101 protein-coding genes and 2 riboswitches (2 of these 103 only partly in view) are annotated in these 115,343 nt (G+C 39.3%); of the genes, 33 read left to right on the top strand and 68 right to left on the bottom strand.

Annotated elements, in window-relative coordinates:
* From FA047_RS04340 to FA047_RS04295, 10 genes are all read right to left on the bottom strand, one after another.
* Positions 1 to 810: the start of a non-ribosomal peptide synthetase gene (locus FA047_RS04340; RefSeq protein WP_136834740.1), read on the bottom strand. It extends 1,770 nt beyond the left edge of the window; 810 of the gene's 2,580 nt are visible here — the first part of the coding sequence; its start codon is at positions 808 to 810; the stop codon falls past the left edge of the window.
* A 20-nt stretch (positions 811 to 830) separates the two neighbouring features.
* Positions 831 to 1,820 carry a hypothetical protein gene (locus FA047_RS04335; RefSeq protein WP_136834739.1) on the bottom strand — a complete coding sequence of 330 codons (990 nt, stop codon included), beginning with the start codon at positions 1,818 to 1,820 and terminating at the stop codon, positions 831 to 833.
* On the bottom strand, positions 1,817 to 2,668 hold the full coding sequence (locus FA047_RS04330; RefSeq protein WP_136834738.1) for a beta-1,6-N-acetylglucosaminyltransferase: 852 nt from the start codon (positions 2,666 to 2,668) through the stop codon (positions 1,817 to 1,819). The genes FA047_RS04335 and FA047_RS04330 overlap by 4 nt, the downstream gene beginning before the upstream one ends.
* The gene (locus FA047_RS04325; RefSeq protein WP_136834737.1) at positions 2,665 to 3,993 is read right to left on the bottom strand and encodes a lipopolysaccharide biosynthesis protein; all 1,329 of its coding nucleotides are present in this window, start codon (positions 3,991 to 3,993) and stop codon (positions 2,665 to 2,667) included. The genes FA047_RS04330 and FA047_RS04325 overlap by 4 nt, the downstream gene beginning before the upstream one ends.
* A gap of 67 nt (positions 3,994 to 4,060) precedes the next feature.
* The gene (locus tag FA047_RS04320; protein ID WP_136834736.1) at positions 4,061 to 5,143 is read right to left on the bottom strand and encodes an acyltransferase family protein; all 1,083 of its coding nucleotides are present in this window, start codon (positions 5,141 to 5,143) and stop codon (positions 4,061 to 4,063) included.
* 1 nt (position 5,144) lies between these two features.
* On the bottom strand, positions 5,145 to 6,344 hold the full coding sequence (locus FA047_RS04315; RefSeq protein WP_136834735.1) for a glycosyltransferase: 1,200 nt from the start codon (positions 6,342 to 6,344) through the stop codon (positions 5,145 to 5,147).
* Positions 6,331 to 7,797 carry an O-antigen ligase family protein gene (locus tag FA047_RS04310; RefSeq protein WP_136834734.1) on the bottom strand — a complete coding sequence of 489 codons (1,467 nt, stop codon included), beginning with the start codon at positions 7,795 to 7,797 and terminating at the stop codon, positions 6,331 to 6,333. Before FA047_RS04310 ends, FA047_RS04315 begins: the two co-directional genes overlap by 14 nt.
* Positions 7,798 to 7,961: 164 nt before the next feature.
* Positions 7,962 to 9,143 carry a glycosyltransferase gene (locus FA047_RS04305; protein WP_136834733.1) on the bottom strand — a complete coding sequence of 394 codons (1,182 nt, stop codon included), beginning with the start codon at positions 9,141 to 9,143 and terminating at the stop codon, positions 7,962 to 7,964.
* Positions 9,140 to 11,281, bottom strand: a complete 2,142-nt coding sequence (locus FA047_RS04300; RefSeq protein ID WP_136834732.1) for a GumC family protein — start codon at positions 11,279 to 11,281, stop codon at positions 9,140 to 9,142. The genes FA047_RS04305 and FA047_RS04300 overlap by 4 nt, the downstream gene beginning before the upstream one ends.
* Positions 11,281 to 11,985 (bottom strand): TolC family protein, encoded by a 705-nt coding sequence (locus FA047_RS04295; protein WP_136834731.1) that lies wholly within the window; start codon positions 11,983 to 11,985, stop codon positions 11,281 to 11,283. The genes FA047_RS04300 and FA047_RS04295 overlap by 1 nt, the downstream gene beginning before the upstream one ends.
* A gap of 85 nt (positions 11,986 to 12,070) precedes the next feature.
* On the opposite strand from FA047_RS04295, the gene FA047_RS04290 reads away from it, so the two are divergent.
* The 4 genes from FA047_RS04290 to FA047_RS04275 all read left to right on the top strand — a co-directional run bounded on the left by FA047_RS04290 (position 12,071) and on the right by FA047_RS04275 (position 19,533).
* Positions 12,071 to 12,688 carry an acyltransferase gene (locus FA047_RS04290; RefSeq protein WP_136834730.1) on the top strand — a complete coding sequence of 206 codons (618 nt, stop codon included), beginning with the start codon at positions 12,071 to 12,073 and terminating at the stop codon, positions 12,686 to 12,688.
* A gap of 198 nt (positions 12,689 to 12,886) precedes the next feature.
* Positions 12,887 to 16,453, top strand: a complete 3,567-nt coding sequence (locus FA047_RS04285) for an Ig-like domain-containing protein (protein WP_136834729.1) — start codon at positions 12,887 to 12,889, stop codon at positions 16,451 to 16,453.
* 1 nt (position 16,454) lies between these two features.
* Entirely contained in the window at positions 16,455 to 17,387 is a 933-nt protein-coding gene (locus FA047_RS04280) for a PorP/SprF family type IX secretion system membrane protein (protein WP_136834728.1), read from the top strand.
* Positions 17,388 to 17,397: 10 nt separating this feature from the next.
* On the top strand, positions 17,398 to 19,533 hold the full coding sequence (locus FA047_RS04275) for an OmpA family protein (protein ID WP_136834727.1): 2,136 nt from the start codon (positions 17,398 to 17,400) through the stop codon (positions 19,531 to 19,533).
* A 122-nt stretch (positions 19,534 to 19,655) separates the two neighbouring features.
* Here FA047_RS04275 and FA047_RS04270 read toward each other — a convergent pair whose 3' ends face one another.
* From FA047_RS04270 to FA047_RS04255, 4 genes are all read right to left on the bottom strand, one after another.
* Positions 19,656 to 20,747: a sugar transferase gene (locus tag FA047_RS04270; RefSeq protein WP_225872626.1), complete on the bottom strand. Its 1,092-nt coding sequence runs from the start codon at positions 20,745 to 20,747 to the stop codon at positions 19,656 to 19,658.
* Positions 20,713 to 21,102: a response regulator gene (locus FA047_RS04265; protein ID WP_136834726.1), complete on the bottom strand. Its 390-nt coding sequence runs from the start codon at positions 21,100 to 21,102 to the stop codon at positions 20,713 to 20,715. The genes FA047_RS04270 and FA047_RS04265 overlap by 35 nt, the downstream gene beginning before the upstream one ends.
* A gap of 192 nt (positions 21,103 to 21,294) precedes the next feature.
* On the bottom strand, positions 21,295 to 21,771 hold the full coding sequence (locus FA047_RS04260; protein WP_136834725.1) for a YMGG-like glycine zipper-containing protein: 477 nt from the start codon (positions 21,769 to 21,771) through the stop codon (positions 21,295 to 21,297).
* A gap of 54 nt (positions 21,772 to 21,825) precedes the next feature.
* Positions 21,826 to 22,038, bottom strand: a complete 213-nt coding sequence (locus tag FA047_RS04255; RefSeq protein WP_136834724.1) for a hypothetical protein — start codon at positions 22,036 to 22,038, stop codon at positions 21,826 to 21,828.
* Positions 22,039 to 22,242: 204 nt separating this feature from the next.
* Here FA047_RS04255 and FA047_RS04250 point away from each other — a divergent pair, with 204 nt between their 5' ends.
* From FA047_RS04250 to FA047_RS04235, 4 genes are all read left to right on the top strand, one after another.
* Positions 22,243 to 22,449: a cold-shock protein gene (locus tag FA047_RS04250; protein WP_136834723.1), complete on the top strand. Its 207-nt coding sequence runs from the start codon at positions 22,243 to 22,245 to the stop codon at positions 22,447 to 22,449.
* 66 nt (positions 22,450 to 22,515) lie between these two features.
* Positions 22,516 to 23,334, top strand: a complete 819-nt coding sequence (locus FA047_RS04245; protein ID WP_225872625.1) for an NAD-dependent epimerase/dehydratase family protein — start codon at positions 22,516 to 22,518, stop codon at positions 23,332 to 23,334.
* 52 nt (positions 23,335 to 23,386) lie between these two features.
* On the top strand, positions 23,387 to 24,772 hold the full coding sequence (locus FA047_RS04240; protein WP_136834721.1) for an MBL fold metallo-hydrolase: 1,386 nt from the start codon (positions 23,387 to 23,389) through the stop codon (positions 24,770 to 24,772).
* Positions 24,773 to 25,002: 230 nt separating this feature from the next.
* Positions 25,003 to 26,319, top strand: coding sequence for an OmpA family protein (locus tag FA047_RS04235; protein WP_136834720.1), 1,317 nt, complete (start codon positions 25,003 to 25,005; stop codon positions 26,317 to 26,319).
* Between the two features lie 84 nt (positions 26,320 to 26,403).
* On the opposite strand, the gene FA047_RS04230 is transcribed toward FA047_RS04235, so the two are convergent.
* The 11 genes from FA047_RS04230 to FA047_RS04180 all read right to left on the bottom strand — a co-directional run bounded on the left by FA047_RS04230 (position 26,404) and on the right by FA047_RS04180 (position 37,094).
* A complete protein-coding gene (locus tag FA047_RS04230; RefSeq protein WP_136834719.1) occupies positions 26,404 to 27,396 on the bottom strand; it encodes a TerC/Alx family metal homeostasis membrane protein in 993 nt (330 codons plus the stop codon).
* A 48-nt stretch (positions 27,397 to 27,444) separates the two neighbouring features.
* Complete coding sequence (locus FA047_RS04225) at positions 27,445 to 28,407, bottom strand: hypothetical protein (RefSeq protein ID WP_136834718.1); 963 nt, start codon at positions 28,405 to 28,407, stop codon at positions 27,445 to 27,447.
* A 9-nt stretch (positions 28,408 to 28,416) separates the two neighbouring features.
* Complete coding sequence (locus FA047_RS04220; RefSeq protein ID WP_136834717.1) at positions 28,417 to 29,514, bottom strand: toxic anion resistance protein; 1,098 nt, start codon at positions 29,512 to 29,514, stop codon at positions 28,417 to 28,419.
* 20 nt (positions 29,515 to 29,534) lie between these two features.
* A complete protein-coding gene (locus FA047_RS04215) occupies positions 29,535 to 30,149 on the bottom strand; it encodes a TerD family protein (RefSeq protein ID WP_136834716.1) in 615 nt (204 codons plus the stop codon).
* A 6-nt stretch (positions 30,150 to 30,155) separates the two neighbouring features.
* The gene (locus FA047_RS04210) at positions 30,156 to 30,710 is read right to left on the bottom strand and encodes a TerD family protein (protein ID WP_136834715.1); all 555 of its coding nucleotides are present in this window, start codon (positions 30,708 to 30,710) and stop codon (positions 30,156 to 30,158) included.
* 4 nt (positions 30,711 to 30,714) lie between these two features.
* Positions 30,715 to 31,551, bottom strand: a complete 837-nt coding sequence (locus FA047_RS04205) for a phosphoribosyltransferase family protein (RefSeq protein ID WP_136834714.1) — start codon at positions 31,549 to 31,551, stop codon at positions 30,715 to 30,717.
* Entirely contained in the window at positions 31,548 to 32,243 is a 696-nt protein-coding gene (locus FA047_RS04200; protein ID WP_136834713.1) for an HAD family hydrolase, read from the bottom strand. Before FA047_RS04200 ends, FA047_RS04205 begins: the two co-directional genes overlap by 4 nt.
* Before the next feature lie 60 nt (positions 32,244 to 32,303).
* A complete protein-coding gene (locus tag FA047_RS04195; RefSeq protein ID WP_136834712.1) occupies positions 32,304 to 33,842 on the bottom strand; it encodes a SulP family inorganic anion transporter in 1,539 nt (512 codons plus the stop codon).
* A gap of 229 nt (positions 33,843 to 34,071) precedes the next feature.
* Complete coding sequence (locus tag FA047_RS04190; protein ID WP_136834711.1) at positions 34,072 to 34,635, bottom strand: helix-turn-helix domain-containing protein; 564 nt, start codon at positions 34,633 to 34,635, stop codon at positions 34,072 to 34,074.
* On the bottom strand, positions 34,632 to 34,841 hold the full coding sequence (locus FA047_RS04185) for a heavy-metal-associated domain-containing protein (RefSeq protein ID WP_136834710.1): 210 nt from the start codon (positions 34,839 to 34,841) through the stop codon (positions 34,632 to 34,634). Before FA047_RS04185 ends, FA047_RS04190 begins: the two co-directional genes overlap by 4 nt.
* A gap of 18 nt (positions 34,842 to 34,859) precedes the next feature.
* Complete coding sequence (locus FA047_RS04180) at positions 34,860 to 37,094, bottom strand: heavy metal translocating P-type ATPase (RefSeq protein WP_136834709.1); 2,235 nt, start codon at positions 37,092 to 37,094, stop codon at positions 34,860 to 34,862.
* A gap of 158 nt (positions 37,095 to 37,252) precedes the next feature.
* Between FA047_RS04180 and FA047_RS04175 the strand changes: the two genes are divergently transcribed.
* Genes FA047_RS04175 through FA047_RS04155 form a run of 5 tightly spaced genes read left to right on the top strand, consistent with a single transcriptional unit; the run spans position 37,253 to position 42,371 of the window.
* Positions 37,253 to 38,326 carry a hypothetical protein gene (locus FA047_RS04175; RefSeq protein WP_136834708.1) on the top strand — a complete coding sequence of 358 codons (1,074 nt, stop codon included), beginning with the start codon at positions 37,253 to 37,255 and terminating at the stop codon, positions 38,324 to 38,326.
* A gap of 40 nt (positions 38,327 to 38,366) precedes the next feature.
* The gene (locus FA047_RS04170) at positions 38,367 to 38,954 is read left to right on the top strand and encodes a GIN domain-containing protein (RefSeq protein ID WP_136834707.1); all 588 of its coding nucleotides are present in this window, start codon (positions 38,367 to 38,369) and stop codon (positions 38,952 to 38,954) included.
* Between the two features lie 53 nt (positions 38,955 to 39,007).
* Positions 39,008 to 39,592: an RNA polymerase sigma-70 factor gene (locus tag FA047_RS04165; RefSeq protein WP_225872624.1), complete on the top strand. Its 585-nt coding sequence runs from the start codon at positions 39,008 to 39,010 to the stop codon at positions 39,590 to 39,592.
* An 8-nt stretch (positions 39,593 to 39,600) separates the two neighbouring features.
* On the top strand, positions 39,601 to 40,590 hold the full coding sequence (locus tag FA047_RS04160; protein WP_136834705.1) for a FecR family protein: 990 nt from the start codon (positions 39,601 to 39,603) through the stop codon (positions 40,588 to 40,590).
* Positions 40,587 to 42,371, top strand: a complete 1,785-nt coding sequence (locus tag FA047_RS04155; protein ID WP_136834704.1) for an LA_2272 family surface repeat-containing protein — start codon at positions 40,587 to 40,589, stop codon at positions 42,369 to 42,371. The genes FA047_RS04160 and FA047_RS04155 overlap by 4 nt, the downstream gene beginning before the upstream one ends.
* Before the next feature lie 19 nt (positions 42,372 to 42,390).
* On the opposite strand, the gene FA047_RS04150 is transcribed toward FA047_RS04155, so the two are convergent.
* From FA047_RS04150 to FA047_RS04120, 7 genes are all read right to left on the bottom strand, one after another.
* The gene (locus FA047_RS04150) at positions 42,391 to 42,972 is read right to left on the bottom strand and encodes a DUF6580 family putative transport protein (RefSeq protein WP_136834703.1); all 582 of its coding nucleotides are present in this window, start codon (positions 42,970 to 42,972) and stop codon (positions 42,391 to 42,393) included.
* Positions 42,973 to 43,055: 83 nt separating this feature from the next.
* Positions 43,056 to 44,150, bottom strand: a complete 1,095-nt coding sequence (locus FA047_RS04145) for a cell surface protein (RefSeq protein WP_136834702.1) — start codon at positions 44,148 to 44,150, stop codon at positions 43,056 to 43,058.
* A gap of 15 nt (positions 44,151 to 44,165) precedes the next feature.
* Positions 44,166 to 45,272 carry a YncE family protein gene (locus tag FA047_RS04140; RefSeq protein WP_136834701.1) on the bottom strand — a complete coding sequence of 369 codons (1,107 nt, stop codon included), beginning with the start codon at positions 45,270 to 45,272 and terminating at the stop codon, positions 44,166 to 44,168.
* 56 nt (positions 45,273 to 45,328) lie between these two features.
* Positions 45,329 to 46,312, bottom strand: coding sequence for a PKD domain-containing protein (locus FA047_RS04135; RefSeq protein ID WP_136834700.1), 984 nt, complete (start codon positions 46,310 to 46,312; stop codon positions 45,329 to 45,331).
* 15 nt (positions 46,313 to 46,327) lie between these two features.
* A complete protein-coding gene (locus FA047_RS04130) occupies positions 46,328 to 47,452 on the bottom strand; it encodes a YncE family protein (RefSeq protein ID WP_136834699.1) in 1,125 nt (374 codons plus the stop codon).
* A gap of 5 nt (positions 47,453 to 47,457) precedes the next feature.
* Positions 47,458 to 49,518 (bottom strand): TonB-dependent receptor, encoded by a 2,061-nt coding sequence (locus tag FA047_RS04125; protein ID WP_136834698.1) that lies wholly within the window; start codon positions 49,516 to 49,518, stop codon positions 47,458 to 47,460.
* Positions 49,519 to 49,615: 97 nt separating this feature from the next.
* Positions 49,616 to 49,816, bottom strand: a riboswitch (cobalamin riboswitch).
* Between the two features lie 277 nt (positions 49,817 to 50,093).
* Positions 50,094 to 50,972, bottom strand: coding sequence for a polyphosphate kinase 2 family protein (locus tag FA047_RS04120; protein ID WP_136834697.1), 879 nt, complete (start codon positions 50,970 to 50,972; stop codon positions 50,094 to 50,096).
* 168 nt (positions 50,973 to 51,140) lie between these two features.
* Here FA047_RS04120 and FA047_RS04115 point away from each other — a divergent pair, with 168 nt between their 5' ends.
* Together FA047_RS04115 and FA047_RS04110 are read left to right on the top strand one after the other, a co-directional pair.
* Complete coding sequence (locus tag FA047_RS04115) at positions 51,141 to 53,594, top strand: transglycosylase domain-containing protein (RefSeq protein WP_136834696.1); 2,454 nt, start codon at positions 51,141 to 51,143, stop codon at positions 53,592 to 53,594.
* Between the two features lie 105 nt (positions 53,595 to 53,699).
* A complete protein-coding gene (locus FA047_RS04110; protein WP_317130907.1) occupies positions 53,700 to 56,828 on the top strand; it encodes a peptidase MA family metallohydrolase in 3,129 nt (1,042 codons plus the stop codon).
* Positions 56,829 to 56,884: 56 nt separating this feature from the next.
* Here the strand turns inward: FA047_RS04110 and FA047_RS04105 are convergent, their stop codons facing one another.
* Positions 56,885 to 57,235 (bottom strand): GIY-YIG nuclease family protein, encoded by a 351-nt coding sequence (locus FA047_RS04105; protein ID WP_136834694.1) that lies wholly within the window; start codon positions 57,233 to 57,235, stop codon positions 56,885 to 56,887.
* 135 nt (positions 57,236 to 57,370) lie between these two features.
* Between FA047_RS04105 and FA047_RS04100 the strand changes: the two genes are divergently transcribed.
* The 3 genes from FA047_RS04100 (at position 57,371) to bioD (ending at position 59,984) form a co-directional block, all read left to right on the top strand.
* Entirely contained in the window at positions 57,371 to 58,147 is a 777-nt protein-coding gene (locus FA047_RS04100; RefSeq protein ID WP_136834693.1) for an XRE family transcriptional regulator, read from the top strand.
* A gap of 99 nt (positions 58,148 to 58,246) precedes the next feature.
* On the top strand, positions 58,247 to 59,380 hold the full coding sequence (locus FA047_RS04095) for an aminotransferase class I/II-fold pyridoxal phosphate-dependent enzyme (protein WP_136834692.1): 1,134 nt from the start codon (positions 58,247 to 58,249) through the stop codon (positions 59,378 to 59,380).
* On the top strand, positions 59,373 to 59,984 hold the full coding sequence (gene bioD, locus FA047_RS04090) for a dethiobiotin synthase (protein ID WP_136834691.1): 612 nt from the start codon (positions 59,373 to 59,375) through the stop codon (positions 59,982 to 59,984). Before FA047_RS04095 ends, bioD begins: the two co-directional genes overlap by 8 nt.
* Positions 59,985 to 60,079: 95 nt before the next feature.
* Here the strand turns inward: bioD and rplT are convergent, their stop codons facing one another.
* The 8 genes from rplT to FA047_RS04050 form a co-directional block, all read right to left on the bottom strand.
* Positions 60,080 to 60,424: a 50S ribosomal protein L20 gene (gene rplT, locus FA047_RS04085; protein ID WP_136834690.1), complete on the bottom strand. Its 345-nt coding sequence runs from the start codon at positions 60,422 to 60,424 to the stop codon at positions 60,080 to 60,082.
* A gap of 75 nt (positions 60,425 to 60,499) precedes the next feature.
* Positions 60,500 to 60,700 carry a 50S ribosomal protein L35 gene (gene rpmI / locus FA047_RS04080; protein ID WP_048905002.1) on the bottom strand — a complete coding sequence of 67 codons (201 nt, stop codon included), beginning with the start codon at positions 60,698 to 60,700 and terminating at the stop codon, positions 60,500 to 60,502.
* 26 nt (positions 60,701 to 60,726) lie between these two features.
* Positions 60,727 to 61,296, bottom strand: a complete 570-nt coding sequence (gene infC / locus FA047_RS04075; protein WP_136834689.1) for a translation initiation factor IF-3 — start codon at positions 61,294 to 61,296, stop codon at positions 60,727 to 60,729.
* A 13-nt stretch (positions 61,297 to 61,309) separates the two neighbouring features.
* Entirely contained in the window at positions 61,310 to 63,235 is a 1,926-nt protein-coding gene (thrS, locus tag FA047_RS04070; protein ID WP_136834688.1) for a threonine--tRNA ligase, read from the bottom strand.
* A gap of 110 nt (positions 63,236 to 63,345) precedes the next feature.
* Complete coding sequence (locus tag FA047_RS04065) at positions 63,346 to 64,083, bottom strand: (Fe-S)-binding protein (protein ID WP_136834687.1); 738 nt, start codon at positions 64,081 to 64,083, stop codon at positions 63,346 to 63,348.
* A gap of 9 nt (positions 64,084 to 64,092) precedes the next feature.
* Entirely contained in the window at positions 64,093 to 65,418 is a 1,326-nt protein-coding gene (locus FA047_RS04060) for an MFS transporter (protein ID WP_136834686.1), read from the bottom strand.
* A 45-nt stretch (positions 65,419 to 65,463) separates the two neighbouring features.
* Complete coding sequence (locus FA047_RS04055; protein WP_136834685.1) at positions 65,464 to 66,174, bottom strand: head GIN domain-containing protein; 711 nt, start codon at positions 66,172 to 66,174, stop codon at positions 65,464 to 65,466.
* Between the two features lie 23 nt (positions 66,175 to 66,197).
* Positions 66,198 to 68,090 (bottom strand): RecQ family ATP-dependent DNA helicase, encoded by a 1,893-nt coding sequence (locus FA047_RS04050; protein ID WP_136834684.1) that lies wholly within the window; start codon positions 68,088 to 68,090, stop codon positions 66,198 to 66,200.
* A 113-nt stretch (positions 68,091 to 68,203) separates the two neighbouring features.
* Here FA047_RS04050 and FA047_RS04045 point away from each other — a divergent pair, with 113 nt between their 5' ends.
* A complete protein-coding gene (locus tag FA047_RS04045) occupies positions 68,204 to 71,446 on the top strand; it encodes an amidohydrolase family protein (RefSeq protein ID WP_136834683.1) in 3,243 nt (1,080 codons plus the stop codon).
* Between the two features lie 282 nt (positions 71,447 to 71,728).
* Here the strand turns inward: FA047_RS04045 and FA047_RS04040 are convergent, their stop codons facing one another.
* Positions 71,729 to 72,958: a BaiN/RdsA family NAD(P)/FAD-dependent oxidoreductase gene (locus FA047_RS04040; protein ID WP_225872623.1), complete on the bottom strand. Its 1,230-nt coding sequence runs from the start codon at positions 72,956 to 72,958 to the stop codon at positions 71,729 to 71,731.
* A 17-nt stretch (positions 72,959 to 72,975) separates the two neighbouring features.
* Here FA047_RS04040 and FA047_RS04035 point away from each other — a divergent pair, with 17 nt between their 5' ends.
* Positions 72,976 to 74,115 (top strand): 5-(carboxyamino)imidazole ribonucleotide synthase, encoded by a 1,140-nt coding sequence (locus FA047_RS04035; protein WP_136834682.1) that lies wholly within the window; start codon positions 72,976 to 72,978, stop codon positions 74,113 to 74,115.
* Between the two features lies 1 nt (position 74,116).
* Positions 74,117 to 74,605 (top strand): 5-(carboxyamino)imidazole ribonucleotide mutase, encoded by a 489-nt coding sequence (gene purE / locus FA047_RS04030; RefSeq protein ID WP_136834681.1) that lies wholly within the window; start codon positions 74,117 to 74,119, stop codon positions 74,603 to 74,605.
* Here purE and FA047_RS04025 read toward each other — a convergent pair.
* On the bottom strand, positions 74,602 to 75,165 hold the full coding sequence (locus tag FA047_RS04025) for a YqgE/AlgH family protein (protein ID WP_136834680.1): 564 nt from the start codon (positions 75,163 to 75,165) through the stop codon (positions 74,602 to 74,604). The two genes, purE and FA047_RS04025, sit on opposite strands and share 4 nt — an antisense overlap.
* 44 nt (positions 75,166 to 75,209) lie before the next feature.
* On the opposite strand from FA047_RS04025, the gene pdxH reads away from it, so the two are divergent.
* The 4 genes from pdxH to FA047_RS04005 all read left to right on the top strand — a co-directional run bounded on the left by pdxH (position 75,210) and on the right by FA047_RS04005 (position 79,462).
* On the top strand, positions 75,210 to 75,860 hold the full coding sequence (pdxH, locus tag FA047_RS04020; RefSeq protein ID WP_136834679.1) for a pyridoxamine 5'-phosphate oxidase: 651 nt from the start codon (positions 75,210 to 75,212) through the stop codon (positions 75,858 to 75,860).
* Positions 75,861 to 75,887: 27 nt separating this feature from the next.
* Positions 75,888 to 76,778 (top strand): 3-hydroxybutyryl-CoA dehydrogenase, encoded by an 891-nt coding sequence (locus FA047_RS04015; RefSeq protein WP_136834678.1) that lies wholly within the window; start codon positions 75,888 to 75,890, stop codon positions 76,776 to 76,778.
* Between the two features lie 36 nt (positions 76,779 to 76,814).
* Positions 76,815 to 77,837 (top strand): Holliday junction branch migration DNA helicase RuvB, encoded by a 1,023-nt coding sequence (gene ruvB / locus FA047_RS04010; RefSeq protein ID WP_136834677.1) that lies wholly within the window; start codon positions 76,815 to 76,817, stop codon positions 77,835 to 77,837.
* 116 nt (positions 77,838 to 77,953) lie between these two features.
* On the top strand, positions 77,954 to 79,462 hold the full coding sequence (locus tag FA047_RS04005; RefSeq protein WP_136834676.1) for a carbon-nitrogen hydrolase family protein: 1,509 nt from the start codon (positions 77,954 to 77,956) through the stop codon (positions 79,460 to 79,462).
* A 41-nt stretch (positions 79,463 to 79,503) separates the two neighbouring features.
* Here FA047_RS04005 and FA047_RS04000 read toward each other — a convergent pair whose 3' ends face one another.
* Positions 79,504 to 79,755: a hypothetical protein gene (locus FA047_RS04000; RefSeq protein WP_136834675.1), complete on the bottom strand. Its 252-nt coding sequence runs from the start codon at positions 79,753 to 79,755 to the stop codon at positions 79,504 to 79,506.
* Between the two features lie 80 nt (positions 79,756 to 79,835).
* On the opposite strand from FA047_RS04000, the gene queG reads away from it, so the two are divergent.
* Positions 79,836 to 80,774 carry a tRNA epoxyqueuosine(34) reductase QueG gene (gene queG / locus FA047_RS03995; protein ID WP_136834674.1) on the top strand — a complete coding sequence of 313 codons (939 nt, stop codon included), beginning with the start codon at positions 79,836 to 79,838 and terminating at the stop codon, positions 80,772 to 80,774.
* On the opposite strand, the gene FA047_RS03990 is transcribed toward queG, so the two are convergent.
* Positions 80,775 to 81,758, bottom strand: a complete 984-nt coding sequence (locus FA047_RS03990) for a 3'-5' exonuclease (RefSeq protein ID WP_136834673.1) — start codon at positions 81,756 to 81,758, stop codon at positions 80,775 to 80,777.
* A 151-nt stretch (positions 81,759 to 81,909) separates the two neighbouring features.
* On the opposite strand from FA047_RS03990, the gene FA047_RS03985 reads away from it, so the two are divergent.
* Both FA047_RS03985 and FA047_RS03980 read left to right on the top strand, forming a co-directional pair.
* Positions 81,910 to 83,886: a DUF3857 domain-containing protein gene (locus FA047_RS03985; protein WP_136834672.1), complete on the top strand. Its 1,977-nt coding sequence runs from the start codon at positions 81,910 to 81,912 to the stop codon at positions 83,884 to 83,886.
* A 4-nt stretch (positions 83,887 to 83,890) separates the two neighbouring features.
* Positions 83,891 to 85,801: a DUF3857 domain-containing protein gene (locus FA047_RS03980; RefSeq protein ID WP_136834671.1), complete on the top strand. Its 1,911-nt coding sequence runs from the start codon at positions 83,891 to 83,893 to the stop codon at positions 85,799 to 85,801.
* Here the strand turns inward: FA047_RS03980 and FA047_RS20975 are convergent.
* From FA047_RS20975 to FA047_RS03895, 19 genes are all read right to left on the bottom strand, one after another.
* Complete coding sequence (locus FA047_RS20975) at positions 85,798 to 85,920, bottom strand: hypothetical protein (protein ID WP_262709966.1); 123 nt, start codon at positions 85,918 to 85,920, stop codon at positions 85,798 to 85,800. The genes FA047_RS03980 and FA047_RS20975 overlap by 4 nt on opposite strands.
* Positions 85,921 to 85,923: 3 nt before the next feature.
* Positions 85,924 to 86,409: a C40 family peptidase gene (locus tag FA047_RS03975; protein ID WP_225872622.1), complete on the bottom strand. Its 486-nt coding sequence runs from the start codon at positions 86,407 to 86,409 to the stop codon at positions 85,924 to 85,926.
* A gap of 32 nt (positions 86,410 to 86,441) precedes the next feature.
* Entirely contained in the window at positions 86,442 to 89,051 is a 2,610-nt protein-coding gene (gene mutS, locus FA047_RS03970) for a DNA mismatch repair protein MutS (protein ID WP_136834669.1), read from the bottom strand.
* Positions 89,052 to 89,137: 86 nt separating this feature from the next.
* On the bottom strand, positions 89,138 to 89,863 hold the full coding sequence (locus tag FA047_RS03965; RefSeq protein ID WP_136834668.1) for a menaquinone biosynthetic enzyme MqnA/MqnD family protein: 726 nt from the start codon (positions 89,861 to 89,863) through the stop codon (positions 89,138 to 89,140).
* A gap of 7 nt (positions 89,864 to 89,870) precedes the next feature.
* Entirely contained in the window at positions 89,871 to 90,482 is a 612-nt protein-coding gene (locus FA047_RS03960) for a histidine phosphatase family protein (RefSeq protein WP_136834667.1), read from the bottom strand.
* Entirely contained in the window at positions 90,482 to 91,675 is a 1,194-nt protein-coding gene (gene mqnE, locus FA047_RS03955; RefSeq protein ID WP_136834666.1) for an aminofutalosine synthase MqnE, read from the bottom strand. The genes FA047_RS03960 and mqnE overlap by 1 nt, the downstream gene beginning before the upstream one ends.
* A gap of 104 nt (positions 91,676 to 91,779) precedes the next feature.
* Complete coding sequence (locus tag FA047_RS03950) at positions 91,780 to 92,292, bottom strand: DUF2911 domain-containing protein (protein ID WP_136834665.1); 513 nt, start codon at positions 92,290 to 92,292, stop codon at positions 91,780 to 91,782.
* A gap of 134 nt (positions 92,293 to 92,426) precedes the next feature.
* Positions 92,427 to 93,068 carry a DUF6266 family protein gene (locus FA047_RS03945; protein WP_136834664.1) on the bottom strand — a complete coding sequence of 214 codons (642 nt, stop codon included), beginning with the start codon at positions 93,066 to 93,068 and terminating at the stop codon, positions 92,427 to 92,429.
* Between the two features lie 129 nt (positions 93,069 to 93,197).
* Positions 93,198 to 93,398, bottom strand: coding sequence for a hypothetical protein (locus tag FA047_RS03940; RefSeq protein WP_136834663.1), 201 nt, complete (start codon positions 93,396 to 93,398; stop codon positions 93,198 to 93,200).
* Between the two features lie 201 nt (positions 93,399 to 93,599).
* Complete coding sequence (locus tag FA047_RS03935; protein WP_136834662.1) at positions 93,600 to 94,052, bottom strand: DUF6036 family nucleotidyltransferase; 453 nt, start codon at positions 94,050 to 94,052, stop codon at positions 93,600 to 93,602.
* Positions 94,045 to 94,323, bottom strand: coding sequence for a hypothetical protein (locus FA047_RS03930; RefSeq protein WP_205943234.1), 279 nt, complete (start codon positions 94,321 to 94,323; stop codon positions 94,045 to 94,047). Before FA047_RS03930 ends, FA047_RS03935 begins: the two co-directional genes overlap by 8 nt.
* 6 nt (positions 94,324 to 94,329) lie before the next feature.
* Positions 94,330 to 94,935, bottom strand: coding sequence for a cyclic nucleotide-binding domain-containing protein (locus tag FA047_RS03925; RefSeq protein WP_136834661.1), 606 nt, complete (start codon positions 94,933 to 94,935; stop codon positions 94,330 to 94,332).
* A gap of 310 nt (positions 94,936 to 95,245) precedes the next feature.
* Positions 95,246 to 96,523: a DUF3738 domain-containing protein gene (locus FA047_RS03920; RefSeq protein WP_136834660.1), complete on the bottom strand. Its 1,278-nt coding sequence runs from the start codon at positions 96,521 to 96,523 to the stop codon at positions 95,246 to 95,248.
* Between the two features lie 29 nt (positions 96,524 to 96,552).
* Entirely contained in the window at positions 96,553 to 97,920 is a 1,368-nt protein-coding gene (locus FA047_RS03915; RefSeq protein WP_136834659.1) for a RagB/SusD family nutrient uptake outer membrane protein, read from the bottom strand.
* An 11-nt stretch (positions 97,921 to 97,931) separates the two neighbouring features.
* Positions 97,932 to 101,462 (bottom strand): SusC/RagA family TonB-linked outer membrane protein, encoded by a 3,531-nt coding sequence (locus FA047_RS03910; RefSeq protein ID WP_136834658.1) that lies wholly within the window; start codon positions 101,460 to 101,462, stop codon positions 97,932 to 97,934.
* A 211-nt stretch (positions 101,463 to 101,673) separates the two neighbouring features.
* Complete coding sequence (locus tag FA047_RS03905; RefSeq protein WP_136834657.1) at positions 101,674 to 102,819, bottom strand: FecR family protein; 1,146 nt, start codon at positions 102,817 to 102,819, stop codon at positions 101,674 to 101,676.
* A 77-nt stretch (positions 102,820 to 102,896) separates the two neighbouring features.
* The gene (locus tag FA047_RS20405; RefSeq protein ID WP_169304311.1) at positions 102,897 to 103,169 is read right to left on the bottom strand and encodes a hypothetical protein; all 273 of its coding nucleotides are present in this window, start codon (positions 103,167 to 103,169) and stop codon (positions 102,897 to 102,899) included.
* Positions 103,170 to 103,201: 32 nt separating this feature from the next.
* On the bottom strand, positions 103,202 to 104,191 hold the full coding sequence (locus FA047_RS03900) for an Rpn family recombination-promoting nuclease/putative transposase (protein ID WP_136834656.1): 990 nt from the start codon (positions 104,189 to 104,191) through the stop codon (positions 103,202 to 103,204).
* A gap of 164 nt (positions 104,192 to 104,355) precedes the next feature.
* Positions 104,356 to 104,964 carry an RNA polymerase sigma factor gene (locus FA047_RS03895; protein ID WP_136834655.1) on the bottom strand — a complete coding sequence of 203 codons (609 nt, stop codon included), beginning with the start codon at positions 104,962 to 104,964 and terminating at the stop codon, positions 104,356 to 104,358.
* 280 nt (positions 104,965 to 105,244) lie between these two features.
* Here FA047_RS03895 and FA047_RS03890 point away from each other — a divergent pair, with 280 nt between their 5' ends.
* Positions 105,245 to 105,889 (top strand): DUF6266 family protein, encoded by a 645-nt coding sequence (locus FA047_RS03890; protein WP_136834654.1) that lies wholly within the window; start codon positions 105,245 to 105,247, stop codon positions 105,887 to 105,889.
* A gap of 176 nt (positions 105,890 to 106,065) precedes the next feature.
* On the opposite strand, the gene FA047_RS03885 is transcribed toward FA047_RS03890, so the two are convergent.
* A complete protein-coding gene (locus FA047_RS03885) occupies positions 106,066 to 106,554 on the bottom strand; it encodes a lipocalin family protein (RefSeq protein WP_136834653.1) in 489 nt (162 codons plus the stop codon).
* A 120-nt stretch (positions 106,555 to 106,674) separates the two neighbouring features.
* On the opposite strand from FA047_RS03885, the gene FA047_RS03880 reads away from it, so the two are divergent.
* The 4 genes from FA047_RS03880 to FA047_RS03865 all read left to right on the top strand — a co-directional run bounded on the left by FA047_RS03880 (position 106,675) and on the right by FA047_RS03865 (position 111,935).
* A complete protein-coding gene (locus FA047_RS03880; RefSeq protein ID WP_136834652.1) occupies positions 106,675 to 107,793 on the top strand; it encodes a trans-sulfuration enzyme family protein in 1,119 nt (372 codons plus the stop codon).
* Positions 107,794 to 107,955: 162 nt separating this feature from the next.
* Positions 107,956 to 108,068, top strand: a riboswitch (SAM riboswitch).
* Between the two features lie 225 nt (positions 108,069 to 108,293).
* Positions 108,294 to 109,598 (top strand): O-acetylhomoserine aminocarboxypropyltransferase/cysteine synthase family protein, encoded by a 1,305-nt coding sequence (locus tag FA047_RS03875; protein WP_136834651.1) that lies wholly within the window; start codon positions 108,294 to 108,296, stop codon positions 109,596 to 109,598.
* Between the two features lie 29 nt (positions 109,599 to 109,627).
* Positions 109,628 to 110,686, top strand: a complete 1,059-nt coding sequence (locus FA047_RS03870) for a homoserine O-acetyltransferase family protein (RefSeq protein ID WP_136834650.1) — start codon at positions 109,628 to 109,630, stop codon at positions 110,684 to 110,686.
* A 7-nt stretch (positions 110,687 to 110,693) separates the two neighbouring features.
* A complete protein-coding gene (locus FA047_RS03865) occupies positions 110,694 to 111,935 on the top strand; it encodes a homoserine dehydrogenase (protein ID WP_136834649.1) in 1,242 nt (413 codons plus the stop codon).
* A gap of 61 nt (positions 111,936 to 111,996) precedes the next feature.
* Here the strand turns inward: FA047_RS03865 and FA047_RS03860 are convergent, their stop codons facing one another.
* The 3 genes in view from FA047_RS03860 to FA047_RS03850 are tightly spaced (at most 50 nt apart) and all read right to left on the bottom strand, a layout consistent with a single transcriptional unit that may run on beyond the window.
* The gene (locus FA047_RS03860) at positions 111,997 to 113,337 is read right to left on the bottom strand and encodes a dihydrolipoamide acetyltransferase family protein (protein ID WP_136834648.1); all 1,341 of its coding nucleotides are present in this window, start codon (positions 113,335 to 113,337) and stop codon (positions 111,997 to 111,999) included.
* 50 nt (positions 113,338 to 113,387) lie between these two features.
* Positions 113,388 to 114,635, bottom strand: a complete 1,248-nt coding sequence (locus FA047_RS03855; protein ID WP_136834647.1) for a competence/damage-inducible protein A — start codon at positions 114,633 to 114,635, stop codon at positions 113,388 to 113,390.
* A gap of 18 nt (positions 114,636 to 114,653) precedes the next feature.
* Positions 114,654 to 115,343, bottom strand: the final stretch of a protein-coding gene (locus tag FA047_RS03850) for a putative LPS assembly protein LptD (protein ID WP_225872652.1). It continues 1,923 nt past the right edge of the window; the window shows 690 of its 2,613 coding nt (coding positions 1,924-2,613); the start codon falls outside the window, past its right edge — the gene reads right to left on this strand; it ends in the stop codon at positions 114,654 to 114,656.

Below are 115,343 nucleotides of genomic sequence, written 5' to 3'. Positions count from 1 at the left end.
TAGTTGTTCACCACAGCACAACACTTTAAGATCGAATTTCTCATTCCATTCTGCAGCCAGCATCATTTTATAAGTAGAGGGGGTTGCCTGAATAATTGAAATGTGATTGCGTTTTATTTCCTCGAGTATAGCTGCACCATCTTTGGTAACCTCTGTATCTGTGATGACCAGGTGTGCACCAACTGTAAATGGAAGGAATAACTCCAGGACAGATATATCAAAGGAAATGGTAGTAAGTGCCAGTAAAGTATCGTCTGAATCAATTCCCGGAAATTTCTGCATGCTGGTCAGGAGATTAAACAAATTCCTGTGTTCTATCATGACACCCTTTGGCATTCCGGTAGAACCGGAGGTATAAAGTATGTATGCGAGATCGGTCTCCGAAATTGCCACGCCGGGGTCGTCTGTAGGATATTGTTCAGACTGCTGCCAAAGGTCTTCCAGAATCAGCTCTGTCGCCTGAGATTGAATTCTTCCCTCGTATTTTTTATTAGTAATTGAAAATCTTGCCGCTGAATCATTCAGCATATACTCCAATCTCTTTTCAGGATAATCCGGATCAAGAGGCACGTACGCTGCTCCGGATTTTAAAATTGCAATCAGCAGGATTACCATTTCAGCAGAGCGATCCACTGCAACAGCGATTACACCTTCCTTAACAGCTCCATTGTCAATCAGAAAGGCAGCCAGCTGGTTGGCTCTTCCATTCAATTCACTATAAGTTAAGCGATTCCCCTTGTAACTGAGTGCCCTCTTATGCGGACTAAGTTTAGCTTGTTTTTCAATTAAATAAATCGTTTGGAAACTCATGTTTTTAGAATGTTGGGCATTTAATTGTGTTCAGGGACACTGGATTTTTTCATTTCAGACCATTCCCTAAACAAACTGATATTTGCAGGATTTTTTAACAAAGCTGCAAATATTCTTTTCACAGCATATCCCCAATTTTTAGTAAACAAGGCAAGTACGGCCCGCTCTTTTATCACATCATCAGCTATTTTAGATTCCAATCTGATAGTGAGTTTGACAATATTAGTTTTAGTTTCAGCAGGCAAATCATTAATTACTTTCTCCAGAACACCATCCATCAGCCTCTTTTGCCGTTTGCCCCAATAGTGGTAAACATATTCGTCGGATGGTAAAACTTTTGTTTTATCCTGCAGCAGTAATGAAAATGCCAGCTGTTCGCTTATAAACCATGAAGAATTTTTGAAGAAATCGTCAGTCATCACAAAAACATCGTCGATATAAACTGACAGATCTGAAGTAAGGCCCAGTACTCCTGAATTCCAGCAAAAATCATTTCTGTTGAAGGAACGGTCTTCTCCCCCAATCTTAACTGGCTGGCTTTCCAGGAAATCTATAAACGCCTTTGGTTCCTTACTTTGATTAAACGATGAAAATAAGGCTAAACCTTCCTGAAAAGTATATTCCTTTAGATGCATATAACTCATATCAGGTTTTAATGCCGCTATCCATGGTTGTGGATTTTTAGTAAAAAAGGTATCCGAATCAACGAATATCAGATCTTCTCCGGGATGTTGTTTTAATGTCAGGTCGATAACCGCAACTTTGCGCCGGTGTATATAAGTACTTCCTGCAAGCATATCCTGGAGGATCTCTGGTGTTAATGTCACATAAGATACCTCTATTTTGTTAAAGAAAGGCTCAAAGTAATCCTTATTGTCTGTATAGATAATGATCCTTATTTTTTCTGTATTTCCGGTGTAATGGGCCCAAAAACTCAGCACGCAGAATATAGTTCTATTATATTCTGTCTTGTTTCCGTAAGATAGCAGAATCAGATTTTTTGAATTCATATTACTTTTAGCGCTTGTGTATCGAGATAATCTACAATATCCTGATCAATTTCCATATCAAATTTTCTTCCAAAGAAGCAATTGGTATCCCTTAAGTTTTTAGCGTCAGCCATAGTTAAAATCCTGGGACTAGCTTTCCCTTCTGACCAATCTATGTATCTCAGGTTATCATTGACAATTTTTGACCGTAAATGAGAATTAAATAAAACACTCTGGATCAGTAGTTCGTCTGCACCCCAAGTGTAGTTAAACCTCCTAATGAAAGATGGATTTTCATCAAAGAATTTCACAACATACAGCGCTGATTCCCAATCTATAGTAAACCACGTAGAGTGCCCTATGATGGTGAAATCTTTTGGGATTTTACGGGCAGGTATTAATGTATTGATAATGCGTTCCAGCAAATACCTTCCTTTGAATTTAAAATCTGTGAAGTGATATTTTGAAATCCTTTGTATTGCCTCTTTTACCCATGCATGTCCGGGTAAATGAAATTCCATAAAAATCTTTCCGGCATTCTTTTCCAAAAAAGCCTTAAAGGCAGACACTGGTTTTAATGGATAATCCTGTCCGCTGATTAAATTAATATAATCGTAAACCTCACCGGAGTTTAAAACACATCTTATTGAAGATACAATGGCCATTACCTGACTAAAACCTCCCCAACTTACGTCAAACCTAGGTGTTATCATTTCCAATCCCTGTTCATTTGGCAAATCATATTCATCAGCATTACATTTGGCATCAAGATGGACGAATGATTTAACTGACTCGTCTTGCAAACTGTCGATTAACCGCCTTAACTGAAGTGGCTTGCTATGTGCAAGTATGATATGCGCAAGTTTCATCCCTTTACGACCTTTAGATATAAGTATTTCAATTCGTAAAAACCAGTCTTCAATATACCTGAAACATTGAATGACAGAAACTCCCTTAATGAAAAATAACTGTAGCAGACTCCGACAGAGAACGACAACACGCTACTGAACACTACGCCATATAAATTACCAAATAGTTTGATACCGATGTAGTTTGCAACAACGTTGATAACCAGCATGATAATGACTTTTATAAAGTTTCTTTTTGGCTGATGTATGATATCTAATGTAACGCCGGTAAATCTATCTATAGGATAAACAATGGAAAGCAGCATAAATATCCTGAATACATTTGCTGCATCAGTCCCCACATACTTCCCTCCCCCCAGAATTGCTACTGCAACATCAGCAAGTGAGATCCCTATTATAGCTACAGGTATTAGAGCTAAAGTAAGCATGCCTGAGTATTTTTTCATAATTGAAACCACGTCATCATTCCTTTTCTGGTTAAAGGCAGTAGACAGTTCAGGCATCCCGGTCACGAGAAAACTCCTTAGCGGAATCTCAACAGCCTCCATTAATCTCTGAGCGACATTATAAACCGGTAATAATGCAGGCCCCAGCAAAAAGTTGATCATAAAAATATCTGAACTCCGCAAGAGATTGGTACTTATAGAAGTGCCCACGCTGAATTTACCAAAGTGATAAACCTCCCTTATGGTCTCTTTGGTACGTCGTGCAAAAAACCTGATTCCCGACCAGCCGAAGATTAAACATACAGAACTGGAAATGATGTAAGCCAGCGCATCAGCATAGAGCAGATTTGTGATGTTCATGTTGCTGGTTAGGATAAGTATAATGATCAATATCAAAAAAGAACCTTGGGTAAGCAACCCCAGGTACAACAGCTTATCAAATTTCTGATCAGATTGTAGCCTCCATGTAGAAATTGTTGATGGAAGGGTAAGGATAAAGATAAATGCAAACCATTCTATCAGGATTTTTATACTGGTATCTTCAATGAATGGGAGTAAAAATAGTGCAGGAATTGTGAGAATCAACCAAAATGCGGTAATTATGAAAGCCAAAAACCATACAGAGCCCATTACTTCTGCTGCTCTTTGCTTTTCCGCACCAGAATAAAATTTAATAAGCGCTGTTTGAAGAAAACCTGTCCTGAGTGTATCTAACAGCATAAAAGCCGTTTGAAAAAAGATCCAGTATCCCATTTGCTCTGCATGCATGGACCGCAACAAAAGCATGAATGTGAGCATGCCACACGCAGACATCACTACGCTCGTAGTAAGCGATAGAAAATGTTTGTTTTTAAGTTTTTGTCCTAGATTCTTTAGCATTTGGTAAAATGGATATTTCTTATCAGCAAGAAATATAGTTATAGATCTGATTATTTACTTAAGAATATTAAACTTTATAGCCAATTCTTTTAACAAACCTCTTTCCGATTTCGATAAAGGTCTGTTCAACAAAAACATAGCTTAAGTATGCAAAAAATAATGAAAACACAACAGTACAAGAAATTACAACGGATATAGACTCTATTCCGGCCATTCCCAATGATGTTTTAACTACAAAGTATACAATTGGGTGCAATAAGTATAGCGAGTAACTGATATTACCCAGAAATTGCATGCAAGTTTTCAGAACAGGTGCAAATCCGCTAAAATCAGTTTTATAGAAGAACAGGCACAACAATACTACATATGCAGAAAGGACCATCCTGGCTACTCCCGTAACGAGCATAACCGGCTCTCCCTGAACATGGTAATAAGCAAATAAAAAGAAAAAAAGACCAAAGAAAAGCAGATAGACAAGCTTACGCTGAGGTATGTATTTTCCGAGTATTCCAAGTGCTATTCCAGTGATAAAATAGAAAAACTGCCCGAGGGGATTTACATAGGCAGACCACTGGAAGCCCAATGGAACTGCGGGGTCTAAAACGTAAAATGTAAAATAAATTAAAAAGCCCAGGGCTGCCGCCAAAAACAGGAAAATAAAAGGCCTTTTAAACCGAATCAGGAATATCATAAAGGGGAAAAAGAGATAAAAAAAGATTTCATTGCCTATCGACCATGCACCACTTGCAATAAAGCCTTCCGGTTTTATTGCACCAGGCAGTACGGTAATATTTAGAATGATCTTTTTCAAAGACATAATCTCCGGATTGTATTGAAGCAATACTGTAAGCAGTGTGACCAGCCATAGTAAGGGAACCAACCTAAAAAACCTTTTGATGTAAAACTCCAGGAGATCTTTCTTTTTGAGGTGTAGCCTGTCTTTATACACTACATACAACGTGATTCCACTAAGAATATAGAAAATCGATACTCCATAGATTTTAAACTTACCAAGGATACTGGATGAATCTACTTCACCAAAATTAAAAAGATACATATGATAAGCTAGGATGCTCAATGCAGCAAGACCACGCAGATAATCAATAGAATCTATTCGGGATACAACATTTTTAGAAAGAGTTTCAGTCATTTTATTTTAAGCTATCATCAATTGCACTATAAATTAACTCTACACTAGCTTCCCAGGTGTGTCCTGAAGCAAAAGCTTTCCTTTCGCTGACAAGTGATTCATTGTTGGAATTAATTGCCTTGTCGATCAATTCCAGGTACTGGTGTTTATTCTCTGCAAGGTAAACATAGTCTGCAAAGACCTGCATACTTTCAGTTTTGGTAGCCACAGTTGGTTTTCCAACAGCAAGATATTCGTCGATTTTCCTTGGATAATTTCCTATTGTTACCTCGTTAACCAGCTGAGGATTAATGCAGACATCAAAAGCATTTATATAGCCTGGAAGTTCATCAGGCTTTTTTGATCCCAGGAAATGAACATTAGTCAATTGATGCAGATCACTGCTTTTAAACTCATCATCTTCGGGACCGACAAGAACAATTTGATAGCCTGGCCTTTCCTTTGCCATAAATCTGATCACTTCCAAATCAAGTCTCAGTGACTGGAGCGCACCGACATATCCAATCCTTGGCCCTTGAATCGCCTCAACATCATGTGGGATAGGTAAATCATTTGCATGGAGAAACAATTCCACCTCACATCCCTGTCCTACATAGTACGAGTTCGGGTTAAACTTCCTGCACAAACCAACTAGGTAATTGGAGTTGGCTACACAAATATCACTTTTAGCCATAAGCTCAGGCTCCAGACGCTTGCCATGATGCTTCCAATAATCCACACCGAGCAAATAGTCTCTGGAGTAGTAAACGCTCACTGAAGGTTTCAGATAATCTTTTAAATAAAAACTTCTGAAGATGTCATTGTCATTGAATAGGATCACATCCTTGAATTCAAGCTTGCGCATGGCCCTTTCAATAGCTGCTGAAATCTTTCTGTTGTTCCTTTTATTCAGGATGTCAAATAGCAGGTCGATTTTAATCCAGTTGATGGACTCTATGATTACATCAGGATAATATACCCAAAGATTCTCCTGTATCTCTTCCAGATTGCTTTGGTTTCCTTTTAAAATTTCTAATCTCTTCCGGACGTTTTTATCTTCTTTATTGCGCAAAGTTGTAATCCTGTCTAACGGAGAATTTACGTACAATACCCTATTGTGCTTACTGAATTCTACAGCAATATTCTTACAGTTGCTGCCTATTTCAGTATCCCAGGGCTGCAATCCTACAATAACAATATCCCTTCCGCTAATGAATTCCATTTGAGTTCTCTGCTAATAATTTTGACTTTTCCTTTTGCTTATCCAGAATCAGTGTGATGTTTATGAGCGCAACAATGAGGTAAAAATAAACACTTACCGGAAACTGGACCAGGGCCTCCTGAGGGTAGTTTCCTATACCCAGAGCAAACACTATTAATACCATAGCCAAACAATAGTTCTTGAGCTCAGGATCCTTTATCGTAAAGTAATTTCTAATACCTGTTCTCAATATGATAAAGATGAGTGTACAAAAAATAAATAATCCGACATAGCCCAATTCTACTGCAACCCTCACATAACCACTATCAGGTGGGAAATGAGCCAGGTATGAATTTGGAGCAAACCTTACACCCCATGTACCGGTTGCACCGAGTCCGCCGCCAAACGGATGCTGCTGAATAAATGGCTGAATTCTTTTCTGGTTAATTTTCCTCACGTTAAATGACGCATCATCTGACGGTCGGAATGCAGACTGAAACCTTAAAATATTCTGATTAGAACTAGGCATAAATATCAGAAAAACAAGAAAAACAAGTCCGAGCAACGAAAACCCAAGCACTTTGTAATTGAACTTTAATATAGCCAGCATAAATACAGCTGCCGGAAACAGCGGGTTGGCACCACGTGTACCTGAATAGAGCATATTCAATAAAAAGAACCCTACCAGAAAAATCAAAATGGCTTTTTTATAGGTTTTTTTGACACTAAGCACCAGAACGAGACAAAGAATGGCACTTACAACCATATTGTAAGAAAAAGCTACAGGATCGGAAAATATCGAGAACTTGCGCCAGTGACCGCCTATGAATAAAAGTTCACGCATCAGCGGGCTATCAAGACTTCGTTCTTCAAAAGCAAAAAAACCAAAATACTCCTGTTTGAATGCATATAAGGCTGCAAAGAGTGACAGTCCTATCCATACCTTGAATATCAGCCTGATGAATGCTACAGACTTGATCTGAACCATAAATATGAAATAGGTAAGCATTACTATGGCTACAGATCTGATGGTATATAACCAGGCCAGCTTAGATTCTGCTACCGGATTAAATGCCTGCAAAATATTATATCCTATCCAGATCAGGATCATAAAAGTGATAGGATTTTTTAGAATTGCCCAGTCGCGATGGATTTTCTGGTGGATAAAGAATCCAATAATTAACAGCAATTCCAAGCCATCCATGAGCGTACCGAGGGGAAAGTCGAAATTAAACCTCATGACCCACATGATCAGGTATGCGGAGACCAGGAGCACAAGCACGCCAAATTTTGGATACACGACGATTGCTATTGAGAAAGGGATGCCTATGACAACGATAATGGCCATAAGGATAAAATTCATCCCGAGGTACCAGGTTCCTAATAAACAGAATACTGATACTAAAGATAATGCTATCAGGAGCCTTACCGGTGTAATTTTATCTATCAAAGACAGTTTTGAACTTGCTTCCATCAAACCACTCCTGTTATAAAAAAACTAATTTTATAAAAAAATAGTAAACGGAGATCCCAGCCACTATAATAGCCGCAGTATAGCTTAGTCTATCAAATAGTCTTTTGCTCCGTGCAATATCTTCTTCATTTTGTCTGTAAGGATCTGTTCTCATAATAAAATCACTAATTATCATTTACAGGACCGTGATAGTGAGTAGTCGCTATTGAAGTTTTATTTGCGTTTCTGCTTTTAAGCAGGGAAATCAATTGAAAATAAATGAACTTCGGAATATTTATTAAAGACTTATATATTCTGGAATCAGCATTTGAATGCAACAGAGCGATATAAAAGCCGAGTGCAAAAAGGAAAAATGCGCCAGCCCATATCAAAACTCCGGTTAAGGAAATAAAAATATTGATCAATAAGAAAAGTCCGGAGGCTAAAATAAACATAAACAAGGGTGGCCTCAGTAAAACTATCCCAAATAAAATCTGATTGATGCTCATACGCTGAAGTCCTGTGCCCAGGATCGTAAAACCGTATTTAAAATACTTAAACCAGGTATTGATCCACCTCGCCCTTTGTTTTACCAGCTGATCAGATCTTGATGTCTTCTCGTCATAAACTACAGCATCTTCAGTAAAGGCAATACGATAATTACGTTTAAGTATTTCGGCCTGAAGCACTTTGTCAAACCCTGCACCGGTTATATCCAGATGTTCAAGGCATTCTTTATATAAAGCTGTAGTAAATGCCATCCCGGAACCCGACAGCGTAGCCGACGACTGCAGTTCAAAAAGAACCTTACCATCATAAAAATGATAATAAATATCCCTGGCAGCGTCGAGACAAGAAAATGTAGAATCAAGATTTTTAGCTTTTCTGACGCCCTGTACAGCCTTAAAGCCCTTGTTAAACAAATGATTCAATTCATTTAAGTATTCTGGTTCAACAAGGTTATCACTATCGATTATAGTCAGTCTTTCATGAGGGCGATGAAAATGATTGATGGCATAGAAATGAGATCTTGTATTACTTGCCAATGTTTCAGGAGGTCTCAGTAAAACTACCCTTTCATCATTAAAATCAAGGCCGCTAACATCACAATTATCGGCCACCACATAAATCAGATAATTTGAATAATTAAGTTTCAGTATAGAAGAGACAACATAAGGAAGCATATCTGTCTGCTGATACGCAGTGACAATAATGGCATAATCTGCCTGTTCTGTAAGCGGTACTTCAGGTTGTCTTTTTTGAAAAATCAACCTTATTTTCCAAAGAACATACAAAAAAAAAGGAAAGACAAGATTAAAGCCTATCAAAAGCTGCAACGCAATCCATAAATAATTGTATAATATCATATTGTTTTTTTGGAAACGACCTTGTTCATAATCCACCCCATAAATATTCCCGTTTGTTTCAGGTAGTTGATCTGTTCTTTTTCTGTTTCGCCTATTTGATAGCCTGATTCAAATACCGAAACAATACCATCTGCAAAAAGCATCCATTCTTTAGCCTGGTTGATAGACCCTAAAGCTGGTGTTTCAATAATAACAACATCAAAAAGCTGCTTAAGCTCATTTAGCTTAGCAATAACAGTCGCTTTATCTGCCAACTCAAGAATGGAGGAATTACCACCTTTGTTCTTTAAAACTTTTAAAGAAGCCTCATCGGGTGACAACTGCAAAGAACCAGAACCACTTATAATGTCTTCTAAAAAGGCAGATCCATTGGTATTTGTATTAGAATGATTAAAATTTCCATCAATCACCAGTACTTTTTTATTCATCATCACCCAGGCAAAAGCCACGCTCATGGTGATAAAAGACTTTCCTTCTCCGGCACGCAGACTGTTTACCAGCAATACCTTACCTTTTAATTCCTTCTCTATCTCATATCTCAATGATCGCAGTTCATTTTTCAGTTCCTGTAAAGGAGTCGGGAGATTATTTTTTTGCCAGATTTCCTTAATATCCAGCGAAGGCATATTTAAGTAATTGACATTTCCAAACACAGGAATTCCTGTTTGGTCGGCAAGTTCTTTGGCAGAAACCACACTTGTATCGAAGAAATAAATGATAAATATGACCAGCAGACAAAATACAAAACTGATGATCCCGCTAAGTATAACCAGCAGCATCTTTTTTGAGGGTTGCGCCATACCGGGGGTTCCGGGCTGCACAACATCCATTTTTGCTGAGAATGAAGATTCCAGGCTGCTTTGGTTATATCTGTTCAATATATCCATGTATTCTTTACTGGCAATATCGACGTTTAACTCCAAAGTCTGCACATCAGCTTCACTAGGCACCAGCTTATCAAACTGACCATTCAATGAATTGATTTTATTCTCCAGGGAATTGATGCTGTATCTGGAAAGATCCATCTGGATCTCCAGGTTTAGTTTTTGAGTGATCAATTCCTGTTTGGTATTCAGTGGATTTGTAATGTACTGATCAGAAGATCTGTCTATTTCGCTATTCAATTTATTCCTTAATGAATCATATGCGTGTTTATATTTTTCATCAAGATCATTACTGATATACAGGTTATATACAGAATTCAGTTCATCTCTTGTATTTACGATTGACTGGTTCACTTTAGAGAGTGTCGACTCAATGTATTTTCTCTCCTTCGGATCAAACTTCCTGTCAATTTCACTTAAAGCTCCTGCATACGAGGCTGTCTTTTCTATTGCTTCCTGTTTCTTGGCATCATATTCCAAAATCCTTTCGTACAATTGCTTGGACTGTTCTGTAAGATTCAGAACCCTGTTTTTAATCTTATAGTTCCTCAACGCAGCCATTTTATCAGCAAGGGTATCACTTTTCTCTTTCAGCAAATCGCGCAAAAAGTTATGTGCTTTAACCTGATTGTTTCTTAAAACAGAAGTATAATTTTTTATAAACTCGGATGACAAACTATTTACGACAAAGGCAGACAGCTCAGGACTTTCCGATTCGAACTGTACCATGATAAAATCACTATCCCCGGAACGGTATATCAGTAGTTTTTCCTTAATAGATTCAGCGTCATACCTCATAGATTTTAATACAAGGAATAAACCGTTCTGGTCAGGATTTGAAAGATTCAGACTCTCAGCGTTTGCATACTTTTCCATGTATACTTTTAAAGCATGTTCTTTAGCAGCTTTATTGAGGCTAGCAAATAGTTTACTTCTTGGTTTAAAAGGATCCGTTGTTGTAAGGTCATGAATGATGAGCTGGTAAGATACCTGATCCACTACCCTCTTTAATTTCATCATCTCGATCAGGTTACTAAACTGCTGTCTCACCTGATCTCCCTGCACAGCCTCAATAAGCGCAGATTGTTGTTGGGTTTCATCTACAATTCCGGAGGTAATCTGTGCCTGTGAGACATAAGAAGTAGGCAGATTACGGACGAGAAAAAAAGTAATGATGATTACAATAACTGGTACAACAATTACCGTAAATCTGTACTTTCTTAAAAAGCTTAAATATTTATTGACTTCATTCATTATTTTATATTCTCTAACCTTATCACTGTTAATTCTTCTAAAGAAGCTTTAGCACTCAAATAACTTGCCTCAACTTGTAACTTAGTCTGGATTGCCTGATTCAATGCTGTTGATGCACTATTAAATTCAAGAAAAGTCGCCTCCCCTTTTTGATATTTCGTCTTAATAGACTTAAAACTACTTTCAGCATCATTATACGCATTAGTTACAGGGAGCAACGATTTCTGGTATTGAACATAGAGGAAGTATCTTGACTTAACAAGCGATTCCAGCTGAAGAAAATACTCTGCCTGATTGGATTCTGCTAATTTAACCTGCTCCTTCGCTTTTCTAACCGCACTGGGCTTAGCAAGGAACTGGCCAGGATTAAAAGTAATACCAACCTGATAACCTGTTAAAAAATCGGACGTTCTTACATTTGGTAATACTGTGTTTGCAGAATTGTCAGATCTGGTGACGTATTGAAAAGAGAATGGGTCAAGCCATGATATTTTAGCTGCAGTCACATCACTTTTTGCAATATTAATCTGACTGTCAAAATTTCTTACTCGGGGATAATTAGCCTTCGCAGCCGCAATGAGCTTTTCTAAATAAAGATTTGAAACTTCACTCAAGACACTCTCCTGGGCAGTTGCAGATGTTAATTGAGTAATACTCAGTAAAAATATCAAGAAACTTAATAGAGAAGACTTGTTATTATTCATAAATAAATATAGTAAAATTCAAATATATAGTTCTTGTACAAAATATGCTAATATTGTACCACATTATCAATATACGTCGGAAGTCATGAAATCAGTTCTTCAATTTGCCAAAAACAACCCTAAAATAAAGAAAATAATTCATTGGCTGCTGATTCCAACTAATGAAGCGAGGCCGAGATTATGGGTTTCCTGGTTTGTTAATCCGTTTTTTCATAAGCGAAAAAAAGGAAGTAAAATCAGGTGGAGTACCAGAATGGATGTGCTGCCATTCAATGAATTTATGCTGGGCAGAAACGCTGTGATAGAAGACTTTACCACGATCAACAACGGAGTAGGCGCTGTGACCATCGGCGACAATACATTGATAGGAATGGGAAATGTTGTCATCGGTCCTGTTTCAATAGGAGATGATGTTATTATCGCGCAAAACGTGGTAATGAGCGGATTAAACCATGAGTATCAAAACATTAACCTTCCAATACTGAAGCAACCGGTATCTACTGCCTTAATTACTATTGAAAATGAATGCTGGATAGGTGCAAATGCCGTAATTACAGCCGGAATCACCATTGGAAAACACTCGGTTGTAGCCGCAGGGTCGATTGTCACTAAAAGTATTCCTCCATATTCCGTCGTAGCTGGCAATCCTGCCAGAATAATTAAACTTTACAATCCTGAATCCGGGAATTGGGAAAAGCCGTAATTAATTGTGGAGTATTTTTCCAAAAATGGGATTTTTCTCTACGATAAAGTTCTTACGATAAAGAATATATAATAACTTAATCCATAAAATACTGGTTTATAGTATTTAAATTTGTCATTAATTAAACTTTAGCTTAATAGCTCTTTATGGCTTTATATTTGACCTATTTAACCAGGAAGAATTATAATTTATAGATACATGACAAAACCATTACAAATACTATTGTATTTCTTAACACTATTACTTTTTACGGTCGAAAGCTACGCCCAGTTTCCCTATAATGAAAGTTTCCGTAACTCAACAGCAAGTGGTATTAGTTTTGGTGGTACGCCTTCTGCATTTCTGACCGCTTCAGGAAGTTCATCTGCCGGAGGTACACCAATAGACCCAAATGGATCTGGTTTCCTGCGCCTCACCAATGCTTCCCAGGATCAAAAAGGCTATGCATACAGTGCATCAAACTTTCCATCAAGCAATGGTTTAAAGGTTGAATTTGAGTATTATATATATGGAGGAACAGGAGCTGACGGTATCAGTTTTTTCCTTTTTGATGCTACTGCCAGCCCGTTCAACATTGGCGGATTTGGTGGCTCGCTAGGTTATGCCCAGATCACCACCACTACTCCAATATCTCCGGGAGTAAGTAAAGGATATCTTGCTATCGGATTAGATGAGTTTGGAAATTTTTCTAACCCAAACGAAGGTAGACAAGGTGGTACTACTCAAGTTCCGGGATCTATTACCCTAAGAGGCAGAGGTGATGGCAATAGCCTGACACCGGATAATTATAGGTTTTTAATTTCTCAACAAACCGATCTTAAAGGAGTTTCCCTGGTTGGGGATGGGACTAAGCGGGAAACTGACCCTACACAGTCAGGGTATCGTAAAGTAGCTATGGAGCTGATCCCAAATCCTGCAGGCGGATATAATATTAACGTAAGAATAACCAAAGGAGGAACTCCGCAGGTATCTTATGTAATCATAGACAATTACTACTATCCCGATGTAGCTCCAGCAAACTTAAGGTATGGTTTTGCTTCTTCTACGGGCGACCAAACCAACTTCCATGAGATTCGAAATGTTGCTATCGATCTTTATAATCCCCTGCCACTTGCAAACCCCGACATTCAGAACATCTGTCTGGGTAATACTGCAAGTATTGATGTTACAGCCAACGATAATACTTCGGGTCTAAACACAACCATCAATAAAGCTTCTGTAGACCTGGACCCGTCAACTGCGGGAATCCAGAATACTTTGACGCTTGCAGGAAAAGGCACTTTTTCAGTAAATACATCGGGAATCGTACAATTTGTTCCAGAACCAGGGTTTATAGGAACAGCAACAACCCCTTATACCTTCAGAGATACTGACGGCGCTATTTCTTCTACAGGCTCTATTACGTTAAACTATTCCGCACCTCCCACGGGGACAAGTGCTGGAAGTGATCAACTGGTTACGATTACCACGCCAACAGGAAATTATATGCTTCAGGGAAGCAATCCGGGAGCTAATTCAGGTTTGTGGACGCAAATATCAGGACCTAATACCGCTCAATTTGCCAGCACTTTGTTTTACAATTCCATTGTAAGCAATTTAACCGGAGGAATATATACCTTCAGGTGGACAGTAACTTCTCCAGGTGGCTGCCCGGTTTTTGACGATGTACAAATTACAGTTAATCATCCCCCGGTAGCTAATAACGACATTATCAATACTCCTTTAAACACTCCGGTTTCAATTGCCATTATCGACAATGACACCGATGCGGAAACAAACGCGACGATAAACAAAGGGAGTATCTCTGTCAAGTCGGGCCCTACTAATGGTTCTTTATCGATTAACAATTCCACCGGGGCTGTGACCTATACGCCAAACAATGGCTTTTCCGGAAATGATACTTTTACTTACACCATCAAGGATATTTATGGCGCTGAATCAAATATTGCGACAGTAACCTTAGCTGTAAATGTTAAACCAGCAGGGGTAAATGACGTTGCCTCTACCCTAACTAATGTTGCTGTTACCATTCCGGTAATTGACAATGATCCGGGTAAATCAGGTTCTTCTGTAATCAGAAACACAGAACCTGCCAATGGAACTTATGTGATTAACCCAGCCGGAACTGTTACTTACACGCCGAATCCGGGATTTAGTGGTAAAGACACTTTCACTTATAAACTGAGAAATAACGGTGTTGATTCTGACCCTATTCAGGTTACTGTGAACGTAAAACCTGTAGGTACACCAGACAATGGATCAACGTTGACTAATATCCCGGTGACCACTCCTGTCAAGGACAATGACCTCAGCAAAAATGGAACAGTTATACTCATTAATAATAGCCCTTCCAATGGGAGTGTCGCCATAAATGGGGAAAGCATTGTATATACGCCCAATGCTGGATATTCCGGTAAAGACGCTTATAGTTATATTTTAAGAACTGCAGACGGATTAGATTCTGATCCCATCCTGGTGTCTCTAAATGTAAGACCAGTAGGCTCAGCAGACAATGTGGTTACACCGTTTAACCGTCCTGTTACCATCGTTGTAAAAAACAATGACCTGAGCAAGACAGGAACCACTGTTGTTCCGGTAGCCAATCCTTTGCACGGCACCTATACGGTAGATGCAGGCAACAATGTAGTTTATACCCCAGTTACGGGTTACTCAGGTTCGGATACTTTCACTTATCTATTAAGAACTGCGGATGGACTGAGTTCAGATCCGATTACCGTAAACGTAACTATTTCGCCACAGCCTGTCGCGCCAGATGTAACAGTGGGAACACCGTCCGATAAACCGATCCTTATCACCGTACCCGTACCTCCCGGAGGTACAGTGATCATTAAAGAACAACCTGAACATGGTACGATTACAGTTGACCCAATCACCGGAGAAATCAGGTATACTCCAGATCCTAATTACAGCGGACCTGATGATTTTACTTATGTGATCAGAGATGAATTTGGAAATGAATCAACACCCGGCAAAATTACGGTCACGATAAGCTTGCAGGTGAAAATCGGATTGGCTAAGAAAATGACTTCTCTGAAGAAAAATATTGATGGAAGTTTTAACATTACCTACAAGTTCACTCTTGTAAATGCAGGCGATTATGTAGTGGAAAAACTAAGTCTGACAGATGATCTTGGTATTACTTTCAAAGATGCGACAATCACAAAAGTCGGATTGTCTGCTACAGGTACCTTAACTGTTAACCCTAATTACGACGGAAAGTCGGTAAAAGATCTATTATCATCATCTAGCGCTATCCGGCAAAAATCCAAAGAATCAGTAACATTAGAAATTAAAGTGTTTTTAAATCTGACTGAGGGAGTTTTCCTGAATACAGCTATAGTAGAAGGATATTCTGCAAATGATGGAACAACCCGAACTACGGATGTATCCACTGATGCAGAAAACCCTGACCCTCTTGTTGCAGGAGACTTTTCACCCAATGACCCTACCCCTGTAAACCTTGTAAGAAGTGATATCTTTATTCCTGGTGGATTCTCTCCTAATAATGATGGCATTAACGATTTCTTCGTAATTGAGAATACACTAGGTAAACAAATATCGCTGGAAGTATACAACAGATGGGGAAATCGCATCTACAGATCTTCTAAATACGAAAACAACTGGGCAGGAAAAACTACTGAAGGTATCCACATAGGTGACGATGTACCGGCAGGTACATATTACTATATCATCAAGGTTGACAATAAAGACAAACGTGTGGGATACATAACAATTAACAGATAATATGAAAAGGATAACAGGAATTATACTACTCTCCTATTTAATGTTGTTTTACAATGATGTAAAAGCACAACAGGATGCGATGTATACCCAATATATGTTCAATACGCTTGCCATTAACCCAGCATATGCCGGAAGCCGAAATGTAACGTCTGCTACTGCATTGTTCAGGAATCAATGGACAGGCATTGACGGTGCGCCCAAAACAGGTACCTTAACTATGGATGCACCAATGCTGAATAAAAAACTTGGCGTCGGCATTCAGCTATTCACGGACAAACTTGGAATTACGCAAACAAACGGTGCAGTACTTAGCACCGCCTATCGGATCAGAATGGATAAAGGATCTTTGAGCTTTGGAATTCAGGGCAATTTTAGCCAATACCGGGCTAATTTTACCGAAGTACCGCTGAGCAGCACTCCCGGCTATGATCCGGCTTTTGCTGAAAATGTAAATAAGTTTCTTTTTAATGTCGGAACCGGAGTTTATTATAACTCCGATAAATTCTACATCGGCCTGTCTGCAATGGACCTGATGCCTAATAAGATCACTTCCTATAGCAGTAATAACATTAATATGGGGAGTAAACAGGCCTTGCATGTATTTTTGGCTACAGGCTATGTTTTTCCACTATCTGAAGATTTTAAACTCAAACCTTCTGTCCTTTTTAAAGGAGTTAAAGGGGCTCCATTAGAGGCAGACATCAATGCTTCTCTATGGATAAAGGATAAGATCAGCATCGGTGGACAATACAGGACCAGCGCAGATATAGCGGCATTGATTGAACTACAGGCTACTCCTCAGATCCGAATTGGATATAGTTACGATCGCAGCACAACAGCCCTAGGCAACTTTAATTCCGGAAGTCATGAGATCATGCTGAGGTATGAGTTCGGTTTTGAAAAGGGCAAAATTTTATCACCAAGGTATTTCTGATAATTAAATTATGAAACAAAACATACATAAAGTAACGTTTATAATATTTGTTCTGCTCTGCACATTGTCCCTGCAGGTAAAATCGCAGTCTGAAAAAGAAGACCGAATGTTGAAAAAGGCTGCCGTTGAGTTTAATGCTTTAAAATATATTTCTGCAATCCCACAACTTTTAAGGGTACTTGAAAAAGATTCAACAAATGTAAAAGCCCTGGAAATGATTGCCTACAGCTACAGGATGACAAAGAATTACGACGAGGCGTTAAACTGGTACGAGAAATTGAGCAAACAAAAGACCTTAAATGCAAAATGGGCACTTTACTATGCAGAGGCTTTAGCAAATAAGCAACAGTATGAAAAATCTGAAGGATGGTATAGAAAATATACTACCCTGGTCCCTGAAGATAAACGAGGTACATCATTTGCTGCCAGTAAGCCGGATAATTTCAACAAAAACACAGAAAACTGGAAAGTATCCTTTACAAATTTAAATAGCCTAGGTTCGGATTATTCTCCCGCTTACTACAAAGAAGGGTTAATATTCAGCAGTAACAGAAAGATCTCCGGAATAACTAAATCCGTATTTGGCTGGGATAACACGCCATTTACAAATATCTACAGGGTAGAGAAGCTAAAGCATATTAAAAATATTGATCCGGATAGCTTAATTGCCAATGCACAAAATAGCGCAGAACAAAAATATAAGTTCAATGACGATGATACCGCGCCTACGAGCAACGATACCAAAACGCTTGGACAATATGCCCCGCTTCTGGAAAGGGATACGTTATCCATAATGCTATCGAAAGGAATCAAAATATTACCCATAAATGGCAGTATCAATACCAAATATCACGAAGGTTCCCCTGCAGTTTTCCCTGACGGCTCTATCATTTTTACTAGAAATAACTATTATAACGGCGCAGCCCAGACCAGTAAAGAAGGCATCAATAAATTGAAGATGTTTACCGCATCAGGTGAAAACCTTAATAAAATCACTCCATTTCCCTGGAACAATAACGACTATTCGGTAGGACACCCTACATTGAGTAAAGACGGCACAATACTCATTTTCGCTTCAGACATGCCGGGAGGATCCGGAGGAACAGATTTATATTACTGTGTACGCTCAGGAAATGGTCAGTGGACCCGTCCAGTAAATCTTGGAAAGAAAATAAATACAGAGGGTAACGAAATGTTTCCTTTTTTCGACGCCGACAATACCCTTTATTTCTCGTCCACAGGGCATGCCGGACTAGGTGGTTTGGATCTATTTGAGGTACAACTTAAAGAAATGAAACCGCTCTCTGCCCCTAAGAATATGGGTGTTCCCATAAATTCTTCTACAGATGACTTTGGACTCATAAAAGCTGTTGATGGAAAGAGCGGTTTCTTTAGCTCAAATAGAAGGGGCAATGATGACATTTACAGTTTTTCAAGAGCTACCTACCGCATACTACTTGAAGGCACCATTACTGACGCCAGAACGAGGCTTCCATTGGCAGGCAGCAGATTACTTATGCACCATTTAGACGGTACAGATACCATCAGAACAAATGCTAAAGGAGAATTCAGAAGGCAAATGCCAAGAGAAACGGATTATGAGACCACAGCACAGAAACTTGGATATGTGAATTCTATTGGTTTTGTAACTTCCCTTGGAATAGAACAGGATTCTGTAATTAAAATGGATATCCGACTAAGCAAAGCAGAAACTGCGCAGCAATATGTACTTAACAATTGTGATTCTCTAAAGAAAGTCTTTGCGGTTCAGAACATCTATTACGACTTAGACCGTTACGAAGTAAGGCCTGATGCACGCCCAGCTCTTGATGAGCTTGCGGCACTGATGAAAAAATATCCTGAGATTACTATCATTACTTCAAGCCACTGTGACAGCAGAGCATCCGAAGCGTATAACAGAAGGCTTTCACTTAATCGCGGAGCTTCAGCCAAAGCATACCTGGCATCCAAAGGAATTTCGGCAAACCGGATCAAGATAGAATACTATGGAAAAACAAGACTGGTCAACAGATGTTTCGACGGAGTTCCTTGTTCCGAAGAAGATCAGCAACTGAACAGAAGAACCGAATTTGATGTTATCCTGAATGGAGTTAACATTACAAGACAAAACTGCAATGACAAATAGCAGCAGTCAATTTCCCCTGAAATAAGTTGACCTTCCGATAAATAAAAATGGCTGATCATTAGTAATGATCAACCATTTTTAATTTGTTTATCCTCCGGCTATTCACAGGAGATTTTCAATCACTATACTTTTTCTTTTTGAACAGCAGCTGGCAAAGTTTTAAGCAAAATCTTAAGATCTAACCAAAACGAATGATTTTGAGCGTAGAAATTATCAAGCTTCTTACGTTCCCTTTCAGACATATCTGCTTTTCCTCTTCTACTTACCTGCCATAGTCCAGTAAGTCCGGCCGGCCCCAAAAAACGCATTGTCCATTCATTGGACGTTAACATCTCCGCTTCATAAAGAGGTAATGGTCTGTTGCCTACAAGTGACATATCACCAATAAATACATTAAAAAGCTGAGGCAGTTCATCGATACTAAAAGTTCTTATAAAGCTTCCAAATTTTGTAACTCTAGGATCATTCTTTAATTTCACAAAAGTAGTGGTTCCAGTTTCTGACTTATCATATTGATTCAAATCTGAGAGCTTTGTAAGCTCTTCACTGGCACCTACACGCATGGAACGGAACTTATAGAAATCAAATATTTTATAACCGGTACCCACTCGCTTACTTCTAAATATTACCGGGCCTTTAGATTCGAAAGCAATAATCAATGCAACAACAATAAAGAATGGTAAAAGAATAAGCAAGGCCATGCCTGAAGCAACAATATCAAACAATCGTTTAAATAAAGGAATCTTATAGGTGAAGTTAACGTTGGAAAGATCAGACAACTGAGGTTTGATGAGCTTAAATTTCACTAAAAAAAATATCCGTTCACAAAGATCATTTACCGGAACAGGAGCTATATAAAGATCATTTACTTTATGTTTCATGGCCTTTTCCCTAACCTTAGCGTCTTTCTGTTTGGCCAGTAATATAATGACCAGCCCTTTTAATAGGACATTATTTTTTAGCTTAGCAACATAATCAAAACATTCCTGGCGCTCATCAACTTCCAGCAAGATAACATCAGGCAAAGTATAAATGGATTGCTCCTTAATATAACTATCCAGATCTTCAATGTTTGATTCAGAATGCAAAACAAAGTTTTTTTCCAATTCAGGCAGCAGGTCAGAAGCAAACGACTGTGCAGAATATAATAATGATATTGATTTATTTTTTGTATTTGAATTAACTTCCGACTGAATCATATTTCCTGAATACATTGCTAATTGCTTCTTTTAGTTGCGTTGGATTAAAAGGTTTTGGAATAAAATCATCCAATTGGAAAGGCATTTGCGATACCCTTTCTGCCAAATTAGCGGCACCTGACAAAATAATTACTGGCGTGTCCCTGTAGAAACCACTTATTTTTAGATTATAAATGAATGAACTTCCATCAAAATATGGCATTTCAAGATCCGAAATGATCAATGATGGAGAATTCCCCTCTTCCAGCCAACTCAGAGCCTCTACGCCGCTGGTTTTTATGACTAACTGGTATTCATTAGACAGAACAAAATTTAACAATTTAAGTATACTGACTTCATCATCAACTATTAAAATCTGTTTCTTAGTCATTTTTGTATTGTGAATAAAAGGGTATTACTAATAGTCATAACGAACATACGAAATTTTGTAGAATTAGTTTTAAATCAATTTTAATAATTAAAAAAATGGGTATATAAGTTATAAAAAATGCAGTTATAAATTATAGACATAAGATATAACTGCATTTTATTAACATTGAGTTGTTAATTTACAATACACTGGTTAATTATTCGATTGTACACGACCTGATTTTTTGTCTTTATCTCTTCCAATCAAATAACCCGCTCCTGCACCAACAACTCCACCTATTATCGCTCCCCTTCCATCCTTTTTATCTACTAGTACGCCTCCTAAAGCACCTGCTCCCGCACCAATCACTGCACCTTTAGCGGCAGAACTCCATCCTTTTTTCTTAGTCTGGGTTTCACTGTATTGTCTCGGAGCCGGAGCTGCGTCATTTTTCTCAGAAAGCAGTAAAGTTCGTTTCTCCTCCCTAACCTGCGTAGCTATACGTTCCTTCTCCTGTTGTTGTACAAAAACTGCTTTTTGAGCCGCTTCAGCTCTTTTAAAACTATCTAGTTTCAGACTATCTTTTACAGCTGCAACAGCTTGCTGTTTCATTAGCTCTTGTTCTTTTGAACTATTATTACAAGCAGATAAACCGATAACAACTGCTAATATTGAAAATACATATTTCATAATCTTAGAATTTAAGTTTGACACACTATGTATAGAAAAAATAGTGCCAAAAGATTATTTGCCCTCAAGCGATGTATAATCTTCATGCGCTTCGGTATTCTGTTTCTGATCATTATTTACTGAAATCTTATCATTATCATCATTCAATGCTGAATATGATGCTGACCCAGAGGATGAATGATCTGCATCCAGTCCCGGATTATTTTCATCATTCAACAAATCCTCTTTAGTGGGATGGTCTTTACCATTAGTATTTTTCTTTTTCATTCTTTTTACAATTTAGTCGCATTTAATTTATTGTGACATTATGCTTGTCATTTTTCAACATTTACTGACATTAACAACAACTGAACATATTGTAAGTTTTCTGATTTAACCTAAATGCAACAATTTGATATTTTCTCTTCAAGAAACACATTTTGATTTTACTATTCAATTGCCTACTTTCACATCGAAATATATAATAATATTATGCGTACAACAGGAAAAGTTAAGTGGTTTAATTCTGCAAAAGGATTTGGATTTATAACTCCAGAAGATGGAGGAAAAGATATTTTTGTACATTTCTCTGCTATTGCAGGTGACGCTTTCAGAGAGCTGAGCGAAGGAGATAGTGTTGAATTTGAGTTAAACGATGGCAAAAAAGGTCCTGAAGCTTCAAATGTAACAGTTCTTTAATCGATCAATAAATTCTAAAAAGGGGGATTTGCCGTAGGCATGGCCCCTTTTTTATTTTATACAAAAATGATTAACGTGAATACAACAATAAGTATCCTGGGATGTGGTTGGTATGGATTACCCCTTGCAAAAAAGTTGGTAGAGCTGAGATATAATGTAAAAGGATCGACCACTACGAGTGAAAAAGTTTTTAAACTCAAAGAATCCGGCATAATCCCCTATATAGTAGATTTTCAGGAAGAAAGTGAGCATTTTGACAGTGATTTCTTCGATACAGATTTACTAATCATCTGTATTCCTCCAAAAAGAAGTACCGCAGAACAAGGAAGCTTCACCAAAAAGATAACAAAAATCATAAGTGCTTCCGAACAAAAAGTAAAAAACATCATCTTTATTAGCTCAACTTCTGTTTATGGGGATTACAATACACATATGAATGAATTTAGCACCCCAATACCGGATAGCCCCTCCGGAAAAGCAATGTTGGCAGCAGAAACAATACTCAAGGACAACAACTACTTTAAAACAACAATAATCAGGTTTGCCGGACTAATTGGCCCAGACAGGGATCCAGGAAGATTTTTCGCAGGAAAAACGAATATTCCGAATGGACTTGCTCCCATAAATCTCATCATACTTGACGACTGCATCAATCTGATCTTAAAAATAATTGAATTGAAAGCATTCGGATATATATATAATGCCTGTATTCCGGATCACCCATCAAAACAATCCTTTTACACAAAGGCATCCGAAAATTCGGGATTGGCAATCCCGGATTTTATAAATGAACTTAACCAGTGGAAAATTATAGATTCTCAAAATGTTCCAGAACTTTTAAATTATCAATATTCTATTTCAAAGTGGTCAGATTGGTTAGCATAATACATTTATTAATTCCCTTAAATTGTTAACTTACTCTCATTACTAAAAAAATATGAAACTTACTATATGTGGAGCTGCACAACAGGTGACTGGAAGCATGCATTTACTACAATTGGCAGATTACAATATATTAATTGATTGCGGACTGGATTATGAGAAAGATACCTACCAGGAAGAAAATCAATATTTCCCGTTTGATCCAGCGTCAATTGATGTTGTAATACTCACACACGCACATATAGATCATTCAGGAAACCTCCCTACCCTCGTAAGAATGGGATTTCAAGGTCAGATATTATGTACGCCGCCAACTGCTGATTTGACTGAAATCCTCTTAATGGATTCCGTTAATATATTTATCAGCAAACAGAACAAGCGTCCTAAAGGAAAAAGGGGCCGGACCGGACCTAAACCGCTCTATTTACAAAAGCACGTAATGGATACAATGGACAGAATTGTGACCATTAATTTTCATAAAGCTTTCTCTATAAATGAAAATATAAGTATGATGCTTATTCCTATAGGACATTTATTGGGTGCCGCTGCGATTGTGCTGACAATAAAAGAAAATGGAACAGAAAAACGAATCGCCTTTACTGGCGATGTGGGAAGAAGTAACTATCCAGTTTTGGTTGATCCGGAAACCATACCACAAGTTGATTACCTGGTCTGTGAAGCCACCTACGGTGGCAAATTTCACAGTACCGAGCGCACACTTGAAGATACGCTTATAGAAACAATAAACGAAACCTGCGTTAAATTTCCAGGGAGACTCATCATACCGGCATTTAGTATTGGCAGAACTCAGGCATTGGTCTATACGCTCAATAAAATATTCAGTAAAGGTTTGCTTCCCTCGGTCAAAATATTTGTAGATAGCCCTCTTGCTAATTTTGCGACTGATGTATACCGAAAACATCATCATCTCCTCAATCCGGAATCTCAGCAATTTTATAATACTGAAGGTGACGAATTTGAATTCGAAGAATTGTCATATGTACATGACAAAAAGGAAAGCATGTCTGTTTCAAATTACCATGAGCCATGCATTATCATTTCATCAGCAGGTATGCTTGAGGGAGGAAGAATACAGGACCATCTTTATTACAATATTCAAAATTACTATTGTACGATACTATTTATCGGGTATTGTGCCAAAGGAACCCTTGGAGATAGGCTATTGAGAGGCGATCCCATCATAAGGTTGAGAAACCGCGACCTCATGGTATATGCAACTGTAAAAAAGACCGATCTGCTAAGTGGTCATGGAGACCATCAAGATCTCATGAAGATAATAAAGCAACAGGATGCTGGAAAACTGCAGAAGATATTCCTGGTACATGGAGATGTAAACCGAATGAATAGCCTTAAAGAATCGGCGCAAGAAGCAGGATATCAGATTGAAACCCCATTCAAAGGAGAAACTTTTATCTTATAAGATTTCATTTTTTCTATAAAATGTAGGGTAAACTATACACAATTATTATCATTCAAACAGATTTTCGATTTTTAATATCAATTAAAGAAATATGATTAATTAACTGATTATTAAGACGTTCAAAATAAAAAACATGATAACGATGCTTTGGCAGGATTATTACAAGGTTATAGATATTCAGCATAAAATTTACAAATGCGGAATCGAACGAATATCTAATTATAGAAAAAATGAAATCAAAAATTACAAAAGCAGCAATGGTATTATCCTTAGTAGGATTATCATCGCAATTGTTTGCTCAGGATGGTGACTCTCAGACATCTGAATCGTTTTCTAAGAAGTATTTCCGTACATGGTCTATCGGACTTAATGGCGGTATGCTAACTCACTACACTCCTTTCAACAATAAAAACCATGGAAACTTTAACACTCCTTACGAATCATGGGGTTACGGAGGTTATATCAAAAAGCAGATTGTACCTGGTTTTGGTATTCAGGCTGATTTCCTTGGAGGTAAAGTGAGAGGTGCTCAGGTAGCGGGTGGTACTAAATCAACTTTTGAATCAAAAATCGACTGGTCTGCTGCTATCAGTGGTAACTTTACCATTGCGAACATGAGTTTAAACCAGAAACGCAATTTCCTTTCACCATATGCAACAATTGGTGCAGGTTATATGTCGTCTGGAGTTGATACAGACAATCCACTTGGCGCAAGCACAGGATATAAAGAAAACTGGTTTATCCCGGTTGGTGCAGGTTTCAAACTTGGTGTATCGAAAGGTGTAAATATCGACCTGGGTTATACAGTTAACTTCATGAAATCTACCGATTTTGATGGTGTAAGCCTTGGTGCTAACGACAGGTTCTCTTATGCTCATGCAGGTTTAGAAATTGCTTTGGGTAGAAAAGGTACTTCTCAATTACAAAACTTCAGCCCTATTGCTGCCCTTCGTGAAGAAAGTGCTGCTGAAAGTGCTGCGTTGAGAAAAGCACTATCTTCATCAGAAGAGAATGCGAGAAGAGAAAGAGAAGCTTTAGCGGCTAAATATGCTCAGGAAATGGGTGATGACGACGGTGATGGTGTAGCCAATAAATTTGACAAGTGTCCTGGTACTCCTGCTAACACAGTTGTAGATGGTGCTGGATGTGCATTGAAAACTCCTGCTCCTGTTATCCAGGAAAAAGTGATTATTACTGAAGCAGATCGTAGAGTAGTTGATGAGGCTATCAAAAACCTTGAATTTGATTTAGGTAAATCAACTATCAGAGAGAAATCTTACGCTACTTTAAACAGAGTTGCTGCCTTATTGATAGAGAAAAACTTTAGCTTGAAATTAGCTGGTCATACTGACAACACTGGTTCAATGGCTTTAAACTTACGTCTATCTAAAGACAGAGCTGAGTCGATTAAGGCTTATCTTGTTGGTCAGGGAGCTAATCCATCACGCATCGAAGCTACAGGTTATGGTCCAAACCAACCTATTGCATCTAACAAAACTGCAGACGGTCGTCAGAAAAACCGTAGGGTAGAATTTACATTATATTAGTCTTTAACTGACTAATATAAAAAGGTCCCGATAGTTTATCGGGACCTTTTTATATGCTATAAGCAAAGTTATTTATTTCTATATCTAATGAGCCGATTTGCTTTCTTTAGGTGCAAATACCAATGAAGCAATTACCGATAGGATCAGCACACCTCCTACTATAGATAAAGACAAAGGAGATGAAATGTGATAGAACGGAGCGATTACCATTTTAACACCAATGAAAGCCAAAATGATTGCAAGACCATACTTCAAAAGGCTAAACATGTGGATAAAGTTAGCAAGCAGGAAATAAAGTGCTCTTAATCCCAGAATCGCGAAAATATTTGACGTATAAAGAATCAGTGGGTCATCAGGTGCAATTGCAAAAATTGCAGGAATAGAATCCACAGCAAACAACAAATCCGTAAATTCAATAACTGCTACCACCACCAACAATGGTGTTGCAAGCTTTACACCATTCTCAACTGTAAAGAATTTAGCCCCATCAAATTCTTTACTCACTTTAAAGAACTTGTAAATCACTCTGGCTCCCGGACTCTTGCTAAAATCCTTCTCTTCATCGTCATCATCACTCGCAAACCATGATTTAATCCCTGCATAAATAAGGAACAGACCAAATATCAACAATACAATATTGATTTTAACCAGATGTCCGAAGATCGTCATCTCAGGCAAATAAGTTATATTAATCAAGCCTACTCCCGCGAAAATAAAAATCGCCCTGAATACCAATGCACCTATAATCCCCCAAAACAACACTTTATGATGCAATTCTTTAGGAACGTTAAAAAACCCAAACACCAGGATAAATACAAAAAGGTTGTCCACTGACAACGCCTTTTCTATCCAATAAGCTGATTGAAACTGAGTAAATTTTTCGAAACCAGAGGTCATATAAATTACCCCACTGAAAAGCATCGACAAGCTGATCCAGACTATCGACCATATTGCAGCCTCCTTGCTACTCACTGCATGTACCTTTTTATTAAATACGCCAAGGTCCAGTAGCAACATCACCACTACCACAATCGCAAACCCGATGATCACACCGGGATGATTAATCATATTATCCATTTTCTATTTTGTTTTTATGTATTCTTTTAATATTATTTTTTGAAGATGCTAAAAAAGATCCGTTTTCAGCATAGCTTTTAAGATGTTAGCCTGAACGTCAAAATTATTCAGGTGATTCAAGAAGTTGATGTCTGAAATCTTAACATAATTCTCTTCAAGCAGTTTAATAATTTCCTGAGGTATATATGTTTTCAATGCTGCAGCGCTACTTTCAAGCTTGTCATTCTTATATTCAAGTTGCTGAATGATCCGTCCTTTTTCCGATAGATCATTTGTCCAATCTATACCCTCGAGCTCAGACAATTCACATAGCAAAAACGCACTCCGGCTTGGGAAGAATAGAAAATACCGGTCGATATCTATAAACTTATACAATTCAACAATTAGTTGACCCGATTTTAGCCCGTAAAAAAATTCCGTCCTAAAATCATGCTTACACAATAAACCCATCAGTTTCCTCTCTATGCTGGCGTGCATATCTATGTACATGTCAGCAGGATTATACTCGATCAGCCTACTTAATTGTTCAGGAGTGATGTCGTAATAAAAATCTTTAGAATACCGTGAGCTGAAAGTGTTTATTCCCTTTGCAAATGGAAAATCTTCTATATGATCAGAAAGTAGCTGGTACAATTTTCTAAGTGTCTGATTGATTTTCAGGGACTGTCGCTGCTTATCGATATTAAAGTTCTTTTCGGAAAAAACCGCATCATTCATCTGCCTGATCATCTCCTTATTCAAGGAAATTTCATCATAAATCAGTGTCACGTTTTTTTCATTACTTTTCTTGATCTTACGAAGTAGTTCTATCAGTGTCGCAGTAAATTGAACATGAAAAAGTTCAAGTTTATCGATATCCAGTTCCTCATTATTTTCAAACAACTGGTGGATTACCTGACTTCTTAAATATATTTTGTAAAGAGCATCTTCCGCAAAAAAAGCAGAGAGCAGCTGTAAACGGCTGATCTCTGCACGGGACTCCCTTAATATATTTATACGTCGTTCATCCATTTGTTAAAATTAACTCACCCGGGTGACGTTCTTTTTCAGCTCTGCTTCCAAAGTTTTAAGTTCCCCATCCAATACTCTTCTGCTCTGAGCACCTTGTTCATGAATCTGCTTAACCTCATTTAAGGTTTCGATTAAAGATGAGGTTGTCATTTTTAAAGTTTCAAGCGACACAACTGTTTTCTCGTTTTCTTTAGCTACGTCAATGCTGTTTTGCTTAAGCATTTGCGCATTTTTTTGCAAAATGGTATTCGTAGTATCCGACACCTTTTTCTGCATCTCAACGTTAGCTTTTTGCCTTTGTAGCGCGACAGCGATCGTCAGTTGGTTCTTCCATACCGGAATAGTAGTAGATATAATAGATTGCGCTTTCTCAGCAATAGAGGTATTATTATTCTGCACTACCCTGATCTGAGCCAGTGATTGAAGCATTATGAAACGCACGATCTTCATATCAGCCAGTCTCTTATCGAGTCTGCTCACGAAATCTCTTAAATCGGCAATTTCATAATCCTGATAATCAGCCGGTCTACCTTCCATTTCAGCAAGCTTCAGGCTGAGCTCATTGTATTTCAATTGACCAGATATGATCAATTCTTCCATTTGATGAATGTAACCGACATTGCTGTCAAACATTGTTTGAAGAGAACTATTGTCTTTAATTGAATTTAAGCGTCCTGCCTTAATCTTATTGGTAATCTTATCTACGTTATTGACTACTACATCATATTTCTGGAACAGTTTCTTTGCATCAACTACGAGTTTCTTCAGAAAAGGAATCTTCGAGATAAACGACTTAAATCCACTTTGCTCCAGTTCATTAACATCAATATAGTTAAGTTCAGTAAGCAATTCGTTGATCAAACCTCCAACTTCACCGCTATCATAGGTACGCACAGACGATAAAAAATCGTTACTGTATTTCTCCATTGAATTCTGTGCTTCCGACCCATAGTTAAGGATAGAATTTACATCAGAAGGTTCTAATGATTTAGCAATTTCCTTATATTTCGTTTCATCTTCAGTAGATAATACCGTAAGGTCTACATTGCCTTCCTTGTCAATTTTTGCTGGCGCAAGACTCTGAGCAGCATTTTCGTTTGTTTCCATAATTTAAATTCTATAAAAACCTATAGATAGCTCATTGTTACTGTTTTCACAGTTTCTTCCAGTTTTTTATCTTTAGTTGGCTCACCAATGGCATTGAATTTCCATTCGCCATTTTTCTTGTAGAAAACACCCATTACCATAGATACATGGCCGGCAAAGCCGGGACCGTTTGCAACATCATACTTCGCAAATACTTCGGTTACCCTCTTTGGAGTACCTTCATAAATGCGGATTGAAGCAAATGGAATTGCTCCGAAATCATGTCCTCTAAAACTGTTCAAAACAAAAGCCACATAATTTACTGCCGGATTAAGACGTGAAAAGTCCAGGGTAATGACCTCGTTGTCCAATCCATCATCACCGCCCATATCACCGGTTAAATCATCACCACTATGTCTTACAGCACCATCTTTGGAACCGAGGTTTCCGAAATACACCACCTCAGTCAGTTGTTTTTGTTCATTGTACAATGCGCAACTACCATCCAGATCTACCGCTTCTTTGGTTTTACCAAAACCAAACATGCCTTTTTTCTCTATTGCACCCCAGTTGATCCCTACACAAACACTATCTAACTTGCTTCCGTTGCTTTTTTCAAGACTGATGCGCTGTCCTTTTTGAAGATTAATTGCCATAATTTCTTATTGATATTTATTTAAATAATCCTGCAGACCACCCTTCATGCCCATTCCCACTGCTTCAAATTTCCATTTGTTGTCACGTTTGTAAATTCTACCGAATTCAATCGCTGTCTCTATAGAAAAATCCTCCTCTAATTCATATTTCAACACTACCTCGTTGGTTACTGCATCAAAAATACGGATAAAAGAGTTTCTTACCTGACCAAAATTCTGTCTTCTATTTTCTGCATCATGTATGGTAACAACAATGCATATCTCAGACACCTTTGAACCTGCTTTGGTAAGATCAACCTTAATCTGTTCATCATCACCATCGCCGTCACCCGTAAGGTTATCTCCGGTATGCTCCACCGCCTCATCAGGCGACTTTAAATTATTATAAAACACCAAATGATCATCTGAAACCAACTTTTTATTCTCATCAAGTATAAACACAGAAGCGTCTAAGTCAAACGAAGTTCCGGTTGTAGAGCTATTTGTATCCCAACCTAAACCAATAGTAAATTTCGGGGCATCGATATTCTCTCTCTGTCCTTTTTGTAAGTTAATGGCCATAATATTAAATCAATTTATAGTTTTTATTTTTTAAGTAGTTCTTTATAAAATTCAGGTTCTTCGAATAGCATTCTATGGTGTGGTAGCTGTTGCCCAGTGACAAGTTGTACAAACTTGTAATGAAATCATCAGTTTGCCGCTCCAGGAATATAGAAAAACTATTGAAATCGCAATTTAGGATATATTTAACAATCCTCGTATTAAAACAGAAATTACCGCTTTTTATGATCTTATCCAGATCAAATATGGATTTTATCTGATGGTAGTTCAGAAAATTTTCAATATTAGGATGAATATCGTGATTGACCAGTTCTGCATAATAGAGCATAAAAATATCATTCGTCAGCCCGTAATCTTTCACCATTTTCATGATCATTTTTTCGTGACTGCCAGTAATCTTAATATCGTCCAGAAAAAACAATACTTTATCTTTCAGGAAATCCTTATCAATGTGAAAGGAGTCATTGCCAATGAGTTTCATCCTCTCTTCTGCACTTAAGGCACCATAATCATCCTTGTAAGTGATGGTTCTGTGTACCTTGGCTTCCTGTACCACCATTCTGTTATTTTCCACGAGCCAGTGATTCAACTCGTAAACAAAGTAGTTCTTCATGGCAAAAGTAGCCGTTGGTATAAAACAATACGGGCTTGATATCACAACAATTTGCTCTCCTTCAAGATTATCCTCTAGAAAATCTTTGATAAAGCCCTGTGCAAGATCCTTTCCGAATTTCTTTGCTACCATATCATCTCCAAATTTGAAACGGCTATAGTCATCCGGATGAAAGCCAAAACTACTGGTATGCTGTATTTTATGTAGTGAATAGGTATATGGGATCATAGTAATAATTCAGAGATAGTTATATGATTTGAATTAATTAGCAAACTTTTTATACCGATAGATTCGGCACCTTTTACATCAGCAAAAGGATTATCACCAACATGAATAATTTCGTGTAATCCCAGTTCAACATGTTTTTCTTTATCTATTTTGTCCAACATCAGCTGAAAAAACTGAAGATTAGGTTTCGACATTCTGACCTCGTCCGAGTATAACTGAAAATCCATTAGCCCGTCCAGCTCAAGGTGATTCAACACCTTTTTTAGCGTTTTTCCCCTAATAAACCCTGTATTACTCAATAAACTTATAGTGCTGCGTCCGGAAGCTTTCAGCTGATGTAAAACATTCAGGCTATTTGAACAGTATACTACAGGCATATAATTGAACACCAATTTCTCCATTTCATTGTACAGACCTTCTATATCTATGTCCTGAAAAGCTGTAGAATAGTTATTGATGATACTGATCACCATCAGGTACATCTCATCGGCATCAATGTTTTTTCCAGTTCTTTCATTAATGCTGTTGACCATCAGATCTACCTGCCTGAAGATTACAGAAACCTCTTCTAAACTTTTGCCTGTCGAATTAAAATTCGCATGAAAATACTTAGCCCTTTCCGCTTTAAATGCCGGATTGGATTTAATGAGGGTCAACCACAGATCAAAAGAATAATGTTTATAATTGGGCATCTGAGCGCTCTTTTTTTGGGTATATGATCAAAATTTATGCCCAATGTTACAAAAAATCTATTAATTTTTATCCGTCGCCACACGATAATCCGGGTCTTCCTGAATGTTCACTTCTATCACCTCAGCAGCATTTCCAAGCAGCTGACGGCAGTCGGCACTCAAGTGTTTCAAGCGAAGCAGCTTACCTGCCTGTTTGTAACGCACTGTTAGTTTGTTCAATGCATCTATGCCCGACATGTCGGCTACCCTGCTCTCTTTAAAATCAATGACCACTTCCTGCGGATCTGTTGCCACATCAAACTTTTCCTGGAAAGCTGCTACAGAACCAAAGAACAATGGCCCGAAAATTTCATAATATTTGATTCCGTCGGCTCCCATATATTTACGTGCACGGATGCGCTTGGCACTTTCCCAGGCAAATACCAATGCAGAAATGATCACACCTACCAGTACTGCCAAAGCCAGGTTGTGCAGCCAAACCGTAATCACCGCCACCAGTACCCCCACAAAAATATCCTGCCGTGGCATTTTATTGACGATTCTGAGACTCATCCATTCAAAAGTACCGATGGCCACCATGATCATCACCCCTGTCAACGCTGCCATCGGCACGCGCTCTATCACCGGCGCACCGATCAGGATGATTAGGAGAATGGTTAATGCGGCAATGATCCCTGACAACCTTGCCCTTGAGCCGGCCGACAGGTTTACCAGCGTCTGCGCAATCATTGGGCAACCACCCATTCCAAAGAAAAAGCCATTGAGGATGTTGGCACTGCCCTGGGCTATACATTCCTTATTTCCACGCCCTTTCGTCCCTGTGATCTCATCTACCAGATTCAGCGTCAGCAATCCTTCAGTAAGCCCTACTCCCGCCATGATCAACGCGTAGGGAAAGATCACCTGCAGCATTTCGAGGTTGAAAGGAACTGCCGGAATGTGAAATGGAGGCAGTCCGCCCTTCACAGAGGCAATATCCTTCACTGTTTTAGTATCTATTCCAAAAAGGAGCACCACAGCAAAGACCACCAAAATAGCTACTAACGAGGCCGGAACCTTCTTGGTGATGCGCGGTAGTCCAAGCACAATAGCTATGGTGAGTCCCACCAGTCCCAGCATCGTCCATAACGGGGCACCCGAAAGCCAGGTCAGTTCGCCATTGACCACCGTTTTGAACTGCTCTAGTTGCGCCATAAAAATCACGATTGCCAAGCCATTCACAAAACCAAACATCACCGGTTGCGGAACGAGCCTCACAAATTTCCCAAGCCTGAACAAGCCTACCAGGATTTGAAACAGACCTGCAAGCACCACCGCAGCAAACACATATTCAATGCCGTGTGATTTCATCAAGGCAATCAGTACAATCACCGTCGCCCCGGCACCACCGGAAATGAGTCCGGGCCTGCCGCCAAAAACAGCCGTCACCAAACCCATGATAAATGCAGCATACAGTCCCACCAATGGTGGCAAACCTGCCAGAATGGCAAAGGATAAGGATTCTGGCATCATGGTCATGGCCACGGTAAGCCCGGCGAGAATTTCCGTTTTATAATTGATCTTTTGCGAGAAGTCGAACAAAGGAGTAGTGTATTTCATTTCCGCTATAAAGGTAATTATATTTGGAGCATGGCAGATAAAAAAGACCTTAGAAAAGCTATTGAAAGACTATAGAAAAGCCATGTTTGCTGAGGTCTTGGAGCGGGGTTGGGCCGGTATTGTTGGGGCGTTGTCCGGTAACCGCACCAACCCCTATCCAAGACCTGCACAAAGCCTAAGCAAATATGGAAATAATATTATGATTGTAAAGTCTTATAGACTTGGATCACTATACCTTATCCAAAGGCTTTCTGTCCTTTGTAGCCGCAGTTTTATATTTACTAGGCGAAATACCCGTGACTGATTTAAATTGAGTAGATAGATGAGCGCTGCTGCTGTAGCCCATTTGATAAGCAATTTCATTAAGATTCAACTCTCCATATTCCAACAACTCCTTTACCTTCTGGATCTTTTGCTGGATCACATATCGCTCTATCGTGATGCCTTCAGCATCTGAAAAGAGGCGACTGAGGTAAGCATAGTCCTTATGTAATCGTTCAGCTACCAACTGCATCAAGCTCTGATTAAGCTCGTTGAGATCTGAATAATGCACCAAATTGATCACTTCTGTTTTCACAGCCTCGATCAGCTGGTCTTTTTCTTTATCGATGAGTTCAAAGCCCAGCACCTGGAAACTAGCAGAAATCTGCTGCAATTGCGTAGGGTTAGGATCGGGAAGCACCTCCACCTGACCCAGCGAAATATTTTCTACCTCGAAGCCCTGGGCTTGCAATTGCTGCCTGACAATTAGCACGCAGCGATCACAAACCATATTTTTCACAAATAAAATCATATTGTTTCAGCTTTATAACCAGCCTTTTCCAATGTTTCTATAACCTGCTTTGCATTGAGGGTATCAGCTCCCTTAACCTCTAATATTTTATCTGGATTCTCTGTATCGATCTTCCAGTCATCGATCTCAAGGACATTTAGATGTGGTGTAACTGTTGCGACGCAACCACTACATTTGATATTTGTTTTAAATTTTAAAGTCTGCATAATGATGTAAATTAAGTATTAATTAAGTTTTGCCAATTTTAAACGTAAACTATTGCTTACTACTGACACTGAGCTTAATGCCATAGCTGCTCCGGCTATCATTGGATTCAACAAAAAGCCGTTAAAAGGGTATAGTATTCCTGCTGCAATAGGAATGCCGATTAAATTATAAATGAAAGCCCAGAATAAGTTCTGTCGTATAGCTTTTACTGTCAACCTGGAAAGCTGTAATGCCTTTGGAACCTGCAGGAGATCGGAAGAAACTAATGTAACCTTGGCAACATCAATGGCAATATCCGAACCTTTACCCATTGCAATTGAAACGTCGGACTGCGCAAGGGCCTGGCTATCGTTAATACCATCACCAATCATCGCAACAACCTTTCCTTCATCCTGTAGTTTTTTAATAAAGTCTGCCTTATCTGATGGCAGAACTTCTGCTTTAAAATGTGCTATACCGGTCTGCCTTGCCACTGCGGAAGCTGTTTCTTCATTATCTCCCGTAAGCATATACACCTCAATACCAAGTGATTTCAACTCAGCTACTGCAGCCTTAGATGAAATCTTCACCTGATCTGCGATAGCTACAACCGCGAGAACCGCTTGCTGGTCTGCAAAATAAATGACCGTCTGTGCCCGGGCTTGCAGTGCTTTAGCATGCTGCAATAAATCATCCGAAATGACCTGTCCAATATCCTTCAATATTTTATGACTACCTGCCCAATAAGACTTGCCGTTATATTTTGCTAAAACACCTTTTCCTGTCAGACTTTCAAAATCAGTTACAGACACTGTATCTATACCATATTGTTTAAAATCAGCATATATCGCTTCGGCCAGAGGATGTTCAGAGTTTTGCTCCATTGCAGCGAACACCCGCTCCAATAAAACCTGCTCTTCCGGAAGCTGATGAGCCCATTTTATTGAAGTTACTTTCGGTTTTCCTTCAGTGATGGTTCCTGTCTTATCAAGCACAATGGCATTTACCTTATAAGCCTGTTCAAGTGCCTCAGCATCTTTGATCAGTATTCCGTTTTCTGCACCCTTACCAATTCCGACCATAATTGCGGTCGGCGTAGCTAGTCCTAAAGCACAAGGACAAGCTATTACCAAAACTGTTACCATGGCAAGTAAGCCTTGCGTAAAAGCGTGTTCACCGCCAAACAGCATCCATATGGCCAGAGTGACTATGGCAATGAGCATGACAACAGGGACAAAGATACCCGCAATTTTATCTACCAGTTTTTGTACAGGAGCCTTTGATCCCTGGGCATCCTGCACCAGCTGGATGATCTGAGCAAGCATGGTCTCCCCGCCTACTTTCTCGGCTACAAAGCGAAAACTCCCCTTCTGATTAATGGTTCCTGCAAAAACAGCATCGTCTTTTTGCTTAGCCACGGCCACAGGCTCTCCTGTAATCATACTTTCATCTACAAAAGAACTCCCCTCATAAACCCTTCCGTCTACAGGAATTTTATCACCGGATCTCACCAACAGCCTATCTCCTTTTTTTACATCCAGAATTGCGATTTCATGCTCGCCATCATCTGCTATTCTGATTACTGTTTTCGGCTGTAAACCGATTAGTTTCTTTATCGCAGATGAAGTATTTGATTTTGCCCTTTCTTCCAATAATTTACCCAGCATGATAAATACGATCACGACCGCAGCAGCCTCATAATATACATGAGGATGCAATCCTCTCTCATGCCAGAACTCAGGATAAAAAGTATTGAACAAACTAAAGATAAAGGCTATCCCGGTGCTTAATGCCACCAATGTGTCCATATTTGCTTTCTGGTGCTTCGCTTGTTTAAAGGCATTGATAAAGAAATTCTTACCAAAATAGAACACAACAGGGGCTGTCAGCAGCATCATGATGTAATTACCATATGGCATGTCCATAAAAAACATCCCAATAACCACTACCGGAACAGTTAATATAGCAGCTGCTAAAATTCTATTTTTTAATGACTTATAATTATTCTCCTGAACCTCTTTCTGTTTTTCATCTCCTTTTTCCGCATCGATGATCAAATCATAACCTACACCCTGAACTGCTTTTTGCATGTCTTCAGTAGTGACGACTTTTGGATCATACACGACCTTTACCTTCTGCGTTGCATAGTTTACCTCTGCCTGAACCACTCCTTCCTGCGCGGCGATCATAGATTCAACGCTAACGGCACATCCCGCGCAGGTCATGCCCAATACCGGCAATGAAATCGTTTCTGTATTTTCTTGTAAAGACATCTCGTATATTATTTACACCACAAAAATACAGCCTGCAGGAAGCTATTTCCTTATATAATCTGGTTTAAATATTATATAATTTGGATAAGCCTAAAAATATTTCTTACCCACGTAGGGGTACATTTCAATCTTGTTGTCTTACTCTAAAATAAGCAACAATGAAATCAATAATTACTTCTATTCTATTAGCAGCGGGCTTAACCGCTACCGCACAAAACAAAATACCGGGAAAGGTACATCTAGGACTTATCTATCCGATAAGCTCGAATGGCACACATTCTCCTTTAGACACCAACAATCTTTCTATCAATCTGCTGGGGGGCATATCAGCAGAGGAAAAAGGGCTGTCATTTGCCGGAATTTCCAATGTAGTAAAGGGTAATACCCATGGCGCGCAGTTCGCAGGTTTTTCTAACCACATATTAAAGAAAGCTTCAGGCGCTCAATTTGCAGGATTTATGAATACCTACGGAGAGGGCGATGGATTTGCGTTTGCCGGATTCACAAACATCGCGTCAGGCAATGTTAAAGGTGGACAGTTTGCAGGATTTGCGAATATCGCAAAGAACATCGACGGTCTGCAGCTGGCTGGATTTGCAAATATTGCAAAAGACATCACGGCCTCTCAGCTTGCAGGCTTTATCAACACCGCAAAGGATGTGAAAGGTTCACAGCTTGCAGGTTTTATCAATGTAGCCCGAAAAGTCAAAGGTGTTCAGATCGCGGGTTTTATTAATGTGGCCGATAGCAGCGACCATCCGATCGGATTGATCAACATCATAAAAAATGGAGAAAAGAGTATTGGCGCGAGTATGGATGAAACTCAAAATGCAATGCTCACTTTTAGATCCGGAGGTAAAGTCTTATACGGAATCCTCGGAATAGGTTACAACTTTAAAAATAAAGATGAAGTTTATGCTGTTGAAGCAGGCTTTGGAGCTCATTTCTTCCAATCTAAGTCATTCCGATTAAATGCTGAAGCAACTGTCCTTTCCCTTGAAGATTTCAAAAAAGGTGAATATTTCAAAACAACATTAAGAGTATTGCCAGCATTCAAAATCACTCCTTTCCTGGAGATATTTGCCGGTCCCTCCATAAATTATGTAAACACCAATACACTTGAAGGACGCAAGCTGACCAAAAAATACCTGCATCAGTGGGAAAACAAATGGGGCGACAACCTTCAGGGTCTATACGCTGGTTATACCGGTGGAATCCACGTGATATTCTAACAACAACATTAATCTATCATTCAATACAAACAACAACATCATGAAACATTTTATTCTTTTGGCATGTGCCGCAATAGTTTTTACCTCATGCAGCAAAGACAGAATCGCTGCAAGTGGCGACAAAATCACAGAAACCCGCAACCCAGGCAATTTTACGGGAATAAACGGAAGCGGGTCCAGCAACATCCATGTCAGTCACGGTTCTGAATATAAAGTGGTTTTAAAAGGCTCAGACAACCTGGTTCCCCGTTTCAAAACAGAGGTGATGAATAACATTTTATACCTGAAATATGAACACGTGAATGTACACAGGGATGATATTGAGATTTTCATAACCCTCCCAGTCATCAATTATGTCTCACTAAGCGGAAGTGGCGAAATCGATATCAAGGACGCATTTCCTGCTAACGATTCTTTCAAAGTAAACATCAGCGGATCTGGAGAAGCTGACCTGGAAAAACTGGAGGCAAAAAAAGCCGATATTGATATCTCAGGCAGCGGCGATGCTAAAATAAAGGTTTTAGAAAACCTAAAAGCCAGAATAAGCGGAAGCGGTAAAATCTATTACCTGGGCAACCCTGTCATAGATTCAAAAATCAGCGGATCGGGAAAAGTAATAAAACTATAATGCAGCCTTTGGCAATTTTATCTAAGTTTGAGTCAGATTATAAACCAATAAGCTTGACTAAAACTTCATCTCCGGCAGCAGAACAGATCTATGATGATATTGCTTTTGAGCGACTCTTTAAGGCGCACTATCGGGAGCTCCACGCCTATGCGGGGGTAATGCTGAGAGATAAGGATATGGCAGAAGAGATTGTTCAAAGCATGTTTCTCAAATTCTGGGAAAAACGTGAACTGCTGAACATACAATCTTCCATAAAGGCCTATTTATACAAATGCACTTATAATGATTGTTTAAATTACATCAAGCATCAGAAAATAAGGACCAAATACCAGGATTTTGCGATGTATACGATGAATGATCAGCATGAACCGGCTTCCTCAAAAGTGGAACTTACTGAACTTCAAAAGAAATTGCAGGAAGCCCTGAATGAGCTCCCCGAACATTGCAGAACTGTATTCCAGATGAGCAGATTTGAAGATCTGAAATATAGAGAGATCGCCGAACAGCTTGGTATATCCATAAAGACTGTGGAAAACCAAATGGGAAAGGCTTTAAAGATATTAAGGATAAAGCTTGCCGACTTTATCACCCTCATCATACCCGGCATAATTATGTTTTACAAGGATTTTTTTAATTAAAAGAAACGATGAAGGATGAACTATTGATAAAGTTTCTTTTAAAGGAAGCAAACGCACACGAAAACACCAAAGTCCAGCAATGGATAGATGCAGATCCTGCTCACAAAACCTATTTTACCCAGTTTGAAAAAATCTGGTTAGCAAGTAAAACTCTTTCTCCAAATGGAAAGGCTGATGAGGAACAAGCCTGGATCAGGTTTAAAGCAAGAGTTGCTGCAAGTCAATCTGGCGAGAACATCGATTCATTGACACAAAAAAATACGGTTAAATCCCTTAAAGTCAATTACAGCTGGCTCAAGATTGCTGCTTCATTCGTTCTTATTGCAGGTATCTGGTTTATATACAACTTCTTTGGCGAACAAAACTATACAAATCTGTCGGCAGGAAATCAAGTGATTACAGAAACACTTCCAGATGGATCAGCAATCACAATGAACAAAAATTCAGTCATCAGCTATGCTACAGACTTTAAGGAAGAAAGAAGTGTTCAATTGAAACAAGGTGATGTATTTTTTGATGTAGCACATGACAAAAGCCACCCTTTTGTAATTGAAATAGATCAGGTATCTGTTACCGTAGTTGGCACCTCTTTCAATATCAGACATGTTAAGGATGAAACTGAGGTTATCGTAGAAACAGGTATAGTTAAAGTAGCATCTGGAAATGACGTTATAGAACTGAGAAAGGGTGAAAAAGTATCCATAAAACCTTCTTCGCCTCAACTGATCAAAGAAACAAATAAAGATCAGCTGTATAATTATTACCGCAGCAATTACTTCGTAGCCAACAACATACCATTGATCAAATTGACAACAGCTTTAAACGAAGCATATGATACACAAATCGTTATCAATGAGCCCTCTACTGCAAATGAGCCCATCAACACTACCCTTAAGAGAGCGGATTCCTTTGACTCAAACCTTGCAACGATTTGCAAGACCATGGATTTAAAAATAACCCGTAACGGAGCGCAGATTTTATTGTCTAAAAACAAATGAGATTAAAGATCATATTGTTGCTGATTGGCATATCATCATGGTGCAAGGCACAAAATAACACAGATGACTACATGCGTAATCTGGATAAACTGGTAAAGCTGGATGTAAAAGCAAAACCCGTATCTGAGGTATTGGACAGACTAAGTAAAACAGGCGGCTTCTTTTTCTCCTACAGCGGTATACTTTTTAACCAGGATAGTATTGTCAATGTAAGTGCCACCAATATGCCGGTAAGAGATGTCCTGGACCGCATTTTCGACGGAAAGGTCGCCTATAAAGAGATGGGTGAGCATGTCATTCTAAGGTATGCTGCCAATCACCTGACCATAGAACCTGAAAACATCAGCAGTAATGAAAAATCATATCAGATCAGCGGGTATGTAGTCGATAAGAGGACAGGACAAGCGGTCGGAAAGGCCAGTGTATACGAAAAACGGACTTTAGATGGCGACCTTACCGACGACAAAGGGTATTTCAAAATCCGCATCAAGGGAAATCATACAATGATCATACTAACGGCCAGTAAAGAAATGTACCGTGATACTTCCCTTGTTTTTTTATCTGACATCAAGATTAAGCCAGAGGGTTATCGGGATAAGAACGACGAAAAGGGAAGCTTCTTTTTTAATACCATAGAAAAATCAGGTATCAGCCGGTTCTTCTTATCGTCAAAACAAAAATTCCAGAGCCTGAACATCTCTGGATTTTTAGCGAATAGTCCTTTCCAGGCCTCCTTCACCCCTGGCTTAAGTTCGCATGGCATCATGAGCTCACAGGTCATCAATAAAGGTTCTTTGAATATAATCGGAGGCTACACCGCCGGAATTAATGGTGTGGAAATTGCCGGACTTTTTAACATCACCAAAGGAAATGTCATCAAACTGCAGATCGCAGGAGGTTTTAATGGTGTAGGTGGCTCGGTGGAAGGTGTGCAGGTAGCCGGACTTTTAAATGATGTGAGAACAGGTGTTAAGGGCGTCCAGGTAGCTGGTGTAGTAAACCACGTAAAGGAAGATGTTGAAGGTGTTCAGATTGCGGGGGTGACGAATATTACTTTCAAGGGTTTCAGAGGTACACAAATAGCAGGTGTGGCTAATATATCGCCCGAAAAGACCAAGGGTACGCAGATTGCCGGATTGATTAACTATACCGCTAAAGAGATTGATGGCGTACAGATTTCCGGTGTGGGAAATATAGCATTGAAGGAACTATCCGGAGTTCAGATCACTGGTGTATTCAATTATGCGAAGCAAATGAAAGGACTACAGATCGGATTGGTCAATATTTCTGATTACAATACCGGATATAGTATTGGCTTAATTAACTATGTCCATCATGGTTATCATAAGATCAGCATTTCAACCGACGAAACCATCAATGCAAATATTGCATTAAAAACAGGGAACGCTAAGCTCTACAACATCATCCTTGCCGGAAAAAACCATGGTGATTCTGCTAAAATACTTACCGCCGGTCTGGGTTTCGGACATGACTTTATTTTTAACAATAAATTATCAGTCGCTGCTGAAATCACAGGACAATACCTGTATCTGGGCAATTGGGATCACACCAATTTCTTGAACAGGTTTCAGGCTAACCTGCAATACCAGGTTTTTAAAGGAATTACCTTATTTGCCGGACCGGTCTATTCGACCTATAATGGCACTGAAGGCTCAGCCGAAAAAGGGTATCAGCAAAGAGTTGCCCCCCAAAGAGCTCATAAAATCAGTTCAGGAATAAAGGGATGGATGGGATGGAATGCAGGAATTACGCTGATGTAACTCCTGCATATTTAAAATCTTAAGCTACAGTATTTCTGCTTAAACTCAGATATGGATATTTTGCTTTAAGCAATTCAAACGAACCAAACATCAGTACTCCGTAAATCAGAGATCCGTAAACAAAATTAAGTTCGTAAGGAATAGCAGCTACGAGGCATGCCCAGTAACCTGCCAGGGTTGGTTCATATAACCCCGGTATATACATCGCACTAATGTCGGATACGATCCAATGAATCAATACCATTACAATAGTTGACAATACCAAATTCTGTACATTTATTTTCGTCAGCATTACTTTACCAACAAATACCATCAGGATAAAGGCTATATAAATCCAGTACCATCCGCCATAGAAGAAACCATATCCAGATATCTGAGAGATAAAAATATCACTCAATAACAAAATAAGTAATGGGAATCCGAAAGCTTTGATGTTATTACTAAAGTAAGCACCCCCAAACAGCGCAATAGCGCCTACTCCAGAGAAGTTGGCTATTTCCTTGAAATTGTCAGAAAGCGCTGCTGCAACGCGTATAATGCTAACCAATACAATGATCAATAAAAGTATTGCGGTACGCGGGTTGAATTTTGAGTCAGACATATTTTTAAAAAATTATAGACCAAAGTTATGTTATTTCTACGGATAATAAAACAGCTCGCATTCTTCTTATATAACGACTCGCTTTATTTGATCAGGCCAAGATCGAGCACCCCCAGTAGTTCAGTAGAGAGTTCACCCAATATGCCCAGATTGGCCTGGATACCTGTCTGGATCTTTATAAAATCAATTCCTGCAAGGGCAACCGGCTTACCGTCGGCATCCACGGCATTTGCGATGTCTATTTTATCGCCATCAACCAGGTTATCCGCATAGCCAAAAGCAAAAGGCATACTGGTGATCTGTACGCCAGGTTTGATATTGGTTGAGGGAAGCAGCGAACCTTTCAGGGTATATTCGTTTCCGGAAATCCATGATGGATAGCCCTGTACCTTACTGCCCATATTCACTGTACCACTGTTTCCCTTGTTGTCTCTCCAGGCTACAGGCCCACCTGCAGCAGGTTTGCTATATGTTACTTCATAATTACGCATATAACCTGGCTGGGTATATTCACTGCCTTTAACTTCATACCAGATTTCATCAGGTTTACCATTTCCATTTGCATCTTTCATCACCCATACAATTCCGGGCTCGGCGAAATTAGCGAGCGGATTACCGTAAACCACCAGGTCGTCCTTATTGCTTTCATTGATCACCGTGTGGTCAAAGCCAAGTACAATGTAACCTCCCCAGGCTCCAAGTGATACAAGACCTTGCTTCCCTTCCAGGCTTTTTGCTGCAGCAAGTGTTCCGAGTGTCCGGTTGGTATTTTGTCCTGGTCCGGGTAAAAACTCAAATACTGTTTTTACGTAAGCACTACTGCCCGGCGTTACCGGAATGTTGGGCAAACCTACATTTACTGTGTAACTGCGGGAAAATACCCCGCCATTATTCGTAGCTGTATATTCTACTGTATAAATTCCAGATTGAATAGCGGTGAAATCGTAGCTGGAAGTATTGCTGGTTACCTCTCCATCCAGCTTCCACTCCTGTTCATAACCGCTACCATTTACATTAAGGGCTGAAAAAGCAATCGTCTCATTCACCTTTACATTCAATACAGTCCCTTCAATGCCCATCTGTATTACGGGCGGCTCTGGGGTTTCTTTATCTTTCTTACATGCACTAAACATGGCAAAACTGAGCAAGAGCATCGATAAGGACTGTCTGATTTTCATATCGGTTTTTTTAAATTATTTATAGCTGTATTTGAATACTGCACTTTGGGGAATTGAACCAGTAGCAAATTCAAATTTCTTAGTCCCATCAGCTCCGAAACAGAAAAACTTGCCATCAGTCGAATAATCTGTTGCATCAGCTACATACACATCACTATTAAGTGGATCAACAGTAATGCCATAAATATTGCTTACAGCAGTTCCATCTGTAATAAAATTAGCACCAACAGTTGCATTTGAAATATTGAATGTCTTTAAGGCTGAAGGATAGTGACCTGTAATCACGAAAGCTTTTGTTCCTGCTATCGTAATGGCATTTAAATCATAAGTGTAAGTCTGGATTTTAGTGTCAGTAACACTGCTTAGTTTTTCAAAAGCAGGAACAATAGATGGCTGATACTGTCCTCTGGTTACAACAAATAAATCCCCATTTGGAGAAGCGGCTATCTTAGTTGCATTGAAGCTGGTTGCAATCTCTGTCAATTTCTTAAAGGTATTCAGATCAACCACCGAAACGGATGAATTTATCGGATTACTAATGTAAGGATGCAATGAATTGGTAACATATAACTTATTGTTTACAATGGCCATTTCTTCCATCGCACCGCCAGCTTCTAACCTCGATTCGATATTTAAACTTGTCGTATCTATCTTCGTAATAAAACCATCATAACCAGAAACGTATGCCTTGCCCTTATGAAAGGCAACATTTCTTGGAGAAAAATCTTTGGTATCATTAAAAAAGGGAATTCGTTTAATTGATTTACCCGTCGCGATATTAATTACTTCAACATAAGCGTCTTTAGCTGTTGAATTATCACCGGTAACTATACAATACATTTTACTGCCATATGATTTTAGGGCACTGGCACCTGTACCAAGGTCAATTCCATTCTGTTTCTTAAAATAGTCCTTCTCTAAAGCTTTTGTAGCGATATCATAATAAGTAATCGTACTATTGTTTATCCTACCAAATGGTCCTTCACACAACACATAAATACCCGTTGTTGCATTTGGCTGAGGGTCAATTGTCGGTAATCTATCTTTTTTGCAGGCACTGAGCGCCAGGACTGCAAATAATACTGTAAATAGGAGCGGCTTAAAGTTTAGTTTGTTCATCATGTTTGCTTTTTAGCCAGACAAAGCTCTGTAAAATAACTCTGTCTGTCGGTTTTTATCTATTTTTTTAAATGTAATTTGATATCTATGGCCCCACCTATCTCGGTAGAAACCTCTCCCAGTACTCTTGACCTTGGATTTGTGATGTCCGGCTCATAAGGATTTCCATTTGAATTTTGTGCCGTGTACACTTTAACAAAATCAATATGCTTTAGCTTTACTTTATTCCCTTCATCGTCAACTGCCCAGGAAATATCGAAGGAATTATAAGCCGCACCAGTACTTTCCATCAAAGCTTTGAAATCTTCCGAGCCATTATCGGCATATCCCCAATCGAGAGGTTTATTGGTAATGATCTTCTCGTCAGACAGGCTGTTTTTTTGCAATGTTCCGGTAAAAGAAACCTGGTCCTGGTCTTTGATCCATAAAGGATAATAAGATTTGCGATGAAAGTTATTTCTTAAAACATAGCCCTCCTTACCCTGACTATCAGTCCACCTAATGTCATCTGTGGTATTTTTAGGATTATAATAAGTGATCTTGTAGTTTTTTATGGTCTCTGGCTTATGATATTCACTGCCTGCAAGCTCAAACCATGAACCATCATCTGGTAAACCATTGCCATTCAAATCCTGCATGACCATTACAATTGCAGGCTCAGACCACTCCATAGCTACCCCAGTTAGAGGATTGCCATAAATTCCAATGTCTGCACCCTCCATATTTTCAATGGAATGGTCAAAACCAAATACCAGGTAGCCACCATAGCCGCCCAAAGATACAAGGCCTTCACGAGCTTTGCCTACGAGCGCTTGCGCGGCTTCCGGGCTACCAAGTCCTTCATTGATGAACTGCCCGGGCGCCGGCAGATAGTCAAAGATCTTACTGATAGACTTTGAACTTGATGCTGTAACGGGTCTTGGATCGTAAACTTCCGCGTCGGGCTCATTTTTTTTACAGGCAGTTAAACACAATTGAGAAACAGCAACTACCATCAGTGCCGACTTTAAATTCCTAAGCGGGTTGTCTTTCTTAAAGCTCATTTTAATATATAGGGTCTAATAAATAAATGCAAAGTGCGCCGGGATATCGCCGGTTGTGACCGTCCATTTCTTTTGTCCGGCGGTGTTAAAGCAGTACAGCTTGCCTGGCGACACGTAATTTTTGGCGTCTGTTACAAAAACCTCTTTGGTAATGGGATGGACAGCTATTCCGTAAGGAATGGTGATGGACTTATCGGTACCGTCTGAAATAAACCCTCTGTCCATCAATGTCTCATTCTTCACGTTCAGCATACCATAAGTTACCGTAAATTTAGCCTCATCGTAACTCCATTCCGATCCATAGTAATAGGCTATGTCTCCGTCAATCACCAGGTTGCTGACGGCAATATCAAAAGTCTTTTTCACCTCATCCGTCTTGGTGTCTATCACAAACATTTTAGAAGGAATATCATAATAATCACCTCTCGAGGTTACATACAAATCACCATACTGGTCTGCTTTTAACCTGTGCAGGTTTATGGCCACAGCGATATTTTTAATTACAGCAAATGAATTCAGGTCAACCACAGAAACGGTTCTTTCGTATGCACCCGGACTATAACCTCCTGAATTGGCCACATATAGCTTTTGTCCCACAATAGCCATTTCTTCCGGTTGCCGCCCGACGTCAACCCTTTTCACTTCGGTCAGTGAAACTGTATCTATCTGCACCACAACTCCATTCGGTGCCTTAGGGTCGCCCACCTTGCCCAGGTATGCGCTCACATAAGCCTTTCCATCCTTAAAGGTGATATACCTGCAATTGGTAATGTTGATCTGAGTAATGCGTTTACCAGTCCTGACATCTAGAACCTCTACTTTATTAGAAACGTTGACTACTATATATAGCTTGGAACCATAAACTCCTATGTCGTTTGCCACATCCCCAAGCCCCTTTACGATCGAAGGATTAACCTCGTTGTAAATGTTTCTCCGGTAAATACCTTTGGTGTAATCCATATAATCCAATGAGGCCTTGTTCATATTCATATTGCCCTCATTAACGAGGTAAAATCCCTTAACAGTACTTAGCGGATCAGGAGGTATAACTTGTTGCTGCTCTTCAGGAATTGGCTTAAGGTCTTTACGGCAGGATGCCATAAGTACAGAAAAAGCAATCAGGAGAATTAAATTTTTCATGGCGACTAATAGTTATAGGTTAATCCAAAGCGATAATGGCGGCCTGGCATGGGGAAATTCTCTATTACCGCATAATCCTGATTCAGCAGATTGTTGATCTCGGCGTTGATGCGTATTTCTCTTTTATTCCAACGGGTATTGTAGTGTACCGCCGCATCGTGTGTGTACCATGGCCTTACATAATTATATATGTTATTGGTGCTTTGGTTGTAACGCTCGCCGGTATAAATGAAACTATAATTTGCTGAGAAGTATTTATAGGCAGCACCTGCCATAAATGATCCGCTGTGTACCGGAACATAAGTGATCTGGTCTTTATAACTTGGCGAGCTTGGCGCTGCATCGATAGCTTGCTGATAGGTGTAGGTGAGAGCGGCAGTAAGACTTAGATCAGAGGCCAACTGCCATGCTGACTGTATATTTACATCTAATCCCTTAATTTCTACAAGCCCAAGATTTACCATACTCCACCTCGCCTGGTTATTGCTCGGTACGGCCACTATTTTGTCTTTCACCGTGTTGTAATAAGCATCGGCTTGTATGGAAAACTGGCTCAATAACTTATTTTCATAGGCTTTAAGATAAGTAAAGCCCAGATCATATTGTTTGGTATACTCCGGTTTCAAAACAGTGAATCCGTAAGGGGTGTAATAAAGATCGTTAAATGTTGGCATCCTGAAAATGCTTTTGAAAAATGAGCGCAACCTGAACTCCTTTTGGTTAAAGGGTTGCCAGGATACCAGGATTGTAGGTGTAAGTTCATTTCTGTCCGGATCTTCAGGTCCACGCTTTGTGCTGTCGTACTTAAGCGTGCTCAACAAACTGGCCTGGAGGTCCAGCCTTTCAAAATGGAGTTGTGTAGCCAAAGCGGCTAATATTGTATTCCTTACAGGATATGAAAAGCGGTACAGATCGGCATTTAGCTTATTCCATTGGTAATCGGCCGACAATACCACATCCCAATATTTCGTCAGTTCCAGTTTATTGGCCAAAGAAACATATATTTCCTGCTGGTAGTAGTTGTTTTCCTGCAAACCATCGACAGTGACAATATCAGGATTAAGATAACGCTGGTAATCGTTGGCATACTTTGCTGTGGCCAGTAAACTGTATTTGCCAACAGTTTTTTCATAGGCCGACTGCGCAAAAAGGTTCCTGTTCCACATCCTTTGCGAAAAGGCAAATACATTGTTTACAACCGCACCTGGTAGTCCCTGGTTATCTTTATAACCATACAATTTAATCCTCCATTTACTGCTATCAGGCAATACCCCATTTAGCCCCAGCTCCAAACGCATGGTTTCAATATCGCCATCCGTCCGCACTGCTGTAGTATCGTATACGCCATTGGTAGCGCGAAACTTGTAACGGCCATTTGCATTTTTATATTCGGCACTGACTGAGCTATAAACACTATTGCTGATTTTACTTTGCCACAATAGAGATGGATTAACCAATCCAAATGAGCCCCCTTTTATGGCTGCTCGGATTTTCTGTGTCCTGCAATTAGCAAAGTCGGGTTGTTTGGATTTAAGATATAGCGAACTTCCAGAGGCAAGACCTTTGGCCGATTGAAATATAGAGCTCTTCTGACCGTTATACAGTTCTATCTCCTCAATGTTATCGAGCGAAAATTTGCCAAGGTCTACCTGCCCGTTCTGGGCATTGCCCAATTGCACGCCGTCATAAAACACCGCTGTATGGTTGGTACCCATACTGCGAACATTGATGGTCTTCAATCCGCCAATGCCACCATAATCTTTCAATTGTACCCCGGAGAAAAAACGAACCGCATCTGCAACAGATAAACTGTTCAGTTTCTGAAGCTCCTCGCCTGATAATATTTGTAGAGGAGTAGATGAAGTTTGTCTCCTGCTGATTTTTATTTTCTTGATATTGACTTCATTGAGTTGATTTACCTTACTCAACGAATCAGTACTTACGTGTTTAGGTGTATTGTTTTGGGCGGATGAAACCAATGGCACAAAAGCACCACATCCTATAATGGATGCAGCAACTAAAAAAACACAATTTAATGCCTTTACGACACTTTTGTTTCTTATCATTTTGATGTGAGTTGATTACCCACAGCAAACAGTTAGATCAAGGAAATGAAATACAATAAACAAGCACTCACTCCAAGCTTCAATCCCCGAAAGCTATGAAATATTACCACTCTTGGCAGGTCTTCTGACTTACTCCCGGTATTCTGCCTTCCCAATTGCGCTCCCTAAGGATTACAAAAAGTGGCTTCGATTAGAACACCGTTATAGAGCTTACAGCTGCGGGACAGTTCCGGAATTACACCGTATTCCCTTTTAATCCTGAACAAATTAGTCAGAAACCAAAAGCGTCGCAAAGGTACTCAATATTTCAGCCAGGAACAAACTTTATGGTCTTTGTTTATTATGCTTCCTTGAATGGTTGTTCTAGTAAATGTGAGCTTCAGAGTAGCTATATATAGACGACATAATTACAGGGTCCTTAAACTATCCTTGGACTATGGTTGAACTATCCATGGACACAATAAGGATAGTCCAACCATAGTCCAACAATATAGGAAGGATTGTTTAATTCAGTTATCTATATGTAGGTTTATAGTAGGCAATGCGTTTTCTTATCAAAACTGCCTGGTTGAGCGTTACTCTTTGAGCAACTGCTGTTTGATTTCTTCAAGCTTCTTACCCTCTTCTTCTACAAGTACAGGAAACTTAAGGTCAAGTTTTTCAAAAGCATCGCTCAATATTTTACTGATTGCCAGTCTGCTATACCACTTTTGGTCTGCCGGAACAATATACCATGGACATTCATCTGTCGAAGTCTCCTCAATAGTCTGTTCGTAGGCTTTCATATAATCGTCCCAAAGCTGACGCTCCGCTATGTCAGCCGAAGAAAATTTCCAGTTTTTTGCAGGGTCATCGATCCTGTCCAGAAAGCGTTCTTTTTGCTCCTGCTTGGAAACGTATAAAAAGATTTTGATGACCACCGTGCCATTGGCGCTGATGTGCTTTTCGAAATTCCGGATACTCTCGTAACGCTGTTTCCAGAATTTCTTGTCAATTTGCTTTACATCACTATAACCAGGGATATTTTCTTTCAAAACATACTCGGGATGCACTTTACAGACCAATACATTCTCGTAATGAGAACGGTTGTGTATGCCTACCCTTCCCCTTTCAGGTAACGCTTTATAATGCCTCCATAGAAAGTCGTGCTCATATTCTTCAGAATTTGGGGTCTTGAAACTATAAACCTGACACCCCTGTGGATTTAAGCCCGACATCACATGCTCAATAGCACTGTCTTTTCCAGCAGCATCCATTGCCTGAAAAATGATCAAAATGGAATGTGAATTGGCCGCATAGAGGGTTTCCTGAAATTTACTCAGTTGTCCCTTTATTTCTTCCAGAAGGTCTTTACCATCATCTTTGACTAATTCCCCCTTATAACTCGTACTATAATCTTTTAATGATATCTTCTTGCCCGGTGTAGCAAAATATTGTTTAATCTCGTCTTTCATATCAGGTGATGTTTGACTTTAAATATATAACAAAAAGCTTTATGTGCGCTCTGGTATTAAAAAATAGGCTGACGGAGGAAATTTAAGTAAATTAATTACGTTAATTTGTACTGCAAGTTTTAACACTATTTAACATTAACAGTTTTACGTTTTTTTGATCTTTATCACATGTTTAAAGAAATTCGCAATAAGTACATACGTTATTCAAGCATAGTCCTCTTTTGTATCATCATCTTCTTTTGTGCGTTGCAGCTAAACTTTTTATGGTTATTCGGCTATTCCCCTTCATATAAAGACATTAAGGTCCCGACACTTAGGGTAGGGTCTGAATTATATACAGCAGACGGCAAATTAATCGGCAGGTATTTTAAAGAAAACAGGACACCGGTAAACTTCAACGAAATTTCCCCGAGCATCATCAATGCATTGGTAGCAACCGAGGATGTTCGCTTTTATAAACACATGGGAATCGACTTCCGCTCGCTTTTATCAAGCGGTATATCCACAGCGACCGGTGATAAAAGAGGCGCCAGCACCATTACCCAGCAGCTCGCCAAAAATTTATACCGGACCAGATACAATAAATCACAAGGACTACTGAGCCGTATACCATTGGTACGCACCATTGTTGCGAAGCTTAAAGAATGGCTGACTGCTGTAAAACTGGAATCTAACTATTCGAAGAACGACATTATCACCATGTACCTGAACACTGTTTCGTTCGGAAATAATACCTATGGGATAAAAACCGCATCAAGAATTTACTTTGACAAGGAAGCAAACGAGCTTGATGTTCCGGAATCGGCACTTTTGATAGGAATGCTAAAAGGTACTTCGATGTATAACCCTATCAAAAATCCGCAGAGATCACTGGAGAGAAGAAATGTGGCACTGTCGCAAATGAATAAATATGGTTATATCAATAGCCAGCAATTGAATGAATTCAAAGCAGTTCCTCTAAAACTTAAGGAAGGCAGAGTTGACGAAGGAAGTGACGGGGATTCTTATTTAAGAGCTGCTGTCGATAAATATCTTGAGAAATGGTGCAAGGATAACAATTACGACCTCTATGAAGATGGATTAAAAATATACACTACCATAGATTCTAAACTGCAGGGATATGCAGAAGAAGCTGTCATAGAGCAGATGAAAGTCATCCAGAAGAGATTTTACAATGTCTGGGGCAATGAAGATCCCTGGGAAGATTCTGAAAAACAAAAGGTAGATTATCCGAACAGGGCAATGAAAAACCTTCCTATCTATGCCATGCTTCAGAAGAAATATAAAGAAACTCCTGACTCTGTAGAAGCTTATTTCAACAGAAAAAAGAAGATGAAGATCTTTACCTGGAAGGGCGATAGGGATACTTTATTCTCTACCATGGATTCTATAAAATATTATGGAAAAATCATGAATACAGGCATGATGACTATGGATCCGTTTAGTGGAAAAATTAAAGTTTGGGTTGGTGGTGTCGACCACAAATTCTTTAAATACGACCATGTAAAGCAGGCGAAAAGGCAAGCTGGGTCGACCTTCAAGCCATTTGCATATCTCGCCGCACTTGAAAGCGGAATGAGTCCATGCGACAAGTTCACCGACAAACCTGTAAGGATCGCTTATCAGGAAAAAGGTAAAACCGAATACTGGGAACCAAAAAATTCGGATTGGAGCATTAGCTACAGAGAAATGTCGCTCAGATGGGCAATGGCCAAATCCGTAAATACAATTACAGCGCAGGTAACGGAAAAAGTAGGTGCGGAAAATGTAGTAAAATGGGCGTATGAGTGCGGTATAGAAAGCGACCTTGCTCCTGTTCCTTCTGTCAGCTTAGGTCCTAATGACGTATCTGTATATGAAATGGTAAGAGCTTATAGTACTTTTCTGAATGAAGGTGTCAGGACTGACCCTATCCTGGTTGAAAAAATCACCGATCAGGACGACAATGTCATTGAAGAATTTAAAGCCAAAACAAAAAGAGTGCTGTCTGAAGAAATCGCATGGCTAATGCTTTACATGTTCAGAGGTGGTATGGAAGAACCTGGAGGAACATCTCAGGCCCTTTGGGAATGGGATTTATGGAAAAACAACAACCAGATCGGTGGTAAAACAGGTACTTCCTCGGATTATGTAGATGCATGGTATATGGGCATCACTAAAGATCTGGTTACCGGAGTGTGGGTGGGCTGCGATGAACGTACGGCACATTTTAAAAATGGCGAAACCGGTGAAGGGTCTAGAACTGCTTTACCAATCTTTGCCAAATTCATGGAAAAGGTTTACAAAGATAAAACCACCGGATATACAGAAGGTCCTTTCCCTAAATGGAAGGGTAAACTGGGCAGGGAAATCAACTGTCCTACTCCAAGATACCAGGTGGATACCTCAAGTACAGATAGTCTTGCTGTAGATTCAACAGATTTTGAAGTACCTGCGGTAGAACAGCATCCTGTTCCTGTACAGGAAAACCCGGTTAAACCGGTAGAAACTAAAACTTCTGAAGTGGCAAAACAACCGGCAACTGAGCTTCCGTTGACGAAAAAAGAAGAACGGCAGCTGAAAAGAAAGCAACGACAGGAAGAGAAGGAAAGGGAAAAACAACAGAAAAATAATGTGCAGTAAACCATTGGGCTAAAGTATAATCAGTTCAATAATTACTAAAACTATTTTGGGGAATTTTGCGTAAATTTAAAAGAACAACAACTAAACTAAAATCATAATATGATCATGAACTCTACATTTCTGAGAAGGCTAATCCCACTGTTAATCATTATCATGATATCTATCGCTTCTGTTCATGCACAATATTTTGGGCAAAATAAAGTGAGGTATAAAAATGAAAAGTTTAAAGTGCTTCAAACTCCGCATTTTGAGATCTATTATTATCTGAAAAATGAAAAAATGATCGAAAAATTTGCTCAGGATGCGGAAACCTGGTACAAAATGCATCAGGAGATATTCAGGGATACCTTCCTCAAAAAAAACCCAATCATACTTTATAATAACCACCCTGATTTTCAACAGACTACAGCTCTTCAGGGAGAAATAGGCATAGGTACCGGCGGTGTTACTGAAGCGCTTAAAAATAGAGTAATTATGCCTATAATGGAGTTAAATAACCAAACCAGGCACGTTTTGGGTCATGAGCTTGTGCATGCTTTCCAATACCATATCCTCCTCGAAAAGGATTCTGTAAGTATGGAAGGTGTAAGCCAGATTCCGCTATGGATGGTTGAAGGTATGGCTGAATATTTGTCTGTTGGAAAAACTGATGCTTTTACCTCTATGTGGATGCGGGATGCACTCTTAAATCGCGATATACCATCATTAAAAGACCTTACTAATTCAAACAAATACTTCCCCTATCGTTATGGACAGGCTTTCTGGACCTTTATCGGTTCGGTTTATGGTGATACAACCATCGTTCCACTGTTTAAGTCTACAGCAAGGTTTGGCTATGAAAATGGACTGAAATACACCTTTGGATACGATGACAATACTCTTTCTGGTTTATGGAAAAATGCAATAGAAAAACATTACCGTCCGATGCTAAGGGCAGACAGTTCCCAGATCAAGATCAGCGGAGCTAAAATCATTGACAACAAAAATGGCGGAAGTATGAACGTTGCTCCTGCTTTGAGCCCCGATGGAAAATACCTTGCTTTTATGTCTGAAAAAGATCTTTTTGGAATAGATTTATTCTTAGCGGATGCGAAAACAGGCAAAATACTTAGAAAACTAAGTAGTCAGGTATCTAATTCTCATATTGATGATTTTAATTTTATAGAGTCAGCAGGTGCATGGTCTCCGGATGGAAAGCAATTTGCATTTAGCATCTTCAGTAAGGGCAAAAATCAGTTAATGATCGTGAACGTGGACAATGGTAAGGTTTCACTCCGCGTGGATATGTCTCATGTGGAACAATTTGGAAACATTACCTGGTCGCCAAACGGCGATGATCTTGCTTTTTCCGGAATGGTTGAAGGCCAAAGTGATATTTTTTCTTACAACCTGAAAACAAAAAAGATTACTCAGATCACCAATGATGTATATTCTGATTATGCACCAAGTTACTCTCCTGATGGTAAAAAACTTGTTTTCTCTTCAGATAGGGCCTCTTTATTAAAAAGTGGCACTAATGCTGTTCACCCAATCAATTTGACGGTTTACGATTTAGAAAGTAAATCATTATCTGATGTACCTGTTTTCCCAGGAGCCAACAATTTAAATGCACAGTTTTCCGGCGATAGTAAAAGACTATTCTTTTTGTCAAATCGCGATGGATTCAGGAATTTATATGAATACAATTTAACTGACAACTCGGTAAAACAACTGACTGATTATTTTACAGGAATTAGTGGTATCACGGAGTTCTCACCTGCTATATCGGTATCAAGGAATGATGACATTGTTTATAGCTACTATCGTTCGCAGCGTTATACTTTATATAACTCGCCATTAAGCAATTTCAAGTCAAGACCAGTTGATGCGAATGCTGTAAATTTTGACGCTGCAATATTGCCTCCAATGGAAAGTAATGGAGTGGATATTGTAAACTCAAATCTCGGTAATTTTGAACGATTTGAAAAAACAACAACTGATTCAATGAAATTGGTTCCTTACAGACCAAAATTCAAATTAGATTATCTTGCGAATAGTGGCGTTGGTGTTTCCACTAGTCGTTTTGGAACAGGCGTTCAGGGTGGTATTGTAGGAATGTTCAGCGATATTATCGGCCGAAATCAAATCATTGCAAATCTTTCCATCAATGGGGAGATCTATGACTTCGGTGGCTTGGTCGGCTATATTAACCAACAAAGTAGAATCAATTGGGGAGTTGCCTTATCTCACATTCCGTATATTACCGGATTCAGAGAAATCGTTCCTGAGAAAATTGACAGAGGAGACGGCACTATGATTGACGTTTATAGCGACAGAACTAACTTAATCAGGACGTTTGAAGATCAGGCTCAACTTTTCGCAGCGTATCCTTTCAATAAAGTACATAGATTCGAAGCCGGTGGTGCATTTTCGCGCTATAGCTATCGAATTGACAGGATCAGTAATTATTATGAAGATTTAGGCGGTGGAGCAATTGGCTATTATATTGGGTCGGAGAAAGCAAAAGTACCTACGAATCAGGCATCGCAAGAACTCGGGGTACCATTCAATTCATTTTCTATCTTTCAGCTCAATGCTTCTTTTGTTGGAGACAACTCTATATCCGGCATTACTTCTCCATTGGATGGATTCAGATACAGACTTGGTGCTGAAAGATATTTTGGAGATTATAGCTTCTCTGCGTTTACAGTAGATGTAAGAAAATACATACGTCTAAAGCCAATTACATTAGCGGCCAGAACGTATAACTACATAAGGGTTGGACGAGATGGTGAAAACCTCTACCCTCTGTACGCTGGTTATTCATACCTTATAAGAGGTTATGAAGCTAATTCTTTCTATAGAAGCAATAATGCAAACCCTGGTACATTTGATATCAATCAATTATCTGGAAGTAAAATTGCCGTTGTAAACCTGGAAGTACGCTTACCATTTACAGGTCCTAAAAAGTTGTCTGCAATTCCATCCAAGTTTTTATTTACGGATCTAAATCTATTTTTCGATGCAGGAGTAGCATGGGATGAAGATTCTAAAGTAGCTTTCAAAGACCAGCCAAATGGTATGCTCCTACCTAATGGCAAACCTGCGGAAAGAGTTCCCGCATTGAGTGCAGGTATCTCACTCAGAGTAAATGTCTTCGGATATTTTGTTCTTGAACCTTATTATGCCTTTCCTTTTCAGCGTAAAGATGTATCTGCCGGAGTATTCGGGCTTACATTTGCACCAGGCTGGTAAAAGAACATATAGTCATTTTCAAACAAGACATATCAATATACGTCTTGTTTGAAAACTTAAGAAAGCATTCCAAATGGCAGATTAACCTGATTGATCAGCTTCTTACTGGAAATGATGTGCTCAAAATCTAATCCTATAGTAAGATCAACCCAATCTGGATTACAAGACCTCACGACCCGTTCCTTCTGCATTCTTGTAAATCTGCTCATCAATTTGAATCTGCTCAAAGCCTGGGCTTCAGTTTTGAACTCTTCAAAATATACCAGACGCGTTAATTGTTGTGCATTATCGAAAAACAAACTTGGCATTTGCTTATAAAAATCCAATGTTTTTATCAAATCAGAACTCATTCCTACGTGTAAGCTGGTGCGATTCCTGTCTGTCACAATGTATACGAATTTTTTCATGGCCTTTGGCTTTAATATTTACAAACTAATTTAATTAGTACTCTTATTGGATATTCAAATTAATATTACTAACTTTATTGGCACAATAATACTAACTATTTTAGTAAAAACAAATAAATATTAAATTTTTATTTTATGTCAAACATTTCATCGAACCTTAAGTACTTAAGAAAGAAAAAAGGCCATACACAACAGCAATTTGCTGATGCAATGGGTATTAAGAGATCACTCATCGGAGCCTATGAAGAAGACAGAGCTGAACCAAAATACGATTTACTAAAGAAAATAGCAGAATACTTCGAACTTACTATTGATGAATTCATCAATGAAAATATAAATGAAGACTGGAAACCAAAGCCAAAAAGCCAGGGATCTAATTTGAGAGTCCTTAGCATTTCAGTTGATAAAGACGACAATGAAAATATAGAAATGGTTCCTGTAAAAGCAAGTGCCGGATATCTAAACGGCTTTTCAGATCCGCAATACATTAAAGACCTGCCCAAATTTCAACTACCACTTCCTTTTCTTAGACAGGGAACTTTCCGCGCATTTGAAATCATGGGAGATTCCATGCTTCCAATACAACCTGGCAGCATCATCCTTGCAGAATACCTGGACAATTGGAATGACGTAAAAACAGGTGAAACCTATATCATCATCAGCAAAAATGAAGGAGTGGTATATAAAAGAGCTGGCAATCGTTTCAAAGAAAATAAAGATTTAAAATTAATATCAGACAATAAAGTATACGATCCTTATACGATATCTGCGGATGATATTCTTGAGATCTGGAAAGCAAAAGCCTACATATCTTCTACTCTTCCAGATCCGACTCCCGAACCTACTATAGAAACCTTGACAAATATGATGTCTCAAATGCAGAAATCTATTTCTCAATTAAATAAAAACTAAGTTTTATACTTGTCCTGCTTAAATAAAAATGAACAATAGTTATTTAAAAATTTAGCAGGACAAGCATACTTTATTCTGCTTTCTTTATTTTTGAGACAAATGGATAAAGCCGAACAATTTATAAAAGACAGGTTAAAAGCCAAAACAGAACACGGCTCATTAAGAAAACTCAGCACAAAATCATTTGCTGTAGATTTCTCTTCTAATGACTACCTCGGATTTGCAAGATCTTCTGAGCTCAAAAGTGTAATTGAAGACAACTTATCACAAATACCTCAATACAAAAATGGTTCAGGTGGTTCACGTTTGCTCAGCGGCAACCATATGTTTACTGAACAAACCGAATTACTTATAGCTAAATTCCATTCTGCAGAAAGCGGTTTAATTTTCAATTCCGGATACGATGCCAATCTCGGTCTGCTATCATCGCTCGCTCAACGTGGGGATACCATAATTTCCGACGAATTTATTCACGCAAGCCTCATTGACGGTGCGAGATTAACTCATGCAAATCGTTATACATTCAAGCATAACAGTATTATCGATCTTGAAGCCAAGTTAAGCTTAGCGAAAGGTAATGTATATGTAGTCGTCGAGAGTGTATATTCGATGGATGGCGACCTTGCTCGTCTAAAAGAAATCAGTGATCTGTGTAAAAAATATCATGCAGCGCTAATTGTAGATGAAGCTCACGCATTAGGCATTTTCGGCGATCATGGAAATGGACTGGTCCAGCATCTGAAACTCGAAAACAGTGTATTTGCAAGAATTGTTACTTTTGGCAAAGCGCTGGGTGCACACGGAGCTATCGTATTGGGCAGTAAAATTTTAAGAGAATACCTCATCAATTATTCAAGGTCATTTATCTATACTACAGCTGCTCCACTGCACAATATTGCAGTAATCAAAAGTGGGTATGACATGTTGATCGAAACCGATTATACCGCCTTGATTCAAGACAGGATACAATATTATACTGAAGTGGCCAGAGCTTCGTCCATGCCGATAAGCATTGGCAAAAGTGCTATACAAACAATTCTTTACCATAATAATTCTGAGGCAAAGAATGCGGCAGAATTACTTCAATCAACAGGACTGGATGTACGGGCCATATTAAGCCCGACGGTTCCAGAAGGAAGAGAACGTTTAAGAATTTGCCTTCACACATTCAATACGGATAAAGAAATAAAAACATTAATCGATACATTATCATCTATACAAGAACATGGGTAATATTTATTTTATTACAGGAATAGGCACAGGAATAGGAAAAACCATTGTTAGTGCGATCCTTACTGAGAAGCTAAATGCAGACTATTGGAAACCAATTCAATCTGGAGATCTTGAAATCAGCGACAGTCTACTGATTAAACATCTGATAAGCAATAAAAAAACGACTATACATCCCGAAAGATACCGTCTGGGCCAGCCCTTATCGCCACATTTATCCGCAAAAATAGATGGTGTTAAAATTTCCGTAAGTGATATTGACATTCCGCCTACTACAAATGACTTGGTTATTGAAGGTGCAGGGGGATTAATGGTTCCGCTTAATGACGAGGAACTTATATTAGATCTGATTAAAAAATTGAAGGCTAGAGTGATTGTAGTTAGTCAAAATTACCTGGGTAGTATCAATCACACTTTACTTACGTTAGAAGTATTCAAATCAAACAACATCAATATCGAAGGTTTGATTTTTAACGGCATAGCTAATCAGGAAAGTGAAGATTATATTAGCAAATATAGCAATGTAAAGATCTTGGGGAAAGTACCCAAGTTGAGCATCATTGATAGCGAAAGTATTGCTAATTGTAGACAATATATCTCTATATAATTCCAAACGTTGAAATAATTAATAGCACATAAAAGTATCTGCAACAAAAAAGGAAGCCAATAGCTCCCTTTTTTCATTATAACTTAAAGTTATATCTATTTTACTGCATCAATTACAGCTTTAAAAGCTTCTGGATGGTTCATTGCTAAGTCAGCCAAAACTTTACGGTTTAAACCGATGTTTTTGTTAGCCAATTTACCAATTAATTGAGAGTAAGATATACCGTGTTGACGTGCACCAGCATTGATACGCTGAATCCACAATCCACGAAATTCTCTTTTCTTAACTTTACGGTCACGGTATGCATATTGCAAACCTTTTTCTACCGTATTTTTAGCAATGGTGAAAACCTTGCTTCTTGATCCCCAATAGCCTTTGGCTAAATTTAAGACCTTTTTCCTTCTTCTTCTCGAAGCTACTGCGTTTACCGAACGTGGCATGTTTTAATTGTTTTTGATAAACGGTGTTGCGTTTTACAGCAAACTTATCTACCGGTTACCTGGTTTAAAATTTAATTATTTACCGATTGCAAGCATACGTTTAACGTTGCCCATGTCAGCATCAGACACCATTGAAGTCTGACCTAAGTTACGCTTACGTTTAGTCGACATCTTTGTTAAGATGTGGCTTTTGTAGGCATTCTTCCTTGCGATTTTACCTGTTCCAGTAAGCGAAAAACGCTTTTTAGCACTGGAATTGGTTTTCATTTTTGGCATAACCTGTGTTTATTTATGTAATTTATTTATTTTTTAGCAACTTTTGGTGCAAGTGTCAAAAACATCCGCTTTCCCTCCAATTTAGGCAGTAATTCTACTTTACCTATATCTTCCAGGGCCTGCGCAAATTTCAAAAGCAAAATCTCTCCTTGCTCTTTGTAAACAATTGCTCTTCCTTTAAAGTGAACATACGCCCTAACTTTCTCACCATTCTCCAGGAAACTAACTGCATGCTTTAGTTTAAACTGGAAATCGTGATCATTGGTATTAGGCCCGAATCTAATCTCCTTAATAACAGTTTGCTTAGCATTAGCTTTAATCTCTTTCTGCTTTTTCTTTTGTTCGTAAACAAATTTGCTGTAATCGATTATTCTACAAACAGGAGGAACAGCATTTGGAGAAATCTCCACTAAATCCAACTCCAATTCATCTGCCATGGCCAAAGCTTTTGCCAAAGGATAAATCCCCGGTTCAACATTATCCCCAGCTAACCTTACCTCTTGTGCCCTGATAAACTGATTAATATTATGTTCTGCTTCTTTTTTCTTAAAAGGAGGACGTGGTCCCCTATTAAATCCTGGTCTGCCTAATGCCAAATTTGTATCTTATTTAAACTGTTATTTCTTTAATTAATAATTCACTAAATTCCTGCAGTGTCATTTCTCCTAAATCTCCCTCACCATGCTTCCTCACTGACACCTTTCCTTCTGCCATTTCCTTATCACCGATAATCAGCATATAAGGTATCTTTTTAACTTCTGCATCTCTGATTTTCCTTCCGATTTTCTCATCACGAAAGTCAATCAGCCCGCGAATATCGGAATTATTTAGTTCATCTGAAACTTTTTTTGCATATTCTTCATACTTTTCAGAGATAGGAAGAATAATAAATTGTTCAGGAGAGAGCCATAACGGGAAATTACCAGCACAATGCTCTATCAAAACCGCAATGAAACGCTCCAGAGAACCAAAAGGTGCTCTATGGATCATTACCGGTCTGTGCTTCATATTGTCGCTGCCTGTATACTCCAGTTCAAAACGTTCAGGCAAATTATAATCTACCTGAATAGTACCCAACTGCCATTTTCTACCCAAAGCATCTTTTACCATAAAGTCAAGTTTTGGACCATAGAATGCTGCTTCTCCGTATTCTACTACTGTTGGTAAACCTTTCTCAGCAGCTGCTTCAATGATCGCATTTTCTGCCAGGTGCCAGTTTTCATCACTTCCAATATATTTAGCTCTGTTTTCAGGGTCCCTCAAAGAAATCTGGGCTATATAATCGTTAAACCCTAGAGATTTAAAGACATAAAGTACCAGATCTATCACCTTTTTAAACTCTTCCTTCACCTGATCAGGCCTGCAAAATAAATGCGCATCGTCCTGGGTAAAACCACGAACACGTGTCAAGCCATGTAGCTCTCCGCTTTGTTCGTACCTATATACTGTACCAAACTCAGCAAAACGCAAAGGAAGATCCTTATAAGACCGTGGTTTTGTTTTATAAATCTCACAGTGGTGTGGACAGTTCATCGGCTTCAGAAAAAACTCTTCGCCTTCTTGAGGTGTCTTTATTGGTTGAAATGCGTCTTTTCCGTACTTCTCATAATGTCCTGAAGTAATATACAAGTTTTTATGACCAATATGCGGGGTTATTACCTGTTCGTATCCTGCCTTACCCTGCGCTTTAGTCAAAAACTGAACTAAACGTTCCCGTAAAGCTGCCCCTTTAGGCAACCACAATGGCAATCCCATACCTACCTTTTCAGAAAAGGCAAATAATTCAAGTTCCTTACCCAATTTTCTGTGATCGCGTTTCTTCGCCTCTTCAATCATTTGAAGATATTCAGTCAGCTCGCTTGCCTTAGGAAAAGTAACACCATAAATACGTGTCAGCTGTTTTCTGTTTTCATCTCCTCTCCAATAAGCACCGGCAACATTCATCAATTTAACTGCTTTGACAAAACCGGTATTTGGAATATGCGGACCGCGGCACAAGTCCGTAAACTCACCTTGTCTATAAAAAGTGATCTTTCCATCTTCCAGTCCCTCTAAAAGGTCCAGTTTGTACTCATCACCCTTTTCATTAAAATAAGCAACAGCATCAGCCTTAGAAACAGATTTCCTTTCAAATACTTCTTTCTGCTTTGCAAGCTCCAGCATTTTAGTTTCTATCGCCTTAAAATCATCAGAAGAAAACTCTCTGTCGCCAAAATCCACGTCATAGTAAAATCCTGTCTCTATCGCCGGACCAATACCAAACTTAGTTCCCGGATATAAAGCTTCCAATGCTTCAGCCATAATATGGGCTGATGAATGCCAAAAAGTAGCTTTACCTGCAGTATCATTCCATGTCAATAGCTTTAAAGAAGAATCAGTTAAAATGGGTCTTGAAGAATCCCATACTTCTCCGTTTACTTCTGCGGCTAAAACATTACGGGCTAAACCCTCTGAAATGAATAATGCAATTTGATGGGCGGTTGTGCCCTTTTCGTACTGACGGCTTGAGCCATCAGGTAATGTAATGTTAATCATCTACAACTATGATTTAAAAATTAATAAAAAATGTATATTCTCAATCACCTACAAAGTGATCCTTAGTTATTGCAAAGATAACAAAACAAGATGGTACCGCGATTAAAAAATTAATACTCAGTACTCTCCAGCCATCCATTGGCTAAAACATCGGCTAAATGCATGGTTTTAAGTGGTATATTATTCTTATCAATATAGCCTTGCAGCTGCATCAAGCATGATAAATCAGTGGAAATAATGTATTCTGCCTCTTGTTCCAGCGCATTATTCACTTTCTGTTCCGCCATTGCAGAAGAAATCGCATCAAATTTAACAGCAAAGGTTCCGCCAAATCCGCAGCACATATCCGTATCTTTCATCTCTACTATTTCCAGACCATGAACTTTAGAAAGCAGCAAGCGAGGTTCCTCTTTGATTTTACATTCTCTCAACCCACTACACGAATCGTGATAAACCGCTTTACCATCAAGCTCAGCACCGAAGTAATCACGTTTCAATACATTTATTAAAAAGTCTGACAGTTCAAAAATATTGGCCTGGATATTCCTGCATTTATTATGCACTATTGTATTGGTAAATAAATCGCTATAACCCTTTTTAACCATGCCTACACATGATGCAGAAGGGGCCACTATATAATCTGTCTCCGAAAAATCATTTAAAAACTTATTCCCTATTTCTTTAGCTTGTTCCCAATAGCCTGCATTATAAGCTGGCTGACCGCAACAGGTCTGTGCGGAGTTGAAAAATACTTCACAACCGCATTTTTCCAGCAATTTAACTGTATTAAATGCAGTTTCTGGATATAACTGGTCTACAAAGCAAGGCACAAACAATTCTACTCTCATCTCTATATCTTAAATCTGGGGGTTAACCTTAATTGATTTAGGCTCTATACTTCTAAGCATCAATAAAAACACCAACCCAACTACAAAAAATAAGGCCAATGCAATCACCGAATTACGCATACTACCCGTGAACTCTTCAATGTAACCAAAGCTAAACATTCCGATCACAATGGCAATCTTTTCAGTGACATCGTAAAAACTAAAGAATGCGGTATGATCGGGACTCTCCTGGGGTAGAAATTTAGAATAAGTGGAACGTGATAATGATTGAATACCTCCCATAATTAAACCCACTACCCCAGCTAAAAAATAGAATTGCAATTCTGTTCTTACGTAAAATGCCGAAATACACACACCAATCCAAACCACCAGAACCCCTATCAACACACTTACGTTACCGAAAAACTTTCTGGAAAGAAAAGACATCAGCATCGCTCCTGGTATCGCAACCAGCTGCAATAATAAAATAACTGCAATCAGTTTCTCAGTTGACAATAACAATTCTTTTTCTCCAAAAATCGTAGCTACAAGCATTACTGTCTGTACCCCCATCGAGTAAAAGAAAAAAGAGTATAAAAAGCGTTTCAGGTAAGCCATTTGCTTCACCTGCTGCCATACCTTACTCAACTCTTTAAAACCACTGGTCATGATATTATTCTTTGGTCTTTCAAAATTAGGGCTGCCTTTAGGTAATTTCCTAAATGGTATCTGAGCAAAAATGATCCACCAAAGTCCCACTAATAGAAAAGAAAATCTTGAAGCATGTGCTTTTCCTGATAAACCAAAAACCTCAGGAAAGAAAACAAAGACAAAACACAGTATCTGAAGCAAAATACTACCTATATAGCCATAAGCATATCCTTTTGCACTCACAGCATCCTGTCGGTCTACCGTAGCAATCTCCGGCAGATAAGAGTTATAAAACACCAGACTACCAGAATAGCCAATAGCTGCTACAATAAAAAGCAGCATGCTAGCTTGAAGGGTATCGACATCAAAGTAATACAATCCGCAGCAGGATATAGCTCCCACATAGGTAAATGTTTTCATAAATACCATCTTGTTACCCCGGCTATCTGCTATAGACGACAAAATAGGTGACAAAATTGCAATAACCAAAAAAGCAAAAGCAAGCGCATAGCTATACAATGATGAGTTTACAAAACTATGACCCAAAAAAGTGACATAATCTATCGTATTCTGATCTTTATCACTAGTTATCAGCGTATAATAAGTAGGAAATATCGTAGTAGTAATCACCAAATTATAAGCAGAATTAGCCCAGTCAAAGAATGCCCATGACCGAATGGTCTTTTTGTTGTTTTTTTGTTCCATGTATCGATTAAGAGGACTAAAGTAGCTAAAAAACCAGAATCACCACTAATTTACTTTTTCAAGTTTGGTAGCACCGGACTTTTTTTCATCTACTTTTTTGGGGTTCCCTTTATAATAGATTTCACTAGATCCTGATGTTCTTACTTTAAGCTCATTCAGAACATTGATATTAGCTTTACCAATCCCGTCTATATCGATATCATAAACACCTGACAAAAAGCCAAAAGCATTTACCCTAGCCGTCCCTTTGGTGTCCAGATCATGTACCCCGGCTTGCCCCGTTAGGGTCAACAAGCTATTTCCATCTATTTTCGTGACTAGCTTGGCAACACTCAGATCCAGACTCACATCAGATGTTCCTGTAAACTTAAAATCCACATCATTTCCATAAATTCTGCCATCTCCAACAATCTTTACAGTACCATCTGCATTTATTTTCTTCAGCTCCCCAATTCCCGCATACACCACTATCGAATCAGATCCGCAATATTTACTATCATCCAGTTTCACCTTCAGCTCCCTCCCGCTCACATCGGCAGTAATGTGTTTCATAATATTTGAATCGGCTTCTATTCTTATAGAATAAGTACTATCCTGTTTGAGCACCAATTTAATTGCACCTTCTACTTTGATCTGATCAAAGTTTTTCACCACACTTTCAATATGCACATTTTTACCGGAGTCTTCAATACATTTAGAGGTACAACCTGCCAGCAAAACAGGCAAAACAAGAGCTATAATTGATATTTTTTTCATTTGGGCAGTATTAATAAATAAGTTTAAAGATAGTAATTTTTACCATCTGTTTTGATTTTACCGGCATCCAGTAAGTCTCTGATCCGATTGATACGATTTGTTTCATCACCTGTTTTAATTGCATTTACCAACTCTGATAGGCCATAGGATTGAATTTGAAGCAGGGTAGCAATCTCAAAATCAATTTTATCATCCAGATGTTCCTCATCATCAGCTTTCTTTTCTGACAAACAAACATCACAAACACCGCATTTATCTCCATTTGGCTCATCAAAATAACGGAGCAGCTGCACACTTCGGCACTCCTTGTTTTCTGTATATGTGAGTACTGCATTCACCTGATCGGTCTGAATCTTTTTTCTGAGCTCTATATATTTTACGTCAATATCAAGATGCGGCAAATCTAACCGCGGTCGTACATATTGCAACTGAGGCTGATCTGTCTGCGGCAAGTAAGACAACAAACCCTGCTCTTCCAAAAATTTCAACTGCTTACCTACCTCATTAAATGACATCGCCATCTTTTTCGCGATATCGGATTCCTGAATCTTAATGTAATGCTCAAATGCACCACCACAGGAGCGCAATATGGTTTTAATCAAGCGGTCATAACCTGCATTTTCTATCTGAAAACGGTATACATCTTCATGTCCGACGATAAAAAGCAGTCTCGATGGCAAAAAGATATTCTCAGACAAAGTGATATATCCATCGTGCTCCAGGAACTTTAAAGCAGCCAGTGCTTTAATTATACCTATGTTAAACCGCTTACAGAAATCTGCGATATCGAAACCAAAGCTCAGTCCTTCCCCACTGCCAAAAGCCAGTTGAAAATAATTACCCAGATAATGGTATACTTTTTTGATCTCATCAGATGAAGGAAAACTATCTTTGTATTTGCCTTCTAATGCCAGCTGATCACTTTTATTGGCCAATAACACCCCATAAGATCTGCTTCCATCTCTACCGGCTCTTCCTGCTTCCTGGTAATAAGCTTCCAAACTATCGGGCAGATCCAGATGAACTACAAAACGTACATCGGCTTTATCTATCCCCATTCCAAAAGCATTCGTAGCTACCATCACCCTAATCCTGTTTTGTTTCCAGTCCTCCTGCCTTTTAAAGCGTTCTTCCTTTTCTACACCTGCATGATAAAAATCTGAAGCTATACTATTTCGTTGTAGAAATAAAGCAATTTCAGCCGTCTCTCTCCTATTCCTCACATACACCAATCCACTGCCTTTCACATTTTTCACTATGCTCAAAAGCTTCCGGTGCTTATCCTCATCAGCCGAAACCACATAACTCAGGTTTTTTCTGGCAAAGCTCTGCACAAAGATTTTATGGTTTTTAAACGCCAGCTTATCTACAATGTCATTCCTTACAAATTGAGTTGCCGTTGCCGTAAGTGCTAGCACAGGCACATCAGGAATCACTGTTCTCAAGGCATTTACCTGCAAATAAGGAGGCCTGAAATCATACCCCCATTGAGAAACACAATGAGCCTCATCTACTGCAATCAAATTTACATTCATATAGGAAATACGCTCTCTTACAAGTTCCGAAAGTAAGCGTTCGGGCGACAGGTATAAAAACTTGATCTTACCATAGATGCAATTATCAAGTAAAATATCAATTTCCCGCTTGCCCATACCCGCATATATTGCAACGGCATCAATACCCTTGCTTTTTAGATTTTCAACCTGATCTTTCATGAGAGCAACAAGCGGAGAAACCACTATACAAATCCCATCCATTACCATGGCAGGTATCTGGAAACACAAGGATTTCCCTCCTCCTGTAGGCATCAACGCAAGTGTATCATGTCCGTCTAAAACTGATTTAATAATCTCATCCTGCAAAGGCCTGAAACTTTCAAATCCCCAATATCTCTTTAATATTTCCGCTTCGTTCATAATTTAACCCGTCATCCCAAACTTTGTCAGCATCTCCTATAAAAACATGTTCATCAAAACTATAAAAATGAACTGATATTATTAAATTGCGGGCTAATTAACCACCGCAGCATATGAGATCATCATTTTTACTATTACTTTTCCTTGCCACAACCTATTTTTCTCATGCTCAGGAAAAAAAATGGGATATAGAAAAATATCAGGGAACGACTAAAACGTTTTCAATTAATACAGATGAAGGTACTTGGATGAATCTTGATGTCAGTTCAGACGGAAAAGATATCGTCTTTGACTTACTTGGCGATATTTACGTCATACCCATCGGAGGTGGCGCTGCTACGTTGCTAAGCGGCGGTATTGCCTGGGACATTCAACCAAGATTTAGTCCCAATGGAAAATATATCTCATATACAAGCGATAAAAGCGGGGCCGACAATATCTGGATCATGAAACGCGATGGATCTGATAAAAGACAGGTTACAAAAGAAACTTTCCGTTTGCTGAATAATGCAACATGGACTCCAAACAGCGAATACCTCATCGCCCGCAAACACTTCACCGCGTCACGTTCATTGGGTGCAGGAGAAATGTGGATGTACAATATACACGGAGGTGATGGTATACAGCTTACCAAAAGAAAAAACGACCAGCAGGATGCCGGCGAACCAAATGTTGATCCTAACGGACGCTATCTTTATTTCAGCGAAGATGTTTCTCCCGGTCCTAACTTCGAATACAGTAAAGATCCCAATGGATTAATCTATGCGATCAGACAACTGGACATGAATACCGGAAAACTGAGCAACCTTATTGCACAAGCAGGTGGTGCCGCACGTCCACAAATATCTCCTGACGGAAAAATGATGGCTTACGTAAAAAGGGTAAGATTAAAATCAGTGCTGTTTGTTCAAAATCTAAAGACAGGTGAAGAATGGCCGCTCACAGAAGACCTCTCTCACGACCAGCAGGAAACATGGGCAATCTTCGGTGTATATCCCAACTACGCATGGACTCCGGATACCAAAAACATAGTTTTCTATGCCAAAGGAAAGATTAAAAAAATTGAACTAGCCTCGCTAATAACCACTGACATCCCATTCCAGGTTACCATCAATCAGACTGTGCAGGAAGCATTGCATTTCCCTCAGCAAGTATTCAACCCTGAGTTTACCTCAAAAATGATCCGCCAGTTGACCACCTCGCCAGACGGCAAATTCGTCATCTTTAATGCCGTAGGCTTCTTATATAAAAAGGAGCTTCCTAACGGAAATCCAGAAAGAATTACCGATGGCATTGACTTTGAATTTGAGCCAGAAATCAGTCCGGATGGTAAAACAGTTATATATACCACATGGAGCGACGAGTTTAAGGGCGCCATCAAAAAGACAGATATCAAGTCTGGAAAAACGGTAATACTTACTGATGAAAAAGGCTTTTATTATTCTCCTAACTTCTCCAATAAGGGTGATAAAATCGTATTTAGAAAGGGAATCGGCAACGATGTTCTGGGTTATGCTTATGGTCGTGGAACGGGCATTTTTACCATGTCTGCAAATGGAGGAGCTAAGACCTTAGTTTCCGAAAATGGCATTAAGCCTCAATTCAGTACTGATGATAGCAGAATTTATTTTCAAGGAAATGAAGGAGGTAAAAAGGCATTAAAAAGTATAGACCTTAACGGTGCCAATGAACGCACACATTATACTTCTACATACGTTACACAGTTTTCTCCTAGTCCGGATGGAAAATGGTTGGCGTTTACAGAATTGTTCAATGTGTACATTACACCCATGGTTAACATCGGCTCTCCGCTAGAACTGTCTTCTGCCAATAAAAACATACCTCTTACAAGAGTGACCAAGGATGCAGGAACCTACCTGCACTGGAGTCATGACAGTCAGAAGTTATTGTGGACACTGGGAGATCAATACTACAGCCGTGAAATTAAAAACACTTTCGACTTCATTGAAGGTGCACCGCAAAACCTGCCTAAACCGGACAGCACCGGTATCACCATTAATTTAAAACTGAAAGGCGACATGCCTACAGGTCTCACCGCCTTAAAGGGAGCGCGTATCATTACAATGAAAGGAGATGAAGTTATTGAGGAAGGAACGATCCTTATCGAAAACAATAAGATCATTTCAATGGGAAAAGCGACAGAACTTGTGATCCCGGTTGCAGCAAAAGTTATAGATGTGACAGGAAAAACCATCATGCCAGGTATCATTGATGTGCATGCGCACCTCCGCACAAGTCCGGATGGAGTTAGTCCAACAAACGACTGGTCTTACCTGGCCAACCTCGCTTTTGGGGTAACTACCGCTCATGATCCTTCCAGCAATACAGAAATGGTATTCAGTCAGTCAGAAATGATCAAAGCAGGGAGAATGGTCGGTCCACGGTTGTACTCAACAGGAGCTATACTTTATGGTGCCGATGGAGATTTCAAGGTGGCAATCAATAGTCTGGATGATGCGTTATCACACTTGCGCAGGCTAAAAGCTGTGGGTGCCTTTTCAGTAAAATCATATAACCAACCACGAAGGGATCAGCGTCAGCAGATTCTGGAAGCAGCCCGACAACTGAAAATGGAAGTTGTTCCTGAAGGCGGCTCTACATTCTTCACCAATATGAATATGGTGGCCGATGGGCACACCGGCATCGAACACAGTATCCCCGTAGCACCAGTATATAAAGATGTTGTTTCTTTCTGGAACAACACAAAAGTTGCCTATACACCTACATTAATCGTTAGTTACGGAAGTCAATGGGGAGAGAATTATTGGTATGACCGCACCAATGTCTGGGAAAATGAAAGACTCCTGAATTTTACTCCAAGAGCTATCATTGATTCCAGATCAAGAAGGAGAACAACCTCCGAATATGGAGATTACGGACATATTGAAGTATCTAAAGCAACTAAACAAATTGCCGACGGTGGCAACACTAAAGTAAATCTGGGTGCTCATGGACAAATTCAAGGACTTGGGGCACATTGGGAACTCTGGATGCTTGTACAAGGCGGCATGACTCCTCTTCAGGCCATAAGATGCGCAACCATCAATGGCGCTTCATATTTAGGCATGAACCGTGAAATAGGTTCACTAGAAGTAGGAAAACTGGCGGACATGGTTATCATGGATGCTAACCCGCTTGATGACATCAGAAACTCCGAAAAAATCAAATATGTGATGATCAATGGAAGAATTTACGACAGTTTATCTATGAATGAAATTGGTGGGCATGAGAAATTGCGTGGCAAACTATGGTTTGAGATGGGCAAGGGAATGGTTTACAGCTTCCCTACAGGAATTGCAGAGACCTGGACTTATACCATACCCAATTGCGAGTAAGCAGTTTGAGATGATTTTCATTAAAAGAAAAATAATACCGATCCAGTGATTGGTTATAAAAACAAGAAAACCTGTCAATTTATAAAAAGAATATCACAGGGACATAACGGGGAGATAACAGGGACTTAACAGGGGCAAATCCTTTTTAAGTCCTTGTTATCTCCCTTTAAAATTCGATTACTATTTTAATCAAGTGTATTTCGGTATTATACTTAATAGCTATAACTATAAAACTAAAAATTACTTAAGTAGAAACTCAGTTTACGAGAGACAAAATAAAAACTATAGGTTTTGAGCAATCACAAAACCACTGGCCCAGGCCCATTGAAAATTATATCCTCCCAGCCAACCGGTTACGTCTACACATTCACCGCCAAAAAACAAACCTGGTATTTGCTTGCATTCCAGCGTTTTGGATGAAATCGAATTGGTATCTATACCGCCCCTCATCACCTCAGCTTTATCATACCCTTTGTCACCCGCCGGTTTCACTTTAAAAAAATGAATGGTTTTATCAATGGATTCTAGCTCCGCCTTTGTTAAAGAAGCTACCTGCTTATCAATGGGAAGAAATTTACTGAGGGCTTCAGTAAATTTTTTAGGATAAATCCTGTTAAGAAAAGTGGACAACAGTAGTTTACCATTTTCTTTTCTTTCAACCTCTATTAGATCAACAATATGCTGTCTTGGCAATAAATCAATATTGATCTCCTCTCCTCTTCTCCAATAAGACGATATTTGCAGAATTGCAGGTCCACTCAGTCCCCAGTGCGTAAAAAGAATATTCTCTTCAAAGGATATTTCGTCATTACTAACTTCACAAAAAACTGAATTTCCAGACAATTGGGTATACCATTCTTCATCTTTACCAGTAATGGTGAGCGGCACCAAAGCGGGAGCTGTTTCAATAATGTTTAGTTTATGTTTCCTTGCAAAACGCAAAGCGAAATCGGTTGCCCCCATCTTTGGGATAGGTAAACCTCCGGTAGCAATAACCAATTTAGGTACCTTCAGCACTTTTACGTTACCATCCTTTGTGTATTTAACAGAGAAACCATCTTCCAAATGTTCAATATTCGTAACTTCTGTATCGCAAATGATCCGCTGGCCAAAGTCGGCACAGATTTCTGTAAACACAGCCACTACATCCTTCGCATTTTTGCCGTCTGGAAAAAGCTGTCCTAGTGTTTTTTCTTTACCGGCAATGCCATAGGTCTCAAAAAAACTCACCGTATCATCTACTGTCCACTGCGTAAAAGCCGATTTAGTGAAATGTTTATTATTGGATATGAACTGCTCGTCACTAGCAAACAGATTGGTATAATTACAACGGCCACCACCGGATATTAGAATCTTTGCACCCGGTTTATCGCTCTTTTCCAACAATATAATCTTTTTTCCAAGGTAACCAGCCTGCACCGCACACATCAAACCGCAAGCTCCTGCACCAATAATTATAGCATCTGCATCCATCAATCCGTTTATATTGTTATTTTTGTGCAAAATAAGCATAACTTTTTCATATAGATATGGCAAAACAAATAAGTGATTTAAAATTAGGCATATTAGGTGGTGGTCAACTGGGCAGAATGTTGATCCAGGAAGCTATCAACTACAACCTGACCACCTTAATTTTAGATCCGGATACTGATGCTCCCTGTAAACACATCGCTAATTACTTTGAATGTGGTTCTATTACGGATTTTGATACGGTTTATAACTTTGGTAAAAAAGCAGATATCATTACCATTGAAATAGAGAAAGTAAACATCGATGCACTTGAACAGCTTGAAAAGGAAGGTAAACACGTATATCCTCAAGCGAGGGTGATACGTCTGATCCAGGATAAGGGTGTCCAAAAACAGTTCTTTAAAGAAAATGACATCCCGACTGCCCCTTTTCAACTGGTAAATACAAAAGAAGACATCCTAAACAGCGACTTTGCTTTCCCTTATATTTTAAAACAGCGTCGTGATGGTTATGATGGAAAGGGTGTAATGAAAATCAACAATGTAGCGGAGGTTGACAATGCCTTTGATGCACCTTGTCTGATTGAACAACTGGTAGATTTTGAAAAAGAGATCGCAGTAATCGTTGCCAGAAATCCTAATGGAGATGTTAAAACTTTCCCTATGGTTGAAATGGAATTCAATGCAGAAGCGAATCTTGTAGAATTCCTGATCTCACCTTCTACCTATCCTGAATCCGTACAGCATCGGGCAGAAACTATTGCTAAAAAAATAGCTGCAGCGTTAAACATCACAGGCTTACTTGCAGTAGAAATGTTCATCACGAAAGATGGCGAGATCTTAGTTAATGAATTGGCTCCCCGCCCACACAACAGCGGACATCATACGATAGAAGGCAATTATGTGTCTCAGTTTGAGCAACACTTACGCTCAATATTCAACCTTCCTTTAGGCGACACCCGTGCTGTCAGCAATGCAGTTATGATCAATCTGCTAGGCGAAAAAAACCATAACGGAGTAGCTAAATACTCGGGTTTGGAAAAAATCATGGCAATTGATGGTGTATATGTACACCTATATGGAAAAAAATATACCAAACCATTCCGCAAAATGGGGCACATCACCGTCGTAGATCAAAATCGCGATGCGGCAATAGAAAAAGCAAACTATATAAAAAACACATTAAAAGTTATTTCATAAAATGAGCGTACAGGTAGGTATTATAATGGGCAGCAAATCGGATCTTCACATCATGCAGGATGCTGCCGATATTTTTAAAGAATTTGGGGTTGAGTTTGAAATGACTGTTGTGTCTGCACACAGAACCCCGGACAGGATGTTTTATTACGCTAAACAGGCCGCAGGGCGTGGACTAAAAGTGATCATCGCCGGCGCAGGTGGTGCTGCACATTTACCAGGTATGGTGGCTTCGATTACTGTATTACCTGTAATTGGCGTTCCCGTAAAATCTTCCAATTCTATAGATGGCTGGGACTCAATCTTATCTATACTGCAAATGCCTAATGGCATTCCTGTAGCCACGGTAGCGCTTAATGCGGCAAAAAATGCAGGTTTATTGGCCGTTCAGATTCTATCTACAGCTGATTCTGCTCTCGCTGAAAAAATGCAGGCTTATAAAGATGAATTGCGCAAGAAAGTTGAAGAAACCGCTACTGAGATGGAAGGTTAATTTAAGTTAGGGTTTTGGGGAAATTTACTCACATGGGCATATTTGGGTCCGAGATTGATGATTACTTCTCTCCATACCTCCTCTTCATTATCAGAAAACACTACGTCAGCGTGGTACTTGTCTGACACAATCCAGGTGTTTTCTTCAATTTCATCTTTCAGTTGTTGCTCTGCCCAGCCCGAATAGCCTATAAAGAATTTAATTTCATCCGGACTGATACTATTGTTATTGATCAGGATTTTTAAAGCTTCAAAATTACCTCCCCAATAAACTCCTTTAGCTATTTCTTCACCGTCACGTATCTTATCGTAACAGCGGTGAATAAAGTGTATCGTATCCGTGCCTACCGGTCCTCCAATATATACCGGGAAATCCGCTTCGCCTAACTCAGGAATCAAATCCTTAAGCATTAAAGCACTCGGATGGTTCAAAATGAAGCCAACTGTACCCTCTTCCTGGTGTTCTGCGATCAACACCACCGAACGCTTGAAATTTGGATCCATTAAAAATGGTTCTGAAATTAATAATTTACCAAGAGATGGCTCTAATCGACTTAACATTTCGGAAATTTAGAAAAAATAACAAACTAACCCTATTTTTGAACATGGAGCTTACTAAAGAAAACATACAAAACTTACGCCAAGATTATCGTGCAGCACAGCTTTCTGAAAATGATGTAGAAAGCAATCCCATACTGCAGTTTAAAAAATGGTTTGCAGATGCTGTAAATGCACGGTTGTATGAACCTAATGTGATGACATTAGCTACCGCAGACAGCGATGGAAAGCCTTCTGCCCGCATTGTATTGTTAAAAGGTTTTGATGAAAGTGGGTTCGTATTTTTTACAAATTATGAAAGTAAAAAAGGGCAGGATTTAATAGAAAATCCACAGGCGGCTCTTGTATTTTTCTGGGCAGAATTAGAAAGACAGGTAAGAATAGAAGGTCTGGTAACGAAAGTTGATGCACAAACTTCCTCCGATTATTTTCATTCCCGTCCTATCGGCAGCCAGATTGGAGCCATGGCCTCTCCGCAAAGCAGTATAATTAATGATAGGTCTTTACTGGAAGAAAAAGTGAAAGAACTTACATCTGAATATGAAGGCAAAGAAATTCCCCGCCCTTTACATTGGGGTGGTTATCTGATAGAGCCTAAGTTTATAGAGTTCTGGCAAGGGAGATCAAGCAGACTTCATGATAGAATTGCTTACGATCTTGTGGATGGTTCATGGATTATCAATAGATTAGCGCCATAAACTTAAACTAGCATCATAAAAAACGAAATGAAAAACATCGCAGTTATAGGCTCCGGAACTATGGGCAATGGAATCGCTCATACTTTTGCCCAATTTGGATATCAGGTCAATCTTATAGACATCAGTAATGATGCACTATCTAAAGCTTTAAGTACAATTAGTAAAAATCTTGACAGACAAGTAAGTAAAGGCACTTTATCTGAAACTGAAAAATCAGATACATTGTCCAGAATTACAGTATATAATGACCTCAAAGAAGGTGTTTCTGACGTCAGCCTTGTTGTTGAGGCTGCGACTGAAAATCTGGAATTAAAACTAAAGATTTTTAAAGACATAGATTCCTTTGCCAAATCCGAAGCTATTCTGGCCAGTAATACCTCTTCAATATCCATTACAAAGATTGCTTCCGTAACAGGCCGTGGCGACAGAGTAATCGGGATGCATTTTATGAATCCTGTACCGGTAATGAAATTGGTAGAAGTAATCAGGGGGTATGCAACCAGCAATGAAACTACTGAAGCTGTGATGGAGCTTTCCAGAAAATTGGCTAAAGTTCCTGTAGAGGTGAATGATTATCCAGGCTTCGTAGCCAATAGGATACTAATGCCGATGATCAACGAGGCAATCTATACGCTGTATGAAGGTGTAGCAGGTGTGGAGGAAATTGATACTGTAATGAAGTTGGGAATGGCACACCCGATGGGGCCATTACAACTCGCTGACTTTATAGGTTTGGATGTATGCCTCGCTATTTTGCACGTGCTACATGATGGCTTTGGCAATCCTAAATATGCGCCATGTCCATTGTTGGTCAATATGGTCACAGCTGGTAATAAAGGCGTAAAATCCGGAGAAGGTTTTTATAACTATGCCAATGGCGTAAAAGAAGCAAAAGTTGCTAGTAAATTTAGCAAATAGCACTTAACTTAATGGCTTTTATAGTAACTTTACGGTATGAATGAAAACCTGGATCCTTCTTCAGAAAGCCTCACCCCCACTGAACGCGATATAGAAAAAGTACTGCGCCCGCAGGCTTTTGAAGATTTCACAGGTCAGGAAAAGGTGATGGAAAACCTGAAGATCTTTGTAAAAGCTGCAAAACTTCGTGGTGAACCTTTGGATCACGTTTTACTTCATGGCCCTCCGGGATTGGGAAAAACCACGTTATCTCTGATCATTGCAAATGAGATGGGCGTTGGTATAAAAGTCACCTCCGGCCCTGTACTAGATAAACCCGGGGATCTTGCTGGGCTGCTGACTGGCCTTGATGAAGGCGACATCCTTTTCATTGATGAAATACATCGTTTAAGCCCTCTTGTAGAAGAATATCTGTATTCTGCTATGGAGGACTTTAAAATAGATATTATGTTGGAGAGCGGACCTAATGCCCGTTCTGTACAGATTTCCTTAAACCCATTTACGCTCGTTGGCGCCACTACCCGTTCAGGTTTATTAACAGCACCATTAAGAGCTCGATTTGGGATTAATTCCAGACTGGCTTATTACGATGCCAAGTTGTTAACCACGATCGTATTGAGGTCTTCTGAAATACTGAAGACACCGATTACAGACGAAGGTGCCTATGAAATTGCAAGAAGAAGCCGCGGTACTCCTCGTATTGCGAATGCTTTGTTAAGACGTACAAGAGATTTTGCCCAGATCAAAGGCAATGGTCAGATTGATACTGAAATTGCGCGTTATGCGTTGAATGCACTCAATGTAGATGAACACGGGCTTGATGAAATGGACAATAAAATATTGACCACCATTATAGATAAGTTCAAAGGCGGACCTGTAGGGCTTAAAACTATTGCTACTGCTGTAGGCGATGATGAGGGAACTATCGAAGAAGTTTATGAACCATTCCTGATCCAGGAAGGCTTTCTAATGCGAACCTCCCGTGGCCGAGAGGCTACTGAAGCGGCTTATAAACACTTAAAAAGAAATTTCCCAGGGCAAACCGGAAAGTTGTTTTAAATTCTTACAAACGCCATATCGGCAGTGTTTTTGTTAGATAGAAAATTACCGGCTGACTAAAAAAATCAGTCTTGGGCATTAAGAATATGCCTTTAAAAGGCATTTAAACATCATTTATGAATATAGAAACAAGAAAACTAACTTTAGAAGATTATGACGACCTTAAAGAATCCATGCTTCAGGCTTATGATACGCTTGGCGGCCAAATCTGGAGCAAGTCGACCATAGCAAAACTTTTAAAGCTGTTTCCTGAAGGACAATTGTGCATCGCAGTAGACGATAAAGTAGTGGCTTGCTCCCTGTCTATTATCGTTGATTACGATGAATATGGAGACAAACACACTTATCAGAACATCACAGGAAATTACGGTTTTAGTACACATGATGCAAACGGAGACGTATTATACGGGATTGAGATATTTGTTCATCCTGAATATAGAGGATTACGGTTAGGGAGGAGATTGTATGAAGCCAGGAAGGAACTTTGCGAGACACTGAACCTCAAGAGTATTATTGCCGGAGGAAGGATCCCGGGATATCATGAATATGCAGACAAACTCAGTCCAAGGCAATATATAGATAAGGTAAAAGCCAAAGAAATCTACGACCCTACCCTTACTTTTCAGATTTCCAATGACTTCCACGTAAGAAAAGTGTTAAAGAACTATCTCCCGGGAGATCATGAATCTAAAGAGTTTGCAACGCTTATTGAATGGAATAACATCTACTATCAGGGCATTGATGCTTCTGCACGTTCGGCAAAAACGATCCGTCTTGGTTTGGTACAATGGCAGATGCGATTGTTTCCTGACATTGAAGCTTTCTATGAACAGGTGGAATTTTTTGTAGATGCAGTAAGCGGATACAAATCTGATTTCATCATGTTTCCAGAATTCTTCAATACCCCATTACTTCAGCCCTACAATCATCTTCCCGAAATGGAGGCAATGCGTAAGCTGGCTGAACAAACTGAGGAGATTGTACATAAAATACAGTCATTTGCAGTTTCTTACAATGTGAACATCATATCTGGCAGCATGCCGATATTGGAAAACAATAAGCTCTACAATGCTACTTACTTGTGTCATAGAACAGGTAAAACTGAAGAGTTCAGGAAAATTCACATCACTCCCAATGAGCAAAAATACTATGGAATGGTGGGTGGCGATAAAATTCAGGTATTTGACACAGATTGTGGAAAAATAGGAATACTCATCTGTTATGATGTAGAATTCCCTGAATTGAGTAGAATTTATGCAGATCAGGGAATGCAGATACTATTTGTACCTTTCCTTACGGATACTCAAAACGGTTATACGAGAGTAAGACACTGCGCTCAGGCGAGAGCTATTGAGAATGAGTGTTATGTTGCGATAGCTGGATGTGTAGGTAATCTACCTAAGGTTAATAATATGGATATTCAGTTTGCACAATCTGCAGTGTTTACCCCATCAGACTTCGCATTTCCAACTAACGCAGTGAAGGCTGAAACAACACCAAATACGGAAATGATGCTTGTGGTAGATGTGGATCTTCACCTTTTAGATGAGCTCCACCATTTTGGAACGGTCAAAATACTGAAGGATCGCCGTAAGGATCTCTATGAAGTAAGATTGCTAAAATAGCTAGCTATATTAACAAAAAGGGGTGTTATACACCCCTTTTTTTATTTTCTAAATATAAACCAGCAGATCAGCAATATTACAATCAACACGGGAATCAGCCATTTCATTACCGGACCTGCGCCTCTGTCATTGTATTCTTCTACAGCCTGGGGAGATGGTCCAGGATCAGCTTCATGTTTAGCATAATTGTGTTCTATTGGCTTATGAGGTTTATTAGGATCCTCAGCATGCCTTGCTTCTATATTTTCAATACTATCGTTATGATCTTCAGGGTTATTATTTTGATTTTCCATGATTTCTAAAATTTGGTCTGCTTATATAACAGCGGCTTAAATAAAAATGTTTTATTCTTAAAGTTTATCTTTGTAGACTGATGATAAACAATTCGGCTAAATACAGCAAGCTCATTAAAGATGAGGCCTTTCGACTGGGCTTCATGCAATGTGGTATTGCGAAGGCTGAATTTCTTGAAGAGGAGGCTCCAAGATTAGAAAAATGGTTAAACAATAACCATCATGGCCAAATGGGGTACATGGAAAACCATTTCGACAAGCGCCTAGATCCGAGACTATTAGTAGAGGGAGCTAAATCTGTAATTTCTCTTAGTCTGAACTACTACCCTGATCAGCAACAATCTGATCCCAATGCACCAAAGATCTCGAAATATGCGTATGGCTTTGATTATCATACGGTAATCAAGGATAAGCTCTTTCAATTATTAAACTTCATCTCTGAAAATATTGGCGAAGTGAATGGCCGTGCTTTTGTTGATTCAGCCCCTGTGCTTGATCGTGCCTGGGCTAAAAAGGCAGGTATCGGATGGATCGGCAAAAACAGTAACCTGATTAGTAAAAAAAGTGGCTCGTTCTTCTTTCTCGCTGAATTGATCATCGATCTGGAGTTGGAATACGATAATGCTTTTGAAACCGATCATTGTGGAACCTGCACCAAATGTATAGATGCCTGCCCTACCGAAGCGATCCTTTCTCCTTTTGTCATTGATGCAAAAAAATGTATCTCCTATTTAACCATTGAATTAAGAGAAGAAATCCCTACCAACTTCAATGACAAAATGGACAACTGGATGTTTGGATGTGATGTTTGTCAGGATGTCTGTCCCTGGAACCGCTTTTCCGTACCGCATTCAGAACCCATGTTTCAGCCCAACGAAAACTTATTGAGTATGAAACGCGAAGACTGGATGGACATTACTGAAGATGTTTTTAAAGATATTTTTAAAAACTCCGCCGTCAAAAGAACCAAATTTAAAGGCTTAACGAGAAATATTGACTTTCTGAAAAAGACCTCTTAATTATTTACCAAATTTCATTTTAAGCTGCTCCAGCATATCATTGGTTACATCCACTGGCGGCTTTTCATTTTTAGGCTGAGGTTTGAATCCTGGATTATTAACTTTAGGTGTAGGCCTTTGACCAGAAGTATTGGAAGGATTTTGTGCAGATTGCTGCTTCTCTGACTTTAGCTGGTCTTTTTTCTTATTCCAACGCTCCCATATCTCAGTTAGCTTCTTCTTTGTATAAAGAGGAAAATCTCCTTGTTTCATCCAGGCATAGTAACTCGGCTCGATATTAAATACTTGTTCGACTGTTTTGCCTTTATGTTTCCCGAAGTTGAAACACTCCTCACCTTCTTCGTTAAAAACCATTCTACCTGCAAAATCTACCGGTTTATTCATATTGGTAAATGCATGAAGGGCATCTACATCATTCTGAACAGGCTTTGATAGGTTCCCTTGTTTATCTTCAAAATCAGCATCCTGATAACGCTCGATCTGTGCTAACAATACATGATACGTTGCGGTGATGTCCGCTTCTGCTGAATGCGCATTGACAATATCTTTATTACAATAGAATTTGTAAGCTGCACGAAGTGTGCGCTGCTCCATTTGATGAAATATGTTCTGAACATCTACAAACCTGCGGTCAGTCATATCAAAATCTACACCTGCTCTTAAAAACTCTTCCAATAAAACAGGAATATCAAATCTGTTAGAATTATATCCGGCAAGATCTGCATCACCGATAAAGTCGGAAAATTCCTGTGCTACTGCTTTAAAGGTAGGTTGGTCTGCTATATCTTTATCGTAAATTCCATGAATCAAAGACGATGCAAGGGGAATTGGCATCTCCGGATTAATGCGAAGTGTTTTTATAATTTCTGTGCCGTCTGGCATCGCTTTTAATATGGCAATCTCCACAATGCGATCAGAACCTACGTTTACGCCGGTGGTTTCTAAATCAAAAAAAGCAAGCGGACGGTTTAAATTTAATTTCATCTTTAACTATTTGTAACGATTCAAAAGTCGTAAAAATCATCCGGTATTCCTTAACTTATTTGATAAAGGACAAATCTGTGTAAATGATTTAGCATTTGTTTTAATAATTGCTTTACTCCTTTTATCTTGCGCCATGTTTAACCCGCTCAATATGAAATGCCTTTCCGCCTTGCTCTTCTTTTTTGTTTCTTGTATTCTCAACGTAAATGCACAGAATTTTGAATACGGAAAACTCACCGGTGAGGATCTTGATTTAAAAAATATTGTACTGGACAGTAATGCAAATGCAATGGTAATCCGTGAATTCGGAACATCATCAATGCGTTTAGACGATGTAGCAGGTAGAATGACTATCGATTTTGAGTATCACGTTAAAATTAAAATTTTTAACAAAAATGGATTCGGAAGCGGCAATATTATCATTCCAAGAAGAGTCTATAGCGACAATGAAGATGAAATTAAGGAGCTTAAAGCTACAACAATAGCCTTTATTGATGGTAAGGTAGTCAGAGCCGAACTTGATAAAAAAAATGTTTTTACTGAGCGGAAAAACAAATATACAGTACTAACAAAATTCACTATGCCCAATCTTACAGAAGGCTGCATCATCGAATATAGTTACCGCATGATTCTACCTAGTATATTTAATTTTAAAAGCTGGGATTTTCAATCTGATATACCAAAACTTCATAGCGAATATATAGCTGTAATACCTGCGTTGTATAATTACAATGCTTCCTTAAGAGGAGGAAGAAAACTGACATCTGATAAAGCTGAATTACAAAAAAACTGTTTTAGAGCTGGCGGATATGATGCCGATTGCTCAAAACTGACCTATATTATGAAAAATGTTCCAGCCTTTGTGGAAGAAGAATATATGACTTCTCCTGACAACTTCAGGTCAGCAATTTATTATGAGCTATCCGACTACCATACCTGGAATGGAGGCAAGAAAAACGTAACTAAAACATGGAAAGATGTCGATTACGAATTGACAAGCGACAAATCGTTTGGCACCCAAATGAAAAGAAAAGACATTTTCAAAGATATACTGCCAGAAATACTCAAAAATACTACTGATGAATTGAGTAAAGCTCAGGCAATCTATTCATATATTAAAAAAAGCATTAGGCGAAATGGTTTTATAGGTATTTATAGCGAGACAAATATCAAAAATGCTTTGGAAACGCATACTGGAAACACAGGAGACATCAATTTAGCACTCATAGGAGCATTGAGCGCGGCAGATCTGGATGTAGATGCGGTTATACTGTCAACAAGGGCCAATGGCACAGTGAATACACTTTATCCTGTCATCAGTGATTTCAATTATGTGATAGCAAAAGTCAACATTGGTACTGAAAGTTATCTTCTAGACGCAACGGAGCCTTTAATGCCCTTTGGCTTACTGCCTCTTCATTGTATTAATGGACAAGGGCGTGTAGTGAATCTAAAAAAACCGTCTTACTGGTACGATATAAAAGCAAGCCAGAAAGATCTAACCAGGTATACCTTAAATGCGGAGTTGACTAACGACGGAATGATTAAAGGCCAGCTTACCACTTATTCATCCGGTTATTCCGGATTAATAAAACGAATGAAAATTAAAGCTGCCAATTCTGTTGAAGAATTTGTGGAAAAATTAGATGAACAAATGCCCAGGATCAGTATCAGCAAACATGACATCCAAAACCTTGATAGTCTTGATAATCCATTAATAGAGGTATACGATATAGAAATGAAAAGTTATGATGATGTCAACAAAGACCAGCTTTTTTTCAATCCATTTTTCATTAATAGAACGGAGAAAAATCCATTTAACCTGAATGAACGAACATATCCTGTCGATTTTGGTGCCATAAGAGAAGAAAGAGTGAGCATATTTATAAAACTGCCAAATAGCTATACTATTACTGACAAGCCTAAAGATATAGCTATGAGTCTTGAAGATAACGGGGGGAAATACATGAATACCAGTATGGTAGAAGGTGATACCTTCATATCACAGCAAGTACTCCAGTTAAGCAAACCTATTTATGAACCAGAAGAATACCTTTCACTAAAGGAGTTCTACAGTCGCTTGATTCAATTACAAAAAACAGATGTTGTCTTTAAAAAGAATAAATAGCCTCATGCAAAAAAAATTACTAATCCTATTTTTCATTGCATTTACTTACGGCAGTTTCGCACAGAATAAAACAGATTATAATGCAGATCTGATTCCATCAAACCTAAAATCAAGAGCCGGAGCTGTGATAAGAAATATGGAGACTACTGTTGACATGAGAACGCAGGACAATGTAATTCTCTACGTTAAAAAGGCAGTTACGATTCTTAATAAAAGTGCGGATGAAAGAGGGGCACTTTCTATTTACTATAATAAGAGCACCGTTGTTAAAAGTATAAAAGGTCTCCTATTAGATGCTGCTGGCAATACCGTAGGCAAATTTAATCAGGCAAATTTTAGCGATGAAAGTGCATCAAGCGATTATTCACTTTTTGAAGACGCCAGAATCAAAAGCTTTGCTCCGTCTATCCTTTCATATCCATATACAGTCGTTTATGAATATGAAATCAGATATAGGCAAAATCTCATTATCCCTGAATGGTATGCCAACCCCTATCCCGATGTCGCCGTAGAAAAAAACAGCTACACATTTATTTGCAAGCCAGAAGATAAAATCCGTATCAAATCTTACAATTACAAAAGCAGTCCAGAAGAGTCAATTACTGAAAAAACAAAGAGCTTGACGTGGAGCGTAAAAAACCTTAATGCTTTTAAGTACGAACCGTATGCGCCAGATCCTGACAGTTACCTTACCTATGTGAAAATAGCGCCAGAGCAGTTTACCTATTATGGCTTCAAGGGGACTTACAACAATTGGAATGAATTGGGAAAATGGGTTTACAATGACCTGATTAAAAAAAGGCAAACACTTAGTCCTGCTGCTATTTCTGATGTAAATAAACTTGTCGAAGGAATAACTGACGACAAAGAAAAGGCGAAGAAAATCTATGAATTCATGCAAAAAAAGACCAGGTACATCAGCGTACAGGTAGGTATAGGGGGATTTCAGCCTTTTCCGGCATCCGAAGTAGATCGCCTATCCTATGGCGATTGTAAAGCATTGGTGAACTACACACAAAGTCTCTTGAAAGCTGTAGGCATAAATAGCATGTATTGTGTTGTAAACGCCGGCAGTTTGAAGAAAAACATGGATATTGATTTTGCCAGTATGGATCAGGGTAATCACATCATTCTATGTGTTCCTTTTAAAAATGACACTACCTGGCTTGAGTGTACAAGTCAGACTACGCCGTTCGGGTACCTGGGGACATTTACAGACGATCGCACAGTATTTGCTTGTACGGAAGAAGGAGGGGGAATTTTAAGGACTCCGGCATTAAATACAACAACTAACCTATCGAAAAGAAAGGCTGAATTGACAATAAATGATGAGGGGGATGTGAACGGGAACATGCAAACAAATGTGTACGGATCGCAGTATGACAATTATGAAAGAATCATTAATGAGCCGTATAAAGAACAGTTAAAACATTTGAAAGAAGCATATGATATCGACAACATCAACTTCAGTGACGTTAAATTCATACAAAAAAAGGAAGGTATTAATCCTGTAACGACTGAATCCCTTAAATTAAAGATTCTAAAATATACGCCTAAAACCAGTAACCGAATTTACCTCATTCCAAATATCTTCAATAAAGCAAGTTCAATTCCTGAATCAAAGAACAGAAACTTACCAGTATATGTAAACCGGGGATATTCAGACGAAGACGAAATCATTTACGAATTACCGGCAGGATATGCATTGGAAAATAAGCCGGAAGATGTAACTATAAAAACTCTTTTTGGAACTTATGAAATGGCAATTAAGTCAGATGGTAAAAAGCTGATATACAAAAGAAAACTGAGTATAAACAGTGGAATATTTGATGCGAACAAATACGTCGATATAGTTGCTTTTTTCAGCAACATCAATGGATTCGACAACAGTAAAATTACACTGAAGTCAAACTAACTCAAGATGACAATCCCCAAGCCAATTCCAATGATCATGATCAAATACATCAAAATCTCTGTAGTAGCAAATTTCCTGTATTTTGTCCAGAATGAGTTTTGATCTCGCTGATTTTCCATATTCTAATTTTTAAAAGAACCAGCCTTAACCATCGCTTTTTGATAAACAGGCATGTTTAAATCATCAACTACTACTCCTCTTGTAGTAGAAGCATGAACGAAATAGTTGCCATTGAGGTAAACACCTACGTGATCTACAGACGCACCTCCGAATGAAAAGAAAATCAAATCCCCTTCCTTCAGTTGGCCCAAACTTTTTTCATTTACAGTCTCAGCCTGATCTCTTGATCTCCTTGGCAAGCTATTGCCATAAATATCCTTTTGAAGCAAATATGCAAATCCAGAGCAATCAATACCACTTTTATCTAGACCACCTAAACGGTATTTAACCCCGCTCCAATCTGTTATAAAGCGGTACAGAGGTTTACTTTTTAAATGAGACATCGCATCGGCCATTTTAGAAGCCGAGGTATTTGATTTCACTGCCAATTTTCTCGAACCACATGCAGACAAGAACACAATGGCTAATAAAAATACTATAACCTTCAATCCTTCTCGACATCTTTTTAAAGCAACCATACTTATTGTTTAACTATCCTTTGTATTTCATCCAATTTCAGCAAAGCCTCTACAGGGGTTAATATATTTACATCCAGATTGTTCAATGTATCTCTGATCTTAACAAGAATTGGATCTTCTACTGCAAACATATGTAGTTGATAAGCCTGATTCTGAACCTTTTTGATGCTGTCTTTAATGCTTTGTCCCTCAGTCCTGTCGATCTCCAGTTTCTTTAATATTTCATTAGCCCTGTTGATCAGTTTGGGTGGCATACCAGCCATTTTAGCAACATGAATACCAAAACTATGCTCACTGCCTCCTGGCACAAGCTTTCGAAGGAATATTACTTTATTACCTACCTCTTTAATGGAAACATTGAAATTCTTAATCCTGCTCATCGTATTGGCCAGCTCATTCAATTCATGATAATGAGTTGCAAATAATGTCTTGGGCTTTGCATTAGGATGGGTATGCAAAAACTCAGCTATAGCCCATGCAATTGAAATTCCGTCATAAGTACTGGTACCTCTTCCTATCTCATCTAGCAGGATCAGACTATTGTCAGAAATGTTATTCAGGATACTTGCCGTCTCATTCATTTCCACCATGAATGTACTCTCTCCTGATGACAAATTATCAGAAGCACCAACCCTTGTAAATATTTTATCTACCAAGCCAATACTCGCAGACTTCGCTGGTACAAAACACCCCATTTGAGCCATCAGTACAATAAGTCCTGTTTGTCTTAAAATAGCCGATTTACCCGACATATTCGGACCAGTAATGATGATGATCTGCTGATTGTCGTTATCCAGAAATACATCGTTCGTAATATACTCCTGTCCAATCGGCAGTCTTTTTTCGATAACAGGATGCCTTCCTCCCTTGATGTCCAGATCCTTACCTTTGTTTACCTCAGGTTTCACATAATGACTCTGGACAGCAAGCTGTGCAAAGCATAATAAAACGTCAAGCTGCGCGATCAGGAAAGCATTCAATTGGATCTGCTTGATGTACGCAGCTACCTGATATATCAATTCATTATATAAACGAATCTCAATTTGTTGAATCTTTTCTTCAGCACCCAGTATCTGTTCTTCATATTCCTTCAGCTCCGGAGTAATATAACGCTCCGCACTTACCAAAGTCTGCTTTCTAATCCAGTCGGCAGGAACCTTGTCTTTATGTGTATGTGTTACCTCCAGGTAATAGCCAAATACATTATTAAAGGCCACTTTTAAAGAAGGAATTCCTGTAATTGCAGCCTCTCTTTTCTGAATTTCAACAAGATAATCTTTGCCTCCAAAAGCAATCTTACGCAGACGATCCAGATCCTCATCTATCCCATCCGCAATTACATTTCCCTTGATCAATAACGCCGGTGGGTCTTGCTGCAATTCTCTCTCCAGCTTCTCCCTTATCGTCAGACAAGGATTCAACTGCTCTGCCAACACAGAAAGAAAAGGATTTTTAGCTTCTTCAGCTATTTTCTTTACCGCTTCTATATGATAAAGGGCTTTCTTTAACTGACAAAGCTCACGGGGACCAACTTTCTGCAGGCCTACTTTGGAAATGAGTCTTTCCAGATCACCAATCTGCTTAATATGACCTAGAAACTCCTGTAAAAGCCTGTCGTCCCTAACTAAAAACTCCACCATACCAAGACGTTCCTGAATAGGTTTCAGTTCTTTTAAAGGCATTATGATCCACTTATGAAGCAAGCGGGCTCCCATAGGCGTAGAAGTCTGGTCTAAAACCTCAAAAAGGGTAACCGCATTGTCGTTTGCTGACGTAACCAACTCTAAGTTTCTAATCGTAAAGCGATCTAACCAAACAAATTTATCCTCTTCCAATCTGGAGATAGAAGAAATGTGTTTCAGGTTACGGTGTTCCGTTTCATTCAAATAATGAAGCACCACTCCGGCCGCTACAATACCAGTCTGCAACTTATCTACTCCAAAACCCTTTAATGAATTTACTTCAAAATGCTTGGTTAGAATTTCATTGGCATAGTCATTTGTAAAAGCCCAATCATCCAAATGAAAAGTATAAAACCTATCACCAAAAAGCTCTAGAAATTCCTTCCTCTTACTCTTTTGAAAAACTACTTCTGTAGGTTTAAAACCTTGCAAAAGCTTATCAATATATTCAACATCACCCTGTGCGACTAAAAATTCACCAGTTGAAATATCAGCAAAGGATACACCTAACGTATTTTTATCGAAGTAAACTGCAGCTAAGTAATTGTTTGACTTCTGACTAAGGATATTGTCATTGTAAGCAACTCCTGGGGTTACCAACTCCGTTACACCTCGTTTAACAATCGTCTTGGTCATTTTTGGATCTTCCAGCTGGTCACAGATGGCAACTCGTTGACCTGCCCTAACCAGCTTCGAAAGATAATTATCGAGTGAATGGTGCGGAAAACCTGCGAGCTCGAGTGCACCATTTGGACCAGTGCCCCGCCTGGTAAGTACAATTCCTAATATTTGCGAAGTTTTTACAGCATCCTCGCCAAATGTTTCATAAAAATCGCCAACCCTAAACAGTAATAATGCACCCGGATACTTTGCTTTAATCGCATTGTATTGCTGCATCAGTGGAGTTTCCTTCGTATTATCTTTAGCCAAAATGATTCTATTTACAAAATCGTAAAGATACTACCTTGACATGTAGGCTTCATGATTTGTTGAAAATTAAAAAAATGTGAATAGGTTTACAGTTTCCCAATATAAGAAAGGAACAAATTTAAAGCTTCACGTTTTTGTGCAGTCAACTCAAAATCAAGCTTATTCATCAGGTAGTCTTCCAGATCGAAATTATCATGTTTGGGCAATTCCTTAACCAGTTCTAACCGATACGCCAGCCCCTTTGCCAGAGCTACATTAAACTCGTTTATAAACTCTTGAGATATAGCTATATTGGCCACCCATGCTGCATAAACAAACGGCAACCCGGTAAAGTTCATCCACTCCTCACCCATGTCATACGCAAATGCATAATTAGACTTTTTACCAAACGTACGGTCACCAATCAGCACTAATGCATCAGTCTTCAAATCAGGATCAGTAGTAAACTCAACTTCCTGTTTCCAGTAAAATTTAAGCAACACTTTTGCGAGGTTATTAGAAGTCCTTGATTGGCTATCAAGTCTCACTTTTTTAATCTCGCTGACCGGCACATCACTAAAAATAAAAACAGAATTCACTGCACCTTTCGAGCCGATGCAATAATCGGCTACAATATTTGCATCGGGGACATAAGGAATAGCAGCTACTGGAATCAAACCTATATCTACCTGTTTATTAATTAATTTAGTTGCGCAATCTGAAGGGATATCTAAACTTAAATCTATCTTATTTATCAGTTCTGAATGTTCAATACCGTATATAAAGGGTTTAGTATTCGTATAAGAAACCGCAGAAATTTTAATCTTGTTCAAAAGGGTATTATTTTAAATGATCGGTATTGTTAAAATCGATGATCGTGAATTGGTCACCGGTCAACTGCAGCCTGTAAAGTGTTGTATTCAGATGCGGGAATTCTCCCATTTCCGATAGTGGTTTATTCATCAGCAAGCACATAAACATACGCATCGCCCGTCCGTGCATACACACCAAAACCAGCTTTTCATCAGTATGGCTCAGAATCTCGTCCAGCGCCTCTTTAAGCCGCAACAAAACCTGATTAGGACTCTCGCCCCCTACAAAATGAGCATCAAAATCTCCTGTATCCCATTTTTCTGCCAATCCTTTAAAGGCCGCTATCGCATTTTCATCATTGGGCTTACCCTCCCATTCGCCCCAGGCAAGCTCATCAAGACCTGAAAGTTGCTCCCAGGGCGTGCCTGCATCAACAAAGCCTTTTACAGTCTGATGAGTACGAACTAGTTTAGAAGTATATATTTTTTCAAATGGGACATCTTTATACCGCGCATAAAAAGCCGCAGCCTGTGCCCTACCCGTATCGTTAAGATCACTATTTACTCCGCGTCCCTGTACAATTCCGAGTTTATTTAATTCCGTTTCACCATGTCTGATGATGTATATTTCCTTATCCATTAATTGACTACCGGGAGTTTATAATATTGTGGTTTTACCTCGTCATCAAAAACAACGTCTGTATAATCTTTGATCACATTATACAATGTGTCTCTTTCAATTGGCCTTCGTTTCACTTGTTTAATCAGATTTGCGACCTCCTGCGTGCTCATTGCAGGCGTTTGTTCCTCTGCACCAGCCATAGAATAGATTTTTGTGGTATCATCCAGCGTCCCGTCAATATCATCTACCCCAAAATTAAGGGACAACTGTGCCGTTTGCCTGCTGATCATCGCCCAATAAGCTTTTATGTGATCAAAGTTGTCCATATAAATACGGGCTATCGCATAATTTCTCAAATCTTCTATCACAGAAACTTCTGGCACATGATCCATCTGGTTATGCTGATTCCTGAATTTAAGCGGTATAAAAGTCTGAAAACCTCCAGTCTTATCTTGTAACTGGCGTAGGCGCTCCATATGATCTACACGATGTTCAAATCGCTCTATATGCCCATATAACATGGTGGCATTAGAACGCATCCCCAACTTATGCCATTCCTCATGAATAGCGAGCCATTGATCCGCGGTACATTTATCTTTTGCTATTTGATCCCTGATTTCAGGATGAAAGATCTCTGCTCCACCGCCGGGCATTGATTCCAGTCCTGCTTCCTTCATGAGTTTCATTCCGGACGCATAGTCTATTTTAGCCTTTTTAAAGATATAATGATACTCTACCGGAGTCAAGGCCTTCACGTGTAGTTCTGGACGATGCTTTTTTATAGCTGTAAATAAGGCCGAATAAAACGCCACATCATATTGAGGCAAAACCCCTCCTACGATGTGCACTTCTGTTACTGGTTCGTTATCATATTTTTTTACGATATCCAGCATCTCTTCCATCGTCAGCTCCCAGCCTTCAGCCTTTTGTTTGATCAAACGGGAATAAGAACAAAACTTACAGTCGTAGACACATAAATTGGTAGGCTCCAGGTGAAAATTGCGGTTAAAATAAGTATTGTCGCCATGCTTCGCCTCTCTGATATAATTTGCCAATACGCCCAAATAAGCCAGTTCGCCGTGTTCATAAAGGTAAACGCCCTCATCAAAGCTGATCCGCTCCTGATTTTGTACCTTTTTTGCTATATCACGGTGCATCTTCGGCAAATCCGGATCATCAATAATCAATGCTAATTTTGAAGTAGTATCCATGTACATAATATGATGCCGCAAAAGTACGATAAAATAGCTATAAAGCGGGCTTAAACAAAAAAAGCCTGTCATTTTCATGACAGGCCTTTTCTAAACTTTAGCAGTTATTTTACTGTAAAAGGAACTACTATATTTCCCCACATCAGTGATACTTTGCCAGATTTATCTATTTTAAAGGTCATCTTCTCCATAGCGGCAGAAGCCTTTGCCGGCTTTACCACTGCACGAAGTACATCCTGTGCTTCAGCATACGTATTGATTGGCTTATCCCAGGCTTTGTTCAAAATAATAGTCCATTCTTTTTCACCAGGAATAGAATACATGGCATACTTACCCGCAGCAAGCGCTTTTCCTTCTACTTTCACGGCTTTATCTACCTCAAATATGGTAGCCTCATTAGCACCCGTACGCCATACTTTTCCAAACGGAGCGATTTCTCCGCCTATAGTACGACCTTTAACCGATGGCTGACTATATTCTATGGTCACCGTAGCACCAGAGCTGATGGTTTGTTTTACTACCGCGGGAGGACTTGGACGCTTACTTTTATCCTGCTGAGCGAAAGATGCAAGTGTAGCTACACTTAGGAATAATGTTAGGACGAATGATTTTTTCATGATTTTAGTTTTATCAGATTAAGGTATTAAAGATAGCGATTCATTGGGAGAAATAGCAATTCCTAAATAAAAAAGGGCTATCTGAAAGTCGTCATCCTGATTTTCTTTCAGTAGCCCCTTTTCCTTACCTCATTCTACACCACTGTCAATGCCCCCACAAATACACTGTCGCTAGACACCTTACCATCCGCAGACAGCAGGCTCATATAGCACTGTACTTGGTCGCCGACAAATGATGTTGGCAATTGTAGCGTATACGTTGCCGCTACACGGGTTACAGCACCAGCGAGCACCACAAACAGGTTCTTGTCTGGATTGTACACCACAAAGGTGGCTTTGTCCGTGTCTGCACCAAACGCCACATTAAACAGCGTATCCCATTCAAATTCCAGGTTTGCGCCTGCCGCGGTAGCCACCGTTACATCCAGTGGCGGACTAAGCTCTCCTTTGCAAAACATCACCATTGGATAATTGATGGTAAAGTTTGGCGCCACACCCGTCACGGCGTATTCCAGGTTGTATTGCACTGCAGCATTCCAGGGCGATACTTTTTCCTTGTGCACATTGAATCCCGTACGGATAACGCCTTTGACTATTCTAAGCCAGCTCGTTACCAAGCCAAATTTTGCACGCTGATTAAGCTGTGCGGTGGAGGGTGGTGTTTGAGAAGGGTGAGGCAGCGGGCCTACAATGTTTTGTCCATTCAGCCACCGGCCTATGTTCGCACCATTTTTGCCCTGAAAGCCACCTGAGGTTCCCCAAATTGCTCTTCCCATAGTTTAAAAATTAAGTAAAACCATTCAGTTAATTAAACCAAACATAAATGGTTCATTAACAATAAAATAATGAAGTATAACTTATCGGTAGAATAAGGTGAAATCTGAAAGAAACCGAAACTATCTGTATTACTTCCTGTCGCCGTTCAACAGTTTCAGTATCAGATCCACATCCAGCCGATAAAACTTACAATATTCAAAAACATTTACTTGCTGATATTTGGGAATGTTATACGCTTTGCGTACATCAGCCAGACGGCCTTGCGCTGCAGTCTCACCAAGTCTGGTGATTTGCCGCACGTGTTTAATTGAGAGGAATAAGCCTTCCATAAAATTTAGGTTTATGTCAATAATTTAGTTGATCTCCTAAAATAATGGTGAAATTCCAGTCAAGCAATTGCAAAAAGACAAAAAATTAACCGGACAGTTTATTTTTCAAACGACTCAGATATGACACTGTAATTCCCGTATAATTTGAAAGCTCATGCTGCGAAAACTGGTGTGCTGCGAGCTCAGCGCAGCTGACTGCTGTTAGGTTATATTTTCTAGATCATCTAGGTCCTTATTCCTACCAGCAGATTTTTTAGCAGCAATGAGGCCGTCTTTATGAATCGTCCTTATAAAAAGATTATCATCTTCAAATACAACGGAATTCTGATAACTCTGATCGAAATCCAGGCCCTTTACTTTTACCATAATATCAATAGCTACTGGAGGTCTCCCAAATGTAAACACATCCCAAGCCGGATGAGATAAAAAGTTCTTCTCTGTCATATCAAAAACCGGCATCCCAAACTCTTCGAAGGCATTTTTTAAGCTGAGGTAATTTTCAGACGTGCGTTCAACCCAAATATCCATATCACCGGTAGTTCTGGAATAACCGTGTAGGATAACTGAAAATCCTCCAACAAGCATATACCGAACATTTTGGTTATTTAATGCTTTCAGAAAATCTCTAAAATCATCATTAAATATATTACCCATTAGATCTGGCTCTGGTGGAAAAGGCCGTCCTGTCTAATTTCGGCGGATTACCTTCAGGATAATTAAAAGCAATACTGTTTAGATAAGCAGCGACTTTCAAGCGTTCTACAAAATCCAGCTTCTTATAATAAGAAGCATGATCTGCGGCTTCATTGACGGTATGAGCCTTAAAAGCAGTTCGATCTAAACGATATGTAGCCATATTCAAAAGTACAATTCCCAGAGGATTTTTCCTAATTGACTTGGTAGCGACATTAATAGCTCCGTCCATCCCCCCTCACTCTCTAGTTTTCAAACGGCTCAGGTAAGACACCGTAATTCCCGTATAATCTGCCAGCTGCTTTTGCGAGAAATGCTGCCATATCTCCTTGCCATAGATCTGTTCAAAGATCTTCAACCGTTCCTCCATCACCAGCTTGTTCATATTCGCAATTACTACTTCATGGTTTTTAAGTTCGGCCAGTATACAATTGGCCAAGGCCTCTGCTTCAGGCGCAGTCACTTTCAGTATCAGGAAATCTGCTTTAGAAAAAGGAATAATCACCGAGCCTTTGGTAAAATGCAATGTACGATTGGAGGGGACATTGTTAAAGAAACCATCTGCATCCAGCCCAATCATCCTGGAGGGCAAGATCTCATCAATATGTTCCACATCCAAATCTTCTTTATCTTTCCCCGGCTTGGTGAAATACCCGAATCCCTCATCTACCCAATAGGCAATATCGTTAACACCATCCCCATTTTTAAGACTTGTATATTTTGCAGCCAATATCTTAGCTATAAGCATTGGATCTATGCTGGGATCAAAAGCAGGGGATAATACAATTTTACTGTGCAGGTAGGACTTGAGGTTTAGGACGGGTTCATCTTTAGTGTATTCCATAATTTGATGCATTAGTTATTTAAATGGTCAATCTTTACTTACAGGATGCATTGATCCCAGGTGATTGGTGAGTTTACGTTTAGGCATAATTTAGGGTTTATTAATTTTAAGAGTTGCTAATTTTCAATATTTTGATGTTAAGATGGTTTGTCCCAACCACTATACCACGCCCATGAAATGAGACGCACCAGAACCAAACCAACAATCTATCATTGATTTTTTCGATCGCCTCGCTTTTCGCTTGCCTTTCTTTACATTCTCTCTAGGCCTGGCTTTCTTCTTCTTGTATAATCTTAGGTAGAGCAATTTGTTACTGCTTATCAGTTATCATAAATACCTCCATTTCCCGGGTTTCCTCTATAAGGTCAAATCCATATTTTTTCAAAGCATTTTCTAGTTTTAATATATCATTAAATACATCCGGCTCAAACTGCATATCCAACCTTCCTTTATAATTTGTCCCATTAATAATCGGGTTGCTCATAATTTGGTTTAAGGAGCTTACAAAAGCGGCCAACGACATGTTTTTAACGAATTTCATATGCTGACCAGACTCCCTAAGGTTATTTGATTGTTCTGTACCATCAGGTTTTTTAAATATTCTGGGCTTTTTGGATGTCAGCACATAGCACTTTACGAATCTTCTTTCAAGTTTTGCACTGAGCCCAAAAAACTGATTCAGATTTGCTTTTAAATTCTCTTCAAAATTGATTAAATCGTCACTATTATTAATCATTTCAAAGCAGTATAAATCTTTTGTATTCCATTCAGCAGTAGCATCTTCCTGCCGAAACCGCTTCATATCCTTCACTTCGACCAAGATCTGGGATTTCGGCAAATAAGCCTTATAGGCATCTTTATAAATGCCTATTATTGGGTAATTGATCCAATACTGACGGTAGATACGACCAGCATTATTTGTAAAACTGCGAACATGAGGTCCTAGCCCATTAGCAAAGCCTGTAAAAGTAACCTGGCTTTCGATATGTGCCTTGTTAAGTATACCACTATGGCTAAATAAAGCATCTTCATCAATTCCATAATCATTTTTAAAGGGTAAAGATATTTTTTCACCATTTAAAAATGATTGGATATTTTGCCCAACAATTTCTTGTGGCCCGGTTATAGCAACTATACGCAAGGCACTATCAAGCCAGACATAGTGAGGGATAGATCTGTGCTTAAACAGCTTTTTAGCGATAGAATCCCCGAATGATGATGGCAAGGAATACTTTGCCCCGGATTTTGTCTTTCTTCTTTCAAAAAAGTTCAAAATCCGCTCTTCAGAATCCATTTCATTCATCAGTAATATCTGGATCTTGCTATCAAACCTGTGTTGTAAACTATCCAGCTTAGGAAAACTCAAAATACACCCCGAACAAGATAGTGTCCAGAAGTCTAAAATAATGAGGCTTTTTTTTATTTCGTTCAGCTTGGTCTTTTTATATTTATGGTTTACCAGGCTTAGGCTTAAATCAGGGCAGGTATCTCCAATATTTAGTTCTTTAGCAGGATTGCCCTGACCATAACCCAAAAGGGCCATAGAGGTCAATAGCAATACAAAAACTAGCTTTGTAATGAATTTCATATCAGTCTTTGGGATAAATACATTAAAAATTAACGAGGGTTTTGGGGCATGCCGGAATTCATAATCACATTCTCTGGTAAGGGTAGCGCATATCTTTTATCATTGGGCGCTAAAGAATAAGTTGTACCGTTTAATGAGCGCCCGATGATGATATTTCTATTTTCCTTATTTAGCCTCTTGATATCAATCCATCGGATCCCTCCCCGCAATACAAGTTCCTTTCTTCGCTCTATCAGAATTTTATTCAACGCATCATCTTTTGAGGTTGCTGAAAACGGAGTAAACAAAACATTTTTATTCCATCTTTTTACCATTAAGGTATTCAGATCGGTCATAGCCTTGGCAACATTATCTTCGCGCGCATAACATTCGGCCCTGATAAGTATGATTTCGCTTACAGCAATCCCCCCGAACATTGCACCATTCCCGTTGTATGACCCTTTAAAAGTTGCCGTATTGTCAGCATTTTTTCTAAAGAATACAGATTTCCTGAGATCACTATCACTATAAGAGTTAAAAAGATTTCCATCAATTATGGCTCGTGCCTGAGTTAATATAGCAGGAGACCTGCAGCTGGAATGATAAATAACTTCTTCATTATATTGGGCAATCGGAAAATTCGCAGCAGCATTAAGCGTATTAAAATCCAATAGCTTATTGTTCAATTGCAAACAAGAATCGGCATAAACACCAGCTTCCTTATATAATCTCATGTCCAGATAAGTCTTTGCTATCAAACCATAAGCTGATGCCCTCGATGCCCTGATAACATGCAATGGCACAATTGGTAAATGGGCGACAGACAGTTTCAGATCATCTAAGATTTTATTGTAAGACTCTCTGACTGAGGCACGCGTAGAAACCTGATTAAAATCAGTAGTCAACCGTAGCGGAATACCTAGATCGGTATTTGAACTGCTTTCGTCAAATGCCGGTGACCAAATTTCAACAACCTTCAAAAAGCATTTAGCCCTCAGGAATAAGGCCTGAGCTTTCAAATGGCTCCATTCCGCTTCGTTTCCTCCCGTTTTCTGTATCTTTTCAAGACTTTCCAATACTGTGTTGGCTTTGTACAACAAATCATATAGATAAGTCCAGTTATTTACGTTTGTTGTAGAGAAAACATTTTGCTCCCATATATACATATCTCTGTCAAATTCAGTTGAAAGTGCTTGCCATATCGAAAAGGTAACATAGTAATTATCTGCACTTTCCTCCCCGGCACTTGGGTCTGATTGGTTTGTGAGATCAAAATCAATTAAGGCCTGTAGATCTCTTAAATTAGTGATAACAGCGAATTTATCGTTAGATTTTTCTTCAAGGTATTTTTTACAGCCAAGGCAAGGAAAAAGCACCAAGGCAATCCAAATAGTAAAAAGGCATTTTATATTTTTCATGACAAGTTAGTTTAAAGTGAGGTTTTAAGGCCAAATGAAATATTTTTAGAAGGCGGAATTGAGGTGTCTGCATAATCAGGGTCTATGTCCAAAGATCCCGTCTTCCATAGAATGCCTAGGTTACTTGCGTTTATAAAAAACTGAACGGTTTTAAAGGGCTTCAATTTTGCTCCCTCTATCGAATAACTTAGTGTTACATAATTGAGTCGGATATGATCTCCCCTACTAACCAAAACCTCCGAATTGTTATAGAATAAATCCCTGTTGCTATTTGCCGGATATACCATGGAAGGCACAGTTGTCATATTCTCATCTCCGGTTTTAATCCATCTATGCTCATAATCACCATGACCAATGTAATTATTAAATAGACTGGTATAATAGATGGATGATCTCTTAAAATAGTGTCCGAATTTATAAGACAATCTGGCTGTTATTGAAAATGATTTGTAACTTAAGGTATTTCCTAGTGTACCATATACTTTAGGAAGGGCAGAACCACTAAAAAGTAAATCCAAAAATTGTGTGCCATTATTTGTTATATTGGTGTAGTCTTTACTAACCACACCATTGATGTAGCCTTGCGGATCTCCGGTATTGGGATCCAGCCCGGCCCAACGATAAGAATATACTCCGTTTACAGGATACCCCTTAGGACCCGCCGCATTTCCGCCTACAAATCTTAAACCCTGAAGTGTTGGTAAATAGTAATCCTGTACCTTGTCTTTATAAAAGTTCAGGTTGATCTGTGAAAGCCATTTTACATTTCTGTTCAAATTTATCGTATTGATCTGGATGTCTAGTCCGCTGCCAGCTATTTCAGCAACATTTTTAACAACGGTATTCGAACTTATTCCCACAGTGGGGTCTATTGGCGCCTGTCCAAATAAATCAGTACTTTTTTTATTGTAGTATTCTACACTTCCGTTTACGATATTATTTTTTGTTCTGAAATCGAGTGCAAAATTTAGCATTCTAACTTCCTCCCACCTTAAACCGGGATTATAATATGTTCGGAATTGGGCCAGAGGTGTTGATGTTGCAGGGTTTGTACCTAAGTATTCTATGGTTGTGGCGGTAGTCCTGTTCGGGTCTATATTACCACTGTACCCCAAAGTAGCACGTAATTTCAGATAAGGCAACCAATGCAGTTTATAAAAATCTTCCTCGGAAAGATTCCAACCTAAACCAGCCGACCACAGAGGTTTCCATTTATCATTAGTGGTAACTCCGAACAGGTTTGAACCATCGCGGCGTATACTTCCAGAGACAGTGTATCTTGACCTATACGTATAGCCTGCATTTGCATAAAAGGATAAAAACCGGTTATTTGTCTTACCAAAATTTGTCCTGTCCGGAATTAAATCAGTTAATCCACTTATATATTGCCGATGCCTGGTTATATAATCTACACTTGCCGTTCGCAATAACTCTTCATCATAGCCATATGCCCGCTGCCCGGAGAAGCTATTGATGATCTGTCTTGTTTCCATTCCCATTATTGCATGAATAGTGTGAACATCCCAATCTTGATCGAAGTTAACTTGTCCGCGCAAAGACTGGCTTTCCGTGTCAGTATTGGTTAAATCCAGAATGCCTTGATTTGGTATTGCATAGGTAACTGTAGAGCCGGAAATCCTAGTAAACCTATTTACCAGATCTCTGGTGTAATAGCTGTCCTTGTCTTGTAAAATGCGATTCACAGATTGTTGTTTCTGATATTGGTACTTAACATCAAACTTTAAATTTGAATTCAATTGATATTGTGTCCCCAAGTTAAACAGCATATCACGAACCTTTACAGATCCAACATTATGCTTATAATCTTCCAGCGGGAAATATTTCCAATTAGCTAGCTTACCCTTTCCAGCTGTATCTATATAGGTTTGTCTATATTGTGATATGAAAGCCGGATTTCCATTTTCATCAACAAGTCTCGAATAGGGCGGCAAATTATTCACACCCATTTTCGTGCTCTGATAACCGGTCTTACCGGTTAAATCTTTACTATCTGTATACGTCACCCCTCCGGTAATGCTGATGTCCCTTAAAGGTTTAAATGTGGTTTGTGTGCTGATGTTTAATCTTGTATAACCACCAGATAGCTCTGTTTTATTGTCATTATAACCTGCAGAAAAGACATAGGCAAGCGCATTTGAACCTCCCCTGAAATTTAGCCCATACTGTCGATTAAATGCATTTCTATACACATACTTATTAAAATCGTTTCTGACATCATTTTGTCTTAAGTTGTTTAAGCTTAGTTCCAATTGTTCATTAGTGATAGACTTGTTTCTATTGGAAATTAATAACTCTACAACTGGGGAGAGCGGCACACGGCCTATTGCATCGTTCTCTTTACCTGTGTAAAACCCTTTACTAAAAAGGTCTCTTTCGAAGTCAACAAAGGTGCTGGAAGAAATATTCTTGACATAAAACAGATCTGGTTTATCTGTGATCGTGGTATTGGCACTAAAATCAGTAGTAAAGGTCTGGTTAAATTTCCCTTTTTTTGTAGTGATTACAATAACTCCGTTACCGGCACGTGTTCCCCAAATTGATGCGGCAGCAGCATCTTTCAGGACCGTTACAGATTCAACAGTATTGGGATCTATATTATTAATATTTCCTTCATAAGGAAAATCATCAACAACTATCAAAGGAGACATGATCGATGGTGTCATGGTACTTATACCACGTATCAAAAATTTCCCGTTGGCAGCCGTTCCAGATACTTTTCTGTCAACTTGTAATCCATTTACAATTGATTCCAATCTATCCAGTACATTTATACCTACCTGCTCATTATATAATTTATTCTCAATCTGTACAAAACTCCCCGTAGCCCGAGTTTTATCAATATTCTGGTAACCCGTATTATAAATCACGTTCACCTCCTCCAACTCTCCAGTCGCCACACTCAACCTAATCTCCAATGGCATTACTGCACCCCTCAATGAAATCTCCAATGCTTTATACCCCACATAACTAATCTCCAATACCGCATCCTCATCCACATTAGCTAAGTAAAACTCACCATTTTCATTACTCTTTGTGATCTTATTCGACCCCTTCACTTTCACCGTAGCCCCGGCTAATACCTGGTCATTCTCGCCAATGATCTTACCCCTAATATCAATGGCACTAAAACGAGCAACCAGATTATCCAGAAAGGAAGGCGCTCTCTTTTTAATCATAATCACATTATCCTCTATCGCATAGCTAAAACCTTGCTTACTCAAACAGGTTTCCAATACTTCTTTGAGGTCGGTATTTCTGAAATTTGCGTCCATTCTTTTGCTGACGTCGATCTTTTCACTTGAATACAACACCTGGTATCCGCTTTGTTTGCTGATCTCATCGAGCACTGTTGCCAGACTGGCATTCTTCTGGACCAAGTTGATCCTCTGCGCAAAACTTGCTGCGCTTACCTGAATCAGGCAGGTGGTCATTATGATTACAATCATTCTCATAATCAATATCATTTTCTTCAGGAGCTGTTTTTTAAACAGTGCATCCCTGTTAAAAGCATTTAAATTCATACCTTTAATTTTCTGGGTTAAATACGTGAAACACTCTACAATTTTGTTTTTCAGGGTTAGCTCAGATATAGCCGTAGAAGGGTTCAGAGACTTCTGCGGCTTTTTTTATAGCAGCCCTTTTCTAATTTAACTCCGCTTTCGTAAATGTCTTAGTCTCATAATTGGTTGTTGGTTTAGTTGATATATGGTTAGTTCAAGAATGATTTCTATACTATTTGGTAATCGTAATTTTTCTACCTTCAATTTTAAACTTCACATCTCCTGCAAATTCTAGCTTCGATAGTACTTTTGATACATTCTCGTACCTTGAAAAAGACCCTTTAAACGTTACAGGCTTAGCAGCTTTGCGCTCATCCACAATTGCTACATCGTACCAGCGTGATACCTTTGCCATGATCTGCTCCAGTGGCTCGTTGTCAAACACAAATCGCCCTTCTTTCCAGTCTACATCATCCTGGGCATCTCCTCTAAGCAGCAATACTCCTTTTATCGTATTTATCCCCCGCTCACCCAGTTTCAGTACACGTGATCCTTCCTTGCCGGTTACCTTCACCGATCCTTCCAGCAAACTGGTTACTGTTCCAGGGTGCTCATCGCCATAGGTATTTAGGTTAAAATGTGTACCCAATACTTCCAGTTGCTGTCCTTCGCTTATCACTATAAAAGGTCGTTTCTTATCCTTAGCCACTTCAAAATACGCTTCTCCCTCTAGTTCAATTTTGCGTTCTTTACCAGACAGGTCAGATGGGAATTTTAACTTACTGGCTGCGTTTAGCCATACTTTGGTGCCATCAGGCAAGGTAAATATATAGGTTTGGCCTTTGGTGGTAGAGGCAACTAGATCCCTCGGAACTCGGGATGACAAAACACCATCATTGTCATCCAGAGCATCGCGAAGGATCTCACCGTCACTATACTTTAAGTCTTCCCCTATCACCACCCCGCTCTTCGCATCGCTCAATTGAATTACCTTCCCATTAGCAAGTGTAATCGTTGCTCCGTTTTTGCCCGGAGCGATATCGTTCATCACAACGCTTTTGTCATCCAGACCATCGCGAAGGATCTCACCTCTATAATTAAAAAACCAAACCCCAAACACAACCATCGCCACTGCCGCGGCAACCGCAGCAATTCGAGGCCATAAACGAACCCGTTTCACTTGCTCGTTGTTTCCTGATCTATAATGTTGTAGATTCCGGTAAACCTCCAGTGTGATTGCATCAAACTCACCCGCAGCAAATTCAGGGGCATTACCCTCAATCCTGTCGTACCATTCGATCACCAGATCGCGCTCCTCTTCAGAAACCTCATTCCGGTTATATTTTTCGATTAGTGCCTTGATTTCTTTTAGTTCCACTGTTATCCCATTTTAGTACATAACCGGTCAACTATGAAAAAGTACTATACCATTTTAAAAGTTTTTTGGTTTTGCTATCACAGACTTTCTATTTCAGCCACGCTAAGTTCTGTCAGTTCGGCAATTTCCTCAATTAAAAAGCCTTTGTCCTTGAGCTTTCTGGCCGTTTTTACCGCCTTTTCATACATCATGGCCTCTCCAATTGCACGACCTTTTGCTTCTCCTCTGGCCTCTCCTCTAGCCTCTCCAATTGATTCTCCAATTGCACGACCTTCTGCTTCTCCTATTTCCTTCGCACCTTCGATTATCGCATAGTAATCCCAGCGCTGTTTTGTCCTGTTGCTGATCATATTTTGTTTTTTTTGCAAACTGCTAATAGTTGTTACAGGCTTTTTATCTCAGCCACGCTAAGTTCTGTCAGTTCGGCAATTTCCTCAATTAAAAAGCCTTTGCCCTTGAGCTTTCTGGCCGTTTTTACCGCCTTTTCATACACCATGGCCTCTCCAATTGCACGACCTTTTGCTTCTCCTCTGGCTTCTCCAATTGATTCTCCAATTGCACGACCTTCTGCTTCTCCTATTTCCTTCGCACCTTCGATTATCGCATAGTAATCCCAGCGCTGTTTTGTCCTGTTGCTGATCATATTTTTTTCTGCTTTTGTTAAGTTTATGTATCTGGCGGCCTCACAAAACTGAACCAGTTCGGGCTCAGAAAATGTAGCCGGTATCGCTTGCAAATGATTCAAATGCTTTAAAGCATAAATCCACCGCTCCAAATCGCTTTTCAGTTCTTGCTCTGTCTTCTGAAAATGAGGCATTTCGATATAAATAAAGCTAAGTGCACTGCAGAATACTTTTTCTGCAGTAGTATCGAAAAGGGCAACATCATGAAGCCAAATGCGATCCTCGTCTTCGCTAACTTTAAATTCCTCAAGCAATGCTATCACATAAACATCCTTCAGGTCATACCCCCATTCCCTGCGATTGCCGCGGGGCGCCTGCTCCACCAGGAGTCTGGATCCGTAATACAAGGAGCGCTTCTTGAAATTCTTATAATACTGCCTCTGCATCTCGACCAGAAAAATAGCTCCTTCCTGATCCTTGCAAACCATGTCAACCGTCACCTGCCCTTCTTCTTTCGTTTCGCCCGGATATTCGCTTTTGAGGACTTCAATAGAAACCACCGTCTTTTTTCCCCGGAGTACATGGTTCAGGAAAGCGACCGTCAGTTCTTGATTTTGTTCAGCAGCAAACAGGCGCTTGAAACCCACATCCTCTAGAGGATCAAAAAAATAGGGTTCTTGCTCCTTTCTGCTGCCATAGGCAATTGCTGGTTCACGGAGCGTGTCGTCAGGAATATCTTCTTGTTTCATCACAAAGTTTTTCACTGACAAATATAAATAGGATCAGGACAGAATCCAAAGAAAATTAAACTAATAAGATATTATTATTTCTTATTGAAATAATATTTTGATATATATGTTATTATTCTGAATTATTATCCTAAAAACTGTTATGTATTTCAACAGATTGATGTTTAGTTTACATACCCATACAACCCGCTCACCATCAAAGCAACAGAAATCAACCCAGGATCATAAACCTTAATCCGCTCTTTTAGGCGGTTCGATGCGGTATGCAATTGGTTCTTTACTGTCTGCTCAGATAATCCCAATTGTTCTGCAATCTGCTTAATACTAAAGTTTTGTTCCTTTTTTAATTCATAAATTTCTTTCATCCGGGCAGGCATTCTGGACATTTCGTCATCAATAATTGCCTGGAGTTCCTTGCTGATCAGCAGATGATGCGATGTTACTTCAAAATCATCCTGATAGGTCACCCGGTTCATCGCATATTTCAACCTCACATTATCCTTCTCAAACTGCTTTAAAGTATTGTTACGCAAAACAGTGTAGAGATAGGGCAGCAAACTATCCTGCTCGGCAAGCTTAGATATATTGTCCCACATTTTAATGAATACATCCTGCACAATGTCTTTAGCAAGATCTTTAGACTGCACTTTTTTAAAAGCATGGTGATACAAAACAGGCCAATACTGGTTAAAGGCGATATCAAATGCCTTCTCCCTATCCTCCCGCGCCAGCAGGAGAATTTCCTGATCTGTATATTTTCTGTATGCAGCCATCAATTTTGAGTTATATCCCGTTATACTAATTTAATGAATTCTAGTACAAGATTATATAAGTTCCTTCATAATAACCAAATACTTCGGGAAATAAATTCTTCTTCCAGACATTGCTTCATCTCCACGCGCTCTCCACCCGCTCTCCACGTGTCGTCCACGAGTGGTCCACGCACAGATGGTTAAGTCATGTTGCTGAAATGTTCCGTATTTCTATGAATTGTTTTAGCTCCCATACAGCACGTGCAGGTAATGGTTAATTTTAATCAAATAGAAAACCATTATGGCAAGATCATCAACCGGAGCCCAGGGGCTAGTGACAGGAAAAATAGGCAATACCTATTATTACGTAAGGTACGGCAAACAGCAAGTACGCGCAGCTTCGCACATCATCAAGCCCAAATCAGAGAAACAGCTGGCGCAGCAACAGCGAATGAGCGTACTGAAGCCCGTCATTTCGTACTTAAAGCTATACATCAGGGTGGGCTTTGCACTGAAAGGTATTGAAAAGGCTGACTCGGCCAGCAACTGCTTCAGGTCTTATAACCTTAAGCATGCCATCAAGGGTCAATATCCTAACCAGGAAATTGATTATCCTGCGGTGCGCCTCAGCGAAGGTAACCTCTCGCTGCCGCTAAATGCTGCCGTACAAAGCGTTGCAGATGGGTTTAAGTTTACCTGGGCTTTTGATGCACAAGATCCTAACGGCAGTCCTTACGACCGTACCATGTTGCTGGTGTATTTTCCTGAGGTTGATCAGCCACGATTTTTTCAGATCATCAGCGGTGCAGAGCGATCTGATTGCGAGGAACTGCTGAAGGTTCCGGTTGCTATGAAAGGCAGGTTTGCAGAGACGTATATTTCTTTTATCACGGACGACAGGAGTAGTATTTCTGACAGTGTGTATACGGGGAGGGTGTTGTGTTGAAGTGATTTATTAAGCACAACGTCATCCTGACTTCGAAGAAGCTGCGAAGCAAATTTATTTCAGGACGATCGCTTTAGCAAAACAAAGAACAACGACCGTTTTAAAAGGATGACGTATATATAAAAAAGGGACTCAAAATAAATTGAGCCCCCTTTTCCTAAACCAAACTAAACCAATTATTTTGCTGCTTTTGTAAAATTTAATACAATGTAAGCAGGTGTACTTCCGTATTCTACAGGCGACTTAATCACCATGCTATTTCCGTCAGAAGAAGACAACAACAATCTGTAACCAGACGTTACATTCTTAGCCTTATCTCCTTCAAACAATTTTTTGAACTGAAAAGTCTGATCAGCTGTACTTGCAGACCAAAAGATAGACTGTGTTTTTGCGGCACAGGTTCCTCCTCCAGGCAAACTATAGCTACCATTACCACTGTTTGTGAGGCGCCATGTACTTCCTACAAAACAAGTATAAGATCCTTCATCAAACAACGACTTTACTGCTGATTGGGGCACACCTTCAAATGTAATGTCATTCAATGTCCATGTACCTGTTACATCGCCTCTTTTTACAGTTGTAGCGGTGCCAGCCTTAGGAGAGCAACTTTGCAAAACCATTAATGAACTACATAAAATGGCTGCTATCAGGAATATTCTTTTCATATCATTTATATTATTTGATATTTCAATTACATAAATCTTGCCAAAAACTTCTACAGAATAGGCTGATACTTTTAACTTTGTTATAACTGACCCCTTAATTCCACATTTAACCCAGTAATAATGAAGCCAGAAACTCTTGCGATACATGCCGGAAATTTATACGAAACAAATACAAAAGATGTTACAGCTCCTATAAATTTATCGACCACTTTTTTAAGGGATAAAGATGGTGGCTATTCTGGGGGACACATGTATAGCAGGGTGAGTAATCCGAACCGGACAGCGCTTGAAAAAGTACTCGCCAATTTGGAAAAGGGAGTAGATGCCTGCGCTTTTTCTTCAGGAAACACAGCGGGCATGACGTTGTTTCAGGCACTCAAACCAGGCAGCCACATCATCGCGCCCGATGATATGTACTGGGGTTTTAAAAAGCAACTGCAGACCATCTTTGCCGATACGCTGGAAATCGACTTCGTAGATCTTACGGATACTGAAAACCTGCACAACTTTATCAAAAAGAATACGGTACTGATTTGGATAGAAACGCCGTCAAATCCATTGCTGAAAATCACCGACGTAAGCGCTGTTGCTAATATAGCTAAACAACATGGTTTAACTCTGGCTTGCGACAGCACATTTGCATCTCCATCGCTTCAAAATCCCATTACCTTAGGTGCTGATATCGTGATGCATTCATCAACTAAATATATCGGCGGTCATAGTGATGTATTAGGCGGCATTTTAATTACTGCTGCTCATAATGAGCTTTGGAAAAAAATAAGGAACATTCAGCAGATCGGTGGTGCTGTGCCCTCTCCTTTTGATTGCTTTTTGTTGGTTAGAAGTATTAAAACTTTGCCTTACAGAATGCAGGGACACTCGGAAAATGGAATGGCTTTAGCCAAATATCTCGATCAGCATCCTTCTGTAGATACCGTTTACTACCCTGGTTTAAGTCAGCACCCGCAACATGAAATAGCTAAAAAGCAGATGAGTAGTTTTGGCGGCATGCTCTCCATCTTAGTAAAAGGCGGGGTAGAAGATGCTGTGAGGGTAGTCAATAAAGTTAAGCTTTTTGCACAGGCCACAAGCCTCGGCGGCGTAGAAAGTCTAATAGAACATAGAGCTTCTGTAGAAGGTCCGGACACTAAAACCCCACAAAATTTAATTCGGATATCTGCAGGTCTTGAACACATTGACGATTTAATTGCTGATATAGATCAGGCTTTATCGTCATAAACAGGTCACCACAAAACTATAAACACTTTAAAATTCAAATTAATCTACTGTAAAACAGTATATTAATAATATTTCAGAATATTATTTTGGTTATTTTATTACTTAGCTATACATTTGCATAACATTTAGCAAGAAGCTAAACAAGTCAATCCTTAATGGTTTGATTTATAAAGAAGTGGCGAGAGACAGGCTCTTTGACCCACTGGCAACCCTCCCAAATGGAGAAGGTGCCAATTCCTGACCAGAAGACATGGTGTCCTTTGGAAAGATAAATTTAAACAAAATGAAAAAATTAAGTATCTCTACCCAGTCTTATTTTTATCGTACGCAAGCTGCACTATGTATGTGCTGTAGCATGTGCTAACCTAAAAATCTTCCTTTTACATTATTAATATGAATCCGGAAGGTCCCGATACATCGGGATACGCCACAACAGATACGCTCAATATTCATTAGCGTATGAATTCACAAATATGGTTTAAACGAAAAAATAAGAAACAATGTCAACTACATATAAATTCGAAACACTACAAATACATGCAGGTCAGGAAATAGATCCTACTACGGGCTCCAGAGCGGTGCCGATCTACCAGACTACGTCATACGGTTTTAAAAATTCTGAGCATGGCGCCAATTTGTTTGCCTTAAAGGAATTCGGAAACATTTACACCAGGATCATGAACCCTACTACTGACGTGTTTGAAAAACGCGTGGCAGCTTTAGAAGGTGGCGTTGCAGCCTTAGCTGTAGGTTCCGGACAAGCAGCACAGTTTATAGCATTAAACAACATCCTACAAGCGGGAGACAACTTTGTATCTTCATCACACCTGTATGGCGGCTCGTACAACCAGTTTAAAGTTGCTTTTAAACGCCTTGGTATAGAAGTAAAGTTTGCCAACGGGGATGATGCCAATGATTTCGAAGCAAAAATCGATGCAAATACAAAAGCAATCTACCTGGAAACCATTGGAAATCCTGCTTTCAGCATCATTGATTTCGAAAAGATATCGGCCATTGCAAATAAGCATGACCTGCCTTTAATTGTAGACAATACTTTTGGTGCTGCAGGTTATATATTTAAGCCGATTGAACATGGTGCACATATCGTTGTTCAATCTGCTACCAAATGGATCGGTGGACATGGAACCAGCATTGGTGGTGTTATCGTAGACGGTGGAAACTACAACTGGGGCAATGGCAAATTCCCTCAGTTTACAGAACCTTCTGAAGGTTACCATGGATTGGTATTCAACGATGTATTTGGTATAGGTGGTCCCTTCGGGAATATTCAGTTCATCATTCGTGCACGTGTGGAAGGTTTAAGGGATTTTGGCCCTGCCATCTCTCCTTTCAATTCTTTCCTGCTGATACAAGGACTGGAAACATTGTCATTACGTGTACAAAGACATGTAGACAATGCACTCGCACTGGCTACCTGGTTAGAAAACCATGATGCAGTAAAAAAAGTAAATTATCCCGGACTGGAAAGCAGCCCTTACCATATAAACGCTAAAAAGTACCTTCAAAATGGTTTTGGAGCAGTCCTGTCATTTGAATTACACGGAGATAAAGAACAGGCAATAGCATTGGTCGACAACCTTAAACTGATCAGCCATTTGGCGAATGTTGGAGATGCCAAGACACTCATTATCCAGCCATCCGCAACTACGCATCAGCAATTGAGCGATTCGGAACAGGAAGCTGCAGGAGTTTCTCCTAATTTATTAAGGATCTCTGTGGGCATAGAACATATAGACGACATCAAAGCTGATTTAGAACAAGCTTTCAATACGATTAAAAAATAAACAGCTAATTATCAGCTACAATACAAAGAATGAGCACTACAGCAACATATACTTACAACAAACTCTTTAAACTGGAAAACGGCAAAAAGTTACGTAACGTCGATATCGCTTATCAGACTTATGGTAAACTCAATGCCAAAAAAGACAACGTCATTTGGGCATGCCACGCACTTACTGCTAATGCTGATGTCCTTGACTGGTGGAAGGGACTTTTTGGAAGTAACGCCTTATTTAATCCTGAAGAACATTTCATCATTTGCGCAAATGTTTTGGGATCTCATTATGGCACAACAAACCCACTGAGCATAAATCCGGTTACAGGTCTACCTTACTATCTGGCCTTTCCAGAGTTTACGATCAGAGATTTAGTGAAAGCGCATCAGTTGCTGGCAGCGCATTTAGGAATTGATCATATAAAAGTGCTTATAGGTGGTTCGTTAGGCGGACAGCAGGCTGTAGAATGGGCCATCACTGATAGCAAAATCATAGATAACCTCATTCTTCTAGCTACCAATGCTGTTCATTCGCCATGGGGAATTGCATTCAACGAAAGTCAGCGCCTGGCTATAAGTACAGACCGTACATTTTACGCCCAGCAGCCCGATGGAGGATTAAAAGGACTGAAAGCGGCGAGGAGTATCGCATTATTGTCATACAGGACTTATGATGCTTATGTTGCAACTCAACTGGAAAGTGTAAATGATAAAACTGGTTCATTCCGGGCTTCATCCTACCAAAATTATCAGGGAGAAAAGCTGTGTAAAAGGTTTAATGCGTATAGCTATTGGTATCTGGGTAAAGCTATGGATAGTCATAATGTGGGACGTGGAAGAGAAAGTGTTATCAGTGCCTTGAAACTAATTAAATCTAACACCCTGGTAATTGGAATTGAAAATGATGTGTTATTCCCGCTAGTAGAACAGGAATTCCTAGCTAAAAACATCACAGATGCATCATTTCAGAGCATCAAATCAGCGTATGGCCATGATGGGTTCTTAATCGAAACTGATACATTGACCAATATCATCAGCAATTTTTTGAAAGAAAGCATAAATAAGAAAATAATTAAATTACATAAAACAGCATAATAATTAGATGAGCAAGAAACTTAAGATTGGTTTATTTGGTTTTGGAGTAGTTGGGCAAGGCTTACACGATATCATCCGTGGCCAGGATTTAAACTTGGAGATTGTTAAAATAGCGATTAAAAATCCTGAAAAGAAACGTACGCTGGATGCGCACCTTTTCACCACTGATCATGATGAATTATTAAACAACGATGAGATCAATACAATCGTTGAGTTGATTGATGATGCGGATATCGCTTTTAATATTGTTAAAAAGGCACTAAGCACGGGTAAAAACGTAGTTTCTGCTAATAAAAAAATGATAGCAACGCATTTGGCAGAACTTGTTGAATTACAGGAAAAACACGGAACGTCGTTGCTTTATGAAGGTGCAGTGTGCGGCAGTATCCCAATCATCCGTAACCTGGAAGAATACTATGACAACGAGTTACTTCACGGAATAAGCGGTATCTTTAATGGTTCTTCGAACTACATTTTATCTAAGATATTTAATGAAAATCTTGAATATGGGGTTGCATTAAAGCAGGCTCAGGATCTTGGATTTGCTGAAACTGATCCAATACTTGATGTTGGTGGATATGATCCTAAATTTAAACTGGCTATTGCCACCGCGCATGCTTATGGACTATTCATCAACCCGGATAAAATCCTCAACATCGGTATCCAGAATTTGTCTGATAATGACATCCAGTACGCAAAGGAAAAGAATTTCAAGATCAAGTTAGTCCCTACCGCACGCAAGATCAGCACAAAACAGGTGGTTACTTATGTATTGCCTAAATTTGTTAAATCTGAAGATTTCCTTTTCAATGTGGAGAACGAATACAATGGAGTAACTGTTCAGGCGGCATTTGCCGACAAGCAATTTTTCTTTGGAAAAGGTGCTGGCGGCCACCCTACAGGCGCTGCTGTCCTATCTGACATCGCTGCTTTAAGGTATGACTATCGTTATGAATACAAAAAATACCATCAACATAACGGTCTTGTTCATACCGATAATGTAGACATTGAAGTGTACCTAAGATATACGCACGAATACACAGTTGAGAAACTTCAAATCGACAATATTATAGAACGCTTCTCCCGCAATGATTACAAATATGTAATTGGCAATGTTAGCCTTAAAACACTTTTGGCCAACTGGAGTTTACTGGAGCAAAAGGATGTATTTATTGCTCATACGGGTAGGTATACCTATACTGAGCAACAAATTCAAACTATCTCAGAAGAGGAAATATTATTTAACTAGTTAGTTCTTTTTATTTTGTTTTGATAATAAGAAGGCCTCGATTGGGGCCTTCTTTAATTCATTATATTTCTCTGTTTACATCCCAGTTTTCCAGGTAGTCTGCTACCCTTCTTACAAACGATCCTCCCAGTGCTCCATCTACCACTCGATGATCATAGGATAAAGACAAGAACATCATATGTCTTATTGCAATCACATCACCAAATTCAGTTTCTAATACAGCTGGTTTTTTCTTAATCGCACCGACAGCCAATATTGCTACCTGAGGCTGATTAATGATCGGTGTACCCATTACATTCCCAAACGACCCCACATTTGTCAACGTGAAAGTACCATTCTGTGTCTCGTCAGGCTTCAATTTTGATGTACGTGCACGCTTAGCCAGATCATTTACAGACTTAGTAAGACCAACCAAATTATATTGATCCGCATTTTTGATGACAGGTACAATTAAATTGCCACTCGGAAGTGCTGCTGCCATACCGATATTGATATCTCTTTTTTTGATGATCTGAGTACCATTAACAGTGACATTGATCATTGGAAAATCTTTAATCGCTTTTGTAACAGCCTCTACAAACAAAGGAGTAAAAGTGATCTTCTCATTCTCACGTTTTTCAAAACTCCCTTTTACTTTATCTCTCCACAATACCATATTGGTAACATCTGCCTCAACAAAAGAGGTTACATGGGGTGAGGTTTGCTTGCTCATTATCATATGTTCGGCAATAAGCTTTCGCATTCTGTCCATTTCAATGATCTCATCTCCACCGCTTACGCTCGTAGAAGATGGCTTTTGAGTCTGCTGAACAGTCGGTGATGCTGCGCCTTCATTTACTACTGAAGGGGTAGAATCAATCTTTGAAGCCGGTTCCTGAACAGTCCCGCCTTTTTTATTCTGAATATAATTTAATAAATCATCTTTTGTTAGTCTTCCCTCGGCACCAGTACCCGTGATGCCATCCAGCTCAGAAAAAGCAATATTTTCTTGTGTTGCGATGTTCTTTACCAGCGGAGAATAAAACCTATCTGAAGTATTTTCATTAGAAGAGTTTGAAGCAGTGTTCTCCCTCTCCAGCTGATCCATACCCGGAATAGCATCGGCAACCGCCTCTGGTTCGGCCTGTTGAGATACAGGAACCTCAATCTTCTCTACTTCAGCATCTGTCTCAATAATTGCGATAACCGCACCTACCTGTATAACCTCATCTTCTTTAAATAACTGTTTTACCAATTTACCCGCTATTGGCGATGGAACTTCTGAATCTACCTTATCGGTAGCAATCTCCAAAATCGTATCATCCACCTCTATCATATCCCCGGGCTGCTTAACCCACTTTATTATGGTTGCTTCTGCAACACTTTCCCCCATTTTAGGTAACAATAATTCGTATTGAGCCATTTTTTATTTCATGATTGATATTGGATGCAAAAGTAAAGTATTTTGGAGACTTAAACCTCATATCGGTTAAGTTCATTCAAAATCATAGTCAAAGCTGCTATAGCTGAGCGCTCTATATTTTGAATTCTTTTGCCGCCGAAACTGAACTTCTTAGCTGTAACCTTCTCTCTTCCAGCTAAAGCAATCCATACGGTACCTACAGGTTTATCCGTCGTTCCTCCATCGGGACCGGCAATTCCTGTTACAGCAATTGCATAATCTGTTTTAAATTGCTTTACAGAAGCTACAGCCATTTCTTTTACTGTTTCTTCGCTAACAGCACCATAGGCCGAAAGTGTTTCTTCTTTAACACCTAAAATCGATTGTTTCAACTGGTTTGAATAAACCACCGCCCCTCCCAGAAAAACAGAAGAACATCCCGAATGCTGAGTGATCATACTTGCAATGTATCCACCTGTACAGCTTTCTGCAACAGAAAGCGTCAGTTTCTTTTTATCCATAATATCGAGCAGCGCCTTCTCTAAAGGGATATCGTCTTCTACAACCACGTATTTACCAATACGGTCAACAATTTGTCTGGCCCACAACTCTACTTCATTTTTTAGCGTAAGTTCGTCGGCTCCTGTTCCGCTCAACCTCAACCTCACCTGCCCTAGTTTCGGCAGATAGGCCAGTTTAATGTGCTCAGGTAAGCCATCCTCTATCGATTCTATCTCTGCAGCAAGGAATGACTCTCCAATACCTGCTGTCAGAATTGTTTTATGAAAAATTGCCGGAAGTTTAAATGAATCTTTCAGCCTCGGAAGAATCTCCTCTTCCATTAAATACATCATTTCGAAAGGAACTCCAGGCATAGAAACTATAACAGTTCCATTGTGTTCAAACCACATGCATGGCGCTGTACCATTCTTATTTTTAATGACAATACAACCATCTGGGACATATGCCTGCTTCATATTGGCCTCAATCATTGGCCTGTTTAGACGGTCAAAGATTCCTTTAATGTGATCCAGAGTTTCCTGATCACGCTTCAATTCCATATTAAAATACCTGGCAAGTGTAATTTTTGTGATATCGTCTTTAGTTGGCCCCAGTCCTCCTGTGATCAGGATGATTTTTGCCCGTTCCTGAGCGAGTGTCAGCGCATTGACAATATGATCTGCATCATCAGAAACAGAGCTTACCTGCTTTACTTTAATACCAATAAGATTAAGCTGTCTGGCCATCCAAGCCGAATTTGTATCTACAATCTGACCAATCAGGATTTCATCTCCTATGGTTATTATTTCAGCTAGCATAAAACAGGTTATTAAATATTAATTGAAACGGGTATAGTAATTTTTCCGCTTGCTCAGTTTTAAATCCTGAAGCACGGATGCTTTTACTTTGATATCTACAGAATAAAACTGCTGCTGACCAAAAGGAATCCAGCTAAAGCTCATATCCCAGCAATGTAAATCACGATAGATGGCAAAAGAAGTCTGGGAGAAAGTATTCGCTCTAAAATCCCATCCTGAGTTAAATTGAACCTTCCATTTAGGGGTAATATTCGCATCACCATTAAAATTCAGTGAATTCGTAAAAGTACTATTACGACCTACTCTGTCTGTATTGTAATTGAAAGTATAGGAAAAGGCGAAATTCCATGGAATGTTGAAATCAACAAATGCATTTGGGTCTCTGCTTACTTTAGCCAATTCCTCCGATTGCTCTGGGGTCATACCCGTTTTCATCGCTTTATCTTTTAAGTCCTGTTCATTTTCTGTTTTTCTTTTAAATGCGTCAGGATTTAAATTGTAACTGGTTGAAAACCCGAAACTGGTCAGTCTTGGCAACTTTCCTCTTGTCCAGGTATACTGATCAATCAATACCCTGCCCCCATCTATAGTATCTTTATATAAATAAGGGTCTAATGTACCATAGTAGTTAATCCCGAGTTTATCCGTGAATGACGATCTTCCACTAAAACTCAGTGTCGACAACTTATAATTTTTAGCGAGGAAATT

Source organism: Pedobacter frigoris (assembly GCF_005116445.1).
Classification (GTDB): Bacteria; Bacteroidota; Bacteroidia; order Sphingobacteriales; family Sphingobacteriaceae; genus Pedobacter; species Pedobacter frigoris.
Note: the sequence above shows the minus strand (reverse complement) of the source record. Positions and strands in the feature narration are given on the sequence as shown.

Excerpts from the sequence above, each read along its gene's own strand:
- FA047_RS04060 (WP_136834686.1), bottom strand. The coding sequence starts at position 65,418 with ATGGAACAAAAAAACAACAAAAAGACCATTCGGTCATGGGCATTCTTT.
- FA047_RS04170 (WP_136834707.1), top strand. The coding sequence starts at position 38,367 with ATGAAACATTTTATTCTTTTGGCATGTGCCGCAATAGTTTTTACCTCA.
- FA047_RS04110 (WP_317130907.1), top strand. The coding sequence starts at position 53,700 with ATGAACTCTACATTTCTGAGAAGGCTAATCCCACTGTTAATCATTATC.
- pdxH (WP_136834679.1), top strand. The coding sequence starts at position 75,210 with ATGGAGCTTACTAAAGAAAACATACAAAACTTACGCCAAGATTATCGT.
- FA047_RS04185 (WP_136834710.1), bottom strand. The coding sequence starts at position 34,841 with ATGCAGACTTTAAAATTTAAAACAAATATCAAATGTAGTGGTTGCGTC.
- FA047_RS03945 (WP_136834664.1), bottom strand. The coding sequence starts at position 93,068 with ATGGGAAGAGCAATTTGGGGAACCTCAGGTGGCTTTCAGGGCAAAAAT.
- FA047_RS04045 (WP_136834683.1), top strand. The coding sequence starts at position 68,204 with ATGAGATCATCATTTTTACTATTACTTTTCCTTGCCACAACCTATTTT.
- FA047_RS04310 (WP_136834734.1), bottom strand. The coding sequence starts at position 7,797 with ATGGAAGCAAGTTCAAAACTGTCTTTGATAGATAAAATTACACCGGTA.
- FA047_RS04130 (WP_136834699.1), bottom strand. The coding sequence starts at position 47,452 with ATGAAAAATTTAATTCTCCTGATTGCTTTTTCTGTACTTATGGCATCC.
- FA047_RS04195 (WP_136834712.1), bottom strand. The coding sequence starts at position 33,842 with ATGAAATACACTACTCCTTTGTTCGACTTCTCGCAAAAGATCAATTAT.
- purE (WP_136834681.1), top strand. The coding sequence starts at position 74,117 with ATGAGCGTACAGGTAGGTATTATAATGGGCAGCAAATCGGATCTTCAC.
- FA047_RS04100 (WP_136834693.1), top strand. The coding sequence starts at position 57,371 with ATGTCAAACATTTCATCGAACCTTAAGTACTTAAGAAAGAAAAAAGGC.
- FA047_RS04235 (WP_136834720.1), top strand. The coding sequence starts at position 25,003 with ATGAAATCAAAAATTACAAAAGCAGCAATGGTATTATCCTTAGTAGGA.
- FA047_RS03885 (WP_136834653.1), bottom strand. The coding sequence starts at position 106,554 with ATGAAAAGAATATTCCTGATAGCAGCCATTTTATGTAGTTCATTAATG.
- FA047_RS03910 (WP_136834658.1), bottom strand. The coding sequence starts at position 101,462 with ATGAATTTAAATGCTTTTAACAGGGATGCACTGTTTAAAAAACAGCTC.
- FA047_RS04250 (WP_136834723.1), top strand. The coding sequence starts at position 22,243 with ATGCGTACAACAGGAAAAGTTAAGTGGTTTAATTCTGCAAAAGGATTT.
- FA047_RS04190 (WP_136834711.1), bottom strand. The coding sequence starts at position 34,635 with ATGATTTTATTTGTGAAAAATATGGTTTGTGATCGCTGCGTGCTAATT.
- FA047_RS04095 (WP_136834692.1), top strand. The coding sequence starts at position 58,247 with ATGGATAAAGCCGAACAATTTATAAAAGACAGGTTAAAAGCCAAAACA.
- FA047_RS04125 (WP_136834698.1), bottom strand. The coding sequence starts at position 49,518 with ATGATAAGAAACAAAAGTGTCGTAAAGGCATTAAATTGTGTTTTTTTA.
- FA047_RS03960 (WP_136834667.1), bottom strand. The coding sequence starts at position 90,482 with ATGGATAAGGAAATATACATCATCAGACATGGTGAAACGGAATTAAAT.
- FA047_RS04140 (WP_136834701.1), bottom strand. The coding sequence starts at position 45,272 with ATGATGAACAAACTAAACTTTAAGCCGCTCCTATTTACAGTATTATTT.
- thrS (WP_136834688.1), bottom strand. The coding sequence starts at position 63,235 with ATGATTAACATTACATTACCTGATGGCTCAAGCCGTCAGTACGAAAAG.
- FA047_RS03980 (WP_136834671.1), top strand. The coding sequence starts at position 83,891 with ATGCAAAAAAAATTACTAATCCTATTTTTCATTGCATTTACTTACGGC.
- FA047_RS04055 (WP_136834685.1), bottom strand. The coding sequence starts at position 66,174 with ATGAAAAAAATATCAATTATAGCTCTTGTTTTGCCTGTTTTGCTGGCA.
- FA047_RS03915 (WP_136834659.1), bottom strand. The coding sequence starts at position 97,920 with ATGAAAAATATAAAATGCCTTTTTACTATTTGGATTGCCTTGGTGCTT.
- FA047_RS04335 (WP_136834739.1), bottom strand. The coding sequence starts at position 1,820 with ATGAATTCAAAAAATCTGATTCTGCTATCTTACGGAAACAAGACAGAA.
- FA047_RS04180 (WP_136834709.1), bottom strand. The coding sequence starts at position 37,094 with ATGTCTTTACAAGAAAATACAGAAACGATTTCATTGCCGGTATTGGGC.
- FA047_RS04275 (WP_136834727.1), top strand. The coding sequence starts at position 17,398 with ATGAAACAAAACATACATAAAGTAACGTTTATAATATTTGTTCTGCTC.
- FA047_RS04315 (WP_136834735.1), bottom strand. The coding sequence starts at position 6,344 with ATGGAATTCATTAGCGGAAGGGATATTGTTATTGTAGGATTGCAGCCC.
- ruvB (WP_136834677.1), top strand. The coding sequence starts at position 76,815 with ATGAATGAAAACCTGGATCCTTCTTCAGAAAGCCTCACCCCCACTGAA.
- FA047_RS04285 (WP_136834729.1), top strand. The coding sequence starts at position 12,887 with ATGACAAAACCATTACAAATACTATTGTATTTCTTAACACTATTACTT.
- FA047_RS20405 (WP_169304311.1), bottom strand. The coding sequence starts at position 103,169 with ATGATCAGCAACAGGACAAAACAGCGCTGGGATTACTATGCGATAATC.
- FA047_RS03855 (WP_136834647.1), bottom strand. The coding sequence starts at position 114,635 with ATGCTAGCTGAAATAATAACCATAGGAGATGAAATCCTGATTGGTCAG.
- FA047_RS04225 (WP_136834718.1), bottom strand. The coding sequence starts at position 28,407 with ATGGATGAACGACGTATAAATATATTAAGGGAGTCCCGTGCAGAGATC.
- FA047_RS04150 (WP_136834703.1), bottom strand. The coding sequence starts at position 42,972 with ATGTCTGACTCAAAATTCAACCCGCGTACCGCAATACTTTTATTGATC.
- FA047_RS03860 (WP_136834648.1), bottom strand. The coding sequence starts at position 113,337 with ATGGCTCAATACGAATTATTGTTACCTAAAATGGGGGAAAGTGTTGCA.
- rplT (WP_136834690.1), bottom strand. The coding sequence starts at position 60,424 with ATGCCACGTTCGGTAAACGCAGTAGCTTCGAGAAGAAGAAGGAAAAAG.
- FA047_RS03880 (WP_136834652.1), top strand. The coding sequence starts at position 106,675 with ATGAAGCCAGAAACTCTTGCGATACATGCCGGAAATTTATACGAAACA.
- FA047_RS04260 (WP_136834725.1), bottom strand. The coding sequence starts at position 21,771 with ATGAAATATGTATTTTCAATATTAGCAGTTGTTATCGGTTTATCTGCT.
- FA047_RS04135 (WP_136834700.1), bottom strand. The coding sequence starts at position 46,312 with ATGAGCTTTAAGAAAGACAACCCGCTTAGGAATTTAAAGTCGGCACTG.
- FA047_RS04295 (WP_136834731.1), bottom strand. The coding sequence starts at position 11,985 with ATGAATAATAACAAGTCTTCTCTATTAAGTTTCTTGATATTTTTACTG.
- FA047_RS04040 (WP_225872623.1), bottom strand. The coding sequence starts at position 72,958 with ATGCTTATTTTGCACAAAAATAACAATATAAACGGATTGATGGATGCA.
- FA047_RS04065 (WP_136834687.1), bottom strand. The coding sequence starts at position 64,083 with ATGAGAGTAGAATTGTTTGTGCCTTGCTTTGTAGACCAGTTATATCCA.
- FA047_RS03985 (WP_136834672.1), top strand. The coding sequence starts at position 81,910 with ATGAAATGCCTTTCCGCCTTGCTCTTCTTTTTTGTTTCTTGTATTCTC.
- FA047_RS03935 (WP_136834662.1), bottom strand. The coding sequence starts at position 94,052 with ATGGGTAATATATTTAATGATGATTTTAGAGATTTTCTGAAAGCATTA.
- FA047_RS04325 (WP_136834737.1), bottom strand. The coding sequence starts at position 3,993 with ATGCTAAAGAATCTAGGACAAAAACTTAAAAACAAACATTTTCTATCG.
- FA047_RS04005 (WP_136834676.1), top strand. The coding sequence starts at position 77,954 with ATGAATATAGAAACAAGAAAACTAACTTTAGAAGATTATGACGACCTT.
- FA047_RS04215 (WP_136834716.1), bottom strand. The coding sequence starts at position 30,149 with ATGGCAATTAATCTTCAAAAAGGACAGCGCATCAGTCTTGAAAAAAGC.
- FA047_RS04255 (WP_136834724.1), bottom strand. The coding sequence starts at position 22,038 with ATGAAAAAGAAAAATACTAATGGTAAAGACCATCCCACTAAAGAGGAT.
- FA047_RS03930 (WP_205943234.1), bottom strand. The coding sequence starts at position 94,323 with ATGGACGGAGCTATTAATGTCGCTACCAAGTCAATTAGGAAAAATCCT.
- FA047_RS03870 (WP_136834650.1), top strand. The coding sequence starts at position 109,628 with ATGAGCACTACAGCAACATATACTTACAACAAACTCTTTAAACTGGAA.
- FA047_RS04210 (WP_136834715.1), bottom strand. The coding sequence starts at position 30,710 with ATGGCCATTAACTTACAAAAAGGACAGAGAGAGAATATCGATGCCCCG.
- FA047_RS04050 (WP_136834684.1), bottom strand. The coding sequence starts at position 68,090 with ATGAACGAAGCGGAAATATTAAAGAGATATTGGGGATTTGAAAGTTTC.
- FA047_RS04160 (WP_136834705.1), top strand. The coding sequence starts at position 39,601 with ATGAAGGATGAACTATTGATAAAGTTTCTTTTAAAGGAAGCAAACGCA.
- FA047_RS03875 (WP_136834651.1), top strand. The coding sequence starts at position 108,294 with ATGTCAACTACATATAAATTCGAAACACTACAAATACATGCAGGTCAG.
- FA047_RS04330 (WP_136834738.1), bottom strand. The coding sequence starts at position 2,668 with ATGAAACTTGCGCATATCATACTTGCACATAGCAAGCCACTTCAGTTA.
- FA047_RS04145 (WP_136834702.1), bottom strand. The coding sequence starts at position 44,150 with ATGAAAATCAGACAGTCCTTATCGATGCTCTTGCTCAGTTTTGCCATG.
- FA047_RS04220 (WP_136834717.1), bottom strand. The coding sequence starts at position 29,514 with ATGGAAACAAACGAAAATGCTGCTCAGAGTCTTGCGCCAGCAAAAATT.
- FA047_RS03990 (WP_136834673.1), bottom strand. The coding sequence starts at position 81,758 with ATGAAATTAAATTTAAACCGTCCGCTTGCTTTTTTTGATTTAGAAACC.
- FA047_RS04240 (WP_136834721.1), top strand. The coding sequence starts at position 23,387 with ATGAAACTTACTATATGTGGAGCTGCACAACAGGTGACTGGAAGCATG.
- FA047_RS04120 (WP_136834697.1), bottom strand. The coding sequence starts at position 50,972 with ATGAAAGACGAGATTAAACAATATTTTGCTACACCGGGCAAGAAGATA.
- FA047_RS03900 (WP_136834656.1), bottom strand. The coding sequence starts at position 104,191 with ATGAAACAAGAAGATATTCCTGACGACACGCTCCGTGAACCAGCAATT.
- queG (WP_136834674.1), top strand. The coding sequence starts at position 79,836 with ATGATAAACAATTCGGCTAAATACAGCAAGCTCATTAAAGATGAGGCC.
- mqnE (WP_136834666.1), bottom strand. The coding sequence starts at position 91,675 with ATGGATACTACTTCAAAATTAGCATTGATTATTGATGATCCGGATTTG.
- FA047_RS04265 (WP_136834726.1), bottom strand. The coding sequence starts at position 21,102 with ATGACTAAGAAACAGATTTTAATAGTTGATGATGAAGTCAGTATACTT.
- FA047_RS04200 (WP_136834713.1), bottom strand. The coding sequence starts at position 32,243 with ATGCCCAATTATAAACATTATTCTTTTGATCTGTGGTTGACCCTCATT.
- FA047_RS03865 (WP_136834649.1), top strand. The coding sequence starts at position 110,694 with ATGAGCAAGAAACTTAAGATTGGTTTATTTGGTTTTGGAGTAGTTGGG.
- FA047_RS04205 (WP_136834714.1), bottom strand. The coding sequence starts at position 31,551 with ATGATCCCATATACCTATTCACTACATAAAATACAGCATACCAGTAGT.
- FA047_RS04305 (WP_136834733.1), bottom strand. The coding sequence starts at position 9,143 with ATGATATTATACAATTATTTATGGATTGCGTTGCAGCTTTTGATAGGC.
- FA047_RS04245 (WP_225872625.1), top strand. The coding sequence starts at position 22,516 with ATGATTAACGTGAATACAACAATAAGTATCCTGGGATGTGGTTGGTAT.
- FA047_RS04290 (WP_136834730.1), top strand. The coding sequence starts at position 12,071 with ATGAAATCAGTTCTTCAATTTGCCAAAAACAACCCTAAAATAAAGAAA.
- FA047_RS04155 (WP_136834704.1), top strand. The coding sequence starts at position 40,587 with ATGAGATTAAAGATCATATTGTTGCTGATTGGCATATCATCATGGTGC.
- FA047_RS03940 (WP_136834663.1), bottom strand. The coding sequence starts at position 93,398 with ATGGAAGGCTTATTCCTCTCAATTAAACACGTGCGGCAAATCACCAGA.
- FA047_RS04105 (WP_136834694.1), bottom strand. The coding sequence starts at position 57,235 with ATGAAAAAATTCGTATACATTGTGACAGACAGGAATCGCACCAGCTTA.
- FA047_RS04035 (WP_136834682.1), top strand. The coding sequence starts at position 72,976 with ATGGCAAAACAAATAAGTGATTTAAAATTAGGCATATTAGGTGGTGGT.
- FA047_RS04270 (WP_225872626.1), bottom strand. The coding sequence starts at position 20,747 with ATGTATTCAGGAAATATGATTCAGTCGGAAGTTAATTCAAATACAAAA.
- FA047_RS04300 (WP_136834732.1), bottom strand. The coding sequence starts at position 11,281 with ATGAATGAAGTCAATAAATATTTAAGCTTTTTAAGAAAGTACAGATTT.
- FA047_RS03920 (WP_136834660.1), bottom strand. The coding sequence starts at position 96,523 with ATGAAATTCATTACAAAGCTAGTTTTTGTATTGCTATTGACCTCTATG.
- FA047_RS04230 (WP_136834719.1), bottom strand. The coding sequence starts at position 27,396 with ATGGATAATATGATTAATCATCCCGGTGTGATCATCGGGTTTGCGATT.
- FA047_RS04280 (WP_136834728.1), top strand. The coding sequence starts at position 16,455 with ATGAAAAGGATAACAGGAATTATACTACTCTCCTATTTAATGTTGTTT.
- FA047_RS04015 (WP_136834678.1), top strand. The coding sequence starts at position 75,888 with ATGAAAAACATCGCAGTTATAGGCTCCGGAACTATGGGCAATGGAATC.
- FA047_RS04000 (WP_136834675.1), bottom strand. The coding sequence starts at position 79,755 with ATGGAAAATCAAAATAATAACCCTGAAGATCATAACGATAGTATTGAA.
- FA047_RS04115 (WP_136834696.1), top strand. The coding sequence starts at position 51,141 with ATGTTTAAAGAAATTCGCAATAAGTACATACGTTATTCAAGCATAGTC.
- FA047_RS04025 (WP_136834680.1), bottom strand. The coding sequence starts at position 75,165 with ATGTTAAGTCGATTAGAGCCATCTCTTGGTAAATTATTAATTTCAGAA.
- FA047_RS03925 (WP_136834661.1), bottom strand. The coding sequence starts at position 94,935 with ATGGAATACACTAAAGATGAACCCGTCCTAAACCTCAAGTCCTACCTG.
- FA047_RS03950 (WP_136834665.1), bottom strand. The coding sequence starts at position 92,292 with ATGAAAAAATCATTCGTCCTAACATTATTCCTAAGTGTAGCTACACTT.
- rpmI (WP_048905002.1), bottom strand. The coding sequence starts at position 60,700 with ATGCCAAAAATGAAAACCAATTCCAGTGCTAAAAAGCGTTTTTCGCTT.
- bioD (WP_136834691.1), top strand. The coding sequence starts at position 59,373 with ATGGGTAATATTTATTTTATTACAGGAATAGGCACAGGAATAGGAAAA.
- FA047_RS03895 (WP_136834655.1), bottom strand. The coding sequence starts at position 104,964 with ATGGCTGCATACAGAAAATATACAGATCAGGAAATTCTCCTGCTGGCG.
- FA047_RS03890 (WP_136834654.1), top strand. The coding sequence starts at position 105,245 with ATGGCAAGATCATCAACCGGAGCCCAGGGGCTAGTGACAGGAAAAATA.
- FA047_RS20975 (WP_262709966.1), bottom strand. The coding sequence starts at position 85,920 with ATGGAAAATCAGCGAGATCAAAACTCATTCTGGACAAAATACAGGAAA.
- FA047_RS04320 (WP_136834736.1), bottom strand. The coding sequence starts at position 5,143 with ATGACTGAAACTCTTTCTAAAAATGTTGTATCCCGAATAGATTCTATT.
- FA047_RS04175 (WP_136834708.1), top strand. The coding sequence starts at position 37,253 with ATGAAATCAATAATTACTTCTATTCTATTAGCAGCGGGCTTAACCGCT.